This is a genomic window from Bradyrhizobium sp. HKCCYLRH2060 (genome assembly GCF_051168135.1).
Lineage (GTDB): Bacteria > Pseudomonadota > Alphaproteobacteria > Rhizobiales > Xanthobacteraceae > Bradyrhizobium.
Genome location: NZ_JBNPUK010000015.1, coordinates 1 through 112,990, shown reverse-complemented (window position 1 = coordinate 112,990; position 112,990 = coordinate 1). Strand labels below are relative to the sequence as shown.

General features: G+C 66.2%; 101 protein-coding genes and 1 pseudogene. 55 read left to right on the top strand and 47 right to left on the bottom strand.

Going from position 1 to position 112,990, the window contains the following annotated elements:
- Positions 1-69: 69 nt before the first annotated feature.
- Positions 70-435 (bottom strand): nuclear transport factor 2 family protein, encoded by a 366-nt coding sequence (locus ACQR10_RS26050; RefSeq protein WP_316181981.1) that lies wholly within the window; start codon positions 433-435, stop codon positions 70-72.
- A 165-nt stretch (positions 436-600) separates the two neighbouring features.
- Here ACQR10_RS26050 and ACQR10_RS26045 point away from each other — a divergent pair, with 165 nt between their 5' ends.
- The 6 genes from ACQR10_RS26045 (at position 601) to ACQR10_RS26020 (ending at position 5,955) form a co-directional block, all read left to right on the top strand.
- Complete coding sequence (locus ACQR10_RS26045) at positions 601-960, top strand: hypothetical protein (protein ID WP_315801576.1); 360 nt, start codon at positions 601-603, stop codon at positions 958-960.
- Between the two features lie 708 nt (positions 961-1,668).
- Positions 1,669-2,193, top strand: a complete 525-nt coding sequence (locus ACQR10_RS26040) for a hypothetical protein (protein ID WP_316181980.1) — start codon at positions 1,669-1,671, stop codon at positions 2,191-2,193.
- Between the two features lie 159 nt (positions 2,194-2,352).
- Positions 2,353-2,505 (top strand): hypothetical protein, encoded by a 153-nt coding sequence (locus ACQR10_RS26035; protein ID WP_315801574.1) that lies wholly within the window; start codon positions 2,353-2,355, stop codon positions 2,503-2,505.
- A gap of 21 nt (positions 2,506-2,526) precedes the next feature.
- Positions 2,527-3,120, top strand: coding sequence for an SCO family protein (locus tag ACQR10_RS26030; protein WP_315801573.1), 594 nt, complete (start codon positions 2,527-2,529; stop codon positions 3,118-3,120).
- A 98-nt stretch (positions 3,121-3,218) separates the two neighbouring features.
- Positions 3,219-4,124, top strand: a complete 906-nt coding sequence (locus tag ACQR10_RS26025) for a transporter substrate-binding domain-containing protein (RefSeq protein ID WP_316181978.1) — start codon at positions 3,219-3,221, stop codon at positions 4,122-4,124.
- A gap of 184 nt (positions 4,125-4,308) precedes the next feature.
- Positions 4,309-5,955, top strand: a complete 1,647-nt coding sequence (locus tag ACQR10_RS26020) for a lysine--tRNA ligase (protein WP_316181976.1) — start codon at positions 4,309-4,311, stop codon at positions 5,953-5,955.
- A 191-nt stretch (positions 5,956-6,146) separates the two neighbouring features.
- On the opposite strand, the gene ACQR10_RS26015 is transcribed toward ACQR10_RS26020, so the two are convergent.
- Positions 6,147-6,908, bottom strand: a complete 762-nt coding sequence (locus tag ACQR10_RS26015; protein ID WP_315801570.1) for a carbonic anhydrase — start codon at positions 6,906-6,908, stop codon at positions 6,147-6,149.
- A gap of 254 nt (positions 6,909-7,162) precedes the next feature.
- On the opposite strand from ACQR10_RS26015, the gene ACQR10_RS26010 reads away from it, so the two are divergent.
- Both ACQR10_RS26010 and ACQR10_RS26005 read left to right on the top strand, forming a co-directional pair.
- Positions 7,163-7,507 carry a DUF952 domain-containing protein gene (locus tag ACQR10_RS26010; protein ID WP_315801569.1) on the top strand — a complete coding sequence of 115 codons (345 nt, stop codon included), beginning with the start codon at positions 7,163-7,165 and terminating at the stop codon, positions 7,505-7,507.
- Positions 7,504-8,598, top strand: a complete 1,095-nt coding sequence (locus ACQR10_RS26005) for a quinone-dependent dihydroorotate dehydrogenase (RefSeq protein WP_315801568.1) — start codon at positions 7,504-7,506, stop codon at positions 8,596-8,598. The genes ACQR10_RS26010 and ACQR10_RS26005 overlap by 4 nt, the downstream gene beginning before the upstream one ends.
- Before the next feature lie 110 nt (positions 8,599-8,708).
- On the opposite strand, the gene ACQR10_RS26000 is transcribed toward ACQR10_RS26005, so the two are convergent.
- The 5 genes from ACQR10_RS26000 to ACQR10_RS25980 all read right to left on the bottom strand — a co-directional run bounded on the left by ACQR10_RS26000 (position 8,709) and on the right by ACQR10_RS25980 (position 14,398).
- Positions 8,709-9,995, bottom strand: coding sequence for an MATE family efflux transporter (locus ACQR10_RS26000; protein WP_315801769.1), 1,287 nt, complete (start codon positions 9,993-9,995; stop codon positions 8,709-8,711).
- Positions 9,996-10,102: 107 nt separating this feature from the next.
- Positions 10,103-10,837, bottom strand: a complete 735-nt coding sequence (locus ACQR10_RS25995; protein WP_316218170.1) for an MBL fold metallo-hydrolase — start codon at positions 10,835-10,837, stop codon at positions 10,103-10,105.
- Between the two features lie 13 nt (positions 10,838-10,850).
- Positions 10,851-11,159 carry a DUF6460 domain-containing protein gene (locus tag ACQR10_RS25990; protein ID WP_315801566.1) on the bottom strand — a complete coding sequence of 103 codons (309 nt, stop codon included), beginning with the start codon at positions 11,157-11,159 and terminating at the stop codon, positions 10,851-10,853.
- 318 nt (positions 11,160-11,477) lie between these two features.
- Entirely contained in the window at positions 11,478-13,364 is a 1,887-nt protein-coding gene (locus ACQR10_RS25985; protein ID WP_316218172.1) for an ATP-dependent DNA ligase, read from the bottom strand.
- Positions 13,361-14,398: a ligase-associated DNA damage response exonuclease gene (locus tag ACQR10_RS25980; RefSeq protein ID WP_410051453.1), complete on the bottom strand. Its 1,038-nt coding sequence runs from the start codon at positions 14,396-14,398 to the stop codon at positions 13,361-13,363. The genes ACQR10_RS25985 and ACQR10_RS25980 overlap by 4 nt, the downstream gene beginning before the upstream one ends.
- Positions 14,399-14,519: 121 nt before the next feature.
- Between ACQR10_RS25980 and ACQR10_RS25975 the strand changes: the two genes are divergently transcribed.
- The 4 genes from ACQR10_RS25975 (at position 14,520) to pdeM (ending at position 20,507) form a co-directional block, all read left to right on the top strand.
- A complete protein-coding gene (locus tag ACQR10_RS25975) occupies positions 14,520-15,446 on the top strand; it encodes a class I SAM-dependent DNA methyltransferase (protein ID WP_316218174.1) in 927 nt (308 codons plus the stop codon).
- A 108-nt stretch (positions 15,447-15,554) separates the two neighbouring features.
- Entirely contained in the window at positions 15,555-16,784 is a 1,230-nt protein-coding gene (locus tag ACQR10_RS25970; RefSeq protein WP_316181968.1) for an ABC transporter substrate-binding protein, read from the top strand.
- Between the two features lie 263 nt (positions 16,785-17,047).
- A complete protein-coding gene (locus tag ACQR10_RS25965; RefSeq protein WP_316218231.1) occupies positions 17,048-19,810 on the top strand; it encodes a ligase-associated DNA damage response DEXH box helicase in 2,763 nt (920 codons plus the stop codon).
- A 43-nt stretch (positions 19,811-19,853) separates the two neighbouring features.
- A complete protein-coding gene (gene pdeM, locus ACQR10_RS25960) occupies positions 19,854-20,507 on the top strand; it encodes a ligase-associated DNA damage response endonuclease PdeM (RefSeq protein WP_316218232.1) in 654 nt (217 codons plus the stop codon).
- A 221-nt stretch (positions 20,508-20,728) separates the two neighbouring features.
- Here the strand turns inward: pdeM and ACQR10_RS25955 are convergent, their stop codons facing one another.
- Complete coding sequence (locus ACQR10_RS25955) at positions 20,729-21,595, bottom strand: LysR family transcriptional regulator (protein WP_316218175.1); 867 nt, start codon at positions 21,593-21,595, stop codon at positions 20,729-20,731.
- Between the two features lie 97 nt (positions 21,596-21,692).
- On the opposite strand from ACQR10_RS25955, the gene ACQR10_RS25950 reads away from it, so the two are divergent.
- Together ACQR10_RS25950 and ACQR10_RS25945 are read left to right on the top strand one after the other, a co-directional pair.
- Positions 21,693-22,613: a DMT family transporter gene (locus tag ACQR10_RS25950; RefSeq protein ID WP_316218176.1), complete on the top strand. Its 921-nt coding sequence runs from the start codon at positions 21,693-21,695 to the stop codon at positions 22,611-22,613.
- Entirely contained in the window at positions 22,610-23,371 is a 762-nt protein-coding gene (locus ACQR10_RS25945; protein WP_316218177.1) for an MBL fold metallo-hydrolase, read from the top strand. Before ACQR10_RS25950 ends, ACQR10_RS25945 begins: the two co-directional genes overlap by 4 nt.
- Before the next feature lie 13 nt (positions 23,372-23,384).
- Here ACQR10_RS25945 and ACQR10_RS25940 read toward each other — a convergent pair whose 3' ends face one another.
- The 5 genes from ACQR10_RS25940 to ACQR10_RS25920 all read right to left on the bottom strand — a co-directional run bounded on the left by ACQR10_RS25940 (position 23,385) and on the right by ACQR10_RS25920 (position 30,528).
- Positions 23,385-24,164 carry a TIGR02186 family protein gene (locus ACQR10_RS25940; protein WP_315801558.1) on the bottom strand — a complete coding sequence of 260 codons (780 nt, stop codon included), beginning with the start codon at positions 24,162-24,164 and terminating at the stop codon, positions 23,385-23,387.
- Positions 24,161-25,087, bottom strand: a complete 927-nt coding sequence (locus ACQR10_RS25935) for a sulfite exporter TauE/SafE family protein (RefSeq protein WP_315801557.1) — start codon at positions 25,085-25,087, stop codon at positions 24,161-24,163. The genes ACQR10_RS25940 and ACQR10_RS25935 overlap by 4 nt, the downstream gene beginning before the upstream one ends.
- A 153-nt stretch (positions 25,088-25,240) precedes the next feature.
- Positions 25,241-26,074 (bottom strand): hypothetical protein, encoded by an 834-nt coding sequence (locus ACQR10_RS25930; RefSeq protein WP_316218178.1) that lies wholly within the window; start codon positions 26,072-26,074, stop codon positions 25,241-25,243.
- Between the two features lie 156 nt (positions 26,075-26,230).
- Positions 26,231-29,752 carry a hypothetical protein gene (locus ACQR10_RS25925; RefSeq protein ID WP_316218179.1) on the bottom strand — a complete coding sequence of 1,174 codons (3,522 nt, stop codon included), beginning with the start codon at positions 29,750-29,752 and terminating at the stop codon, positions 26,231-26,233.
- A gap of 188 nt (positions 29,753-29,940) precedes the next feature.
- A complete protein-coding gene (locus ACQR10_RS25920; protein WP_315801554.1) occupies positions 29,941-30,528 on the bottom strand; it encodes a PadR family transcriptional regulator in 588 nt (195 codons plus the stop codon).
- Between the two features lie 137 nt (positions 30,529-30,665).
- Between ACQR10_RS25920 and ACQR10_RS25915 the strand changes: the two genes are divergently transcribed.
- The 4 genes from ACQR10_RS25915 to ACQR10_RS25900 all read left to right on the top strand — a co-directional run bounded on the left by ACQR10_RS25915 (position 30,666) and on the right by ACQR10_RS25900 (position 36,632).
- Positions 30,666-31,064, top strand: coding sequence for a nuclear transport factor 2 family protein (locus ACQR10_RS25915; protein WP_315717936.1), 399 nt, complete (start codon positions 30,666-30,668; stop codon positions 31,062-31,064).
- A gap of 129 nt (positions 31,065-31,193) precedes the next feature.
- Positions 31,194-32,984, top strand: coding sequence for an acyl-CoA dehydrogenase C-terminal domain-containing protein (locus tag ACQR10_RS25910; protein ID WP_315801553.1), 1,791 nt, complete (start codon positions 31,194-31,196; stop codon positions 32,982-32,984).
- An 85-nt stretch (positions 32,985-33,069) separates the two neighbouring features.
- On the top strand, positions 33,070-34,278 hold the full coding sequence (locus ACQR10_RS25905; RefSeq protein WP_315801552.1) for an acetyl-CoA C-acetyltransferase: 1,209 nt from the start codon (positions 33,070-33,072) through the stop codon (positions 34,276-34,278).
- A gap of 140 nt (positions 34,279-34,418) precedes the next feature.
- Positions 34,419-36,632, top strand: coding sequence for a 3-hydroxyacyl-CoA dehydrogenase NAD-binding domain-containing protein (locus ACQR10_RS25900; RefSeq protein ID WP_315801551.1), 2,214 nt, complete (start codon positions 34,419-34,421; stop codon positions 36,630-36,632).
- 190 nt (positions 36,633-36,822) lie between these two features.
- Here the strand turns inward: ACQR10_RS25900 and gstA are convergent, their stop codons facing one another.
- Positions 36,823-37,437, bottom strand: coding sequence for a glutathione transferase GstA (gstA, locus tag ACQR10_RS25895; RefSeq protein WP_316218180.1), 615 nt, complete (start codon positions 37,435-37,437; stop codon positions 36,823-36,825).
- Positions 37,438-37,582: 145 nt separating this feature from the next.
- Between gstA and ACQR10_RS25890 the strand changes: the two genes are divergently transcribed.
- The 5 genes from ACQR10_RS25890 to ACQR10_RS25870 all read left to right on the top strand — a co-directional run bounded on the left by ACQR10_RS25890 (position 37,583) and on the right by ACQR10_RS25870 (position 41,704).
- Entirely contained in the window at positions 37,583-38,071 is a 489-nt protein-coding gene (locus ACQR10_RS25890; RefSeq protein WP_315801549.1) for a MarR family winged helix-turn-helix transcriptional regulator, read from the top strand.
- Positions 38,072-38,167: 96 nt separating this feature from the next.
- Positions 38,168-39,538, top strand: coding sequence for a glutamate--cysteine ligase (locus ACQR10_RS25885; RefSeq protein ID WP_316218181.1), 1,371 nt, complete (start codon positions 38,168-38,170; stop codon positions 39,536-39,538).
- Between the two features lie 249 nt (positions 39,539-39,787).
- A complete protein-coding gene (locus tag ACQR10_RS25880) occupies positions 39,788-40,450 on the top strand; it encodes a PAN domain-containing protein (protein ID WP_315801766.1) in 663 nt (220 codons plus the stop codon).
- Positions 40,451-40,582: 132 nt separating this feature from the next.
- Positions 40,583-40,981 carry a thioredoxin family protein gene (locus ACQR10_RS25875; protein WP_316218183.1) on the top strand — a complete coding sequence of 133 codons (399 nt, stop codon included), beginning with the start codon at positions 40,583-40,585 and terminating at the stop codon, positions 40,979-40,981.
- A 6-nt stretch (positions 40,982-40,987) separates the two neighbouring features.
- Positions 40,988-41,704 carry a cytochrome c biogenesis CcdA family protein gene (locus tag ACQR10_RS25870; protein WP_316181952.1) on the top strand — a complete coding sequence of 239 codons (717 nt, stop codon included), beginning with the start codon at positions 40,988-40,990 and terminating at the stop codon, positions 41,702-41,704.
- A gap of 91 nt (positions 41,705-41,795) precedes the next feature.
- On the opposite strand, the gene ACQR10_RS25865 is transcribed toward ACQR10_RS25870, so the two are convergent.
- The 4 genes from ACQR10_RS25865 to tldD form a co-directional block, all read right to left on the bottom strand.
- On the bottom strand, positions 41,796-42,365 hold the full coding sequence (locus tag ACQR10_RS25865) for a nucleotidyltransferase family protein (RefSeq protein ID WP_316218234.1): 570 nt from the start codon (positions 42,363-42,365) through the stop codon (positions 41,796-41,798).
- Positions 42,366-42,448: 83 nt separating this feature from the next.
- Positions 42,449-42,787, bottom strand: coding sequence for an MmcQ/YjbR family DNA-binding protein (locus ACQR10_RS25860; protein WP_316218185.1), 339 nt, complete (start codon positions 42,785-42,787; stop codon positions 42,449-42,451).
- Between the two features lie 10 nt (positions 42,788-42,797).
- Complete coding sequence (lepB, locus tag ACQR10_RS25855; RefSeq protein WP_409997896.1) at positions 42,798-43,604, bottom strand: signal peptidase I; 807 nt, start codon at positions 43,602-43,604, stop codon at positions 42,798-42,800.
- Positions 43,601-45,025, bottom strand: coding sequence for a metalloprotease TldD (tldD, locus tag ACQR10_RS25850; protein ID WP_315801544.1), 1,425 nt, complete (start codon positions 45,023-45,025; stop codon positions 43,601-43,603). The genes lepB and tldD overlap by 4 nt, the downstream gene beginning before the upstream one ends.
- An 84-nt stretch (positions 45,026-45,109) precedes the next feature.
- Between tldD and ACQR10_RS25845 the strand changes: the two genes are divergently transcribed.
- Entirely contained in the window at positions 45,110-45,610 is a 501-nt protein-coding gene (locus tag ACQR10_RS25845) for a GNAT family N-acetyltransferase (RefSeq protein ID WP_316218186.1), read from the top strand.
- A 79-nt stretch (positions 45,611-45,689) separates the two neighbouring features.
- Here the strand turns inward: ACQR10_RS25845 and ACQR10_RS25840 are convergent, their stop codons facing one another.
- Positions 45,690-46,319: an invasion associated locus B family protein gene (locus ACQR10_RS25840; RefSeq protein ID WP_315801543.1), complete on the bottom strand. Its 630-nt coding sequence runs from the start codon at positions 46,317-46,319 to the stop codon at positions 45,690-45,692.
- A gap of 480 nt (positions 46,320-46,799) precedes the next feature.
- Here ACQR10_RS25840 and coxB point away from each other — a divergent pair, with 480 nt between their 5' ends.
- The 15 genes from coxB (at position 46,800) to ACQR10_RS25765 (ending at position 60,675) form a co-directional block, all read left to right on the top strand.
- A complete protein-coding gene (coxB, locus tag ACQR10_RS25835) occupies positions 46,800-47,636 on the top strand; it encodes a cytochrome c oxidase subunit II (RefSeq protein WP_316218187.1) in 837 nt (278 codons plus the stop codon).
- Positions 47,637-47,704: 68 nt separating this feature from the next.
- Positions 47,705-49,318: a cytochrome c oxidase subunit I gene (ctaD, locus tag ACQR10_RS25830; RefSeq protein WP_316218188.1), complete on the top strand. Its 1,614-nt coding sequence runs from the start codon at positions 47,705-47,707 to the stop codon at positions 49,316-49,318.
- Between the two features lie 143 nt (positions 49,319-49,461).
- Positions 49,462-50,400: a heme o synthase gene (locus ACQR10_RS25825; RefSeq protein WP_316218189.1), complete on the top strand. Its 939-nt coding sequence runs from the start codon at positions 49,462-49,464 to the stop codon at positions 50,398-50,400.
- Positions 50,401-50,420: 20 nt separating this feature from the next.
- On the top strand, positions 50,421-50,597 hold the full coding sequence (locus ACQR10_RS25820) for a CoxF protein (protein ID WP_315801539.1): 177 nt from the start codon (positions 50,421-50,423) through the stop codon (positions 50,595-50,597).
- A gap of 34 nt (positions 50,598-50,631) precedes the next feature.
- Positions 50,632-51,264, top strand: coding sequence for a cytochrome c oxidase assembly protein (locus tag ACQR10_RS25815; protein WP_315801762.1), 633 nt, complete (start codon positions 50,632-50,634; stop codon positions 51,262-51,264).
- 93 nt (positions 51,265-51,357) lie between these two features.
- Complete coding sequence (locus tag ACQR10_RS25810) at positions 51,358-52,215, top strand: cytochrome c oxidase subunit 3 (RefSeq protein WP_315801538.1); 858 nt, start codon at positions 51,358-51,360, stop codon at positions 52,213-52,215.
- Positions 52,216-52,381: 166 nt separating this feature from the next.
- The gene (locus ACQR10_RS25805; protein ID WP_315717920.1) at positions 52,382-52,771 is read left to right on the top strand and encodes a DUF983 domain-containing protein; all 390 of its coding nucleotides are present in this window, start codon (positions 52,382-52,384) and stop codon (positions 52,769-52,771) included.
- A gap of 334 nt (positions 52,772-53,105) precedes the next feature.
- Positions 53,106-53,864, top strand: a complete 759-nt coding sequence (locus ACQR10_RS25800) for an SURF1 family protein (protein WP_316218190.1) — start codon at positions 53,106-53,108, stop codon at positions 53,862-53,864.
- Positions 53,865-53,982: 118 nt separating this feature from the next.
- Entirely contained in the window at positions 53,983-54,453 is a 471-nt protein-coding gene (locus ACQR10_RS25795; protein WP_316218191.1) for a hypothetical protein, read from the top strand.
- 156 nt (positions 54,454-54,609) lie between these two features.
- Positions 54,610-55,089: a MerR family transcriptional regulator gene (locus tag ACQR10_RS25790; RefSeq protein ID WP_316218192.1), complete on the top strand. Its 480-nt coding sequence runs from the start codon at positions 54,610-54,612 to the stop codon at positions 55,087-55,089.
- Positions 55,016-55,447 carry a carboxymuconolactone decarboxylase family protein gene (locus tag ACQR10_RS25785; RefSeq protein WP_316218193.1) on the top strand — a complete coding sequence of 144 codons (432 nt, stop codon included), beginning with the start codon at positions 55,016-55,018 and terminating at the stop codon, positions 55,445-55,447. Before ACQR10_RS25790 ends, ACQR10_RS25785 begins: the two co-directional genes overlap by 74 nt.
- A gap of 1,043 nt (positions 55,448-56,490) precedes the next feature.
- A complete protein-coding gene (gene thrC / locus ACQR10_RS25780) occupies positions 56,491-57,906 on the top strand; it encodes a threonine synthase (protein WP_316218194.1) in 1,416 nt (471 codons plus the stop codon).
- Positions 57,906-59,195 (top strand): M16 family metallopeptidase, encoded by a 1,290-nt coding sequence (locus ACQR10_RS25775; protein ID WP_315801761.1) that lies wholly within the window; start codon positions 57,906-57,908, stop codon positions 59,193-59,195. The genes thrC and ACQR10_RS25775 overlap by 1 nt, the downstream gene beginning before the upstream one ends.
- Positions 59,196-59,327: 132 nt before the next feature.
- Positions 59,328-59,915 (top strand): GNAT family N-acetyltransferase, encoded by a 588-nt coding sequence (locus ACQR10_RS25770; protein ID WP_316181937.1) that lies wholly within the window; start codon positions 59,328-59,330, stop codon positions 59,913-59,915.
- 142 nt (positions 59,916-60,057) lie between these two features.
- Positions 60,058-60,675, top strand: a complete 618-nt coding sequence (locus ACQR10_RS25765) for a hypothetical protein (RefSeq protein WP_315801760.1) — start codon at positions 60,058-60,060, stop codon at positions 60,673-60,675.
- 106 nt (positions 60,676-60,781) lie between these two features.
- On the opposite strand, the gene ACQR10_RS25760 is transcribed toward ACQR10_RS25765, so the two are convergent.
- The 5 genes from ACQR10_RS25760 to ACQR10_RS25740 form a co-directional block, all read right to left on the bottom strand.
- Positions 60,782-61,273, bottom strand: coding sequence for a F0F1 ATP synthase subunit B family protein (locus ACQR10_RS25760; protein ID WP_315801532.1), 492 nt, complete (start codon positions 61,271-61,273; stop codon positions 60,782-60,784).
- Complete coding sequence (locus ACQR10_RS25755; RefSeq protein WP_316218195.1) at positions 61,273-61,848, bottom strand: F0F1 ATP synthase subunit B family protein; 576 nt, start codon at positions 61,846-61,848, stop codon at positions 61,273-61,275. The genes ACQR10_RS25760 and ACQR10_RS25755 overlap by 1 nt, the downstream gene beginning before the upstream one ends.
- Positions 61,849-61,876: 28 nt before the next feature.
- On the bottom strand, positions 61,877-62,104 hold the full coding sequence (locus ACQR10_RS25750; protein WP_006615622.1) for a F0F1 ATP synthase subunit C: 228 nt from the start codon (positions 62,102-62,104) through the stop codon (positions 61,877-61,879).
- 40 nt (positions 62,105-62,144) lie between these two features.
- Entirely contained in the window at positions 62,145-62,888 is a 744-nt protein-coding gene (locus ACQR10_RS25745) for a F0F1 ATP synthase subunit A (protein ID WP_316181934.1), read from the bottom strand.
- A gap of 88 nt (positions 62,889-62,976) precedes the next feature.
- Positions 62,977-63,354: an AtpZ/AtpI family protein gene (locus ACQR10_RS25740; RefSeq protein WP_316182054.1), complete on the bottom strand. Its 378-nt coding sequence runs from the start codon at positions 63,352-63,354 to the stop codon at positions 62,977-62,979.
- A 287-nt stretch (positions 63,355-63,641) separates the two neighbouring features.
- Here ACQR10_RS25740 and ACQR10_RS25735 point away from each other — a divergent pair, with 287 nt between their 5' ends.
- From ACQR10_RS25735 to ACQR10_RS25725, 3 genes are all read left to right on the top strand, one after another.
- A complete protein-coding gene (locus tag ACQR10_RS25735) occupies positions 63,642-64,265 on the top strand; it encodes a 2-hydroxychromene-2-carboxylate isomerase (protein WP_316181932.1) in 624 nt (207 codons plus the stop codon).
- A gap of 102 nt (positions 64,266-64,367) precedes the next feature.
- Complete coding sequence (locus ACQR10_RS25730; RefSeq protein WP_316181930.1) at positions 64,368-64,922, top strand: hypothetical protein; 555 nt, start codon at positions 64,368-64,370, stop codon at positions 64,920-64,922.
- Between the two features lie 24 nt (positions 64,923-64,946).
- Positions 64,947-65,414 (top strand): secondary thiamine-phosphate synthase enzyme YjbQ, encoded by a 468-nt coding sequence (locus tag ACQR10_RS25725; RefSeq protein WP_316181928.1) that lies wholly within the window; start codon positions 64,947-64,949, stop codon positions 65,412-65,414.
- 106 nt (positions 65,415-65,520) lie between these two features.
- On the opposite strand, the gene ACQR10_RS25720 is transcribed toward ACQR10_RS25725, so the two are convergent.
- Positions 65,521-67,191 (bottom strand): MFS transporter, encoded by a 1,671-nt coding sequence (locus ACQR10_RS25720; RefSeq protein ID WP_315801525.1) that lies wholly within the window; start codon positions 67,189-67,191, stop codon positions 65,521-65,523.
- A 353-nt stretch (positions 67,192-67,544) separates the two neighbouring features.
- Here ACQR10_RS25720 and ACQR10_RS25715 point away from each other — a divergent pair, with 353 nt between their 5' ends.
- Positions 67,545-68,219 carry a response regulator transcription factor gene (locus ACQR10_RS25715; protein WP_316181924.1) on the top strand — a complete coding sequence of 225 codons (675 nt, stop codon included), beginning with the start codon at positions 67,545-67,547 and terminating at the stop codon, positions 68,217-68,219.
- A gap of 1,129 nt (positions 68,220-69,348) precedes the next feature.
- Positions 69,349-71,394 (top strand): acyltransferase family protein, encoded by a 2,046-nt coding sequence (locus tag ACQR10_RS25710; protein ID WP_316182205.1) that lies wholly within the window; start codon positions 69,349-69,351, stop codon positions 71,392-71,394.
- Here the strand turns inward: ACQR10_RS25710 and ACQR10_RS25705 are convergent.
- The 3 genes from ACQR10_RS25705 to ACQR10_RS25695 all read right to left on the bottom strand — a co-directional run bounded on the left by ACQR10_RS25705 (position 71,388) and on the right by ACQR10_RS25695 (position 74,600).
- Complete coding sequence (locus tag ACQR10_RS25705) at positions 71,388-72,560, bottom strand: hypothetical protein (protein WP_316182206.1); 1,173 nt, start codon at positions 72,558-72,560, stop codon at positions 71,388-71,390. The two genes, ACQR10_RS25710 and ACQR10_RS25705, sit on opposite strands and share 7 nt — an antisense overlap.
- A gap of 229 nt (positions 72,561-72,789) precedes the next feature.
- Positions 72,790-73,602 (bottom strand): alpha/beta hydrolase, encoded by an 813-nt coding sequence (locus tag ACQR10_RS25700; protein WP_316182208.1) that lies wholly within the window; start codon positions 73,600-73,602, stop codon positions 72,790-72,792.
- Between the two features lie 26 nt (positions 73,603-73,628).
- Entirely contained in the window at positions 73,629-74,600 is a 972-nt protein-coding gene (locus tag ACQR10_RS25695) for an alpha/beta fold hydrolase (RefSeq protein ID WP_316182209.1), read from the bottom strand.
- Between the two features lie 106 nt (positions 74,601-74,706).
- On the opposite strand from ACQR10_RS25695, the gene ACQR10_RS25690 reads away from it, so the two are divergent.
- Positions 74,707-75,618, top strand: coding sequence for a LysR family transcriptional regulator (locus ACQR10_RS25690; RefSeq protein ID WP_315801518.1), 912 nt, complete (start codon positions 74,707-74,709; stop codon positions 75,616-75,618).
- A gap of 146 nt (positions 75,619-75,764) precedes the next feature.
- On the opposite strand, the gene ACQR10_RS25685 is transcribed toward ACQR10_RS25690, so the two are convergent.
- Positions 75,765-76,316: a carboxymuconolactone decarboxylase family protein gene (locus ACQR10_RS25685; protein WP_434885880.1), complete on the bottom strand. Its 552-nt coding sequence runs from the start codon at positions 76,314-76,316 to the stop codon at positions 75,765-75,767.
- A gap of 93 nt (positions 76,317-76,409) precedes the next feature.
- Between ACQR10_RS25685 and ACQR10_RS25680 the strand changes: the two genes are divergently transcribed.
- Positions 76,410-77,210, top strand: coding sequence for an AraC family transcriptional regulator (locus ACQR10_RS25680; RefSeq protein WP_315801516.1), 801 nt, complete (start codon positions 76,410-76,412; stop codon positions 77,208-77,210).
- A 30-nt stretch (positions 77,211-77,240) separates the two neighbouring features.
- Here the strand turns inward: ACQR10_RS25680 and ACQR10_RS25675 are convergent, their stop codons facing one another.
- The 6 genes from ACQR10_RS25675 to ACQR10_RS25650 all read right to left on the bottom strand — a co-directional run bounded on the left by ACQR10_RS25675 (position 77,241) and on the right by ACQR10_RS25650 (position 87,459).
- Positions 77,241-80,759, bottom strand: a complete 3,519-nt coding sequence (locus ACQR10_RS25675; protein ID WP_316218206.1) for a PAS domain-containing hybrid sensor histidine kinase/response regulator — start codon at positions 80,757-80,759, stop codon at positions 77,241-77,243.
- A 301-nt stretch (positions 80,760-81,060) separates the two neighbouring features.
- On the bottom strand, positions 81,061-82,290 hold the full coding sequence (hemA, locus tag ACQR10_RS25670) for a 5-aminolevulinate synthase (RefSeq protein WP_316218207.1): 1,230 nt from the start codon (positions 82,288-82,290) through the stop codon (positions 81,061-81,063).
- A gap of 209 nt (positions 82,291-82,499) precedes the next feature.
- Entirely contained in the window at positions 82,500-83,558 is a 1,059-nt protein-coding gene (locus ACQR10_RS25665) for an MBL fold metallo-hydrolase (RefSeq protein ID WP_316218209.1), read from the bottom strand.
- A gap of 253 nt (positions 83,559-83,811) precedes the next feature.
- A complete protein-coding gene (locus ACQR10_RS25660; protein ID WP_316218210.1) occupies positions 83,812-85,950 on the bottom strand; it encodes a methyl-accepting chemotaxis protein in 2,139 nt (712 codons plus the stop codon).
- 243 nt (positions 85,951-86,193) lie between these two features.
- Positions 86,194-86,928 (bottom strand): porin family protein, encoded by a 735-nt coding sequence (locus tag ACQR10_RS25655; RefSeq protein ID WP_315801511.1) that lies wholly within the window; start codon positions 86,926-86,928, stop codon positions 86,194-86,196.
- Positions 86,929-87,147: 219 nt separating this feature from the next.
- Complete coding sequence (locus ACQR10_RS25650) at positions 87,148-87,459, bottom strand: hypothetical protein (RefSeq protein WP_315801510.1); 312 nt, start codon at positions 87,457-87,459, stop codon at positions 87,148-87,150.
- A 295-nt stretch (positions 87,460-87,754) separates the two neighbouring features.
- Between ACQR10_RS25650 and ACQR10_RS25645 the strand changes: the two genes are divergently transcribed.
- Positions 87,755-89,743: a methyl-accepting chemotaxis protein gene (locus tag ACQR10_RS25645; protein ID WP_316218212.1), complete on the top strand. Its 1,989-nt coding sequence runs from the start codon at positions 87,755-87,757 to the stop codon at positions 89,741-89,743.
- A gap of 81 nt (positions 89,744-89,824) precedes the next feature.
- Here the strand turns inward: ACQR10_RS25645 and ACQR10_RS25640 are convergent, their stop codons facing one another.
- From ACQR10_RS25640 to ACQR10_RS25630, 3 genes are read right to left on the bottom strand one after another with little or no spacing between them, the layout of a single operon-like run.
- Entirely contained in the window at positions 89,825-92,089 is a 2,265-nt protein-coding gene (locus tag ACQR10_RS25640) for a xanthine dehydrogenase family protein molybdopterin-binding subunit (RefSeq protein WP_316218214.1), read from the bottom strand.
- A complete protein-coding gene (locus ACQR10_RS25635) occupies positions 92,079-93,137 on the bottom strand; it encodes an FAD binding domain-containing protein (RefSeq protein WP_316218215.1) in 1,059 nt (352 codons plus the stop codon). Before ACQR10_RS25635 ends, ACQR10_RS25640 begins: the two co-directional genes overlap by 11 nt.
- Positions 93,134-93,628, bottom strand: coding sequence for a (2Fe-2S)-binding protein (locus ACQR10_RS25630; RefSeq protein ID WP_316218216.1), 495 nt, complete (start codon positions 93,626-93,628; stop codon positions 93,134-93,136). Before ACQR10_RS25630 ends, ACQR10_RS25635 begins: the two co-directional genes overlap by 4 nt.
- A gap of 198 nt (positions 93,629-93,826) precedes the next feature.
- Between ACQR10_RS25630 and ACQR10_RS25625 the strand changes: the two genes are divergently transcribed.
- Positions 93,827-94,426 (top strand): TetR/AcrR family transcriptional regulator, encoded by a 600-nt coding sequence (locus ACQR10_RS25625; protein ID WP_316218217.1) that lies wholly within the window; start codon positions 93,827-93,829, stop codon positions 94,424-94,426.
- Positions 94,427-94,442: 16 nt separating this feature from the next.
- Here the strand turns inward: ACQR10_RS25625 and ACQR10_RS25620 are convergent, their stop codons facing one another.
- The 4 genes from ACQR10_RS25620 to ACQR10_RS25605 all read right to left on the bottom strand — a co-directional run bounded on the left by ACQR10_RS25620 (position 94,443) and on the right by ACQR10_RS25605 (position 97,642).
- Positions 94,443-94,961: a hypothetical protein gene (locus tag ACQR10_RS25620; RefSeq protein WP_316218218.1), complete on the bottom strand. Its 519-nt coding sequence runs from the start codon at positions 94,959-94,961 to the stop codon at positions 94,443-94,445.
- The gene (locus tag ACQR10_RS25615) at positions 94,948-95,235 is read right to left on the bottom strand and encodes a hypothetical protein (protein ID WP_316218219.1); all 288 of its coding nucleotides are present in this window, start codon (positions 95,233-95,235) and stop codon (positions 94,948-94,950) included. The genes ACQR10_RS25620 and ACQR10_RS25615 overlap by 14 nt, the downstream gene beginning before the upstream one ends.
- Before the next feature lie 75 nt (positions 95,236-95,310).
- Complete coding sequence (locus tag ACQR10_RS25610; RefSeq protein ID WP_315801502.1) at positions 95,311-96,012, bottom strand: alpha/beta fold hydrolase; 702 nt, start codon at positions 96,010-96,012, stop codon at positions 95,311-95,313.
- An 829-nt stretch (positions 96,013-96,841) separates the two neighbouring features.
- Positions 96,842-97,642 (bottom strand): IclR family transcriptional regulator domain-containing protein, encoded by an 801-nt coding sequence (locus ACQR10_RS25605; RefSeq protein ID WP_315801501.1) that lies wholly within the window; start codon positions 97,640-97,642, stop codon positions 96,842-96,844.
- 211 nt (positions 97,643-97,853) lie between these two features.
- Between ACQR10_RS25605 and ACQR10_RS25600 the strand changes: the two genes are divergently transcribed.
- The 4 genes from ACQR10_RS25600 to ACQR10_RS25585 all read left to right on the top strand — a co-directional run bounded on the left by ACQR10_RS25600 (position 97,854) and on the right by ACQR10_RS25585 (position 103,919).
- Entirely contained in the window at positions 97,854-99,212 is a 1,359-nt protein-coding gene (locus ACQR10_RS25600) for an aromatic ring-hydroxylating dioxygenase subunit alpha (RefSeq protein ID WP_316218220.1), read from the top strand.
- A 274-nt stretch (positions 99,213-99,486) separates the two neighbouring features.
- Positions 99,487-100,926 (top strand): glutamine synthetase family protein, encoded by a 1,440-nt coding sequence (locus tag ACQR10_RS25595; RefSeq protein ID WP_316218221.1) that lies wholly within the window; start codon positions 99,487-99,489, stop codon positions 100,924-100,926.
- Between the two features lie 288 nt (positions 100,927-101,214).
- Positions 101,215-102,819: a hybrid sensor histidine kinase/response regulator gene (locus tag ACQR10_RS25590; RefSeq protein ID WP_316218223.1), complete on the top strand. Its 1,605-nt coding sequence runs from the start codon at positions 101,215-101,217 to the stop codon at positions 102,817-102,819.
- A 62-nt stretch (positions 102,820-102,881) separates the two neighbouring features.
- Positions 102,882-103,919, top strand: coding sequence for a magnesium and cobalt transport protein CorA (locus ACQR10_RS25585; protein WP_316218225.1), 1,038 nt, complete (start codon positions 102,882-102,884; stop codon positions 103,917-103,919).
- Between the two features lie 163 nt (positions 103,920-104,082).
- Here the strand turns inward: ACQR10_RS25585 and ACQR10_RS25580 are convergent, their stop codons facing one another.
- The gene (locus ACQR10_RS25580) at positions 104,083-105,366 is read right to left on the bottom strand and encodes a hypothetical protein (RefSeq protein WP_316218235.1); all 1,284 of its coding nucleotides are present in this window, start codon (positions 105,364-105,366) and stop codon (positions 104,083-104,085) included.
- 119 nt (positions 105,367-105,485) lie between these two features.
- On the opposite strand from ACQR10_RS25580, the gene ACQR10_RS25575 reads away from it, so the two are divergent.
- The 3 genes from ACQR10_RS25575 (at position 105,486) to ACQR10_RS25565 (ending at position 108,786) form a co-directional block, all read left to right on the top strand.
- A complete protein-coding gene (locus tag ACQR10_RS25575) occupies positions 105,486-106,214 on the top strand; it encodes an SDR family oxidoreductase (RefSeq protein WP_315801496.1) in 729 nt (242 codons plus the stop codon).
- A gap of 16 nt (positions 106,215-106,230) precedes the next feature.
- Positions 106,231-106,578, top strand: a complete 348-nt coding sequence (locus tag ACQR10_RS25570) for a hypothetical protein (RefSeq protein ID WP_316218226.1) — start codon at positions 106,231-106,233, stop codon at positions 106,576-106,578.
- 132 nt (positions 106,579-106,710) lie between these two features.
- On the top strand, positions 106,711-108,786 hold the full coding sequence (locus ACQR10_RS25565; RefSeq protein ID WP_316218227.1) for a methyl-accepting chemotaxis protein: 2,076 nt from the start codon (positions 106,711-106,713) through the stop codon (positions 108,784-108,786).
- A 450-nt stretch (positions 108,787-109,236) separates the two neighbouring features.
- On the opposite strand, the pseudogene ACQR10_RS25560 reads toward ACQR10_RS25565, so the two are convergent.
- The 4 genes and pseudogenes from ACQR10_RS25560 to ACQR10_RS25545 all read right to left on the bottom strand — a co-directional run.
- A pseudogene (locus ACQR10_RS25560) lies at positions 109,237-109,797 on the bottom strand (IS3 family transposase); the annotation flags it as partial.
- 451 nt (positions 109,798-110,248) lie between these two features.
- Positions 110,249-110,602, bottom strand: coding sequence for a response regulator (locus tag ACQR10_RS25555; RefSeq protein WP_316218229.1), 354 nt, complete (start codon positions 110,600-110,602; stop codon positions 110,249-110,251).
- 184 nt (positions 110,603-110,786) lie between these two features.
- The gene (locus tag ACQR10_RS25550; RefSeq protein WP_316182242.1) at positions 110,787-111,473 is read right to left on the bottom strand and encodes a response regulator transcription factor; all 687 of its coding nucleotides are present in this window, start codon (positions 111,471-111,473) and stop codon (positions 110,787-110,789) included.
- Entirely contained in the window at positions 111,454-112,188 is a 735-nt protein-coding gene (locus ACQR10_RS25545) for a sensor histidine kinase (protein WP_315801492.1), read from the bottom strand. Before ACQR10_RS25545 ends, ACQR10_RS25550 begins: the two co-directional genes overlap by 20 nt.
- Positions 112,189-112,990 lie beyond the last annotated feature (802 nt).

Here is a 112,990-nt window from a genome sequence, read left to right as displayed (position 1 = left end):
CGCGCATGGGAGCCCGGCCATCGCGGCAGGCCGGCACCGCAGCGGACGCCGGACCGGTCGGAGCGTCCATCAGGCGCCCTGCGGGACCTTGTCGAGAAATCCGGTGACGCGCTGGATGCGGCCGTCGGCCAGTTCGACGAAATCCGTGCCCTGGATCGGGGCTTCCGCATTCTCGGGGCCGAGCTCCCAGGAAAACCGCAGATGAGGACCGTGGCCGTCCGCAGCACCGACCAGGCGAAAGCGGAAGTCGGGAAAGCGCTGCTGCACGCCCGCGACCAGGCCATCCACCGCGTCGCGTCCTTCGCCGCGCATCATCGGGTCGACGTAGAGCGCATCCTTGGTCCAGTTGCGCGCGAGCAAGGTGCCGCGCTGCGCGGCGTCGCGTTCGTTCCACAGCGCGATGTAGCTCTCGGCGATCTCGGTCGGGTTGGTCATCGGTGCTCTCCATGTTGTGAACGATGAGGAGCCCATCATCGCGCCCGGCGCGCAGCGAATCGATTACGTCGAACGTCATCTCATCCGGAATGACAGAACTGTAAGTTGCCGTCTGTTTGCGCGAGGCCTACGTCTCGCGCGGCGGCGGTGCGGGGAATGCGTCTCATGATGTCCGACACTTGGAAGTGGATTGCCGTCGCGATCTGCCTGGTGCTGTTCACGGCGGATACCGTGCTCAAGCCGCAGGACAAGCCCAATCGCATGGTCTTCTTCGAGCTGCATCGCGGTGAGAGCCCGACGATGATCGGCATGATGCGCGACGACCTCGTCAAGCTGCCGGGACGCGGCGCCAGCCGCATCCGCGATGCGCTGGCGCGCGGCGAGACGTTAACGGTCTGGCAATACGAATTAAAAAAGATTGAAGACGGCAGCTATCAGGAGGTGCCGGAGCGGCAGATCGAGCTCGGCGCCGCCGATGCGCCGCTCGTCACCTTCGGTGCGCGGATTCGGCTGCCCGATAATTAGTTCGATCCGCCGGGGCCGTGAGCGTCGGGAGGCCGATCGTCTCCCGACTGCTGGCGCGATGTCGGCGCGACCTCGCTTCATCTCCCTCTCCCGATCAGACGGCGCGGTGCCGCCTGACCCCACCGCAGTCATTGCGGCGCAGGGCCAGGAGCGGACGGCACAAACTTGTGATTGCATCGACGGCCTCTCCTGACGTCGTCGCATGACGCCATGCCCGCGCGAGCCCTCACCCGCCATCGGGACCGCACCAGCGCCGCTGGGCCGGCGATCCGCGGGATTCGCCTCCCGCCCTGATTGGGGTGTGTCGTGCGAAAGCGCGGCCCCCGGGTTTCTCCGGAGTGCCGGTCGTGCCGCCGTGACGCCGCTGCCGCGCCGATGGGCGAATCATGCCGGGCCTCCGCCTTGCTCGTGGCGCGACCGCCATGTCCGGAACCAGCGTTCGGCCATTTTCGGTGGTAGCGACTCATTGGTGCAGCGGGCTTGCAACACTCGCGGTGAATTTGGCTTTGGTCGCTGCGCTCTCCTGGACAAAAACACGATCTCGAAACACGCTGCATGTGCGATTTGGATTTGGCCTTCGCGTTCCGGTTCTGCGGATGGGGTCGTGATTGCAAGGTCCACCGCAGTCCAAGCATCACAAGAAGCGCATCACACGAAGCGTGCCAAAGTCGGTCAGATCGGTTTCGCCGGGTTGCACTGGGGCTCGACATGAAATTCTGGACGGGATTGCTTGCGGTCGTTCTGTTGCTGTCGGGGGTCGGCGCCAGCCAGGCCGTGGTCCGGATCGCCGATGACCGCGGCGGCCGGATCGGAACCTATGTCGACAGGTACCAGGGCCTGCGATCTTCCGGGGAGTACGTGATCATCGACGGGCTCTGCGCATCGGCCTGCACCATCGTGCTCGGCGCCATCCCGCACGAGAAGATCTGCGTCACCTCGCATGCCAATCTCGGTTTCCACGCCGCCTGGGATTTCGGCGCCAACGGCCGGGCCGTCACCAATCCCGAGGCGACCCAGATGCTTTACTCGATGTACCCGTCGCCGATCCGCCGCTGGATCACCCAGCGCGGCGGCCTGACGCCCCGGATGATCTTCCTGAAGGGCAAGGAGCTGCAGGCGATGTACAAGCCCTGCTACATGGATGCCCAGGCATCCTCGCCCTCGTCCTCGCATGTCGCTCCCAATGCGCCGGCCATCTCTCCGGCCGCGGCCAAGGCCTCCGCCTCCCATTGATAACGGCTGGCATTTGGGCTGATCGGCCTCCCGACTGCGGCGCTTGCCTGGACCGGTTGCGGGGCTTATCTGGAGTCTGAGGGGCGGGCCGCGTGGTCGGCTCCGGCCGATGAGTACGCCATCATGCAGCCTCTTTCAGCGCCGCAAGAGATACCGTCCGTGTCGCAAGCCCGGCGTCCCGCCGCTGTGCCGGCCATCGCGGCGGGGCTCGCGGCGATCGGGCTCGTCCTCGGGGCCGTGACGATGTGGGCGCAGTACGGGACCGCGGTGTTCTTCGAGACCCTCGCGGCCGGCTTGCAGGCCTGCTTCTGAGAGACAGTGAAGGAGCGCGCAATGCCGTCCAATATCACCCGTCCGCTGGTGATCGTCGGAGCCTTCGCCGCCAGCCTGGTGATCGGGCTGTCGCTGATGTTCCTCGTCATGGGCGGCGGACGCAACATCGCGGCGCCGGCGGCGATCGGCGGCCCGTTCCAGTTGACCGACCAGAGCGGTGCGGTCGTCACCGAGAAGAGCCTGGAGGGGCGGCCGACCCTGATCTTCTTCGGCTTCACCCATTGCCCTGACGTCTGCCCGACCTCGCTGTTCGAGATCTCCGAGGTGCTGCGCGCGATGGGCAAGGATGCCGACAGCGTCAACGCCTATTTCGTCTCGGTCGACCCGGAGCGCGACAATCCGGCCGCGATGAAGGATTACCTCTCGAGCTTCGACCCGCATCTCAAGGGCCTGACGGGCGATCCCGAGGTGCTGGCGAAGGTTCTCACCGAATACCGCGTCTATGCCAAGAAGGTTCCGCTGAAGGACGGCGACTACACCATGGACCACACTGCTTTGGTGTATCTGATGGACCGCAATGGCCGGTTCGTCGCGCCGTTCAACCTGAAGCGGACGCCCGAGGAAGCTGCGGCGGATCTCAAGAAATACCTCTGAGCGCGTTAACGCTCCAGCCGGGCGGCTGCCTCCCGGCCGAATCCAGCCTCGAATTTGCGCTGGGATGCTTTATAAGGCGGTGACCATCGGGACCGCTGATGCCGACCGTCTTGTCAAAGCCCGTGAAATCGACCCGTCTCGCCCGCGCCGCCGCTGGCGCGTTGCTGTGCTTCGGCCTCGCCGCGGCCGGTTCCGAGGTGCGCGCGCAAGCGCCGGTGAGGCCGGTCGTCGAGGCGGCGCCGCAGGCCGTCCCTGGTTTCTGGGATCCGCGCCGCCGGCCGGAGCGGCCCGATCTGTCGCGCCTCACCGTGATTCGGTTCCTGACCGAGACCGACTATCCGCCGTTCAACTTCACCGGCCCGGACGGCAATCCGGCCGGCTTCAACGTCGATCTTGCCAGGGCGATCTGCGACGAGATCAAGGTCACCTGCACCGTCCAGATGCGCCGGTTCGAAACCCTGCTCGACGCGCTGTCGTCCAACCGGGGCGATGCGATCATCGCCTCGATCGCGGTGACGCCGCAGATGCGGGCGCGGGCCGACTTCTCCGATCCGTATTACCGCGCGCCCGCGCGTTTCGTGTCCCGCCGCGACGCCGTCATGACCGAGATCCGCCCCGAATTTCTCGAGGGCAAGAAGATCGGTGCCGTCGCCGGCACCGCGCACGAGGCCTACCTCAAGGCGATGTTCACCGACGCCGAGATCAAGACCTATCCGAACGACGAGGCGCTGCGGCAGGCGCTGCGCCGCTCTGAGGTCGACCTGATCTTCGGTGACGGCATCTCGCTGGCGTTCTGGGTCAATGGCACCGATTCCGGCGATTGCTGCGCCTTTTCCGGTGGACCTTTCGTCGAAAGCCGTTATTTCGGCGAGGGCGTCGGCATCGCCGTGCGCAAGGGCAACGACCTCCTGCGCCAGGCGCTGAACTGGGCGCTGTTCCGGGTCTGGGAAAAAGGCCGCTACACCGATCTGTGGCTGCGCTACTTCTCGATCAGCCCGTTCTAGAGTTTCACCTGCCGGGTGGGCGAAGGCGTCATGCGCCCGGCCCGCCGTCGCTGCGCATCCACCGTCATTGCGAGGAGCGGAGCGACGAAGCAATCCAGAAGCCTTGTGACGGCTGGATCGCTTCGCTTCGCTCGCGATGACGCCCTGTGTTAGTTTTCTGCTCCTTCGAAACCGGTACTTCAAGATGTCCACGATCGATCTCGTCCCGACCAGCCCGAGCGACCTGCGCGCGCTTGCCGAAAACTCCAACGCCTGGCCGTTCGAGCAGGCGAAGGCGATCGTCAACCGGCTGAAGAAGACCCCGAAGGACGAGGTGCTGTTCGAGACCGGCTACGGCCCGTCCGGCCTGCCGCACATCGGCACCTTCGGCGAGGTCGCGCGCACCACCATGGTGCGCCACGCCTTCCGCGTGCTGACCGAGGACAAGATCAAGACCCGCCTGATCGCGTTCTCCGACGACATGGACGGCCTGCGCAAGGTGCCGGACAACGTGCCGAACAAGGAGATGCTGGCCATGCATCTCGGCAAGCCGCTGTCGCGCATCCCCGATCCGTTCTCCAACGAGTATCCCTCGTTCGCCGCGCACAACAATGCCCGGCTGCGCGCCTTCCTCGACCGGTTCGGCTTCGACTACGAATTCGCCTCCTCGACCGAGTACTACACCTCCGGCAAGTTCGATGCGGCGCTGTTGCGCATGCTGGAGCGGCTGGAGAAGGTGATGGCGATCATGCTGCCGTCCCTGCGCGAGGAGCGCGCGGCGAGCTACTCGCCGTTCCTCCCCATTTGCCCGCGCACCGGGCTGGTGCTGTACGTGCCGATCGTCGAGCACGACGCCAAGGCTGGTACGATCTCCTATGACGATCCCGAGACCAAGGAGCGGATGACCGTTCCGGTCACCGGCGGCCATTGCAAGCTGCAATGGAAGCCGGACTGGGCGATGCGCTGGCACGCGCTCGGCGTCGACTATGAAATGGCCGGCAAGGACCTGATCGATTCGGTGAAGCTGTCGGGCAAGATCTGCGCGGCGCTCGGCGGCACGCCGCCGGAGGGCTTCAACTACGAGCTGTTCCTCGACGAGAAGGGCCAGAAGATCTCGAAGTCGAAGGGCAACGGCCTGACCATCGATGAGTGGCTGCGCTATGCCTCGCCGGAATCGCTGTCGCTGTTCATGTATCGCGAGCCCAAGGCAGCGAAGCGGCTGTATTTCGACGTCATCCCGCGCAACGTCGATGATTACCAGCAGTTCCTCGAGGGCTTCTCCAGGCAGGACGCCAAGCAGCAGCTCGGCAATCCGGTCTGGCACATCCATTCCGGCAAGCCGCCGAAGGCCGACATGCCCGTCACCTTCCAACTGCTGCTGACCTTGGTGTCGTCGTCGAACGCCGAGAATGCCGAGACCCTATGGGGCTTCATCGGCCGCTACCGGCCAGGCGTGACGCCGCAAACCCATCCCAAGCTCGATGCGATGGTCGGCTACGCGATCAACTACTATCGCGACTTCGTCGCGCCCACCAAGACGTTCCGCGAGCCGACCGAGGGCGAGCGCGTGGCGCTGCAGGATCTGCGCGACGCGTTGTCGAACCTGCCGGCGGAGGCGACGGCCGAGGACATCCAGAACGTGGTCTACGAGATCGGCCGCCGCGAGCCGTTCCTCGACCACGCCAAGAAGGGCAAGGACGGCCGCCCGGGCGTGTCGCTCGACTGGTTCAACATGCTCTACCAGGTGCTGCTCGGCCAGGAGAAGGGCCCGCGCTTCGGCTCCTTCGTCGCGGTCTACGGCCTGAACAATGCGGTGGCGATGATCGACGGGGCATTGGCACGCAGCGCGTAAGGCCAACGCTGGTCATGACACAAAAGGTGTCGTCCCGGCCTTGAGCCGGGACCTATAGCCACCGGCCAACATGTGGCGGAGGGTCTCCGCCATCTTCTCAACCAATCAGGATTCCGCGGTATGGGTTCCGCTTTCGCCGGGACGACGGCGGAATGCGCGGCGGCGCTTTCCACCGCCGCGCGGCGAGCGAACTACACCCCTTGCAGCACGAAGCGGCGGTCGAGCTTCTGCACCGGGCGGGCGTTCATCGGATACAGTTTGGCGAATTTCGCCACGTCGGCTTCCGCGACCGAGACCGGCTCGCTCAGCAGCAGCCATTCGACCACCTCCGAGCAGGGCGGCGTCGTCAGCGAGCCGGCATAGCGATAATAGGAGCGGCGCGCTGGCAGCATCATGTGGGGATTGATGCGCGGATCAGCCTTGACCGCGGGACCCTCCTTGTCCGGCATCGTCGCGACGATCTGCGCGAAGGCGGCGTTGGGGCGGCCGGTGGTCATGAGCACGCCGAGGACGGCGAGGCCGCCGGAGGCGGCGCGATGCACGAAATGCGCCTCCATCGGATAGTTCTTGCCGCCGATCTGGTGCTCGCTCGGACGATGGAAATGCACCTGCAGCAGCTTGTAGGTGGTGCCCTCGAGCTTCATGGTGCTGCTGCCATCGGCGAAGTTGAGCTGGATGGTGTGGCCGTTGTTGACGATGGTGTCGGCGGTCCTGGCCCAGTTCAGCCTGAAGTCGGGCAGCTGGGCCCGAGTCGAGTGCTCGATGTCGATGGGCGATTGCTGGGTGCCGACGCCGCAGACCTTGTTGGCCGCGTCGAGATCACCCCATTTGGCCGGTCCGGTCGCGCCCTCATAGCTCCAGTGCGGGGCGCCCTCGGCGGCGAAGCCCGGGGTGGCGCAGACGGGGCACAGGGCGAGCCCCGCCAGGGCCTTCAAGACGTGGCGGCGGTCCATGACAATCTCCAAAGGTTCAAGCGTGGGCATGATCGGCTGCGAATCGCGCGCAACAGGAAAGCCGAATCAGGTTAACTCTTGCTGAGGAACCGGTTGCACCCTCGCGAATTCGCCGTCGCTCGGATACAACCTGAGCGGGTCAGCCGCTGAACTGTCCCGGGCAAACGATGCTTGAGTTCGCCGCCCCCTGCCGATACGGTCGGCCGCTCCCGAAAACATCAGCAAACTCAAGCTCAAGCCAGGACCGCGCGAAGGTGCCCAAAATCTACAAAATCTGCTCAGCTTCGGCCTGGCGCGAGGCGGAGCGGCTGGGCGTGTACCGCGGCAGCGCGGACGATCTGCGCGACGGGTTCATCCATTTTTCGACCGCCTCCCAGGTGCCGGAGACGGCGCGGAAGCACTTCTCGGGGCAGAGCGCGCTGTTCCTGGTCGAGGTCGAGGCGGATGCGCTGGGGGCAGGCTTACGCTGGGAGCGCTCGCGCAACGACGAGCTGTTCCCGCATTTGTATGGCGAGCTCGATCTCGGCGCCGTGACCGCCGTTCACCAGATGCACAGCCGTGCCGATGGCGGCCACGACCTTCCGGAATTGAAGCCGTGATCCGCGCTTTCGACCAGCTCTCGCTGCCGCTGCTCCGATGGCTCGACGCCGAGGATGCGCACCGGCTCGCCATCCAGGGCCTGAAGCTGCTGCCGGCGATCAAGCCGCGACCGGATGATGCCAAGCTCGCGGTGCGCGCCTTCGGGCTGAACTTCCCTAACCCGGTCGGCATGGCCGCCGGCTTCGACAAGAACGCCGAGGTGCCGGACGCGCTGCTGCGGCTCGGCTTCGGCTTCGTCGAGATCGGTTCGGTGACCCCGCGGCCGCAGAGCGGCAATCCGCGCCCGCGGCTGTTCCGGCTGGAGCGCGACGAGGCGGTCATCAACCGCATGGGCTTCAACAATGACGGCGCCGAGATCGTGCTGCGCCGGCTGGCCGGCCGCGCTCATCAGGGCGGCATCGTCGGCGTCAATGTCGGGGCCAACAAGGATTCGGCCGACCGCGTCGCCGACTATGTCCGGCTGATCGAGACCTTCGCGCCAGTGGCGAGCTATTTCACCGTCAACATCTCCTCGCCCAACACGCCGGGCCTGCGCAATCTGCAGCAGGCCTCGCAGCTCGACGAGCTCTTGTCCAAGGTGCTCGAGGCGCGCGACCGTATCAGGCGGAAATCCGGTGACACCCCGGTTCTGCTCAAGATCGCCCCCGATCTCAGCCTGGCCGAGCTCGACGACGTCGTCCACGTCGCCCGCTCGCGCGGCGTCGACGGCATGATCGTGTCGAACACGACGCTCGCCCGGCCGAGCTCGCTGCGCGAGCAGTTGCGCGCCAGGGAGCAGGGCGGCCTGTCCGGGCGGCCGCTGTTCCGGCTGTCGACCCGCATGGTGGCCGAGACCTTCGTGCGCGTCGAAGGCGCGTTCCCGCTGATCGGCGTCGGCGGCATCGACACCGGCGGCGCCGCGCTGACCAAGATCCGCGCCGGCGCCAGCCTGATCCAGCTGTATTCCTCGCTGGTCTACAAGGGCCTCGGCCTGGTCGAGAGCATCAAGGCCGACCTGACCTCGACCCTGCTGCGCACGGGACGCGATTCGCTGTCGGAGATCGTGGGCGCCGATGCCGCCACGATCACCGCCGAGGATTGGCCGGTCTAGCGCGCGGTCTATCGTCGACAAAGAATGTAGGGCGGGCAAAGCGCAGCGTGCCCACCCTTTGCACGTCAAGGAAGGCGGCGGGCACGCTGCGCTTCGCCGCCCTACGACCCTCATGATTTCCCGAACGACGCCCGCAACAGCGCCGGATAGCGCGCGGCCTGGAAGCCGCCGCGCGCCGCGTAGAAGCTCAGCATCGCGATCCACAGGCCCGTATTGCCGAAGCCGCGCAGCGCCAGCCAGGTGCCGAGGAAGACGACCAGCGCCGCCACCATGAGGTTGCGCATGTCGCGCGCCCAGGTGGCGCCGATATAGACGCCGTCGAATGCAAAGGCGAACACCGACAGCAGCGGCGACGCCACCACGAACGGCAGGTAGTCGCGCGCCGCACGGCGCACGGCATCGCTTGCCGTCATCACGTCGATCAGCACCGGCCCGAACAGCGCGAAGATCGCGGCCACCGCGAGCGCGAAGCCGAAGCCCCAGGTCAGCACCAGCCTCGTGGCGCCGGCGAAGGCGTCCTTGTTGCGCGCGCCGAACGCGTAGCCGCAGAGCTGCTCGGCGGCATTGGCGAGCCCGTCGAGGAAGAAGGCGGCCACCAGCAGGAAATTGTTCAGCACCGCGTTTGCGGCGAGCGTCGTGTCGCCGGCGCGCGCGCCTTGCGAGGTGAAGAACAGGAAGGCCACGATCATCGCCGCGGTGCGGATCATGATGTCGCGGTTGACGGCCATCATGTGCATCAGCTTGGCGCGGTCGAGCAGCGCCGCACGCGACATCCGGGCGTCGGCCTTGACCAATCGGCGCGCCAGCACGAGGCCGATCGCGACACCGACCGTTTCCGCGATCACGGCGGCGATCGCCGCGCCGGCGATGCCGGCCTGCAGCACCTGGACGAACAGGATGGTCGCGGCCATGTTGATCAGGTTGATCGCGACCTGAACGCCCAAGGCCAGCCGCGCACGCGCCAGTCCGACCAGCCAGCCGAGCAGCACGTAGTTGGCGAGCGCCAGGGGCGCCGACCAGATCCGGACGATGAAATAGCTGTGGGCCGCGCTCAGCACGGCGTCGCTGCCGCCCATGATGTCGAAGATGATCGCGCCCAGCGGCAGTTGCAGCGCGATCAGGCTGACGCCGATCAGCGCGGCCAGCACGAGGCCGCGGACCAGGACCATCAGGATCTCGTCGGTCTCGCCGGCGCCGAGCGATTGCGCAGTGAAGGCGAGCGTGCTGGCGCGGAGGAACGCGAACAGCCAGAAGAGGCAGTCGAAGATCACCGAGGCCATGGCGACGCCGCCGAGCATGGCCGCTTCACCGAGCCTGCCGATCGCTGTGGTCGAGACGATGCCGATCAGCGGCGTGGTCAGATTGGCGATCATCGCGGGGCCCGCGATGTCGAACACCTGCGCAGTCGTGACTTTGGCTGAAGCGGTCAAGAACGGCTCTTTGATTGGCGAAACGCGCGACGCGCGCGTCTCTGCCGTTCTTAGCGGCCTTTCGCGTCTCCCGGCTAGAGGTCGATGCTCATGCCGTCATGCGCGGCCACGTGGTCGATGCGGTCCAGTCGGCCCAGCATGTCGTCGCTCATATGGGTGAGCATCAGCCGCTTCGGCCTGATAGCATCGAGATGCGCCTCCAGCGTCGCGAGGCTGAGATGGTTCTTCACCGCCTTGTCGTAGGTGTAGGCCTCGGCGATCAGCAGGTCGGCGTCGCGGCCGAGCCGGATCAGGCTATCGGTCCATTCGGTGTCGGCCGTATAGGCGACGACCTTGCCTTCCGCCTCGATGCGGTAGCCGAGAAACGGCCCTCCGGAGTTGCCGTGCACCACCGCAAACGGCGTCACGCTGATGTCAACGAAGCGCGTCGTCTCCTCGGGCACCAGCTCGATCACCGACAGCTCGAACTTGCGCGGCGTCGTCGACGAATGCTCGAACAGCGCTTCCATCACCTGCGTCAGCCGCGCCGCGATGCCGGCGGGGCCGGCGATCACCAGCGGCGTCGTTCGCCGTAAGAACTGCGCATCGAGCAGCAGGAACGGCAGGCCGGCGAAATGATCACCGTGGAAATGCGTGATCAGGATCAGTTCGATCGCGTTGCAGGCGATGCCGAGCCGCTTCAGCGCCGGCAGCGACGAGGCGCCGCAGTCGATCAGAAGATTGGTGAGCGCCCCCGTCAGATGGAAGCAGGTATTGGACCTGCCGCCCGATCCGAACGCGTCACCGCAGCCGACGAAGCGGAGCTGCATCGGCTGCGTCTCTCTAGCGGCCGCGCGGAGCGAACAGCCGCGACAGGAACCAGATCGGGATCACGATGACGGCGCCGAGCAGGAAGTAGCGCCACAGCCAGTTGAAGGCGTCGAAGCCGAGCTCGTACAGCCGGATGAACAGCAGCCGGATGCTATGCAGGATGTTCAGCGGATCGAAGCCGATGGCCGACAGCACCACGCCGACCAGGATCGACAGCAGCACAAGCCGGAACGCCACCGACAGCGGCGAGCCGCCGAGAAAACGGTACAGGCCATCCGAGCTGCGGGCGCGGGCCGGATAGTCCCTGACGTCGTTCGACATGGCATCGTCTCCAGGCGGGTTCGTCGGATTCGCGAGCCCGATTATAAAGCACGGCAGGGCAGGTGGGGAACCCGGCTCAGCGCCGCAAGCCGGTTGCCGGCATTTAATGTTCCTCCGCGCTGCCGGACATTTGCGGATCGCCGCGCATTTCAATGCTGTCATGGCCGGGCTTGACCCGGCCATCCATCTTTCGAGTGAGGATGGATGCCCGGGCCTTCGCCGTGCCGAAGCGGCTACGGCCGCGCAGGCGGGTCAAGCCCGGGCATGACGAGTCCCCTATTGTCAGGCCATTTTGGGGTCTAGACACGCGAGACGCTGTCACGCCAGCGCCTCGCTCTTCAGCAGGCGCTCCAGCGTCTCCAGCCGGTCGGCGTCGCGCGGCGGCTTGTCCCAGCGCAGCCGGCTGATGCGCGGAAAGCGCATCGCGATGCCGGATTTGTGCCGCGGCGAGCGCTGCAGGCCCTCGAACGCCACTTCGAGCACAAGGCCCTGCTCGGGCTCGTGCACGACATGCCGCACGGGACCGAACTTCTCGGTGGTGTTGCGGCGGACGAAGCGGTCGATCTGCAGGAGCTCCTCGTCGGTGAAGCCGAAATAGGCCTTGCCGACGGGGACGAGCTGATCGCCGCCGTCTCCTGCCGTCCAGACGCCGAACGTGTAGTCGGAGTAATAGGACGAGCGCTTGCCATGGCCGCGCTGCGCATACATCAGCACGGCATCGATGATGTGCGGATCGTGCTTCCACTTCCACCATTGCCCCTTGGGACGGCCGGGCAGATACAGCGCGTCCCGCCGCTTCAGCATCACGCCTTCGACCGCCTCGGCATCGTCGCCGGCACCGGCCGAGGCGGGATTGGCACGCGCAGCCTTCAGCTCGTCCCAGGTCGCGAACGCAATCGTCGGCGACAGGTCGACGCGCGGGTCATCCAGACGCCGGATGAACGCTTCGAGCCGCTCGCGCCGCTGTTCGAACGGCAGCTCGCGCAGATCGTGCTCCTCATCGCCGAGCAGGTCGTAGGCGCGCAGGTGGATCGGATACTCCTTCATCAGCTTCGGCGACACCGTCTTGCGGTTCAGCCGCTGCTGCAGCACGTTGAAGCTCTGCACGCGACGGTCGCGCACCACCAGCAGCTCCCCGTCGAGCGCGCCGGGCAGATGCAGCGAGGGCAGCAGGTCCGGGAAGCTTGCCGTGATGTCCTCGCCGCTGCGCGAATACAGCCGCGTGACGACGCGGCCATCGGCCTCGCGGCCGCTCACTGCCTGCACGCGGATGCCGTCCCATTTCCATTCCGCGATGTAGTCGGCTGCCTTCATGTTGGCGAAGTCGTCGTCGTCGACGGCATGCGCCAGCATCACCGGCCGGAACGGCGCGGGATCGCGATTGACCGGCTTGTCGCCGCGGCCTTCCAGCCAGGCGAACAGGTCGAGATAGGGCGGCGCGAGGCCCGGCCAGATCAGCTCGACCTCGTGCGGGTCCTTGTCGCCGAGGGCGGCGGCCGCGGTCTTGGCGAGGCGCGCGGAGATGCCGATGCGCAGGGCGCCGGTGACGAGCTTCAGCAGTGCCCAGCGCCCAGTTTCGTCGAGTTCATCCAGCCATTGCGCGAGCTGCCGCGGCATCTCCGTCTTGCCGAGCGTGCGCAAGGTGGTGACGACCTCGGTCAGCGTCGGCGGTGGCGGGTTGTTGTGGTCTGCGGCGTGCGATCCGGGTGTGTGCGCTTCAGGGAAACCGCCTGTGTGGCACCCCCCTCCCTGACCCTCCCCCACAAGGGGGGAGGGAACGGAGGGAGTGGTGCTCGGAGGAGCAAGAGCACTTTTCGAGCTGCCGTTCGCTATCGAATGAGATGCAAACTCCGGGTCCCACTCGGCTCCCTCCCCCCTTGTGGGGGAGGGCTGGGGAGAGGGGTACCCGGAAACGAGCTGCTCATTAGGAGCGCCCTTCGGCCACATCAGCGCGACCGTCTCCGAGAGATCGCCGACATAGTCATACGACAGCGCGAACAGCGCCGGATCGGTGCGCGCGGCGATGAGATCGCGGATCAGGGCCGGCTTGGCGTGCTTGAACGACAGCGCGCCGGTCAGCGCTGATAGCGCGTAGCCGCGATCGGGGTCCCCGACCTCGCGGAAATACGCCGTCAGCAGCCGCAGCTTGTTGTTGCGGCCGGGCTCGTAGGCGAGGCGGTCGAGCAGCTCGGCGAAGCGGTTCATGCCTCGGCGTCCTCCGTCGCCGCCACTTCGCTCTCCTCCTCGTCGCCGTAGCCGACCAGGTCGAGCGGCCGCGCGGCAAGCCCGCGCGACTGGCACCAATGCACCAGCGCGTCCTCCTGGCCATGGGTGACCCACACTTCGCTTGCGCCGGTCGCCGCGATCGTCGCGGTCAGCCCGGCCCAGTCGGCATGGTCAGAAATCACCAGCGGCAGCTCGATGCCGCGCTGCCGGGCCCTGGCGCGCACCCGCATCCAGCCCGAGGCGAAGGCGGTGACGGGATCGGGAAAGCGCCGGGTCCACAGGTCGGAGGTCGCGCTCGGTGGCGCAAGCGTGATGGTGCCGGCAAGCTCGGCCTTCTTGACGCCCTTCACAGGCCGCAGCTCGCCCAGCGCGATGCCCTTGTCCTGATAGTAGCGCGTGATCTTCTCCATCGCGCCATGCAGGTAGATCGGCCGATCATAGCCGGCCTCGCGGATCAGCGCGATCACGCGCTGCGCCTTGCCGAGCGAATACGCGCCGACCAGATGCGCGCGCTCGGGAAACAGCGCCACCGAGGCCAGCAGCTTGTTGACCTCAAGCGCCGCGTCGCCGTGACGGAAGACGGGCAAGCCGAACGTGGCCTCGGTGATGAAGACGTCGCATTGCACGAGCTCGAACGGCGCACAAGTCGGATCGCGCGCATCCTTGTAGTCGCCGGAGGCGACGATGCAGGTCCCGCCGCAGGACACCTTGATCTGCGCCGAGCCCAGCACATGGCCCGCCGGGTGGAAGCTCACGGTGACGTCGCCGAGCCTGATCTCCTCGCCATAGCGGATCGGCTGCGTGTTGCCGGCAAAATTCTCGCCATAGCGCAGCCGCATGATGTCCAGCGTCTCCTGCGTCGCCAGCACGGCGCCGTGGCCGGCACGGGCATGATCGGAATGGCCGTGGGTGATCAGCGCCCGCTCGACCGGGCGCACGGGATCGATATGAAAGCCGCCGGACTTGCAGCACAGGCCGGACGGAACGGGCAACAGAATGTCTTGCGGGCGCATCAAGTTCATATAGGTCTCGTCAGCCGGATTTTCAGTCTGTCCCATTCCCGGCCGGGATGCGCGGGCTTGACCCGCGCATCCATCTCCTGGAATGACAGCCCGCCCAGACCACGGTTCCAGCATGCCCCACCGTTTCTTCCTCTCCTCCGGCGACCTGATCGCCGACCGCCGCTACGAGTTCGCCCGCGACCTGCAATTGAAGGGCGATCTGGCCGCGGCCGCGGAGGTGATGGAGCAGGCCATCGAGGTCGCGCCGAACTTCGCCTCGGCGTGGTTCGAGCTCGGCCAGATCAGGATTGCGCTCGGCGAAACCGACAAGGCGGTCGCCGCGTTCCAGAACGCCCGGGGCGCCGATCCGGATGACCGCCATGGCGCCAGCGTGCGGCTGATGCAGCTCGGTGCCGCGCCGCTGTCGGATATGCCGAAGGCCTATGTGCAGTCGCTGTTCGACCAATACGCGCCGCGCTTCGAGTCCGAGCTGATCGAGCGGCTCAACTACCGGGCGCCGGCGATCCTGTTCAAGGCGGTGCTCGCAGTGCGCGCCGCTGAGCGCAAGCCGGCCTACTTCAAGCGCGCGATCGATCTCGGCTGCGGCACCGGGCTGGGCGCGGCGGCGTTCGCCAAGAATGTCGACAGCATCATCGGGATCGACCTGTCGGCCGGCATGATCGCGGAAGCGCGCGCCACCGGGCTCTATGCCGGGCTCGAGGTCGACGATATGACGGCAGGGCTGGCGCGCCAGGACGATGCGTCTGCGGATCTCATTCTTGCTGCCGATGCGATGGTCTATGTCGGCGACCTCGGCCCGGTGTTGCGCGAGGCGCAACGTGTGCTGATGCCGGGGGGGCTGCTGACCTTCACCGTCGAGACCCATGACGGCGACGGTGTCATCATGGGCAAGGGGCTGCGCTATGCCCATGGCGCGGAATATGTCCGTGGCGTGATTGCGGCCGCGGGATTGAAGCTGGCCCATCTCGCGCCGGCGTCGCCGCGGACCGAGGAGCAATTGCCGGTGCGCGGCCTGGCCGTGGTCGCCACCAGGACTTGAGTCTACACGCTATTGAATGCGCTGCACGCGGCGTCCAATGCGGCAACTTCGCTCTTGCCGCAGCTCTCCCGATGCCAAAAAATGCCGGCAGTCCAGGGAGAGACAAAAATGAAAAAACATCTGACGCGGCGCGATTTCTGCGCCACCGCGCTTGCGACCATCGGCGCCTCGACGATCGCTTCGCCCTATGTCTGGGCCGCCGAAAAGAAGTATGACGCCGGCGCCAGCGATACCGAGATCAGGATCGGCCAGACCATTCCGCATTCCGGCCCCGGCTCGCTGTATGGTGTGCTCGGCCGTGTCGGCGAGGCCTATTTCCAGATGCTGAACGAGCAGGGCGGCATCAATGGGCGCAAGGTCAAGTTCCTGACGATGGACGATGCCTATAGCGCGCCGAAATGCGTCGAGGCGACCCGGCGGCTGGTCGAGCAGGACGAGGTGCTGGCGCTGTACGGCTCGCTCGGCACCGCGCCGCAGACCGCCGTGCACAAATACCTCAACTCCAAGGGCGTGCCGCAGCTCCTGCTCAACACCGGCGCCTCGAAGTGGAACGACCCCAAGAACTACAAATGGACCATGGCCGGCCTGCCGCTGTATCCGACGGAGGCGCGCATTCTCGCCAAGCATGTGCTGAGCGTGAAGCCGGAAGCCAAGATCGGCATCCTCTATCAGAACGACGATTTCGGCCGCGATTTCCTGGGACCGTTCAAGAAGGTGCTGGCCGATGCCGGCGGCAAGGCGCAGGTGATCATGGAGCAGACCTATGATCTCACCGAGCCGACGGTGGACTCCCAGCTCATCAACCTGTCGAAGTCCGGCGCCGACGTGTTCTACAACATCACCACCGGCAAGGCGACGTCGCAGTCGATCCGCAAGGTGGCCGAGCTCGGCTGGAAGCCGCTGCAGCTGTTGTCGGCCGGCTCGACCGGCCGCTCGATTCTCTCGGCCGCCGGACTCGAGAATGCCAAGGACATCGTCGCCATCCGATATTCCAAGGATGCCGGCGTGCCGCAATGGAAGGACGACCCGGACGTCAAGGGTTTCGAGGCGCTGCGCGCCAAGTACCTGCCCAACATCGATCCCGACAACACCATCGCCTATGCCGGCTACGGCCAGGCGGTGTCGATGGGCGAGATCCTGCGCCGCTGCGGCGACACGCTGACCCGCGAGAACGTGCTCAAGCACGCCACGACGCTCGCGGGCTTCCACTCGCCGTTCTTCCTCGATGGCGTCAACTACGCCTACACGCCGGACGACTACACGCCGATGAAGACGCTCTACATCTCGATCTTCGACGGCAAGGACTGGAGCATCTCCGAGAAGCCGATGACGGAGTAGGGATTTTCCCTCCGTCGGATGATGACACAGGAGCTGTCGCCGCACTCTCCGGTGTCGTCCCTGCGAACGCAGGCGTCCCTGCAAGTCATCGTCCCATAAAAGCCGGTGGCTATGGGTCCCAGCGTTCGCAGGGACGACAACGGAGTTTGCTGGGGCGCTGGTGCGCTCCAGCATGGGCTGGGCCGACGGCGGAGGTGGTCGAGGCAGTCGCGTGTTATCGCCCGACCCTCGACGAACCGCGCGTGACTGCCTACCTTCCCCCGGTGCCGCCCCGCGTCTCACCAGTCCCGTCCGACGACAGCGCCGCGCTGCCCGACCATTTCGCAAAATGGTTCGCGGCGCGCGGCTGGGCGCCGCGCGCGCATCAGCTCGCGCTGCTCGACAAGGCGCGGGCCAACCGGTCGGCACTGCTGATCGCCCCGACCGGTGCCGGCAAGACGCTCGCCGGGTTCCTGCCAACCTTGGTGGAATTGGGCTCGGCCTCTGCGTCGAATGACCGATCTGCTCGCGCCAAACAATCCGCTCTCTCCTCTCCCTCCCCCCTTGTGGGGGAGGGGCGGGGAGGGGGGCCTCCGGCGGAAGTATCGATGAGTCCCGCGCCTTCCCGCCGGTACGCCTCGCACGAATCCGGCGAGTCCACTGCCGCGGATCCCGATCCTTCGTCTTCGCGAGTAGCAGGAACCAACCCGGCAGCTGCAAAGGTGATTTCAACGGGGCGATCCGTCGTTCGCTCCACCGGCCTGCACACGCTCTACATCTCGCCGCTCAAGGCGCTCGCGGTCGACATCGCGCGCAATCTCGAGGCGCCGATCTCCGAGATGGGCCTGCCGATCAAGGTCGAGACCCGCACCGGCGACACGCCGGTGTCGCGCCGGCAGCGGCAGCGCCGCTATCCGCCGGACATTTTGCTGACCACACCCGAGCAGATGGCGCTGCTGCTGTCGTCGGACGATGCGCCGTTCCTGTTTTCCTCGCTGAAGCGCGTCGTGCTCGACGAGCTGCACGCGCTGGTCACCTCCAAGCGCGGCGATCTCTTGTCGCTCGCGCTGGCACGGCTGTGGCGGCTCGCGCCGGACATGCGCATGATCGGCCTGTCGGCGACGGTCGCCGAGCCCGAGCAGCTCGCGCGCTTCCTGGTGCCGCAACCGCGCGGCGGCATCGCTGCGGCCGATGTCGTGGTCGCCGGCGGCGCCGCACCGCCGGTGGTCGAGATGCTCGACACCCAGGAGCGGTTGCCATGGGCCGGCCACAGCGCGCGCCACGCGCTGGCCGAGATGTACGAGCTGATCAAGAAGAACAAGACCACGCTCGTGTTCGTCAACACCCGCAGCCAGGCCGAGATGCTGTTCCAGGAATTCTGGCGCATCAACGACGACAACCTCGCCATCGCCCTGCATCACGGCTCGCTCGACGTCGCGCAGCGCCGCAAGGTCGAGGACGCGATGTCGGCCGGCCGGCTGCGCGGCGTCGTCTGCACCTCCTCGCTCGATCTCGGTGTGGACTGGGGCGACGTCGACCTCGTCATCAATGTCGGTGCGCCCAAGGGCTGCTCGCGGCTGATGCAGCGCATCGGCCGCGCCAATCACCGGCTCGACGAGGCCTCGCGCGCGGTGCTGGTGCCGGCCAACCGCTTCGAGGTGCTGGAATGCTCGGTGGCGATCGACGCCATCGCCGACAATGCGCAGGACACGCCGCCGCTGCGCATCGGCGCGCTCGACGTGCTGGCTCAGCACGTGCTCGGCTGCGCCTGCGCCGAGCCGTTTCTCAGCGACGAACTCTATGCGGAGGTGATCACCACCGCGCCCTATGCGTCGCTGTCGCGGGCCGATTTCGACGACGTCGTCGACTTCGTCGCCACCGGCGGCTACGCGCTGAAGACCTATGAGCGGTTCGCGCGCATCAAGCAGGATGCGAAGGGCCGCTGGCGCGTCGCCAATCCCAAGGTGCGGCAGAGCTATCGCTTGAACGTCGGCACCATCGTGGAAGAAGCGATGCTGAAGGTGCGGCTGGTGCGCGCGCGCGGCGGCGGCACGGGAGCGACCGGCGCGATCGCGCGCGGCGGCCGGCTGCTCGGCGAGATCGAGGAGGCGTTCATCGAAGGCCTCACGCTCGGCGACACTTTCGTGTTCAGCGGCGAGATCGTGCGCTACGAGGCGCTGGCCGAGGACCAGGTCTATGTCAGCAGGGCCAACGACTCCGATCCGAAGGTGCCGTCCTATATGGGCGGCAAGTTTCCGCTGTCGACCTATCTCGCCGAGCGCGTGCGCGGCCTGCTCGACGACCGCACGGCCTGGAGCGCGTTGCCGGAGCAGGTGCGCGACTGGCTGTCGTTGCAGAAGGACGTGTCGCGCATCCCGGCCCGGCGCGAGCTGCTCGTCGAGACCTTTCCGCGCTCCAACAAGCACTACATCGTCTGCTATCCGTTCGAAGGCCGGCTCGCGCATCAGACGCTCGGCATGCTGCTGACGCGCCGGCTCGAGCGGGCGCGCGCCCGGCCGCTCGGCTTCGTCGCCAATGAATATGCGCTTGCGGTGTGGGGGCTCGGCGACATGTCGCTGATGGTCAAACAGGGGCGGCTCGACCTCGCCAAGCTGTTCGACCCGGATATGCTCGGCGACGATCTCGAAGCCTGGCTCGCCGAATCCGCACTGATGAAGCGCACGTTCCGCTCCTGCGCCATCATCTCCGGCCTGATCGCGCGGCGGTCGACGACCGAGGAGAAGACCCGCCGCCAGGTGCTGTTCTCGACCGATCTGGTCTACGACGTGCTGCGCCGGCATCAGCCCGATCACATGCTGTTGCGCGCGGCGCGCGCCGATGCCGCCACCGGCCTGCTCGATCTGAAGCGACTCGGTGATATGCTCCAGCGCATCGAGGGACGAATCACCCATCGGGAACTCGATCGCGTCTCGCCGCTGGCGGTGCCGGTGATGCTGGAAATCGGCCGCGAATCCGTCTATGGCGAGGCCGCCGACGAGCTTCTGGCCGAGGCTGCCGAGGAACTCGTGAAGGAAGCGATGGGGTAGAAGCGAGGCGGACTTGCGGGGGACTTTCTGTGCATCGGGCATGATGGACGTCGCCGGCGCCGCGCTGCGCGTCGATCTCTCCGGCGCGCTGGTGTGGGACGAGCAGCGCCTGCTCGTCGTCTCCGATCTGCATCTTGAAAAGGGCTCGAGCTACGCCTCGCGCGGCACGCTGCTGCCGCCGTTCGATACCGTCGCGACCCTCAATCGCCTCACAGCCGTGATCGCCCACTACAATCCGCGTATCGTGATCGCGCTCGGCGACAGTTTTCACGATCGCGACGCGCATACGCGTCTCACCGGCGACGATCGCGCCTGCATCGCCAACCTCCAGGTTGGCCGCGACTGGGTCTGGATCACGGGCAACCACGATCCGGCGCCGCGCGGCATTGGCGGCGAGGTGGTCGACGCGATCACGATCGGCGCGATCAGCTTCCGCCACGAGCCGACCGGCGCGCGCGGCGAGATCGCCGGCCATCTGCATCCCAAGGCGCGGGTGGCGACGCGGGCGCGCACTTTGGAGCGGCGCTGCTTCGTTTCCGACGGCGAGCGCGCCGTGATGCCGGCGTTCGGCGCCTATGCCGGCGGGTTGAGCGTGCGCGACGCAGCCTTCGCCAGGCTGTTTCCCAAGCGTGCCTTCATCGCGCATGTGCTGGGCGATACCAGGCTGCACAGCATCGCCGCGGCGCGGTGTTATTAGTTCAGTGAATGGTCGGCAGTTGGATGAATTCGGGTTGCACTGATCATACCCGCAAGGAACTCCGCTGCGCCCTCTCCCCCGCGTGCGGGGGAGAGTTGGAGAGGGGGCGTCACGCGCAGCGCTGCTGGAGCGGCCCCCTCCCTAGCCCTCCCCCGCAAGCGGGAGAGGGGACGCACCGCCGTCGTGGCGGCAGAGTGGCAGGAGGGGTAGACAGATGCTCGTCACGCCGCCTTCGTCTGCACCTTCTCGCAGAACTCGGCCAGCCGGTCCGCGAGCCGCAGCGTCGCCGGGCTAGCGTCGGGCGAGGCGACCAGCGCGACCTCGGTGCGGTCGATCGGCGCAAAGCCTTCGCGGGCCGTCAGCACGCGGTGCTCCGCCTGCACCGACATCTCGGACAGGATGCTCAGTCCCATGCCGGCGGCGACCGCGGCCTGGATGCCGGCGAGGCTCGACGATGTGTAGGCCATGTGCCAGGCGCGTCCCTCGCTCTCCAGCGCATGGATCGCGCGGGTGCGATAGATGCAGCCGAGCGGGAAGCCGATCAGCGGCAGCGAGCGGGCATCGAGGCTGACCGGATGGCTCTTGCTGGTCACCCAATAGACCTGCTCCGGCCATGCCGCGATCGCCGCGTGTGAGTCGTCGGCGCCGCGCTTGAGCAGCGCCAGATCGAGGTCGCCGCGCTCGATGTCGCGCTTGAGGTTGAGGCTCTGGTCGGCACGCACGTCGAGCCGCAGATCGGGATGGGCGCGCGAGAACGCCGCGAGCAGTTTTGCGAGGCGGTAGGCGGCAAAGTCTTCGGGGATGCCGAGCTTGACCGCGCCGGCCGGACCCGGCCGCGCGACGACGTCGCGGGCCTCCTCGGCGAGCGCTAGCAGGCGGCGGGCGTAGGACAACAGCCGCTCGCCGGCCTCGGTCGGTATGACCGCGCGGCCGTCGCGGTTGAGCAAGGTCTGGCCAAGGTCGTCCTCGAGCCGCCGGATCTGCTGACTGATGGTCGACTGCGTACGGTGGACGCGCTCGCCCGCGCGGGTGAAACCGCCCGCCTCGACCACCGAGACGAAGCTGCGCAACAGGTCCAGATCGAGCATTCCTGGCCTCCATTTGGAAAACCACTGAGTTTCAGTCTATCATTTAATTTCCAGATGGGAAAGAACAGCCCTACATCGAGGACGAAGGAGATCCCCGATGTCGTCCCTATCCTCCGTTGCGGTGACCCCCGTGAAGTCGAACCTGCTGCCGCTCGAGATCGGCCTGTTCTGCCTGCTGTGGAGCTTTGCCTTCGTCGCCGGCAAGATCGGCGTCACCTATTGTCCGCCGCTCCTGCTGCTCGCGGCGCGGTTCTCGCTCGCCGGCGTGCTCATTCTCGCGGTGCCGGCCCTCCGGGGCGAGCTGCGCATGAGCTGGCGCGATGCGGCGGTGTTCGCGATCATCGGCATCGCCAACAACGCACTCTATCTCGGCCTCGGCTACACCGGCTTGCAGACGGTGTCGGCGGGACTCGGCGGCCTGATCGTCTCGGCCAATCCGGTGTTCACCGCGGTGTTCGCCGCGCTGCTGCTCGGCGAGCCGCTGACCCTGCGCAAGATCGCGGGCCTCGCGCTCGGCATCATCGGCGTCGCCATGATCGTCTGGCACCGCATGTCCGTCGGCACCGACCACCTCGAAGGCATCCTCTATACGCTGGCGGCGCTGGCCTCGATCGTCACCGGCACCATCCTCTTCAAGCAGCTCGCGCCGAAGGGCAGCCTGTGGGTCGGCAACGGCATCCAGAATCTCTCCGCCGGGCTGGTGCTCTGGCCGGTGGCGCTGGGCGTGTCGCACGTGGGCGAGATCGTGCTGAATGCGCAACTGATCGGTGCGTTCGCCTTCCTGGTGCTCGGCGGCTCGATCCTCGCCTACGTGCTCTGGTTCCATCTCCTGAAGGTATGCGGTGCGACCGCCGCCAGCGCCTATCACTTCGTGATGCCGCCGCTGGCGATGATCTTCGCCTTCGTGGTGCTCGGCGAGCACGTGGCGCTGCAGGATCTGCTCGGCGTCATACCCGTCGCGCTCGGGATCTATCTGGTCACGCGGGCGCCGGCCCGCACGGTGGGAGCACAAGCATGAGCGTTGCGATCACCCTGATCGGCGGCCCGACCGCCCTGATCGAAATCGACGGCTTCCGCCTGCTGACCGATCCGACCTTCGACGATCCCGGCACATATCAGCTGTCGCACGTCACCCTGGAGAAGCTCTCGCGACCGGCGCTGACGGCAGATGCGGTCGGCGACGTCGACGCGGTGCTGCTCAGCCATGATCAGCATTCCGACAATCTCGATCATGGCGGACGGGCCTTCCTGTCCCGTGCGCGGCGCGTGCTGACCACCGAGATCGGTGCAACACGGCTCGGTGCGTCAGCCGAAGGGCTCGCGCCCTGGAGCGAAACCGAGCTGACGAAGGATGGCAGGTCGTTGAAGGTTGCGGCGACCCCGGCGCGCCACGGTCCGGCCGGCATCGAGCCGCTCGCGGGCGATGTCATCGGATTCGTGCTGCAGTCGAAAGAGTCCGCGCCGATCTATGTCAGCGGCGACACCGTGTTCTACGACGGCGTCGCCGAGGTGGCGCGGCGCTTTCGTGCGGGAATCGTGCTGCCGTTTGCTGGCGCGGCGCAGACGCGCGGGCCGTTCCACCTGACCATGGACACCAACGACACGATCGAGACGGCCCGGGTGTTTTCCGACGCGCTGATCGTTCCCGTCCACACCGATGGCTGGGCACATTTCCGGCAGAGCGCGCAGGACCTGCGCAACACGTTCGACGTACTCGGCTTCGGGGCGCGGCTGAAGCTGCTGGAGCCAGGTGTGCGGACGGTGATCGAACGCTGACCTCGCACAGCGACTAATCCCTTCGGAACACGATCGACGCCATCCATCCCGTCATCAGCGCCATCGCGGCGGTGACCAGGCCATAGACGAAGCCGTTCTGCTTGGCGGAGGCCGCGACGAACTGCTCGAAGCCGACCTTGACGATCTCGAACGCAGTCTCGGTCTTGGTGACCAGCGCGCCGTCGGCGAGCAGCTTGATCTCGACCTCGTAGGTGCCGATCGGGACCGCAGCGGGCAACGGGATTCCGGTGCGGAACAGCGTCGGCGTGAGGAAGGTCACCGCGGACGTATCCTCGCGGTACAGGCCGTGCTGCGACTGCAGCCGCACGAAGGCGCTGCGGAACGCGTCGTTCGGGACGACATCGGCATAGTCGGGACCGACGCGCTGCGTCAGCAGCACGTTGTTGAGTCCGAGCTGCTGCCGGCGCAGCACCTCGGGCGCGGCCATCGCATCGAAGGGGCGGTTGGCGAACAGCGCCAGATAGCCGGGCACTTTCAGGAACTGGCGGGAGTCGGTGTTGATCCAGATGCCGAACTTTCGTTCCTTGCGTCGCGTCACCATGTCGGCCCGCGGTCCGCGGACGGTGACGACGAGGTCATAGGCGGTGCGGCCCGGCGGCGTCTGGATGTCCTTCTCGACCGAGCCGAACAGCACCAGCTCCTCGCCGGAATAGTTCGGCGTCACCGTCACGCGATGGTTGGAGACCGAGACGATCAGGCGCTCGGCGCGTGCGGATGCGGCGCCGGCCAGCAGCAGCATGACGATAAGGCTGGCGAGGCGGAGCGGCGTCATTGGCTGATCTCGGTCTCGCGGATCGTGAACAGGTCGTCGGGCTTGATCACGAGCTCGATCGCGAACCGGATGCCGACGGCGAGGATCAGCAGGCCGAGCAGCAGCCTAAGCTGCTCGCCGCGGATCATCTGGCCGGCGCGGGCCCCGAACTGCGCGCCCGTGACGCCGCCGACCATCAGGATCAGCGCCAGAACGGCGTCGACCAGATGATTGCTCATCGCGTGCAGCATGGTCGCGATCATCATGGTCGCGAGCGTCAGGACCATCGAGGTGCCGATGACGGTCGAGGTCGGCACACGCAGCAGGTAGATCAGCAGGGGCACCAGAATGAAGCCGCCGCCGATGCCCATCACGGCGCCGAGGAAGCCGATGATCAGGCCGATGCCGATCACCGGAATGACGGAGACGTAGATCTTCGAGCGCTTGAAGCGCATCTTCAGCGGCAGGCCATGGATCCAGACATGGCTGCCCGGACGCCGCACGGTCGCGACCGCGCCCTGGCGCGCGCGCATCATCGCGCGCAGTCCTTCCCAGAACATCGTGCCGCCGACGCTCGTCAGCAGCGCGACATAGGACAGCGCGATCATCAGATCGAGTTGGCCGAGCGACCGCAACAGAGTGAAGGTGGCGACGCCGAGCCCCGTGCCGAGCGCGCCGCCGATCATCAATACCGCGGCCAGCGAGGGATCGATGGCGCGCCGCCGCCAATAGGACAGCGCGCCGGAGAACGACGAGGCGGCGATGTGGCTGGAGACCGAGGCGACCGCAACTGCTGGGGTGATGCCGACGAAGATCAGGAGCGGCGTCATCAGGAACCCGCCGCCGATGCCGAACATGCCGGAGACGAAGCCGACGGCCGCGCCCATCGCCAGCAACAGGAAGATGTTGACCGGGATGTCGGCGATCGGAAGATAAATCTGCATCCGCGCGGCCTCTGCCATCCTTCGAGCGAGCATCCCGCGCATGCCATGCAGGACGCCAAGCTCCTGCATAACCGAAAATCGCAGCGAAGGGATCAGTCATTCCCGCCCGAAGTCACATCCGCCGACGCCGAGCGTGGGGTTCTGAGGGCTCGGTCAAAGGGCCTTGAGCTGCGCGGTCACCAGCCTCATGGCCTCGGCGTCGCTCGGATCGAGCCAGCGGATGTCGCGGGTCTGCGACATCGCCTCGATGACCTGCGACGATACGCCCATGCGCGTCATGTAGCCGAGGATGGCACCGGTGACGCGCTGGGTGTCGGCGACCGCGTCGGCGCCGCGGGCCTCCGACGTGAAGCGGTGCACGCCGAGCGCCGAACCATCGAGGCCGTAGCGGGTCTGCCCGCCGGCAAAGGCGAACACGCAGGCGCTGGCGCAGAATCCCGGACGGATGCGGCCGCCATTGTCGGCCACGCCGACGGCGGTCGCGAGTCCGTGGGCGCGGATGATCTCGCCCATCAGCACCCCCTGGTCGAGGTTGCCACCGGGCGAGGACAGCAGGATCACGTCACCCGGCTTGAGACGGGCCTCGCTGATCCGCTCACGCAGCCAGCCGGCCGCCGCTGGTCCGATGGGGCCGCTGACGGCGAGCACGGCGCGCCTGTCGCCCAGCCCGGCAAGGACGGGGTCGGCGACCAGCGCCGCCGACAGACTTGGCGAAATGTACTGATCCTTCCAGAACGACCAGGCGTCAGGCCGCGACAGGTCGCGGTAGGCGCGAATGCCCCCGCCGAGCACGATTGCAACGAAGAAGATGACGGAAGCCAGCCGGCGCCATCGGAACGCCGCAGGATAGCCGTCGGTCACGTGCTGCATTCGTTGGCGAGGAGGCGACGCAGCGGCGACGTTCGCCGTGGTCCGCGGCGGCACGCGGGGCCCCGTCGGCGACTGCAGGAAGCGCGCGCCGTCCTGTTGTTCGTTCCCCGCTGACACCTGTCGATGCTCCTCGCGGCGCTCGTGATGATCCGCCGCGACAACCTATATCGATCGACCGCGCGACACTATGGCGGCGCGATCGCAAGCCGGGAGGATTTTTTTGGGCTGCGCGCGAGCGCTCGTCCATGTCGAGAGTGGGGCGCTATACCCGTGTCAGCGCGGCGCCGTCGCCGCCGCGCGCTTCGCCAGGGCCGCCTTGGCGGCGGCAGCCTTCGCGATCGCCTGCGTGCCATCCCAGCCGCCGGCGGGCGCCGGCACGTTCACGGCGTCGTCGGGCTGCGGTTCGACCGTGAAGGTCTGGATCGCGAGCTTGGCCGCGGCGAGCGACTGGACATCGAGCCGCTTGGCGACATCGTCGCGCTTGCGCCCTGCGTCGACGTCACCCTGCGCTGCGGCCAGGGTGAACCATTTGTAGGATTCGGCGAGGTTCTGTTCGACGCCGATGCCACGGGCATAGAGAATGCCGAGGTTGAACTGGCTATCGGCGACGCCGCGCTCGGCGGCCTTGCGGAACCATTGCGAGGCGCTCTTGTAGTTCGCGCCCTTGCCGCCGCCGTCGGCGTCCAGCACGGCGAGATTGTGCATCGCCTTGGCATTGCCGCGCTCGGCGGCGACCACGTAGTAGCGGCGGGCGATATCGGCGTCCTTCTTCACGCCGAGGCCCTTCTCGTAGAAGGTGCCGAGACGGAAGACCGCCGGGATCAGCCCGGCCTGCGCCGCGCGGTCATACCACTTCGCGGCTTCCTCATAGTTCGCCGCGACACCCTTGCCCTCGGCAAAGCGCACGCCGACTTCGTAGGCGGCGGTCGGATCACCCTTCAAGGCGGCATTGCGCAGCGCCAGTCCGCCGATGGCATCGGGCAGCTTCTCGGAGGCGGGCACCTGCACCAAACCGAGCTTCTGGCCGTTGGCAGCGGTGGGGATCGTGCCGGTGACGTCAGTAGGGACGGCAGCGGGTAAGGTGGCTGGCTTTTCGACGTCCTGCGGGATCGCGAGCATCGCGATCGTCTCCGCTTCGCTCGGCATGGCCCGATTGTAGGACTGACGGTCGAGCGGCGTCGGCGAGGTCAACGACGGCGCGCTCTGGTCGGGCGTCGTCGGCCGCGGCGACAGGCTCGGCGAGGCCGACGGCATCTGCGCGCGCGGCGCCTCGCCCTGAGTCTCCATCGGAGAGATCGGCGGCGGCGTGCTGCCGCTGTCGAGCAGCGACATCGCGAATTTGAAGGTGCCGAGCACGATCACCACGACGCTTGCACCGACCAGGAGCGAACGGATCTTCGACCCGATGGTCGAGACCTCTTCGTCGCCCTCGGCGGTGAGAGCGAACGTCGGCTTGTCCTTGGGTTTGGCCTTGGGCTTGACAGCGTCGCTGGCGACGTCCTTGGGGAGGTCTTTCGGCGGCTCCTTGGCCTTGTCCTTCGGCTTGTCCTTCTTCGCCTTCTTGGCGTCTACAGGCTGTGCGGCCGCCGCGGCCTGCGCCGCGCGGCGCGCAGCCGCGATGAAGCTCGATGTCGACACCGGCTCCCGCTTGCCGGCGGGAAGCTCGCTCAGGGCATCCTCGGACGCGGCGATCCGCTCGGCGGGCGATGCGGTCCGGCCAGGCGGACGGGTGCCGGGTTCGAGCGGATGATCCGGTGGCAGCTCGGGGACGATGACGGTCGGGCGGGGCGCCTGTGCTGCGTGCGGCTCCAGGATGTCGGCGATCGCCTTCGGCGGAATCGGCGGCGGCATGGCAGCCGATGGCGCCTGCGCGGCGTGGAAGTCGCGCGAGGCCGCTGCGAACGCCTGTTGACCCGCGGCCGGAGCGACAATCTGTCCCGCTGGCTCCTCGGCCGCCGGATTGGGCAGCTCCGGGCGGTAGGCAGGCTCTGGCCTGGCCGGCTCGGCATAGGCCTGGGGCGCCGTCGCGCGTGCGGCCGGCATCGGCGACTCGATTGGCGGCGCCAGCGGCGGCAGCGCGGCCGGCGGGCTCGCGGTGGCGCGCACATTGCGCAGGTCGCCTTCGATCATGGCGAGGCGGTCGACGACGTGCCCCAGCGTGTTGTGGACGGCCTCGAGCGAGTCCTGGGTGTTGCGGTCGGTCTCGGTCTGGCTGAAGCGGATGTCGGACAGCTCGCGCTTGACCATGTCGATCAGGCCGCCGTCCTGCGACGTTTCGCGCTGCGACCGGCTCTCCGCCAGCGCTGCGAAGGTCGCCTGCTGCCGTTCGAGATAGCGCAGGATGTCCTGCAGGCCATCCTCGACCCGGGTCATGTTGCCGCCGCGCGGGTCGTTGGCGGCTTCGAGCCGCTCCAGCAGGTAGCTGATCCGCTGTTCGAGATGCGTGATCGCCGATGAGCCGTCGCTGCCGACCTGCAGGCGGTCGATCCGGTCGGACAGGCCGCGCAGCGCGTCCTCGATCTGGGCGGTGTTGTCGGGCGCGGCCGCCGGCGGCTCGCGGCTCTCCAGGGTCGAGGTCAGCGCGGCGATGCGCTGTTCGAGCGCCGCAAACGACTCGTGGAACGAGTCGTGATTGTCGCGCGCCTGCGTGACCTGGTCGACCTTCGACGACAGCTGGCGGAGATCGTCCGACAGCCGTTCCAGCGCGTCGTTGGAGGCGACATTGGCGACGATCGCACGCAGCGCCGCGATGGCGCTTTCGAGCTGCTGCACGGTGCCGGGGTCGTCATTGGCGCGCAGGATCAGGTCGAGCTTGGCGCCGAGATTGCGGATCGCCTCGTCATAGACGGCGAGCTGCTCGGCAGGCTTCAGCGAGCCGACGACCTCGCGGATGTCGGTCAGCGCGCGCTCGATGCCGGCCAGAGCCTGGCCGTCGACGCCGGTGTTGCGGTTCTCGTCGATGCGGCGCGACAGCGAGCGGATCTCGTTCTCGATCGACTCGATCGCGCGGCGCGGCATCGCCTCGGTAATGGCGTGACGGATCTCGGAGAGCTCGTTGCGGAAGCCGGCGATCGACTGCTCGATGCCGTCCTCGGGGCGATGCAGCGCCTCGATCTGGCTCGTGATGTTCAGCAGATGGCGTTCGAGCAGCGAGAAATCGGGAGTGGGTGCCGCCGGTTGCGGCGGCGTCAGCGGCGCGCTGATCGGGGTCATCAGCGGCGCTGCTGCGGATGCCATGGCAGGCGCGGTCGGCGGCGCCTGGTGCGGCGGCAGCGGGCGCGCATTGTCGAGCTCGCTCTGGCGGGCGCTGATTTCGGCGACGGCCACGTCGAACGAGCCTGCGCTGAGCGCCTGGGCCGGCCGGTAGAGCTGTGCGGCGGCGCGCTCGACGCCGTCAGGACCACGATAGCGGTCCTCGGTGTCCGGCTTGCGCAGCGGCGTCGAGATCTGTGACAGGCGGGCGTCGAGCCGCGAGATCGCGTCGTTGAGCTGGCGCGCGACGCCCTGCTCGTCGCGCGGCGCATCCTTGCGCGCGACGGGGCGCGACATCTGCTCGATCTGCCGTGCGATGGAGTCGAGCCGCTGATGGATGTCGGTCACCTCGCGGGCATCGCGGCTGACGGTCGGTGTGCTGCGTGGCGCGGGGCTGCCGCGGAAATCGGGCGGGGCCGATGCGCCGAGCGTGGAGTTGATCCAGTCGTTCAGCGTCATGCCGGCGCGTTGCGCCGCGGCCTCGGCCCTTTCACGGACGGACGGGTCGATGCCTTCATTACTCCACGGTACGCGCGAATTCATGTCTCGTCCGGTTCCGCTTCCAGCGCTCCACCAAGCGCCTCCAGCCTCCCCACGCGTCCCGGACATGAACATGAACGGGTCCGCGCAGATCGTCTGCTCCAGGTCCCGACTTTTGACTTTTACGGTAAATAACGCGTTAAGTTTACCGCCGGCGCGGTCAGAAGTTTTGCGCTGTCAAACGGCGCGTATCAGCCGGCATTTTCGCGTGATGATGGATCGAGCGGCCGCACGCTGCTCGCGCCGGATATCGTCGACAGCGCGGTGATCGCCTCTTCGCACCATTCCGCCACCATGCGCTCGTGGCGCAGTCCGAGCCGCAGGTTGAGAAGCTTGCCCATATCGGCAGGGGCGACGCTGCCATCAGCGTAATGCTTCTTGAGGATGCGGTCGTAGCGCTCGGCGCGGTCGCGATGATGTTCCAGCCGCGCCATCAGGTCGGCCCGGATCGGCCCGATGTCGGCGGCGCCCAGTGCATAGAGCCGGACGAGAAGATCGTCCTTCGTGGAAGCCGGTGTGCTCGGCCGCGCCGCCCAGCTGCGGAACGCCGCGCGGCCCTCGGGGGTCAACGTGTAGACCAGCTTGTTGGGCTTGCCGGTCTGCACCACCTCGCGACCTTGGATGTAGCCGCGGTCGCGCAGCCGCGACAGCTCGCGATAGATCTGCTGGTGGTCCGTCTTCCAGAAGAAGCCGATCGAGGAGTCGAACGTCTTGGCGAGCTCGTAGCCCGTCATCGGATGTTCGGTAAGGCAGGCGAGGATGGCGTCGCCGAGGGCCATGGCCGGAAACTGCTCCCGTTTTTCTGATCGTGTTCTGCCCCGCTCCACGCTTGACATTATGCACACTGGCGCATATGCGTCAATGTGCATATGGGGTGGTTGTGGTGCTGGCCTGTTCCGCCCCGAGGAGACGCCCAATGACAATGACCGGCCTCGATGGATGGTACGGCTATATGAGGTCTCACGATCTCGGCGCTTTGCGGGAGCTGCTGCACCCGGACGCCGTATTCGAAAGTCCCGTCGTGCATACGCCGCAGCGCGGCCGCGACATCACCTTCAAATACCTCGCAAGTGCCGAGAAAGTCCTGGGCGGTCCCGGATTCAAGTATGTCGGGGAGTGGCGTAACGCCACGGGCGCCGTGCTCGAATTCGAGAACGAGATCGAAGGCATCAAGCTCAACGGCGTCGACATCATCAGCTTCGACGACGCCGGTCTGATCACCCATTTCAAGGTCATGGTGCGCCCGCTCAAGGCGATCAACCTGCTGCACCGCCTGATGGGCGAACAGCTCGCCGCGATGAGCAAGCCGTCGTGACGTGACCGACGGCCGCAACGTGACGGCTGCCGCAAGTGCCTCAAACCCGCTACAGTCCGCGGCCTGCATTGTCTGCCGCGTCCGTGGAAATCCCAGTCTGAAACTTCAGCCTTCCTGCCGGAGACGCCGATGCCGATCTACAAAGCCCCCGTGGAAGATGTCACCTTCCTGCTCAACGACGTGTTCCAGATCGACCGCTACGACAATCTGCCGGGCTTCTCCGATGCCTCGGCCGATGTCCGCGAGGCGATCCTCGGCGAAGCCGCCAAGCTCGCCGAAGAGGTTCTGCACCCGCTGAATCGCGTGGGCGATCTCGAGGGCTGCAAGCGCCATGACGACGGCAGCGTGACAACGCCGAAGGGCTTCAAGGACGCCTACAAGCAGATCGTCGAGGGCGGCTGGCTCGGCCTGTCGGCACCGACCGAATATGGCGGCCAGGGCCTGCCGGTGACGCTCAGCCAGACCGTCAACGAGTTCCAGTGCTCCGCCAACATGGCCTTTTCCATGTATGGCGGCCTTACGATGGGCGCGACGGCGGCGCTCATCGTGCACGGCAATGAGGAGCAGAAGAAGACCTACGTGCCGAAGATGGTCGCCGGCGAATGGACCGGCACCATGAACCTGACCGAGCCGCATTGCGGCACCGATCTCGGTCTCTTGCGCACCAAGGCGGTGCGCCAGGCCGACGGCAGCTTCAAGATCTCCGGCACCAAGATTTTCATCTCCGCGGGCGAGCATGACCTCGCGGACAACATCATCCACCTCGTGCTCGCCCGCATCGAGGGTGCGCCGGCCGGCATCAAGGGCGTGTCGCTGTTCGTGGTGCCGAAGTTCATGGTCAACGCCGACGGCTCGGTCGGTGCGCGCAATGGCGTCAGCTGCGGCTCGATCGAGCACAAGATGGGCATCCACGGCAACTCGACCTGTGTGATGAACTACGACAACGCCACCGGCTGGCTGATTGGCGAAGAGAACAAGGGCATGCAGGGCATGTTCGTGATGATGAACGAGGCCCGGCTCGGCGTCGCCGTGCAGGGTCTCGCGCAATCCGAGGTCGCCTATCAGAACGCGGTGGCCTATGCGCGCGAGCGCATCCAGGGCCGCTCGCTGACCGGCGCCAAGGCGCCGGACAAGGCCGCCGATCCGATCATCGTGCATCCCGACGTGCGCCGCACCCTGCTGTCGATCCGCGCCTTCAACGAGGCCGCGCGCGCGATGGTGGTGTGGACCTCGCTGAAGAGCGACGTCGCGCACCGCTCGGCTGACCCGAAGGACCGCCAGGCGGCCGACGACCACATGGGCCTGATGACGCCGGTCATGAAGGGCTACATGACCGACATGGGCTTCGCCAACGCCGTCCAGGCGCAGCAGATGTATGGCGGCCACGGCTACATCGCCGAGCACGGCATGGAGCAGTTCGTGCGCGATGCCCGTATCGCCATGATCTACGAAGGCGCCAACGGCATCCAGGCGCTGGATCTCGTCGGCCGCAAGCTGCCGCGTGACGGCGGCCGTGCGGTGATGGCGTTCTTCAACGAGGTCGGGACCTTCGCCAAGGAGCAGGGCGGCAATGACGCGATGAAGCCGTTCGTAGCTCCCTTGTCGACCGCGCTCGGCCATCTGCAGCAGGCCACGACCTGGCTGATGCAGAACGCGATGACCAAGCCGGACAATGCCGGCGCCGCCGCGACCGACTACATGCATCTCTTTGCGCTGGTCACCTTCGGCTACATGTGGGCGAAGATGGCCAAGGTCGCGCAGGACAAGATTGCGGCCGGCGACAGCTCGACCTATCTCACCACCAAGCTGGTGACGGGCCGCTTCTTCATGGAGCGCGTGCTGCCCGAGACGGCGGCGCATCTCGCCCGCCTCCAGGCCGGCTGCGCGACCGTGATGGAACTGCCGGCGGAAGCCTTCTGATTTCGGAGCAAAGGCCGGTGCGCACCGCGTGCCGGCTATCGTTCCATGCTGACAACGACAAATTGGACCAGATGAGGAGGGCGTGATGCCTGAGGCCTTTATCTACGACCACGTACGGACTCCCCGCGGCCGCGGCAAGGCCGACGGCAGCCTGCATGAGGTGACCGCGCTCGCGCTCGCCACCGTGCCGCTGAAGGCGCTGAAGGACCGCAACAACATCCCTGAGGACGCGGTCGACGACGTCGTGCTCGGCGTGGTCGATCCGGTCGGCGAGGCCGGCTCCGACATCGCGCGCTTCGCCGCGCTGAATGCGGGTCTCGGCGATGCCGTTCCGGGCATTCAGATCAGCCGCTTCTGCGCCTCCGGCCTTGACGCCGTGAACTTCGCCGCGGCGCAGATCATGAGCGGCCAGCATGAGCTGGTCATCGGCGGCGGTGCGGAATCGATGAGCCGCGTCGGCATCGGTGCTTCCGGCGGTGCCTGGCCGATGGATCCGTCGATGGCGGTGCCCGCCTACTTCATGCCGCAGGGCGTCTCGGCGGACCTGATCGCGACCAAATACGGCTTCTCGCGCGACGACGTCGACGCCTATGCGGTCCAGAGCCAGCAGCGCGCCGCGAAGTCCTGGGAGGAAGGCCGCTTCGACAAGTCGGTTGTGCCGGTCAAGGACATCAACGGCCTGACCATCCTCGCCAAGGACGAGCACATGCGTCCGTCGACGACGATGCAGTCGCTGGCGCAGTTGCAGCCGTCGTTCGTGCAGATGGCGCAGATGGGCGGCTTCGACGCAGTGGCGATCCAGTCGCATCCGGAGATCGAGCGCGTCAACTACGTGCATCACGCCGGCAATTCGTCGGGCATCGTCGACGGCGCCGGTGCGGTGCTGCTCGGCAGCAAGGAGGCAGGCGCGAAGTATGGCATGAAGCCGCGCGCGAAAATCCGCGCCTTCGCCAATATCGGCTCGGAGCCCGCGATGATGCTGACGGGCCCGGTCGATGTCACCGAGAAGCTGTTCGAGCGCTCCGGCATGAAGAAGTCGGACATCGACCTGTTCGAGCTCAACGAAGCCTTCGCCTCGGTCGTGCTGCGTTACATGCAGGCGTTCGAGATCGACAAGGACAAGATCAACGTCAATGGCGGTGCGATTGCGCTCGGCCATCCCCTGGGCGCCACCGGCGCGATGATCCTCGGCACCGTGCTCGACGAGCTCGAGCGCACCGGCAAGGCGACCGCGCTGGTGACGCTGTGCATCGGCGGCGGCATGGGCACCGCGACCATCATCGAGCGGGTGTGACAACCGTAGGGCGGGTTAGCCGGAGGCGTAACCCGCCGTGTTGCGAGAGGTGGTGGGTTACGCTGCGCTAACCCACCCTACGATCGACGAATACAGGACAACGCCGCGCCGACTGGCTGCTGGCACCGAGGGAGATCCATATGGCCTTCAAGAACTTCAAGCTCGAAACCGATGCCGACGGCATTGCGCTGATCACCTGGGACATTCCGGGCCGTTCGATGAACGTGCTGGACGAGACCTCGACCAACGAGCTCGAGGCCATCGTCAAGCAGACCACCGCCGACGCCGCCATCAAGGGCGTCGTCATCACCTCGGCCAAGGAGGCGTTCTGCGCCGGCGCCGATCTGTCCATGCTCGAAGGCATGAACCGCATCTATGCGGATGTGCTGAAGAGCAAGGGTGAGGAAGCCGCCAACCAGATGCTGTTCGACACCAGCCGGCGCTTCTCGCAGATCAACCGCTCGATGGAGACCTCGGGCAAGCCGTGGGTCGCCGCGATCAACGGCCTCGCGCTCGGCGGCGGCTTCGAGATCACCCTGTCGTGCCACTACCGCGTCGCGGCCGAGAACCCGAAGACCCGCCTCGGCCTGCCCGAGATCAAGGTCGGCCTGTTCCCCGGCGCCGGCGGCACCCAGCGCGTGCCGCGCATCGTGCAGCCGCAGGACGCCATGAACCTGCTGCTGAAGGGCGAAGCGCTGACGCTGGACAAAGCCAAGGCGCTCAAGCTGGTCGATGCGATCGTGCCGGCCGCGGATCTCATCAAGGCGGCCAAGGACTGGATCAAGGGTGGCGGCAAGGCGGTTCAGCCGTGGGACGAGAAGGGCTTCAAGCTGCCCGGCGGCCCGGTGTTCTCGAAGAACGGCATGATGATGTTCCCGGCCGGCAACGCCATCTATCGCCGCGAGACCTACGACAACTATCCGGCCGCGCGCGCCATCATGAGCTGCGTGTATGAGGGCCTGCAGTTGCCGATCGACGCCGCGTTGCGGGTCGAGTCGCGCTACTTCACCAAGATCCTGCGCTCCAAGGAAGCGGCGGCGATGATCCGCAGCCTGTTCCTGTCGATGCAGGAATTGAACAAGGGCGCGCGTCGTCCGGCCGACGTGCCCGCGACCAAGCTGAAGAAGATCGCCGTGATCGGCGCCGGCTTCATGGGCGCCAGCGTCGGCTACGTCTCGGCGCGCGGCGGCCTCGAGGTGGTGCTGATCGATCGCGACCAGGAGAGTGCCGACAAGGGCAAGGCGCATGCGCAGAGCGTGATCGATGGCCTCGTCAAGAAGGGCCGCGCCAAGCCGGGCGAGGCCGAGGCGATCATGGGCCGCATCACCGCCACCGCCGACTACGCCGCGCTGAAGGATTGCGATCTCGTCATCGAGGCCGTGTTCGAGGACCGCAAGGTCAAGGCCGAGACCTATGCCAAGGCGCAACAGCACCTGAAGGACGGCGCGATCTTCGCGTCGAACACCTCGACTTTGCCGATCACCTCGCTGGCCGAGGAGTTCAAGGACCAGGGCCGCTTCATCGGCATCCACTTCTTCTCGCCGGTCGAGAAGATGATGCTGGTCGAGATCATCATGGGCAAGGCCACCGGCGACGTCGCGCTGGCGACCGCGCTGGACTATGTCCGCACCATCGGCAAGACCCCGATCGTCGTCAACGACTCCCGCGGCTTCTTCGCCAACCGCTGCGTGATGCGCTACATCGCCGAGGGCAACGAGATGTTCCTCGAAGGCGTGCCGCCGGCGATGATCGAGAACGCGGCCAAGATGGCCGGCATGCCGGTCGGCCCGCTGTCGCTGTCGGACGAGGTCGCGCTCGATCTCGGCCTGAAGATCATGAAGGCGACCGAGCACGATCTCGGCCCCAACGCGATCAACCAGGACCACAAGAAGCTGATGGTCGAGCTGGTCGAGAAGCAGGGCCGCTTCGGCCGCAAGAATGCCAAGGGCTTCTATGACTATCCCGAGAAGGGCAAGGGTCAGAAGAGCCTGTGGCCGGATCTGGCCAAGCTGCAGCCGAAGCATCTCGATCCGGATACGCTGGATGTCGAGGAGCTGAAGCAGCGCTTCCTGGTGGTGCAGGCGGTCGAAGCCGCGCGCACGGTCGAGGACCACGTCATTACCGACGTGCGCGAGGCCGATGTCGGCTCGATCCTCGGCTTCGGCTTCGCGCCGTTCACCGGCGGCACGCTGTCCTACATCGACTTCATGGGCACCAAGAAGTTCGTCGAGCTGTGCCACACCTTCACGGCGAAGTACGGCTCGCGCTTCGCGCCGCCGAAGCTCCTGGAGGAGATGGCCGCCAAGGGCGAAACCTTCTACGGCCGCTTCCCGCCGAAGAAGGCGGCGGCTTAGTCCTGTTGTGAGTTAGCACGGAGCCGGCCTCGCCCGATCTCCGTTCCCTCCCCCCTTGTGGGGGAGGGTTAGGGAGGGGGGTAGCCACAGGCGACGGTGTCCGTGGCTACCCCCCTCTCTATCTCTCCCCCACAAGGGGGGAGAGAACCTACTGCCCGGGTGGCAGCAGAGAGCTCTTTCAACAGCGAGCTCACCCCGCCTTCATCAGCCCTTCCTTGGTCAGCGCTTCCTGCACCTTGGGACGCGCCGCGACGCGGTTCTTGTAGGCCACGAGATTCGGCATCGCCGACAGGTCGAACTTCATCCGGTCGGCCCAGGTCAGGATGGTGAACAGATAGCCGTCGGCCACCGTGAACTGGCTGCCCATCAGGTAGTCGCGGCCGGCGAGCTGGCTGTCGATGTACTTGAACTTGCCCATCACCCGGTCCTTGAAGAACGCCTTGGCCTCGTCGGCGAGCACGGGAGAGAACATCGGGCCGAAGTTCTTGTGCAGCTCGGAGGTGATGAAGTTCAGCCACTCCAGCAGCTTGTAGCGCTCGCCGCTGTCGCGCGCCGGCGCCAATCCCTTGTCCTTGGCCTGGTCGGCGATCATCTGGACGATGACCGGTCCCTCGGTCACGATTTCGCCGCTCGGCAGCCCCAGGGCCGGCACCTGGCCCTTCGGATTGACCTTGAGATAATCGTCGCCATTTTCCAGGGTCTTGGCGCGCAGATCGACCTTGACCAGATCATAGGGCAGGCCGGCCTCGAGCAGGGCGATATGGGGCGAGAGCGAGCAGGCGCCGGGTGAATAATAAAGCTTCATCTTGTATTCCCTCCGTGAGACCTTTTCTTCGTGGAACCGGTCGGGGCGCCACATCCGCCTTTACATGCAGATGCATGGAATAGTCAAGATTGATGCAGCTGCATCGAATGCGCTAGACTGTGCATCTGAGGATACGAGCCGGCCCATGAAACGCAAACCATCGACCGAGGCGACCGCCGCCTGGATCCGCCTGATGCGGGTCCAGAGCCGGGTGCTGGACTGCGTCGAGCAGGAGCTGAAGAAGGCCGGGTTCCCGCCGCTCGCATGGTATGATGCGCTTCTCGAACTGTCGCGCGCGCCCTCCGGCGAGCTGCGTCCGGTCGAGCTGGAGCGGCAGATGCTGATCCCGCAATATTCCACCTCCCGGCTGATCGACCGTCTGGTCGACGAAGGTCTGGTCGTCCGGCGCGAATGCAAGATGGACAAGCGCGGCCAGTTCGTCGAGATCACCGAGGCCGGGCGCGAGCTGCAGAAGCGGATGTGGTCGGCCTATTCGGCCGCGATCGAGAAGCATGTCGGCTCCAAGCTGTCGGATACCGACGCCGCAAAGCTCTGCATGCTGCTGGATCGCCTCGGCTGCTCCTGTGGTCAGGCCGCTCCGTTGGCGGCCGGAGAGGGCGCAGCGATCCGATGAAGCATCCGTTCCCATTCACATCCGCGGCCCCCTGGGGTCCGCGGCCCTTCCTGTCACCACGCGCGACCCTCGAAGCGCTTCTGAACCGAGACTCCCATGGCGCGTGACCAGATCGATATGACCCCGTTGCAGTCGCGCGACGAGCTCGTGGCCTGGCTGGCCGCCGGCGTGAAGCCGCCGTCCGCCTTCCGCATCGGCACCGAGCACGAGAAGACGCCGTTCACGCTCGACGGTCACCGCCCGGTCCCCTACGAGGGCGCGCGCGGCATCGGCGCGCTGCTCGAAGGCATGAAGCTCTTGCTCGGCTGGGAGCCGATCATGGAGCGCGGCAACATCATCGGGCTCTATGACGTCACCGGCGGCGGCGCCATTTCGCTGGAGCCCGGCGGCCAGTTCGAGCTGTCCGGCGCGCCGGTCGAGACCGTGCACCAGACGCATGCGGAGCTGATGGCGCATCTGGCGCAGGTGCGCGAGATCGCGACCCCGCTCGGTATCGGCTTTCTCGGCCTGGGCATGACGCCGTCCTGGTCGCGCGCCGAAATTCCGATGATGCCCAAGGGCCGCTACAAGATCATGACCAGCTACATGCCGAAGGTCGGCAGGTATGGCCTCGACATGATGTACCGGACCTGCACCGTGCAGACCAATCTCGACTTCTCCTCCGAAGCCGACATGGTCAAGAAGCTCAGGGTCTCGGTGGCGCTGCAGCCGATCGCAACCGCGCTGTTCGCCAATTCGCCGTTCACCGAGGGCAAGCCGAACGGCTTCCTGTCGTTTCGCTCCGAGATCTGGCGCGACACCGACAATCAGCGCTCGGGCATGATCCCGTGGGCGTTCGAGGACGGTATGGGCTTCGAGCGCTGGGTCGACTACGCGCTCGATGTTCCGATGTATTTCGTGAAACGCGAGGAGACCTATATCGACGTCTCCGGCACCTCGTTCCGCGACTTCTTCGCAGGCAAGAACCCAGCGATGCCGGGCGAGCGGCCGACGCTGTCGGATTGGGCCAATCACCTCTCGACGATCTTCCCCGAGGTGCGTCTGAAGCGCTACCTGGAAATGCGCGGTGCCGACGGTGTGCCATGGGGCCGGCTGCCGGCGCTGCCGGCGTTCTGGGTCGGCCTGCTCTACGACGATGTCAGCCTCGATGCGGCCTGGGACCTCGTCAAGGACTGGACCGCGTTCGAGCGCCAGAACCTGCGCGACGACGTGCCGCGCCTCGGCTTCAAGACGCGCATCCGCAATCGCTACGTGTTCGAGGTGGCGAAGGAGTGCCTGACGCTCGCCCATCACGGCCTGCGCCGCCGCAACCGCGTCGATCAGAATGGCCGCGACGAGAGCCGCTATCTCGAGCCGCTCGATCAGATCATCGATTGCGGCCGCTCGCCGGCGGAGGAGATGCTGGAGAAGTTCGACGGCCCGTGGGGCGGCTCGGTCGAGCCGGCCTACGACGAATATGCGTTCTGATCGGAACGGCCGTCCCTGCAGCCGTCGCAGGTTCGCTGCGTCGCCTGTTCCACGTTGAGGCGGTTGGCGGCTCGGGTCCCCTGTTCTCTGTTGCGATTTGTGTCTCAGGATCGATTCAGCGCCTGGGCGCCGCTGCTTTGCCTTCCGCAGCTCCCCCGGTCCGGGCCGTTCATCCGCCATACAGGTTCGTGGCGATCAAATGACTGCCTAAAAACTCGCAAGAAAACTCGAACATTAACAATGGGTCGGATGGTTCAGCGGCGGCGCGTGGGGCGCTTCATCGGGGCATGGCTGAGGGCACTGGCGTGCCTGTTCGTGGCTGCCTGCCTGACGCCGGCTTCAGCCCAGACCTATTCCGATCGCCCCGGCGGCGACTACATGAGCGCGCCGATCGCCTCCGGCGACCCGGCCGATTGCGCGCTGCTGTGCGAGCACGACCGGCGCTGCCGCGCCTGGAGCTTCAGCTATCCGACCGTGATGGAAGCGGGTGCGGTGTGCTGGCTGAAGAACAGCGTGCCGTCGCGGGTGCCGGACAATTGCTGCGTTTCCGGCGTGCGCGGCGCGGGTGTCGTCGAGATCCGCAATGATGCGGTCGAGACGTCGATCGACCGTCCCGGCGGCGACTACCGCAGCTTCGACATCAAGACCACTGATCTGAAGGGCGGCGACAAGGCCGAGAAGGCCGCCGACAAGGGCGACAAGAGCAGCGGCGACAAGGCGGTGGACAAGAAGGAAGAAAAGGCCGCCGACGCCGAGGAGATCTGCAAGGCCGCCTGCACCGGCGACAACAAGTGCCGCGCCTGGACCTTCGCCCGACCAGGCTATGCCGGCAAGGAGGCGCATTGCTTCCTGAAGAAGGAAATCAAGCCGCCGCGGCGCAAGGCGGGCTTCACGTCGGGCGTCGTTCGCTGACCTGGCAAACGTCCGGCCCGCAGATTTTCTGCATCGTCGGGTAACATTGCATCCGTCTCCTGCGTATTGAACGACGGCACCGGACGGCTTTCGCCGCCGGCTGCCTGTCGCAACGCAGAGATCGGGTGTGTCATGACGTTTTCGCGCAGGTTCTTCGTCACCGCAGCAGTCGCTGCCACGTTTGCTTTCGCTGGGCTGAAGGCGGCCTCCGCCATCGAGACCGCCTATTCGGACGCCGCCTTCAAGGCTGCTCAAGCGGCTGGGCAGCCGATCCTGATCGAGATCCATGCCGGATGGTGCCCGACCTGCAAGGCGCAGAAGCCGATCATCGACAAGCTCGCGGCAGAACCCAAATTCAAGGACCTCAAGATTTTCCGCGTCGACTTCGACGACATGAAGCCGGCGGTGAAAGCGTTCGGCGCGCAGATGCAGTCGACCCTGATCACCTTCAAGGGAACCACCGAGACCGGACGTTCGGTCGGCGACACCAAGGAAGCCTCGATCGCGGCGCTGCTCGACAAGAGCCTGTAGCGCATCATGCTCGCGCTGCTGCTGGCCTTCGTGGCCGGCCTGCTCTCGATCCTGTCGCCCTGCGTGCTGCCGCTGGTGCCGATCGTGCTCGGCGCGGCGGCCTCCGCGCATCCGCGCGGTGCGCTGGCGCTCGCGGCCGGCCTTGCGCTGTCCTTCACCGGTATCGGCCTGTTCATCGCCCTCGCGGGCAACTCCATCGGCCTCGATGCCGGCGCGTTCCGTCTTGTCGCAGCGATCATCATGCTGGCGATCGGCGTCGTGCTGCTGGTGCCGTCCTGGCAGGCGCAACTCGCCGTCGCAGGTGGACCGGTGCAGCGCTGGGCCGACTGGCATTCCCAGGGCTTCGCAACGTCGGGCGCCGGCGGCCAGTTCATGATCGGGCTGCTGCTCGGCGCGGTGTGGTCGCCCTGTGTCGGTCCGACCTTGGGCGCGGCGTCGCTGCTGGCCTCGCAGGGACGCGACCTCGTGATGGTGAGCCTGACCATGCTGGCCTTCGGCCTCGGCGCCGGCCTGCCGCTGGTCGTGCTCGGGGTGCTGTCGCGAACGACCATGGTACGCCTGCGCGCGCGGCTGCTGTCGGCCGGCAAGCTCGGCAAGATGCTGATGGGGGCGGCCTTCGTCGTCGTCGCGGTCGCGATCCTCAGCGGCGTCGACAAGCAGCTCGAGGCGTGGCTGGTCGCCGTCTCGCCGGCGTGGCTGACGGAGCTGACGACGTCGATCTAACGCCCGAGCTGCATAGGCGGACCCACAACTCAGTGTCATTCCGGAGCGTGGCTCCGCGCGCCCCGGAATGAGCTGTTGCTATCCGCGTGGATCATTCCTCAGGAGCGATCACCGTGATCTCCGGCCACAGTGCCTTCCAGCGCGCCGCCTTGGCCGTGTAGTTCGTCACCGAGAAATTGGCCGTATAGTTCGGACGCACGATCATCTGGGCGATGTCGTCGAGGCCCTTGGGGGCATAGAGCTCGTAGCCGCCAGAAGCCGGTCGGATGCCGACCTGCGTGTTCACGGTGAGGAAGCGATCGATGCCGTCGGTGGACCGTGTCACGGCAGGGTAGGGCCGGCCGTGCTTGGTCGGATACCAGAGATGCACGCGCGCCTGATTGCGGACTTCGACTTTGGCATCGACCCGATCGAGACAGGATGCCATGCGCCGGATCACGGCATCCTCGGCATCCCACGACGTGTCGGGATCGAAGTAGAAGATATCGTAGTCGTTGATGCCGTGATCGACCGGGCGGCCGGTGCGCACGTTCCAGACCGTCTGGGTCAGGCAGCCGGCGACGATCCACGCATCAGGCAGCGTCGTCACGCGCAGCATATCCAGGATCGCCGTGTTGACGGGATTGCGGAGCGCTGACGCGACGAAGTCCTCTTCGGTCATGCCCGTGGATAGCATGCAAATGGCATCCGATCATGCGGACATTGCTGCACCCACCGCACCGGATGCGGGAAAAAGCCGAGCGCTCAACCGCGATCGAACGCGGCGACGGCTTTCCGGGACGCCAGTGCCCGCCACTGCCGCCGCAGCAGCGGCGCGACGTCAGCGGCTCTCGCCTCGGACAGCCGCAGCAGCACGATTGGATAATCGCGGTAGTGATCAGTGAAATAGAACAGCTTCGGCCGGCTTTCCGCCAGCATCGCGCGTTCGTCCGGCGGCACGCCCGGAAGGACGAGACTGTTCCCGTCCTCCTTCAGGCGCGCCAGCATCTTGTTGCGTACCTTCAGCGCTGACGTCCCGTAGGACGTGCCGTCCTCGACCTCCGGCCATGCCAGCGCGAGCGCCCTGACATCGTCGAAGGTCATCGGCGTTCGTTCAACGCACCGCGGTGAAGAAGCGATCCAGCCGGAAGCCGGACAGCCAAGCCCAGACCGGCTGGTTCTTGTAGCCAAGGTCCCAGGAGCCGACCACGGCATCGGCGCGGCCGACGAGATTGTCGATCGGCAGCAGGCCGACGCCGCCATCGCGCAAGGCCACGCGGCTGTCGGCGGAGTTGTCGCGGTTATCGCCGAGCACGAACAGCTTGCCGGGCGGCACCGTCACCTCCGGCGTGTTGTCGAGACGGCCGTTGTCGCGCATCTTGAAGATCAGGTGCGAGACGCCGTTCGGCAGCGTCTCGACGTAGCGATAGGCCGGATCGTTGCGGCCGGTGTCGTCCTCGGCATCGCCGATGCCGTCCGGCTTCAGCGCGGCCGCCTGGCCGTTGATGTAGAGCTGACCCTGGCGCATCTGGATGCGGTCGCCGGGCAGGCCGACTACGCGCTTGACCCAGGCCTGCGAGGTGTCGCCCGGCCAGCGGAACACGACGACGTCGCCGCGCTTCGGCGTCTCGCCGAACAGGCGGCCGGTCTCCGGCAGCGTGATCTGCATCGGCAGCGACGAGGTGCCGTAGCCGTAGGGGAATTTGGAGGCGAGCAGGGCGTCGCCGATCATCAGGGTCGGCTCCATCGAGCCCGACGGCACGTAGAACGGCTCGGCGATCGCGCCCTTGGCGACGAACACCACCATGACGACCGCGACGAGCTGCGCGAGCTGGCCGCCCCAGGTGCTTTCCTTGCGGACGGCGCCCGTGCGCGGGGCCTTGGTGCTGGTCTTGTCCGTGGACATCTTCTCAAGGCTCATCGGCCCGTGCCTCCGACCGTAATGCGATCCATGCGAAGCGTCGGCTGGCCGACGCCGACCGGCACGCCCTGGCCGTTCTTGCCGCAGGTGCCGATGCCGGTGTCCAGCGACAGATCGTTGCCGATCATGCTGATGCGGTTGAGGTCGGTCGGACCGTTGCCGATCAGCATCGCGCCCTTCACCGGCGCGCCGACCTTGCCGTTCTCGATCCTGTAGGCCTCGGTGCACTGGAAGACATATTTGCCCGAGGTGATGTCGACCTGGCCGCCGCCGAAATTGACGGCGTAAATGCCGTTCTTGACGGAGGCGATGATCTCGGCCGGATCGCGCTCGCCGGCCAGCATGTAGGTGTTGGTCATGCGCGGCATCGGCACGTGTGCGTAGCCCTGGCGGCGGCCGTTGCCGGTCGGCGCCATGTTCATCAGCCGGGCGTTCTGGCGGTCCTGCATGTAGCCGACCAGGATGCCGTCCTCGATCAGCACGGTGCGGCTGGTCGGCGTGCCCTCGTCGTCGATCGACAGCGAGCCGCGGCGCGAGGCCATGGTGCCGTCATCGACCACGGTGACGCCCTTGGCGGCGACCGGCTTGCCCAGCAGCCCGGCGAAGGCGGAGGTCTTCTTGCGGTTGAAGTCGCCCTCGAGGCCGTGGCCGACCGCCTCGTGCAGCATCACGCCGGGCCAGCCGGCGCCGAGCACGACGTCCATCTCGCCGGCGGGGGCGGGCACGGATTCGAGGTTGACCAGCGCCTCGCGCAGCGCGCCGTCGGCGGCCTCGCGCCAGGCCTTGGTCTCGATGAAGCGGGCATAGGCCTCGCGGCCGCCATAGCCCTTGCTGCCGCTCTCCTGGCGGTCGCCCTGGCCGGCGACGACGGAAACATTGACGCGCACCAGCGGGCGGATGTCGCGATAGCTCTCGCCGTCGGGACGCAGGATCTCCACGACTTGCCAGGTCGCGCCGAGCGACACCGTCACCTGGCGCACGCGCGGATCCTTGTCGCGCAAATACGCGTCGATCTCGCCGAGCAGCTTGACCTTGCTTTCGAACCCCGGGGCGTCCAGCGGATTGTCGTCGCCATAGAGCCGGACGTTGGTGTGCGGCGGCGCGCTCGCGAACGTGCCGGAATAGCCGCCGCGCACGGCGCTGACGGCATCGGCCGCGCGCATCAGGGCCGGCAGCGAGACGTCGGAGGAATGGGCATAGCCGACTGCATCGTCCTTCACCGCGCGCAGGCCGAATCCCTGGCTGGTGTCGTAGGTCGCCTGCTTCAGCCGGCCATTGTCGAAGGTCAGTGCCTCGGTCTGGCTGTATTCGAAGAACAATTCGCCGTCATCGGCGCCGGCCAGGCCACGCCCGACCTCGCTCCGGACCGCATCACGGTCCAGGTTGGCGCGCTCGAGCAGGGAGGTGGTGGGAGCAGTCATGTGTCAATCCGTTGTCGGAGCGTTCATTCCAAGATAGTTGTTTTGACGCCGGGGCGCGAGGGGCTGGATGATTACCGAACTGACATGGTTGAGATCGTTCCCATCACGTCCGCTCACATCGAGAGCTTCCACCGCACGCTCGATTACGTCGCGCGCGAACGGCGCTATCTGTCGTTCGTGCAGGCGCCGCCGCTCGAGTCGACGCGCGCCTTCATTCTGAACAACATCCACGAGGGATATCCGCAATTCGTCGCTCTCTCGGCCGGGGAGGTGGTGGGCTGGTGCGATGTGACGCCCAAATCAGGGCCAATCGATGCCCGGATCGGGGTGCTCGGCATGGGCCTAATGCCGCAGTTCCGGCACCAGGGCCTGGGCCGACGACTGATGGCGGCGGCGCTCGAGGCGGCGCGGGTGGCCGGCTTCTCGCGCGTCGAGCTCACCGTTTACCGCAGCAACACCAACGCCATCAGGCTGTACCAGCAGGCCGGATTCCTTCTCAAGGCGGTGCAGCCGCGGGAGCCCGGCGATGATGGGTTCGACAAGACCTTGCTGGTGATGGCGCTGGCGCTCGACGGGCGGCGCTGAGGCCGCGGGCGCGCATTCAGATGCGCGAACTCACGGCCCGATCACGTCATCGTGCGAATCCCGTCAATCGCGACCGACGTCAGGGCAGCTTGTCGAAGCCTTCGGCGAGGCCGTTGAGGCTCAGCGGGAAGCCGATGCCTTCCTCCGGCGTCTCGAAGATGATGAAGGTCGCGGTCTTCGCCGTCTTGAGCTGGCCCAGCAGCTTGTCCTCCAGCACCACCTCGGCGACGCAGCCATTGGGCAGACAGCGCACGAAACCGGCGCGGCCGACGTCCTGGTTGTCCAGCTTCAGGCCGAGGCCGGACGGCAGCAGCACGCCGAGCGGCGCCACCACACGCATCAGCCGGCTCTTCTGGTCGGCGGTCTTCAGCATGATCACGGTGAGGCCGGCATTGGAGCGGTCCTCGGCTACGACGCTCTGGATCAGCGCGCACTGCTCGGCCTGCGCGCCGGGCGGCGTGTCGCAGCGGATCTGCCAGTCGCCATGCACCGAGCGCACCGCGCCCTGCGCCCACGCCGCATGCGGCACGCCGACGACCGTCGCAGCGATCATCGCGACCGCGGTCGCTGCGGCGGAGGTCATCGCGGCAACACGCGTGAGTCGCGCACGCACCGCGCTGAATCGGTACAAACGGCGCGAGTCATTCGCAGCTGGGGTCGACATGTCAGCTGTCCTGTCCGTTGAAACCCTGATCCGGGTCGGTGCCATGACAATTTCCTGTGGGTGATCTGCGCGTCCGACGCCATGATACGGCAATGATGGCGTCTTGAGGACAGCGTCATCGGCGTACGGCACGAAACGATACCCAAAATGGCCGCACCCTGGTGGGCGCTGCCGCTGCGCCTCGCCGAATCAGCCTCGCAAACGGCCGTGTCCCGTTTGCCTACATCGCGCCGCACGCCTGTCAAGCGCCCGTTGCCCGCGAAATCACGGCATGCGGCAATCTCCCGGAAAATACGCTCGTCGCGACGAACAGCGCGGCGCGCGATATCAGGCGCAAGACTGCATTGCGATAGATCAAGAATTATGGTTTGAGAAGAAAGATTTCGTCATTCCAGTGAACTGGCCCAGGTGCTTTTCTATGCATCCGCCCGAAGGCCATTTGTCAGGAGAGCGGATCGAACGGCGCGCCGCTGCGTGAAGCGGGCGGTGCGCCGAGGGGGAAAGTTCTGAAGGGAGCGCGACGGCATGAAGATGTCGAAAGGCCAATTGGGCGCCTTGCTGGGGTTGGCCGTAACGGGCGTGACGCTCGTGTCGGGTGGAGCGGCGTTTGCTGAAACGGGCCAGCCGGCGCCATGGGAAGTCAAGCTGCAGGAGGCCGCGACGCCGGTGATGGAGAACATCACCTGGTTCCACGGCCTGCTTCTGACGATCATCACCATCATCACGCTGTTCGTGCTGGCGCTGCTGATCGCCGTGGTGGTCAAGTTCAACGCGCGCGCCAATCCGGTGCCGTCGCGGACGACCCACAACACGCTGATCGAGGTGGCCTGGACGCTGATCCCGGTGCTGATCCTGGTCATGATCGCGGTGCCGTCGTTCCGGCTGCTGTTCCTCGAGCTGGACGTGCCGAAGGCCGATATGACCATCAAGGCCACCGGCAAGCAGTGGTACTGGAGCTACGCCTATCCCGACAACGGCAAGTTCGAGTTCGACTCGCTGCTGGCGCAGGACAAGCAGCCGCGCCTGCTCGCCGTCGACAACGAGATGGTCGTGCCGGTCAATAAGGTGATTCGCGTTCAGACCACCGGCGCCGACGTGATCCACTCCTGGGCGATCCCGTCGTTCGGCGTCAAGATCGACGCCATTCCCGGCCGCCTCAACGAGACCTGGTTCAAGGCGACCAAGGTCGGCATGTATTACGGCCAGTGCTCCGAGCTGTGCGGCAAGGATCACGCCTACATGCCGATCGCGGTGCGCGTCGTGAGCGATCAGGAATTCACCGCCTGGGTCGAGGACGCCAAGAAGAAGTACGCCAGCGCGCCCACGAGCACCTATGCGTCGGCTGCGGGCGTGTCGCAGTAGCCGAGCGCGGATGAACGCTAAGATTGAGGGCCGCCTTGGCGGTCCACGGGGACACTGAGGATTGGACAATGGCGACGAACGTAGCGACCCATGCAGGCCATGACGATCACGCGCACGACCACCCGACCGGATGGCGGCGCTGGATCTATTCGACCAACCACAAAGACATCGGCACGATGTATCTGATCTTCGCGGTGTGCGCCGGCATCATCGGCCTCGCCATGTCGGTCGCGATCCGCATCGAGCTGATGTATCCGGGCGTGCAGCTCTTCCACGAGAACCACACCTACAACGTGTTCGTGACCTCGCACGGCCTGATCATGATCTTCTTCATGGTCATGCCGGCGATGATCGGCGGTTTCGGCAACTGGATGGTGCCGCTCATGATCGGCGCGCCGGACATGGCGTTCCCGCGGATGAACAACATCTCGTTCTGGCTGCTGCCCGCCTCGTTCGCGCTGCTGCTGACCTCGACCTTCGTCGAGGGCGAGCCCGGCGCCAACGGCGTCGGCGCCGGCTGGACGATGTATGTGCCGCTGTCGACCTCGGGTCATCCCGGACCGGCGGTGGACTTCGCGATCCTGTCGCTGCACCTTGCCGGCGCGTCGTCGATCCTCGGCTCGATCAACTTCATCACCACCATCTTCAACATGCGCGCGCCGGGCATGACCCTGCACAAGATGCCGCTGTTCGTGTGGTCGATCCTGGTGACGGTGTTCCTGCTGCTGCTGTCGCTGCCGGTGCTCGCCGGCGCCATCACCATGATGCTGACCGATCGCAATTTCGGCACCACCTTCTTCGATCCGGCCGGCGGCGGTGATCCGGTGCTGTTCCAGCACCTGTTCTGGTTCTTCGGCCATCCGGAAGTGTACATTCTGATCCTGCCCGGCTTCGGCATGATCAGCCAGATCGTGTCGACCTTCTCGCGCAAGCCCGTGTTCGGCTATCTCGGCATGGCCTACGCCATGGTCGCGATCGGCGGCATCGGCTTCGTGGTGTGGGCGCACCACATGTACACGGTCGGCATGTCCTCGGCGACGCAGGCCTATTTCGTCGCCGCCACCATGGTGATCGCGGTGCCCACCGGCGTGAAGATCTTCTCCTGGATCGCCACGATGTGGGGCGGCTCGATCGAGTTCCGTGCTCCGATGCTGTGGGCGGTGGGCTTCATCTTCCTGTTCACGGTCGGTGGCGTCACCGGCGTCGTGCTGGCGAACGCCGGCGTCGACCGCGTGCTGCAGGACACCTATTACGTCGTCGCGCACTTCCACTACGTGCTGTCGCTCGGCGCGGTGTTCGCCATCTTCGCGGGCTGGTACTACTGGTTCCCGAAGATGTTCGGCTACATGTACAACGAGACCATCGCCAAGGCGCACTTCTGGGTGACCTTCATCGGCGTGAACCTCGTGTTCTTCCCGCAGCACTTCCTCGGCCTGTCGGGCATGCCGCGCCGCTACATCGACTATCCCGATGCCTATGCCGGCTGGAACCTGGTCTCGTCGATCGGCTCCTACATCTCGGCCTTCGGTGTCCTGATCTTCATCTATGGGGTGGTCGACGCCTTCATGCGCAAGCAGCAGGCGGCGAACAATCCGTGGGGACCGGGCGCGACGACCTTGGAATGGACCCTGTCCTCGCCGCCGCCGTTCCACCAGTTCGAGGTGCTGCCGAAGGTGCAGTAACCCTGCTCTCGCGATGCGGCGCCGATCCGGCGCCGCATCGATGTCCGCCGGCAGCGCGCTCGACGGCGCGCCGTCGGGATCCTTGAAGCGAGGTGCTGACGCGACATGCGTCGGGGCCGTTTGAATTGAAGTCTGGATTCGTCGTGTCGGTCATTGATCAGAACGCCATTGCCGTCGGCCCGCGGATTTCCGAGGCCGATGTCGGCGATTATCTCGCGCTCCTCAAGCCGCGGGTGATGTCGCTCGTGATCTTCACGGCGCTGATCGGTCTGCTCATCGCTCCGGGCCATTTCCACCCGGTGCTCGCCATCACCTCGCTGCTGTGTATTGCGGTCGGGGCCGGCGCCTCCGGCGCGCTCAACATGGCGCTGGAAGGCGACATCGACTCGCTGATGTCGCGCACCGCCAACCGTCCGATCCCGCGCGGCCGCGTCACCCGCCAGGAAGCGCTGGCCTTCGGCATCACGCTGTCGTTCTTCTCGGTGCTGACGCTCGGCATCCTCGTCAACTGGTTCGCCGGCGCCCTGCTCGCCTTCACCATCTTCTTCTACGTCGTCGTCTACACGCTTTGGCTGAAGCGCTGGACCGCGCAGAACATCGTCATCGGCGGCGCCGCCGGCGCCCTGCCGCCGGTGGTCGCCTGGGTGTCGTCCACCGGATCGATCGCGCCGGAGCCGCTCTGGCTGTTCCTGATCATCTTCTTCTGGACCCCGCCGCATTTCTGGGCGCTGGCGCTGTTCCGCAGCGATGACTACGCCCGCGCCGGCGTGCCGATGCTGCCGGTGGTCGCCGGCCCGGACGCGACCCGGCTGCAGATCCTGCTCTACACCATCGTCCTGGTGGCGATCGCGGCTGCGCCGTGGCCGCTCGGCTATTTCGATGCCGTCTACGGCGTCGTCTCGCTGGCGCTCGGGGCTGGCATGCTGTGGCTCGCGGTCGAGGTGTTCCGCAAGCGCGAGCGCAGCGCCTCGCTGCGCGCCAACCGCAAGCTGTTCGCCTTCTCGATCCTTTATCTGTTCGTGCTGTTCGCGACGCTCGGACTCGAAGCGGTCGCGCGCATGATCGCGCCGCTGATCTGGTAAGGGGCGCGAGACTGGAAAACATGGCGACCACGATGGCGGATCGAAACGAGTCAGAGGGCATCGTCCTCACCGAGGCGCAGCTGCGCAGCCGGCGCCGCCGCTCGATCGCGATCGCGCTCGCGCTCGGCGTGCTGGTGGTGCTGTTCTTCGCGGTGACCATGGTGAAGGGTCCCGCGGTGCTGAATCGGCCGATGTAGAGACGCGATGCAGGACGGGACGAAGCAGACCGCGATGGAGACAACCGACCAGAACGTTCCGGCGACCGCGCCGGCCGCGCCGCGCCGCGGCCTCAGCCGCGATGCGCTGGTCGGCGGCATCTGCGGCGCCGTCGCGGTGCTGATGGTGGGCGCGGCCTATGCCGCCGTGCCGTTCTACAACTGGTTCTGCCGCGCCACCGGCTTCAACGGCACCACGCAGGTGGCGACATCAGCGCCATCCGCGGCGCCGCTGGCGCGCCGGATCTCCGTGCGCTTCGACTCCAATGTCGCCGGCGGTCTGCCCTGGAAGTTCGAGCCGGAGAAGACCGAGATCGATGTCGCGATCGGCGAGGTGGTCACGGTCTACTACAAGGTCACCAACGAGGCGGCGCGCACCACCATGGCGCAGGCGGCCTACAACGTGTCGCCGCTGACATCAGGCGCCTACTTCCAGAAGATCAACTGCTTCTGCTTTACCGAGCAGACCATGGCGCCGGGCGAGACCCGCGAGATGGCGGTGGTGTTCTACGTCGATCCGGCGATAGCAGCAGATCACGAGAACGACAGCTTGAAGACGATCACGCTGTCATACACCTTCTATCCCGTCCGCGACACGCCGAAGCCGGTCGCTGCGGGCGAGCCGGACAAGCCGCGGGGCAGCCTATGACTGTGACTGTGCGGAAATCCGATATCCGGGGACCATCGCTGTTGAACGACACCGTGCCGGCGCGACCGGCATCGATCTGGGGAGAGACTTGCCATGGCTGAGGCGCACGCCAAGCATCACGACTACCATCTCGTCGATCCGAGCCCTTGGCCGTTCGTCGGCTCGGTCTCGGCCTTCATCATGGCGTTCGGCGCGATCGGCTGGATGCACAAGATGTACGGCGCCGCGCCGATCGTGTTCGGCATCGGCACCATCGGCGTGCTCTACACCATGGCGAGCTGGTGGGGCGACGTCATCAAGGAAGCGCAGTACAAGGGCGACCACACCCGCGTGGTGCAGCTGCATCACCGCTACGGCATGATCCTGTTCATCGCCTCCGAGGTGATGTTCTTCGTCGCCTGGTTCTGGGCCTATTTCAATGCCGCGCTGTATCCGAACTACGAGGTGCAGGCGACCCGCGACGCCCTGTTCGGCGGCGTCTGGCCGCCGAAGGGCATCGAGACCTTCGATCCCTGGCATCTGCCGCTGCTCAACACGCTGATCCTGCTGACCTCGGGCACCACGGTGACCTGGGCGCACCACGCGCTGCTCGAGGGCGACCGCAAGGGCCTGAAATACGGCCTGATCCTCACCATCCTCCTGGGTGCGACCTTCACCTGCGTGCAGGCCTACGAGTACAGCCACGCGACGTTCTCGTTCGCCGGCCACGTCTACGGCTCGACCTTCTTCATGGCGACGGGCTTCCACGGCTTCCACGTCCTGGTCGGCACGATCTTCCTGATCGTCTGCCTGGCGCGTGCCTATGCCGGCCACTTCACGCCCAAGCAGCATCTCGGCTTCGAGTTCGCCGCCTGGTACTGGCACTTCGTCGACGTGGTCTGGCTGTTCCTGTTCATCTGCATCTACGTCTGGGGCCACGGCGCCGAGGCGATGGCCCACGGCGCGCACTGAAGCCGGCGCGCACCGGTTCCGTCGAACGTGCTAAGAAGGGGCGGCCGTCGGGCCGCCCTTTCTCGTTTGCGGCGGCGCCCGGCGGTTGATCGAAATGTGATCCGCCGTCGCCGCCTCCGGTTGTATCACCAGGGGGCGCCGCCCGGCCGCCCAGGGGCAAGACACCATGACCACGCATCCGCCCGTCACTTTGGCCCAGACCGTCCTGCGCGGGCTCGCCTGCCGCTGCCCGCGCTGCGGCCAGGGCAAGCTGTTCGACGGCTTCCTCAACCTGCGCAAGCGTTGCGAAGCCTGCGATCTCGACTATGCCTTCATCGACACCGGCGACGGTCCGGCGATCTTCATCATGATGCTTGCCGGCGCCATCGTGGTCGGCGCCGCCCTGATCGTCGAGGTGAAGTATCAGCCGCCGTTCTGGGTCCATGCCGCGCTCTGGGGGCCGCTGATCCTGGTGACGACGCTGCTGCCGCTGCGCGCGATGAAATCGCTGCTGATCGCCCTGCAATTCCACCACAAGGCCGCCCCCGGCCGTTTGGTGGACAAGACGCCGCGATGAACGGTCCGAGTTCCGCGGAGCGGCGCTCCGGTTTTGAAGCGCTGCTCAGGTCCTGCCGTTGCGGTCTGTCTCCCGGGACATGGGTCAAGCCGCTTCCGGACGCGGAAGAAAAGGTAAGCCCTCGCCGCAAACACGCTGCGCTCCCTCCCCCCTTGTGGGGGAGGGTTGGGGAGGGGGGTAGCCTCAACGGCAGTCTTTGCTGGGGCACCCCCACCCCCAACCCCTCCCCGCAAGGGGGAGGGGAGCGCACTGTCCGCGCGGTGAAAGCGGGAGGCTATCTCACGCGTGTGGACACCATCGAACTCAAGCCGGCGCGCAGCGTCGGAGTCGCCGCATGACCTCCGCCCGTCCCACCACCTCATCCCGCGCCTTCGCCGCCTTCACCTTCGTCATGGTCGCATTGTTCATCGGCCTCGGCGTCTGGCAATTGCAGCGCCGCGCCGAGAAGCATGCGTTGATCGCCGCGCTGACCGATCGCGTCGCTGCCGCACCCGCACCGCTGCCCCCGCCGGGCGACTGGCGCACGCTGACGCCGGAGCGCGACGAGTTCCGCCGCGTCAGCTTCACCGCGACCTATGCAAAGCTGCCGGATGCGATGGTCTACAGCGCCGGCTCGGCCGTGCGCGAGGACGTCTCCGGGCCGGGCACCTGGGCGTTCCTCCCCGCGCGCCTGGCGTCTGGCGAGACCGTCGTGATCGACGCCGGCTTCGTCGCCAACACGATGCAGGAACGCAGCATCCAGGACCGCCAGGTCGGCAAGCTCGTCACCGGCGAGCCCGTGACTTTCACCGGCTATCTGCGCTTCCCCGAGGCCGCCGGCCTGCTCACCGCGGCCGAGAGCCGCGACAAACGGCTGTGGTTCACGCGCGACCATCGCGCGATGGCCAGGACGCTCGGCTGGGGCGAGGTCGCGCCGTTCTACATCGACCTTGAAACGCCGGTGCCGGACAACGGCATCCCAAAACCCGGTCCGCTGTCGCCGCATCTGCGCGACGAGCACATGCAATACGCGATCACCTGGTTCTCACTCGCCGCGGCGCTGATCGTGGCCTTCGCGGTGTGGGCGAGGGGACGGCGCAGATCCGCTCGATGACGCGTAGCCCGCGTGAGCGACAGCGATATGGGGGCCGCTGTCGATCCCGCATGTCGCGGCCTGCTAAGAAGTCAAATATTGGTCAAGATGAGACGGGCGGCTGTCTTAGGAGCCGAAGTTGAGTGATGATGGTGTTGATCTTCTGCGGACATTCCGTGATCCGCTGATCGGGTTGCCACTTTCCCACGTGTGGCGAGGCGCTGGCTCGGCCATTTTCTTGGAGTTTGGGCATCTCACCAGCTGTACCCGGCGCGACGGAACGCTTGGTAATCCGGAGGGAGAGTTTGGCCTGATGATCGAGTGGAGCTGGCGTATCGAAGACAACTCGTCGATCTTGTGCGGAAGCTGGAGCGAGGAGTCCTTGTGGGCGGCAACATTTAATCACATCCGTAACAAGACCGTCGTGGAGTTTTCGGTCGTTGGACGATTACCCGAAATCGCCGTAGGTCTGTCGGATGAGCTCTACGTGACATCCTTCATGACAGCCGAAGGCGATCCGGCTTGGGTGCTGTTCGACCGACGAGAGGACGTCGTGAGAACATTGGGCGTTCGGCAGGGGCGTGTGGAGGCAGTAACCGCCAGCCGATGACCTCCTAGCCCGCATGAGCGAAGCGACATGCGGGTTCAGCACCGGCCCCCGCATGTCGCTTCGCTCATGCGGGCTACGGCGGGCAAAACGGCGCTTGACTTAGAGCGCGCTCGAACCCGTAGCCTGCCTGGCGTCGTGAATGGAGATAAAGCGCGCATGAAGATCGGCGAGCTGGCGAGGCAGTCGGGGCTGACGCCCCATACGATCCGCTACTACGAGCGGATCGGGCTGCTGCCCAGGGCCGATCGCGATCATGCCCGCCAGCGGGACTACGACGCATCGATCCTGACCTGGATCGAATTCCTCGGCCGCCTCAAGGCCACGGGAATGCCGATCCGGGACATGCTGCGCTACGCCGAGCTGCGCGCGGGCGGCGCTGCCACCGAGCCGGAACGATGCCGGCTGCTGGAGCGTCATCGCGAGGCGGTCCGGGCGCGCGTCGCCAGCCTGCAGGATTGCCTTCTCGTTCTCGACGGCAAGATCGCCGGCTATGCCGGCAGCAGCGAGAGGACGAACGACGATGACGCGATCAACGCCCAGCCAAGCCACGACGACGAGCCCGATGCCGGGCGGCACGCCATCCGGCGCCAACACCGATCAGGACCGGCTGGCGCGCGGCCGGCGCGCGCTCGATAGTATCGACGGCGAGGCCGGCCACAATGTGATCGCGGCGCTCGCCGACATCGCGCCGGACTTCGCCACCTACGTGATCGAGTTTCCGTTCGGCGACATCTATTCACGCCCCGGCCTCGATCTGCGCAGCCGCGAGATCGCGACCATCGCGGCGCTGACCGCGCTCGGCAATGCCAGCCCGCAGCTCAAGGTTCATATCCATGCTGGCCTCAATGTCGGCCTCAGCCGCGACGAGATCACCGAAGTGATCATGCAGATGGCGGTCTACGCCGGCTTCCCCGCCGCGCTCAACGGATTGTTCGCAGCCAAGGCGGTGTTTGCCGAGGCCGACGCGAAGGCCGGTGAGGCCGCCTCGGTTTGATTAGCGGGCTACGCACCGCGCCTCGCCACCGCGATCGTCGCGATTCTGCCCCGAGTCGCCCGACGGGCTATTCGCAACGGCATGAGCTGGCGTCCGATATCAAGAATTCGGCCGCGCCGGAAAACTGATTATGTAAGCATCCTCAACGCGCTGATGAGTTCAGCATCGACCGGCGGCAATTTTTTACTTTCATTTTTTCCGAAATCATGGTTGTCTATTCCCATTCCGCCTCGCCAGCGAGGGACGTACGCGTCGTCACGGACGTTGAGGTGGGATGCGATGGACGGGTCGGCTGCAACTGACGAGTGCGGCCGGCACGGACGGCGAAGTCGCGTGGTCCTGATACCCCGACGCTGGTATCAAGTTGGCGCTGGTGCCGATGCATCGCGTCGATGACGGTGGCCAAAAAGCCCGGTGCACCGAGGAGAGCGCGTATAAGTCGTAAGCCATCGCGCAGGGAAGGCCGGGTCGCTCTGGCTGAACCTGTGGTTCCTGCCCCGTGCATTCTTGTTCGCACGGGGGCCGCGGGTGCCAGCCGGCATCCGGTCTTCCCTGCGCCCTCCGTTCGAAGGAGGGAGACATTCCGCAAAGCTCGGGCGCCGATCGCGCCGCGAGACCGCTGCTCCGCGCGCCCCGGAATGACGAGGTGGAGAGGTCGTGCCGATATCCCATCGTTCGTTCGCGTGTTCGAAGTGTCCGGCTGAAAGCCGCAAGCACCGCCATCGTCCCCGCGACGGGGGGGATCCAGTACGCCGCAGCGGCGCGGGTGAGCATAGTCGCCGCGGCGTACCGGATCGCCCGGGTGAATCGGGCGATGACGGCGGAGCTGGCAGGATGGAGAGGTGGACCGACCAGGGCTGCCCATCTCGCGCGGGTCACCGTAACGCCGCCGTAACCCGTCCCCATGACGATCCCACCGGCAACAACCGGTTTCGCAGCCCGTCCAAAACCATTATGGTGCCGGACCATGTTGCCGCCGGGCGGTTCCGATTTCGAATTCAATCAACGGGTTATGGCCTGGTGACGCAGGTCAGGAGAGCGGTTTGACGCGCTATGTTTCGACCCGCGGGGAAGCCCCCGCGCTCACCTTCTGCGATGTGATGCTGACCGGGCTCGCCCGTGACGGCGGCCTGTACGTGCCCGAGACCTGGCCGCAGCTGACGCCGGCGACGATCGCGTCGTTCTTCGGCCGGCCCTATTGGGAGGTCGCCGTCGAGGTCATCAAGCCGTTCGTCGCCGGCGAGATTTCCGACGAGGAGCTCGGCCGCATGGCCAACGAGGCCTATGCGACCTTCCGTCACCCCGCCGTGGTGCCGCTCGACCAGACCGCGCCGCATCAGTTCGTGCTGGAGCTGTTCCACGGCCCGACCTTGGCGTTCAAGGACGTGGCGATGCAGCTGATCTCGCGGCTGATGGACCACGTGCTCGCCAAGCGCGGCGAGCGCACCACCATTGTCGTGGCGACGTCGGGAGATACCGGCGGCGCCGCGGTCGATGCGTTCGCCGGCCGCGACAATGCCGACCTCATCGTGCTGTTTCCGCATGGCCGCATCTCCGAGGTGCAGCGGCGGATGATGACCACGTCGGGCGCGGCGAACGTGCATGCGCTGGCCATCGAAGGTCATTTCGACGACTGCCAGGCGATCGTGAAGGGCCTGTTCAACCATCACGGCTTCCGCGATTCGGTCAGGCTGTCGGGCGTCAACTCGATCAACTGGGCGCGCGTCGTCGCCCAGGTGGTCTACTACTTCACTTCGGCGGTCGCGATCGGCGCGCCGCACCGCGCCGTCGACTTCACCGTGCCGACCGGCAATTTCGGCGACATCTTCGCCGGCTACGTCGCCAAGCGCATGGGTCTGCCGGTGCGCACCTTGCGCGTCGCGACCAATGTCAACGACATCCTCGCCCGGACGCTGACGACCGGCATCTACGAGGTGCGCGAAGTGCATGCGACGGCTTCGCCCTCGATGGACATCCAGGTGTCGTCGAATTTCGAGCGGCTGCTGTTCGAAGCCGGCGGCCGTGACGCCGGCACCGTGCGGCGGCTGATGGACGGCCTCAAGCAGTCCGGCCGCTTCGTGCTGCCGGATGCGATGCTGGCGGCGATCCGCGCCGATTTCGATGCCGGACGCGCCGACGAGACCGAGACCGCCGCTGCGATCCGCGCCGCCTTCCGCGAGGCCGGCGATCTCGTCGATCCGCATACGGCGGTGGCGCTGGCGGTGGCCGATCGCGACGGCACGGATCTGTCGGTGCCGAACATCGTGCTGTCGACGGCGCATCCCGCCAAATTCCCTGACGCGGTCGAGGCCGCCTGCGGGATGCGGCCGCATCTGCCGGTGTGGCTCGAAGGGCTGATGAGCAGGCGCGAGGACATCAGGATCATGCGGAACGACCAGGCCGAGGTGGAGAAGTTCATCCGCTCGGTCAGCCGGGCCGCCAAGCAGGGAATTGCATGATGGGTGTGGAAGTCACCAAGCTGCCGACGGGGCTGACGGTCGTCACCGACACGATGCCGCATCTGGAGACGGCCGCGCTCGGGGTCTGGGCCGGCGTCGGCGGCCGCGACGAAAAGCCGGATGAGCACGGCATCTCGCATCTGCTCGAGCACATGGCATTCAAGGGCACGACGACGCGCAGCGCCCGCGAGATCGTCGAGACGGTTGAGGCCGTCGGCGGCGATCTGAATGCCGGGACCTCGACCGAGACCACGGCCTATTACGCCCGCGTGCTGAAGGCCGACGTGCCGATGGCGCTGGACGTGCTCTCCGACATTCTCGCCAATCCGTCGTTCGTGCCGGAGGAGCTGGAGCGCGAGAAGAACGTGATCGTGCAGGAGATCGGCGCGGCACAGGATACGCCTGACGACGTCGTGTTCGAGCATCTCAACGAGCTGTGCTTTCCGGACCAGCCGATGGGCCGCTCGCTGCTCGGCACCGCCAAGACGCTGGAGGCGTTCGATCGCGACAAGCTGCACGGCTATCTGTCGACGCATTACCGCGGCCCCGACATGGTGGTCGCCGCCGCCGGTGCCGTCGACCATCAGCGGGTGGTCGAGGACGTGACGAAGCGCTTTGCGAGCTTCAATGGCGGCGAGGGGCCGAAGCCGCTGCCGGCGGCGTTCGGCAAGGGCGGCTCGCGGGTCGTGCATCGCGATCTCGAGCAGGCGCATCTGACGCTTGCGCTCGAGGGCGTGCCGCAGGCCGACCCGTCGCTGTTCTCGCTGCAGGTGTTCACCAACATCCTCGGCGGCGGCATGTCGTCCCGGCTGTTCCAGGAGGTGCGCGAGAACCGGGGGCTCTGCTACTCCGTCTACACGTTCCACGCGCCCTACAGCGACACGGGGTTCTTCGGCCTCTACACCGGGACCGATCCGGCCGACGCCCCCGAGATGATGGAGGTCGTGGTCGACATCATCGGCAATGCGGTGGAGACCCTGAGCGAGGCCGAGGTCGCCCGCGCCAAGGCGCAGATGAAGGCCGGGCTCTTGATGGCGCTTGAGAGCTGCAGCGCCCGTGCCGAGCAATTGGCGCGGCATATCCTGGCCTATGGCCGGCCGCAGACGTTGCAGGAGATGGTCGCCAAGATCGAGGCGGTCAGCGTCGAGAGCACGCGCGATGCGGCGCGGGCGCTGCTCGCACGCAGCAAGCCGGCGGTCGTCGCGCTCGGCACCGGCAGGGGTCTGGACACGGCGGTCACTTTCGCCGAAGGTCTGACCGGTTCGCGATCGAAGGCCCAACTGCACTGAGCGTGGTTCGGCTCGGTGCGGTCCGCGCGCATTTGAATCTCGCCAGATCTTGGCCTTGGAGATCTCGGCATTGGAGATCTGGGGTGGGTCGGAGCAGGCTTCGACCCGGAAAGAGCAGGGGGAGCATCACAGATGGCCCTGTTTCGCTTGCCATCCAACGGACCGGCTGCGCTGGCTCCGCGCGGCCAGGGCCTGCTGCTGCGTGCGCCGCAGATGGCCGATTACGCGCAATGGGCGCGGCTGCGCGAGATCAGCCGCGACTATCTCACGCCGTGGGAGCCGATCTGGCCGTCCGACGACCTGACGCGCTCCGGCTTCCGCCGCCGGCTGCGCCGCTATGCCGAGGACATCTCGGCCGACCGGTCCTATCCGTTCATTGTCTTCCGCGAGCAGGATGGCGCCATGCTCGGCGGCATCACGCTCGCCAATGTCCGCCGCGGCATCGTTCAGGCCGGCACCATCGGCTACTGGATGGGGCAGCCGTTCGCGCATCATGGCTACATGACGGCGGCGCTGCGGCTGCTGCTGCCGACCCTGTTCGGCGAGCTCAATCTGCACCGGGTCGAGGCGGCCTGCATCCCGACCAATATGCCGTCGATCCGCGTGCTGGAGAAATGCGGCTTCACCCGCGAGGGCTTGGCGCGTCGCTACCTCTGCATCAACGGGGTCTGGCAGGACCATTATCTCTACGGCCTGCTGCACGAGGATTTCCGGGGGTAGCAATCGTGATCGTGATTGCCGCGGGAGAGGCCGATCGGGGCTGGTTCCGGGCTCTGAAATGGGTATAGACGCCTTGGCTGGGCGACCGAGTTGCCGGGGATATCAGACGATGCGAGAGACGAGCGTGATCAGGGCTGGGACGTTGGCAGCCGTGCTGCTGGCCTTGGGAGCCGCGAGCGCGGCGCCGCCGGCCGCCGCCCAATCGCTGACCGACCGCTTCAAGAGCCTGTTCGGCGGCGGCTCGGACGACAAGGGGCAACAGAATCTGCCCGCCAGCGGCGGACCGCCGGTCGATCCGACCGATGGCCTGACCTGTCCGCCGGTCAATATTCGCGCCGGCGCCTCGACCTACGCCGTGGCCGCGCCCGGCAAGCAGGCGGTCGGCAACGACGTCCGGTTCCAGGCGTCGATCACCAAGACCGCGCGGGAATGTAATCTCAACGGGGCCGAGATCACCGCCAAGATCGGCATTCAGGGGCGCATCGTCGCCGGCCCCGCGGGCGCGCCGGCGAGCGTCGACATTCCGATGCGCATTGCCGTGGTCCAGGGCGGCATCGGCGAGAAGGTGATCGCGACCAAGTCGTATCGCACCACGGTGCAGATGACCGAGGACGGCAGCGTGCCGTTCACGATCGTCGCCGAGGACATGGTCTATCCGGTGCCGCCGCCCGGCGCCAATGCCGACAATTACGTCTTCTACATCGGCTTCGACCCGCAGGCCCTGACCCCGGAGCGGCCGCACGGCAAGAAGCGGAGGTGACGATTGCCCTTGCGCGAAGCGGTCGCCGGAGAGTGTGAATAGCAAAAGGCCGGTGCGATGGAATCGCACCGGCCTTTTGAAGATGATGGATGAGATGGGCTGCCGCTCAGTTCAGCTTGCGGCCGACTTCGGCGATGCCCTTGGCGACGAGGTCTTCGCCAAGAGCGCCCTTGACCGACTGCGACAGCACGGTCGCTGCGGCCTGGACGGCGGCCTCCGCCGCAGCGGACCTGACGTCGGCGAGAGCCTGGGCCTCGGCGAGGGCGATCTTGCCCTCGGCGGCCTTGGTGCGACGGGCGACGAAGTCTTCCATCTTGGCCTTGGCCTCCGCCGCGATGCGCTCGGCTTCCGCCTTTGCGCTGGTGACGATCTCCTCGGCCTCACGCTCGGCGCTGGCGCGGCGGGTCTTGTAATCGGCGAGCACCTTGGCCGCCTCTTCCTTGAGCCGCTTGGCCTCCGCCAGCTCGTTCCTGATGCGCTCGGCGCGGTGGTCGAGCGCCGTCAGGACCATGCGGTGGACACCGAGATAGGCGAACAGGCCCATCAGGATCACGAAGGCGATCGCGACCCAGGTTTCCGGATCAGCAAGCAAATGCATCAGGCTGTTCCCTTCAACGATGCATCCACCGCAGCCTCGACCGTCTTGGCTGCGGGGGCCTTGCCGGTGAGCTGCTTCACGATCGCGCTGGCTGCATCTGCGGCGATGCCGCGGACATTGCTCATTGCGGTCGTGCGCGTGGTGGCGATGGATGCCTCAGCCGCCGCGAGCTTGGCTGCGAGGCTGTCTTCCAGCGCCTTGCGCTCGGCGTCCGAAGAGGCCGCGAGCTTCTCGCGGGTCTCGGCTCCGATCGCCTGGGCACGGGCACGAGCCGTCGCCAGCTCGCTCTCATATGCCTTCATCGCGGCTTCGGATTCATCCTTCAGCCGCTGCGCTTCAGCCAGATCGCCGTCGATTGACTTCTGGCGGGCGTCGATGACGGCCCCGACCTTCGGCAGCGCCACACGCGAGACGATCACGTACAGCGCCACGAAGGCGATCACCAGGGAGACGATCTGGGAGGGAAAGGTTTCCTTCGAGAACGGAGGGAAACCATGCCCGCTATCGGCCTCCGTATGGGCGCTTGCGGTGCCCTTGGCCTCGCCGCCCTTGGCTTCGCCATGACTTTCAGCCACGGGCTTCTCCTGTCCGGCTCAGGCCGTCTTAGACGGCGTACAGCAGGAGCAGCGCGATCAGCAGCGAGAAGATGCCGAGCGCTTCGGTCACCGCGAAGCCGAAAATCAGGTTGCCGAACTGGCCCTGGGCGGCCGACGGATTGCGCAGAGCGGCCGACAGGTAGTTGCCGAAGATGATGCCGATGCCGGCACCCGCGCCACCCATGCCGATGCAGGCAATGCCCGCGCCAATGTACTTCGCTGCAACCGGATCCATGAAACGAACTCCTTTGAGGGGTTTGGTAGAGAGGGCCGGATCAGTGGCCCGGATGGATAGCATCGTTGAGATAGATGCAGGTGAGGATCGTGAAGACGTAGGCCTGGAGGAACGCGACCATCAGCTCGAGGCCGGTCAGCGCGACCGTGAGGCCGAGCGGCAACAGCGCGCCGACCTTGCCGACGAAGCCGAGCGCACCGAGCATGGTCACGAAGCTCGCGAACACCTTCAGGGTGACGTGGCCGGCCAGCATGTTGGCGAACAGACGGACGCTGTGCGAGATCGGACGGGAGAAGAAGGAGATGATTTCGATCACGACCACCAGCGGCAGGATCACCGCGGGGATGCCGGAGGGGACGAACAGCTTAAAGAACTTCAGGCCGTTCTTGTAGAAGCCGTAGATGATGACCGTCAGGAACACCAGCAGCGCCAGCGCGAAGGTGACGATGATGTGGCTGGAGACGGTGAAGGTGTAGGGGATGATGCCGACGATGTTCGAGACGAAGATGAACATGAACAGCGAGAACACCAGCGGGAAGAACGTCATGCCGTGCGAGCCGGCGCTGGTTCTGATGGTGTTGGCGACGAATTCGTAGGACAGCTCGACCACCGACTGGAACCGGCCCGGCACGAGCGCGCGCCCTGCGGCCATCATCATGACGGCGATCAGCACGACCGCGAGCAGCATGTACGCGGACGAATTGGTGAAGGCGATCTCCTGATTGCCGATGTGGCCGATCGTGAAGATCTTGTTGAGGTGGAATTGATGGATCGGATCGATCATCCGCGTGGCGTCTCAGTTGTTCACCGGCCACGCCGGCGCTTTGCAATTCACTCGTTGGTCTTCCGCGCCGAGGTCTTCCGCGCATGTCTCACTGGCGGGGCCTGTCGGGAGCTATGCCTGCGGATCTCACCACGTTCAACACGCCGGCCGCGAAGCCGAGCAGGAAAAACAGGATGAATCCAAAGGGCGATGTCGACAGCAAGCGGTCGAAGCCCCAGCCAAGCACCGCACCGACGAGGACACCGGCGATCAACTCGGAGGACAGTCGCAGGCCACGCGCCATGGCCGAAGCCCGGGCTGCAGTGTCACCGCCGCCGTTTCCAGGTTGATCAGCCCCGATCTTTCGGCCGTCGCGAAATTCGGACAACCGATGGTCGAGACTTCCGAGCCTTGCGGAAAGCGCAGCCTCATCGGGCGACTTGTCGCGATCCCCGTGTCCGCCGCTCTCGTTCGTGCCATCCGCCATGTGCTTATCCGCCATGTGTGGAGACCCGATCCGTTGCCGCGAGTGTCAGGAAATAGCGCCCCATCGCCCTTTGAAGCCGCGCGGACCATACTGACCGCATCCCCCCAAGTCAAGATTGCGTGTTGAACTGTTAGATGCCTGATTCTGCTCGTCTTCTCGGCTTTTTCGTCAGATCGGTCGCGCGTGTCACCGCGCCGCATCAACAGTGTTCTGTGCAACTGCGATCTTGCCCCTGTCAGGGCCCTCTGATCCGATGTCGCTGAACTCCAACCATCACGGGAACCCGCATGTCGCGCCAGATCGATTACTATTTCTCGCTGCAGTCGCCATGGGCCTATATCGGCCACCGGCTGTTCCGCGACATCGCCGCGAGCCACGGCGCGAGCGTCAACCTCAAGCCGGTCATGCTGGTGGATCTGTTCGCCGAGACCGGCGGGCTTCCGCTGGCCAAGCGCCATCCGGCGCGGCAGCGCTATCGCATCGTCGAGCTGAAGCGGTGGCGCGACAAGCGCGGTCTCGATTTCCACATCCAGCCGAGCAACTGGCCGTTCAATGCCCGGCTCGCCGACGGCGTCGTCATTGCGGCGCAGCAGGCCGGCCTCGATCCGGAGCCCTATCTGCAGCGCGCCTTCCCGGCCATCTGGGAGCAGCAGCTCAATCTTGCGGATGCCGAGGTGATCGCCGGCCTGGCCGATGCAGCCGGACTGCCGGGCCGCGATCTCGTGACGCAGGCGGCGACGGACGTGGTCGGGGCGGCCTACGAGCAGAACCGGCAGGACGCGATCGCGGCCGACGTGTTCGGCTCGCCGGCCTATGTGCTGGACGGCGAGATCTTCTGGGGGCAGGACCGCCTCGAGCTGCTGGCGGACGCGTTGAAATCCGGTCGCTCCGCCTATACGTCCGAAACATAGGTGCGGCCTGTGGCAGCGGATCGCACCTGAGGCAACGTCATGGCCGCGACACAATGTCGGCGTGCATGGCGGCGGTTGCGAATGCGCCTGGGAGAGCCAGCCATGAGTCTCACGAAGCCCTACCGGCCGCCCCTCCTCGCGCTGCTGGCGTTGAGCTGCCTGGGCGGAGAGGCGTTTGCGGTCGAGGACACAACGCCTGACGGCGACAAGGGACGCTACACGATGTCGACGACATCGGACGGCGTGATTCGGCTCGATACCAAGACCGGTGCGGTCTCGATGTGCAACAACAGCAGTGGATCGGGCTTTGCCTGTTACGCGGTGCCTGATGAGCGCGCCGCGCTGGACGCCGAGATCGGCCGTCTGCAGGCGGAGAATGAAAAGCTCAAGGGCCAGCTCGCGTCGCGCGACCAGAGCATCTCCGGCAAGATCGACGAGCCGCTGCCGAAGGACCAGGCGCTGCCCAAGTCCGATCAATTGAAGAAGGCGGAGCCTCGAGCCGGAGAGTCGAAGTCTGCTGACGGAACGCGAAAGCTCGAGATCCCGCTGCCCAGCGACCAGGACATGGACCGCATGATGGGGTTCCTCGAGCAGGCGTGGCGGCGGCTGCTCGACATGGCGACGCGGGTGCAGAAGGACGTCTCGGGCAGGATCTGAGACCGCTTCGAGGAGGCTGCATCCATGTCGGCACGATCGGCCTCGCGCACGGCACCTTCGGTTGTTGCGATCGATACGGTGGTGACGTCGATTCTGACGGTGCAGACTTCGGGCCGCGGCTTCACCGATCTCACGCGCGAGGTCGAGGCATTCCTGCGTGAAGTCTCCGCCAGGGAAGGCGCGGTGACCCTGTTCGTTCGCCACACCTCGGCGTCGCTGACGATCCAGGAGAATGCCGATCCCACCGTGCTGCACGATCTCACCACGGCGCTGGCGCGGCTGGCGCCGGAGGATGCCGGCTGGGTGCACGACACCGAGGGGCCCGACGACATGCCGGCGCACATCAAGACCATGCTGAGCTCGGTCTCGCTGCAGGTGCCGGTGCAGGACGGCCGCATGATACTCGGCACCTGGCAGGCGCTCTATCTGATCGAGCATCGCGCGCGTCCGCATCGGCGCGAGCTGGTGTTGCAGTTCATCGGCGCGGCCTGAGGCCATAAAGAGAAAATCCGTGGGTCTGAAATGCGGAACGGCCGCGGAGTGATCCGCGGCCGTTCGCTCGGAGGAGATGCGGGCGGAGGTGCTGCCCGCGTCCTGATCAGTGCTGCTGGATGTCGACGTCCTTGGTCTCCGGCAGGAACAGGAAGCCGACGACCGCCGTGATCACCGCGAAGAAGATCGGGTACCACAGGCCGGCATAGATGTCGCCGGTCGAGGCCACGATCGCGAAGGCGGTTGCCGGCAGCAGGCCGCCGAACCAGCCGTTGCCGATGTGGTAGGGCAGCGACATCGAGGTGTAGCGGATCTTGGTCGGGAACAGCTCGACCAGCATCGCGGCGATCGGGCCGTACACCATGGTGACGAAGATCACCAGGATGAACAGCAGGCCGATGATCGCGGCGACCTGCGGACGGAAGACGTCGAACGGATGCGCCATCTTCACGATCGACGGATCACCCGCCTTCGGATAGCCGGCCTGGCCGATCGCGGCCGTCAGCGCCGGGTTGCTGGTCTTCGCATCGGTGTAGGGCACTTCCTTTCCGTTGAAGGTGACCTTCACGCCGGAGCCGGCCGGACCATAAACGGTCGAGTACTTGACCGAGGACTGGGCCAGGAAGGCGCGGGCGGTGTCGCAAGGCGCGGTGAAGACGCGGGTGCCGACCGGGTTGAACAGATCGCCGCAGCCGGCGGGATCAGCCACCACTTCCACCTTCGTCGCCTCGATCGCCTTCTCCAGCGCCGGGTTGGCGTTGGTGGTGATCATCTTGAAGATCGGGAAGAAGGTCAGCGCCGCGATCAGACAGCCGCCCATGATGATCGGCTTGCGGCCGATCTTGTCGGACAGCATGCCGAACACGATGAAGAAGCCGGTGCCGAGCAGCAGCGACCAGGCGATCAGCAGGTTGGCGGTGTAGCCGTCGACCTTCAGGATCGATTGCAGGAAGAACAGCGCGTAGAACTGGCCGGTGTACCAGACCACGCCCTGGCCCATCGTGGCGCCGATCAGCGCCAGCAACACGATCTTGGCGTTGCCCCAGTTCGCGAACGCTTCCGTCAGCGGCGCCTTCGAGCTCTTGCCCTCGTCCTTCATCTTCTGGAACACGGGCGATTCGTTCAGGCGCAGACGGATCCAGACGGAGACGCCAAGCAGCAGCACCGAGACCAGGAACGGAATGCGCCAGCCCCATTTGGCGAAGTCGGCCTCGCCGATGATGGTGCGGGTGAACAGGATGACCAGCAGCGACAGGAACAGGCCCATCGTCGCCGTCGTCTGGATGAAGGAGGTGTAGTAGCCGCGCTTGCCCATCGGGGCGTGCTCGGCGACATAGGTCGCGGCACCGCCATACTCGCCGCCGAGCGCGAGGCCCTGCAGCAGGCGCAGGCCGATCAGGATCACCGGCGCCGCGAAGCCGATGGTCGCGGCGTTCGGCAGCAGGCCGACGATGAAGGTCGACAGGCCCATGATCAGGATCGTGACCAGGAAGGTGTATTTGCGGCCGACGATGTCGCCGATGCGGCCGAACACGATGGCGCCGAACGGACGCACCAGGAAGCCGGCGGCGAAGGCGAGCAGTGCGAAAATGTCGCGGGTGGCCGGCGGATAGTCGCTGAAGAACTGCGCGCCGATGATCGAGGCCAGCGACCCGTAGAGATAGAAGTCGTACCACTCGAAGACGGTGCCGAGAGAGGAGGCCAGAATGACGAAGCGTTCGTCCTTCGTCATGCCTCCAGCTCTCGCTTGTGTGGCTACCATTGTTGACATCGGCATTCGCTCCCCATGATTGTTGTGATGATGGCTTTCGCCTCCGCATGCCGGACTTGGACGGCGCAGGTCGCGGAGACCTTGCTCTTCAGTAACATTGCAGTGAAACCCGCCCCAATACGACTTTCGGCTCTGCCCTCTGCGGCGCGCGGGAAAGATGGGGACATTGCGGCGGATCAAGTTCGCTGAGCGGCGGTCGCGCTATCGATGTTGCGTTGCACAAGGTTCGGATTAACCGCCTTCCCTGCAAGTGGAATTGCACGCTTGCATGCAACCGGTGGCCGGGCGAGTATTTTACGGAAAACCGGGCGCGTGCAGTTGCAGCATGTCGTCGGTCTCGCAAGGTCAAGTCTGGATTCATGGCGGCTGCCAGCACTCATCTCGTCATTGCCGATGATCACCCGTTGTTCCGCAACGCCTTGCGGCAGGCGGTCGCGAGCGTGCTCGCGGAGGCCGTGGTCGACGAGGCCGGCTCGTTCGAGGACCTCACCGCTTTGCTGGAAAAGGATTCCGAGGTCGATCTGGTGCTGCTCGACCTCACCATGCCCGGCATCTCCGGCTTCTCGGGCCTGATCTATCTGCGCGCGCAATATCCGGCGATCCCGGTCGTCATCGTGTCGGCGAGCGACGACGGCGCGACGATCCGCCGCTCGCTCGATTTCGGCGCCTCCGGCTTCATCCCGAAGCGGTTCGGCGTCGACACCTTGCGCGATGCCATCAAGAAGGTGATGGACGGCGAGGTCTGGGTGCCGCCCGACACCGACCTGGCCGCCGGCGCCGATCCTGAAATGACCAGGCTGCGCGACCGCCTGGTCACCTTGACCCCGCAGCAGGTGCGCGTGCTGATGATGCTGTCGCAGGGCCTGCTCAACAAGCAGATCGCCTACGAGCTCGGCGTCTCCGAGGCGACCATCAAGGCGCACGTCTCGGCCATTCTGCAGAAGCTCGGCGTCGAGAGCCGGACCCAGGCGGTGATCGCGGCCGCGAAGATCGCGGGCAGCGCCTGGCGGCAGGATACGCCGACGGGGAAGTGACGGTCGCATCGCGCTAGGTAGCGTCACCCCGGGCAGGCTGCTGTGCGGCGGCCACGTGTGATTGCCAAACGAGCTTTCAATTGGTTTGCTCGTCATGCGCGGGCTTGTCCCGCGCATCCACGTCGCGCATCGTGCGCCGAAATGCGTGGATAGCCGGGACAAGCCCGGCCATGACGACAATGAGGATTGTACGATTGCGCTCCGGCTCGGTGCGCAGCGTCGGCCGATCGTGTCGGACCATCCGTGGTCACGCATTGAACGACTGCGTTCAACTTCGGATCTCCTTTCGCGACACACCTTCGCAGCCTCGCGGCGCCATCGGCGTCCGAGCTTTGCTGATCTTTCGCCCTCTCGAAAGCAGAGGGCGCAGGGAAGGCCGGGCGCTGGCCGCGCCCGTGGCCCGCCTGCAGAAAAAAAGCAGGCGGCAGTCACCACAGGTCTGGCCGAACACGCCCGGCCCTCCCTGCGCGATGGTTTTGACGGCTGCTCCGAGCTCTCCCCGGGGACCGGCGTTCTTGCCCCCGTCATCCGCAACATCGTCGTCACGGACTTGGCATCAGCACCGGGATGCCAGGACCACACGGCTTGACCGTGCGCGCCGGATCGTTCGTCCGCAGGCCAAAGCCCGCTGCGAGCCGACGCGCCCACCGCATCCCGCGCCCCACGTTCGTGACGATCGCGAAGCGCCCCTCATGGCGGGCACGGGATGGCGCGACGTGTATCATGATTTCGGGGAAAAAGAAATAAGATTCGACGGGCTGTGAATTTGTCGATCTGAATCGATAGCTGAACAGGACTGGAGTTCCGAGGACTCTTGGAGCCAGCGAACGCGCGCGGTCCTTGATCGCGCTCAAGCTGCGAGCAGCCGGTGGCTCTGCCGAGACGCGCTGGTGGGTTTGATCCGAGCATCGGCTGACGGCAAACGGCCGTCGCTGGGGACAACGGAGGCAGACGTAGAGGAGGAATAACTGACCGAGGTCCACAGGACTGGGTGCAAAAGGGGACATGAAAATGTCAGCGGCGTTTGAGCTTACGTCACCATTTCGGGTTTGATCGCCAAAAAATTGCAGATTAATGAGTTTGCTCGCGCCGGAAGTATTTGGGCGCGTGCGGAAGAGAGCGGGTCGTTATGCATTCACCAGCCGAGGTGCGCCACGCCAGGGACGCCGTCCATGGGCCTCTCTACCGGCCAGACATAGACGGATTGAGAGCTGTCGCCGTTCTCTCCGTGGTCGCCTTTCACGCCTTCCCTGGCACGCTCCGAAGCGGCTTTGTCGGTGTCGACATCTTCTTCGTGATATCGGGCTTCCTTATCACATCAATTATTCTCGGCGGGCTGGAAAGTGGCACATTCAGCTTTCAGGTCTTCTACGCCCGGCGGATCAAACGGATATTTCCCGCGCTCGCACTCGTGCTAACCGCATCGTTAGCAGCGGGCGCGCTTCTGCTACTGCCAGACGATTTCCGTCTGCTCGGTAAGCATGTGGCCGCTGGCGCGGGCTTTGTTTCCAACTTTGCTCTGTGGCAGGAAGCCAACTATTTCGACGTCGCGGCAGACACCAAAATCCTTCTGCATCTCTGGTCGCTTGGCATCGAGGAGCAGTTCTATCTCCTGTGGCCGGCGCTGATCTGGATTGCCTGGCGGCTGCGCCTGAACCTGTTCACGGTTTTTGTCGCAATGTTTGCAGCTTCATTTATCTACAACATCAAGGCTACGCCATCGAACCTCGTCGCCGCATTCTATTCTCCGGGAGCCCGCTTCTGGGAGCTTTCAACGGGCAGCATTCTGGCCTATCTGGCATTTTCAACGCCACGGGCGGCGGTCTGGGTCGAAAATGGCCTCGCGACGGTCATAGCGTCCGTTCTCTTCGAGCGCGGGGGGGTGAACGAGAAGAAGATTTATCGCGACTTTGTTTCGGTGGCGGCTATCGCGCTGATTGCTGCGTCCGTCCTCGTGATCACGCGCCGGCAGGAGTTCCCAGGCTGGTGGGCGCTAATGCCGGTCCTCGGAAGTTACCTGGTCATCCTCGCCGGGCCGGGAGCTTGGCTCAACCGGGTGCTCCTCTCAAATCCGGTCATGGTCTGGATCGGTCTGATCAGCTATCCATTGTATCTGTGGCACTGGCCGCTGCTGACTTTTGTGCGCATCCACTATGGAGCCTCGCCGCCCCCGCAAGCCGTCATCACGTTGTTGGTCGGTGCGTCAGTCGGGCTTGCGTGGGGCACCTATCAGTTTCTCGAGAAGCCCATCCGGTATGGCGAGCTGCGAGTCTGGATGGTGCCAGGGCTAGCAATGGCGATGATCGCCATCGGCGCATTTGGGCTCCTCGATGTCGCGATGCAGGGTTTCCCGGGCCGGATCAACGACGAGGACAAGCGTGAATATGCGGCGTATTTTTATGGCGGGTCGCCGCTGATCCAGGCCGAGGCTCAGGATATCATGCAGAACCGCTGTAACTTTTACGCCTGGGATAGTCCGGTCCCTACGCTCGCGCCAAGAAAGGCCATCGATCCCAGTTGCTATATGCGGCACTCCGACAAGAGTGTGCTCATTATCGGAGATTCCAATGCTGCGGACCTATATTACGGGCTCAATGAAGTTCTTCCGAAAGATGTGTCGGTGTTGCTGATCCACAGTTCGGGCTGCCAAGTCAGTCCAATTATCGAGCACATCATAGAGACTCACCACTGTAACATGGCTAACTACTTTGCGCTGCGTCGGATTGCGATCGATCCGCCCGATGTTCTGTTGCTTTCATCGAACAACTCGTTCGACATCGAGTACATCCGCAAGTTTTCGATGATGGTGAAGGGGTATGGCGTCAAGAAGGTGCTCGTGCTTGGTCAGCGACCGCATTGGAAGCGCTTTCTGCACAAGATCATTCTGGATGAGTATTGGAAGTCGACCCCGCGGTATATACCGGGTCACCTCGATGACGAGTTGATGTCGTTCACCAAAAAGTTTCAATCGCAGCTGAAGCGCGACGAGCCCTTCGACTTCGTGGACGAAATGCAAGCGTTCTGTAGCGCAGAGGGGTGCCTTGCTTTCCTCGGAGATAACCGTCGCGAAGGGCTGATCACGGCTGATACGGTTCACCTCCGCCCATTCGCCTCGGTCTGGTTGGCGCGCCAACAGCTAGCCCCCCTGATTTTGAGGTCTTTGGGTAGTCAGTAAGCTGAGTCGTACACTTTTCCGTTCTGCGTCATCAGTGGCACGCCGTCGGGCGTACCCGGGATAAAGCAGCCGAACTTCACGAGCAGGCCGTTGCCTCCGACAATGGATGGGCCCACCTTGCGATAGCCATCCCTCCTGGGGCAATTACCGATACGTAGCTGTTCGCTCCCGATGACCATAAACAATCGGTTGATGCTCGGCATGTCGCCCGACTCGTCCGCTATCGGCTCTATGCTGGCGCATCCTTGAGAGCTGCAGCCTAGCGTAAACCGCCCTCCGCCTTGCTCCATGCGCCAGACGATATCGAAATGACCGGCGACTTGGATTCCGCCATTGAAGGACGAGCCTGCCGTTGGACCGTCAAACGAAATAGCGATATCCTTGTCGCCAGATCCGTGAAAGACGAGCTTTCCTGAGCCGTCGAAAACTCCGTTGTTGTGTGCGAGCATTTGCGGTGTATTCGGGTTGTTGTCCCTATTGCAGTGCATCTCGATCTGCCCCTGCGGCCCAAATTGATCCGCCCATAGAAACAGCTCACCATTGTCGCCTGCCGTAATGCACGTCGCTGCATGCACCAGCTTTATCGTTCCGTTTCCGTTCGGAGATAGCGCGATCAAATTGCTGCCCAGGGGCTGCCCACTAATGGCAACCGCGTCATCTTTGAAGGTTTGGCCGATGGTCGGCGCGATCGTTACGAGCGATTGGCGGGTGTCGAGGTCCTGCTGGATCAGCTGAACGGCGGTGGCGAGATACTTCACTGGCCTGCTGATGCCGTCGTTGCCATCATCGCCGTCATTATCGACGAGGATCTTCAAACTTCCATTCGGAACTTTGTATCGACCGGGCTTGTGCGTCGAAATCCAACGACCTTTGTAGCTTGTTATTCCGACCGACTGGTTTGGATAAAGCCGTGGGTTGATGTCTTGTGGGAAGTCGATCAAGAGCTTGCCGGCCTCGGACTCTTCGTTGACGAGAACGATATCGCATCCATCTTCGATGCCAGTCGCCGCGGGAAGAGTAATTCGTATGTTTCCTCCGAACGCAATAATGTTCTGGTCGCACGCAAGCGGAAGGGGGCCGCTCCGACCGATAGTCCCTATAGGGCGTGACTGCGCGTTGAGGAGCGTGCCCGTAAGCACAATCAAGACGAAAAGAAATCGCCCCACCAAACCAAATCCAATCGGGAAATTTCAAATCTAGGATCAACTAACTTTCTAGGCTTTGTCTGGTAAGGTTCAACCATGGGCTGTGTCAACTGCCGCAATCTGCGTTTGGGTCGCCGACTTCGCTTCAACTCGGTCAGACCCGCCGTTTTTCAAGCCAGTTCCTCCTCCGGCCCTCTCAAGATCGTAGTCGTCGAGTGGGACCCCCGCTAAAGTACGGAGTGGCCGAACGCTAAAGAAACCGCCCCACAAACCCCAGCGCCGTTTCCGCCACCTCGCGCCAGCCGCTGTCGATTGTCAGCGAGTGGCCGCGTTGCGGGAATTGGGCGAATTCGGTGACGGCGTGCTGGTTGCGCTTCTGCCGATCGTAGGCGGCGCGGGCGACCGAGGGCGGCACGGTGTGGTCGTGCTCGCCGGAGATGATCAGCAGCGGGCCGCGTTCGACGGCCTCGCTGTCGACGTGGGCCTCGGTCCAGGGATTGAGGTTGGCGGCCGCGGCCTGGAAGATCGGTCGGCCCGGGGCAGGCGCCTGGTAGGTTTCGTATAATGCGTCGCTCTCGGCTTCCGGCACGGAGTTCGCAAACGCGTAGCGGAATTGTTCGGGGGTAAGACTGACGTTGCGGTTGGCATTGAGCGGGTTCTGCAGGACCGGCCAGGCGGAGCGCAGCGCCGAGACGGGCAGCGGCAGCACGCCGCGGAATGGCGCCGGATCGATCGCGACCGTCGCCGCCGACAGCCCGCGGCCGGCGAGGATCTGCGCGATCAGGCCGCCGAAGGAATGGCCGATCACGGCGGGGCGCCGGTCGAGCGCGCCCGCGATCGCGGCGAAGTGCGCCGCCACCTCGCCGATCGTTTCGGGCGCTGCGGCGCCGCCCATCTCCGCCGGCCAGCCGGGCGCCAGCCCGGCATAGCCGGCGGCGTCGAACAGTTCGACCCACCGATCCCACGAGCTGGGCTTCAGCCACAGGCCGTGGATGAAGATGACCGCAGGCCGTTGCGATGCGTTGGCTGCGACGATCGCATCATCAAGTGTGGGGGTCGACATGATTGGCGCCCTTCTGATGCGTTGGATCAGCGCGACGACGGCGTGGCGGCCGGCTGCCCGTTGAGGAAGGCGTCGATCGCAGCGACCGTCGCGGTGGGCTGCTCTTCCATCAGCCAATGGCCGGAGCCTTCGATGACCTGCTCCTGCACGTTGTTCGCGCCGGCCCGCGCCACCACCGCCATGGTCGGGCCGAAGGACGCCGCGCCGCCGATCGCCAGCACCGGCATCGTCAGCTTGCCATGCGCCGCGAGCCAGGCGCGGTTGTCGATGGCGTCCTGATCGAAGGCGGCGAACTGGCTGAAGCCGGCATGCATCCGCCCGGGGCCGGCATAGAGCTCCGCGTAGTGGACGCGCGCGGCCTCCGGGAAATGCGCAGGGTTGGCGGAGAACTCGTTCCAGAAGCGGTCGAGATAGATGCGCTCGCGGCCCTCGACCAGGCGCTCCATGTCGGGGCCGCCGAAGCGGAAGTGCCACAGCAGCGGGTTCTTGAGGATCTCCTCCCACGGGCCGATGCCCGGCACCGGCGCATCCATCAGCACCAGCTTGGTAACGCGGTCGGAATGCCGCGCTGCCAGCGCATAGGCGACCATGTTGCCGATGTCGTGCGCCACGACCTCGGCGGTGCGCGCGCCCAGCGCGTCCATGACGCCGGTGATGTCCTCGGCCTGGTTGGCCTTCTCGAAACCCTTGTCGGCGCGGGCGGAGAGGCCGAGGCCGCGCAAATCGGGCACGATCACGGTGTGGTTCTCGGCGAGCTTGGCGGCGAGCGGCACCCACATGTCGCCGGTGTCGCCATAGCCGTGCAGCAGCACCACCGCGGGTCCTGTGCCGCCGACGCGGACGTGGAGCGTGGTGCCGTTGGTCGGGATCTCCTGGGTGCGGAAGCTCTTCGGGAAATTGCCGGGCGCCTCGGTCGCGTCGGCGAGGGCGGCGCTGGTCAGCATCGTGAGCGCGCTGGCGGCGAGGGCGGTTCGTTGCAGCAGGCGGGGCAGGGTCATGACGGTCTCCGTAGGTTGCATCGTGTTGATGCACGCAAAGCTAGACGAACCCCAATCGCGGTATTAGAGGGTAGTGACGCCAAGGATTTTTGATCTGGACGCAAAGATGGTACTGGCCAGCGCGGACCGCGCCCGGGATCTCGAGGTGTTCTGCGCGGTCGCCGACAGCGGCAGCTTCTCGGCCGCGGGCCGGGGCCTCGGGCTGACGCCGTCGGCCGTCAGCCGCACGCTCGACCGCATCGAGGCGCGGCTCGGCGCGCGGCTGCTGCTGCGGTCCACGCGCGTGCTCACGCTGACCGCCGAGGGCCTGGCCTATCTCGCGGCCGCCCGCCGCATCCTCGCCGATCTCGACGAGGCCGAGCAGGCGATCGCGGATCAGGGCGCGCCGCGCGGGCGCATCCGGGTCAGCGCCGCGCTGTCGCACGGCCGCATCTGCATCGTGCCGTTGCTCGGCGAGTTCGTGCGGCGCTATCCGAACATCCTCGTCGACATCAATCTCAGCGACGGCCTCGTCGATGTGGCGGCGGGCCAGGCCGACGTCGCCATTCGCGGCGGTCCGCTGGCCGACAGCGCGCTCACCGCGCGGCGCCTCGGCGACAATGGCCGCACCATCGTCGCCTCGCCGGACTATCTGGCGCGCTGGGGCGTGCCGCAGACTCCGGAAGACCTCACCAACCACAACTGCCTGAACTTCAGCTTCCGCCGCGCCGAGCCGGTGTGGCCGTTCCGCCGCGACGGCGTCAACTATGCGCTGAAGCTGCGCGGCGCCGTCGAAGCCAACAGCGGCGACACGCTCAGCCAGCTCGCGCTCGATGGCGTCGGCATCGCCCGCGTCGGCGATTTCAGCCTCGGCAACGCGATCGCAGAGGGACGGCTGGTGCCGCTGCTCGAGGCGTTCAATCCCGGCGACAGGGAAGTCTTCCACGCCGTGTTCGTCGGCGGTCCCAACATGCCCGCGCGCGTGCGCGTGTTCGTGGACTATCTCGTGGAGCGGATGGGCGCGAGGGGAGAACCTTAGTTCTTGCCTCAAAGGATGTTCTGCGACCCTCGCAAGCGACAGCGGCCGGGGTTTGCGCCCGGCCGCCGCGCCATGTTCGAGGATGCTCCGTCAACAGACGCTGTCAGATGCAGTGCGCGACGGCATGGATCGTCTGGGAGGCTTCCTTACCCAGCCGTCTGCAGGGTGAGCGCGACCTTCGGGAAGTCGATGTCGGTGTGCGCGGCGTTGTTGACGTAGTTCGTCAGCACGTTGATCGCGACGTTCGCGATGATCTCGATCAGCCGGCCATCGTCGAGACCCGCCGCGCGCGCCGTGGCGAGGTCGACGTCGGCGACCTGTCCCTTGGTGTCGACGACGCGGCGCGCGAGGCGGGCGACGGCTGCGTCGATGGCGTCATCAGCGGTGCCTTCGCGAGCCTTGCGGAGGCCGTCCGGGCTGAGGCCTGCGCCCTTGCCCATCAGCGAATGGGCCGAGAGACAATATTCGCAGCCATTGGCCTGGGCGACCGCAAGCGCGACGATCTCGCGTTGCCTCGCGGTGAGCGCGCCCTTGGCGAGTGCATCGGAGAAGGCGATGTAGCCGTTCAGCGCGGCGCCCGACTGCGCGAGCGTCGAGAACAGGTTCGGCGTCATGCCGATCTTGGCCTTCACGGCGGACAGCGTGGCGACGACGCCGGCATCGGCGCTGACGGTGTCGACGGGAGCAATGCGGGGCATGGGAACATCCTTGGTGTGAGGTGCGGGCTTGCACGCCCCCTCCATGCCGGACTATGTGTGGCTTTAGGTGCCAGAAACATTGCAGATCGTCCCATGGACCCTTTTGCCGCGCTGTTTGCCCATGTCACGCCGCGGGCTCGGACCTTCTTCTCCGGCAACCTTTGCAACACCGTGGAATTCGGACCGGAGGGCCATCTGCACTTGTTCAAGGCCGGCGTGCTGACCCTGACCCAGCCGGGCGCAGACGACTTGAAACTGCACGAGCCGACCCTGATGTTCTTTCCGCGCGGACGGACGCATCGCTTCGTCGTCGATCCCGAGCGTGGTGCGGATCTCGTTTGCGCGACCGTCGAGCTCGGCGGCGCCGAGGGCAATCCGATCGGTGAGGGACTGCCCGAGCTCGTGGTGCTGCCGCTCGCCGGGCATCCGACGCTCACGCCGGTCTGCGACCTGCTGGTCGCCGAGGGGTTTGCCGATGGCGGCGGTCGGCAGGCGGCGCTGGACCGGCTGTTCGACTATCTGCTGATCCTGATCGTCCGCGACGTCGTCGCCAGCGGCGCGGTCGAGAGCGGCGTGCTCGCCGGGCTCGCTGACCCGCGCCTGGCGAAGGCGCTGACCGCGATCCATGACGCGCCGGGCCGGGCGTGGAGCCTCGAGGATCTCGCCGATATCGCCGGCATGTCGCGCACGCGCTTCGCCGATCTGTTCCGGGCGCGCGTCGGCCGAACGCCGATCGACTATCTGACGGCTTGGCGCATGACGCTGGCGCGGCAGCTGCTTGCCAAGGGCAAGTCCGTCAAGAGCGTCGCTTCGCAGGTCGGCTACGACAGCGCCGCGGCGTTCTCGCGTGTGTTCAGCCGGGTGTCGGGGCGCCCACCGCGGGAGGTGCGGTAGCCCGAGCGGCCGTTTCGCCGGACGGCGTTCCTACTCCGCCGCCACCATCTGCTGGATCCGCCACTGCCCCAGCAGGGCCCGCAGCGACGCCGGCTTCAGCGGCTTGTTGAGCACGGCGACGTTGTCGTCGCGGGCAGCGGCGCGGACGTGGGGGCTGCGGTCGGCGGTGATCAGGATCGCGGGCAGGGCCTCGTTGAAGCGGCGGCGGATGTCGCGGATGGCGGCGATGCCGTTGCCGCGGTCGAGATGGTAGTCGACGAGCAGGCCGGTGACGGCGCCATCGCGCGCCGCGATCGCCTCCATCGCGGACTCCGGATCAGGCACGGCGATCACCTCGGCGTCCCACGCCGTCAGCAGGGTCTTCATGCCGTCGAGGATCGCCGGATCGTTCTCGATGCAGACGATCAGCGCGCCGGCAATCGGCGTCGTCGCCAGCGGCGTCGCGCTGGTGACGGCGGCGGTGTGGTTGATCGCTTTCGCAATCGGCACCGTGACCGAGAACACCGAGCCGCGGCCGGGCCGCGAGTCCAGCGCGATGCCGTGATTGAGCACGCGGGCGATGCGCTCGACGATCGACAGCCCCAGGCCGAGGCCGCGCGCGATCCGCGCGCCCTGCTCGAGACGGTGGAATTCCTTGAAGATCTCGCCGCGCTTGACCGGGGGAATGCCGACGCCGGTGTCGTAGACGCCGATCTGCAGCGACTGGCCGTGGCGGCGGCAGCCGACCAGCACGCGGCCCTTGGGCGTGTACTTGATGGCGTTGGAGATGAAGTTCTGCAGCAGCCGGCGCAGCAGCAGGCGGTCGGACTCGACCGGCAGCGACGACGGCACGAACACCAGCTCCAGACCCTTGGCGCGCGCGGCGGGCGCGAACTCGATCTCCAGCGAGCGCATCAAATCGGCCATCTTGAAGCTCGACACCGAGGGCGTCATCGCGCCGGCATCGAGCCGGGAGATGTCGAGCAGCGCGCCGAGGATCTCCTCGATCGCTTCCAGCGAGTCGTCGATGTTCTCGACCAGGCGCGAATCCTCGCCGGCCGTCTGCCGCTCGACGAGGCTGGTCACGTAGAGCCGCGCCGCGTTCAGCGGCTGCAGGATGTCGTGGCTGGCCGCCGCAAGGAAGCGCGTCTTGGAGATGTTGGCGTCCTCGGCGGCGCTCTTGGCCAGCGCCAGCTCCGAGTTCAGACGCGTCAGCTCCTCGGTGCGGTCGCGGACGCGTTTTTCCAGCGTCGCATTGGCGCGCTCCAGTGCCTCGGCGGCCTCGAACGAGGGCGTGACGTCGGTGAAGGTGATGACGAGGCCGCCACCCGGCATGCGGTTGGTGCGGACCTCGATCACCATGTGGCGGTCGGCGAGGCGTTCCAGATAAGGCTCGCCCTCGGTGGTGTAGGCGGCGAGCCGGCGCGCCAGCAGCGCCTCGCCGTCCTCATGGGTGGGCGCGCCGATCGTGCCCATGAATTCGAGGATTTCCTTCAGCGGGCTGCCGATCTGCACCAGATCCGGCGGCAGCCCGAGCAGGTCGACGAACTGGCCGTTGGAGCAGATCAATTGCAGATCGGCGTCGAACACCGCGATGCCCTGGCGCACATGGTTCAGCGCGGTCTGCAGGATCTCGCGGTTGAAATGCAGCGCGGCATGGGAATCGTCGAGCAGCTTGAGCGCGGCCTTGGCCGACACCGTGCGCTTGCGCAGGAGCAGCGACATCACCAGGCGCGACGACGCCGCGCCGATCGAGGAGGCGATCAGATGCTCGGCATGGCGCAGCAGCTCGAAATCGGCCGGCGCGGCCGGATCGAGCGGCAGGTTGCGCTGGGCGGCGAAGGCCTCGAACGAGGCGCGGGCGCGGTCGGGGCCGAGATATTGGCCGACCGTGCTCTGGATGTCCTGCACCGTGACGGTCGAGCGCCAGCGCCGGAAGCTCGGCGCGCTCGGCGTCAGCTCGGCCGGCACGAAGATGTCGGCCTGCAACAGCTCGATCGACGACGGCTGCCGCGCCAGCGACAGCACGATGTAGGTCAGCAGATTGAGCGACAGGCTCCACAGCACGCCATGCAGCAGCGGCGGCAGGTCGGTGCCGAGCAGCGCCTGCGGCCTGAGCGCCTCGAGCCCGAACGGGCCGTGCTGCAGAAACAGGATGCCCGCGGTCGAGGTGTCGAGGAAGCTCGGGATGAACAGCGTGTAGAGCCAGACGGCGAAGCCGACCAGCATGCCGCCCATCGCGCCGCGCGCGGTCGCGCGCCGCCAGAACAGGCCGCCGAAGAAGCTCGGCGCGAGCTGCGCGATGGCGGCGAACGACAGCAGGCCGATCGCGGCGAGCTGGGTGTTACCGAGCGCGCGATAGTAGAAATAGGCCATCACCATGATGGCGAAGATCGCGATGCGGCGGGTGCCGAGCAGGAAGCCCGCGAAGTCGCGGCCGATCTCGCGCTGCTCCTGGCGCTGCAGCACCAGCGGCACGACGATGTCGTTGCAGACCATGATCGACAGCGCCACGCATTCGACGATCACCATCGCGGTCGCCGCCGACAGGCCGCCGACGAAGACCAGCACCGATAGCCATTGCGAATTGGCCTCGATCGGCAGCGCCAGCACGTACATGTCGCTGTCGACGGCGCCGAACGGGAAGGTGATCAGGCCGGCCAGGGCGATCGGGATCACGAACAGGTTGATCGCGACGAGATAGAGCGGAAACAGCCAGCGCGCACGCGACACCTCGGCATCGTCGGCGTTCTCGACCACGCTGACATGGAACTGGCGCGGCAGCAGCATCGCGGCGCAGAACGACAGCAGGGTCATGGTCAGGAAGCTGCCGATGCCAGGCACGTATTCCAGCGCGCGCTCGGCCTCCGGCGATTTCATCGCCCGCTCGATCAGCTCGACAGGCGAGAACATCACGAAGGTGACGAAGGCGCCGGCGGCGATGAAGGCGACCAGCTTGATGATCGACTCGGTCGCGACCGCCAGCATCAGCCCGTGCTGGTGCTCGGTGGCGTCGGTCTGCCGGGTGCCGAACAGCACCGCGAAGATCGCCATCGCCAAGGTCACCATCAGCGCCATGTCGCCGACGATCGGGATATGGGCGAAGGCGCGGTCGTCGACCATGATGGTCTCGAGCGACGATGCCACCGCCTTGAGCTGCAGCGCGATGTAGGGCACCGAGCCGATGATCGCGATCAGCGCCACGGTCGCCGCCACCGCCTGGCTCTTGCCGTAGCGGGCGCCGATCAGGTCGGCGACCGAGGTGATGTTCTGCGACTTGGCAAGGCGGATGACTCGGCGCAGCAGCGGCGTGCAGGCGCCGACCATCAGGATCGGCCCGAGATAGATCGCGAGGAAGTCGACGCTGGTGCGGGAGGCGAAGCCGACCGAGCCGAAGAAGGTCCAGGACGTGCAGTAGATGGCGAGCGACAGCGGGTAGATCAGCCCGGCCAGCCGGCTGCGGCTCTCTGCCGGCCGCCGTTCGCCGGCCCGGTTGCCGCGGCTGGCGACCAGGAACAGGAACCCGATATAGCCGAACGCGGCCAGGATCACGCCCCAGTCGTGCAGCATGGTGTTTACGCGAACTCCTCGATCGCTCCGCCCCGGGAATTGGCCGCGAGCTTAGCGCTTTGGGGGAGGCGGGGCGATAGCTATCCCTCCGGCGCGCGGGGAATGACGAGGGCGTCCTTAAGCGCGATCGGTCTTGCTTCCCGCAGCGCCGGCGTGGTCCGTCTCACCTTCGTTCACCGCCCCAGTCGATGAGAGCCGACGTCCTCGCGGCCCGGCCGGTCTGCTCCCCTCCCCGCAAGGGGGAGGGGAGCGCACCGCCGTCGCGGGAACGTGCGCGGGCTCACCACAGCAAATCGAATAACTACTCCGCCGCCAGCGGCTTCTCGTGCAGCGCGAGTCCCAGGCGTTCCCAGACCTGCAGCAGGGCCTCGGCCAGGCGGTCGATCAGGCCGTCGTCGTGGTAGGGCGAGGGCGTGATGCGCAGGCGCTCGGTGCCCTTGGCGACCGTGGGGTAGTTGATCGGCTGGATGTAGATGCCGTGCTCTTCCAGCAGCAGATCGGAGGCCTGCTTGCACTTCTCGGGATCGCCGACGAACAGCGGCACGATGTGGGTGTCGTTGGTCATCACCGGCAGGCCGGCGGCGTGGAGGACCGCCTTCACCCGCGCGGCGCGGTCCTGGTGGCGTTCACGCTCCCAGCTCGACGATTTCAGGTGCTTGATCGCAGCCGTCGCGGCCGAGCAGATCGGCGGCGGCAGCGCGGTCGTGAAGATGAAGCCCGGCGCGTAGGAGCGCACGGCATCGATGATCTCGCCCTTGGCGGCGATGTAGCCGCCGAGGCAGCCGAACGCCTTGGCCAGCGTGCCTTCGAGGATGTCGATGCGGTGCATGACGCCGTCGCGCTCGGCGATGCCGCCGCCGCGCGGGCCGTACATGCCGACCGCATGCACCTCGTCGACATAGGTCATCGCGTTGTAGCGCTCGGCGAGATCGCAGATCTCAGCCAGCGGTGCAACGTCGCCGTCCATCGAATACAGGCTCTCGCAGGCGATCAGCTTCGGCCGGTTCGGGCCCGCGGCGATCAGGAGCTGCTCGAGATGGGCGAGATCGTTGTGGCGCCAGATCTGGCGCTCGCAGCCGGACTGGCGCACGCCCTCGATCATCGAATTGTGGTTCAGCGCGTCCGACAGGATCAGGCAATCCGGGATCAGCTTGGCGAGCGTCGCGATGCCGGTCTGGTTGGAGACATAGCCTGACGTGAACAGCAGCGCCGCTTCCTTGCCGTGGAGGTCGGCGAGCTCGGCTTCCAGCTGCACCAGGGGATGATGGGTTCCGGCGATGTTGCGGGTGCCGCCGGCGCCGGTGCCGACGCGGGTCGCGGTCTCGACCATCGCGCCGACCACCCTGGGGTGCTGGCCCATGCCGAGATAGTCGTTGGAGCACCAGATCACGACATTGCGCGGTCCGCTCGGCGAGTGCCAGGTCGCATGCGGGAACCGGCCGGCGATGCGTTCGAGATCGGCGAAGACACGGTAGCGACGCTCATCATGCAGGCGACCGAGGGCGGCACTGAAGTACTGGCTGTAGTCCATCACGAAACCCGAACTGGCGCGCTGCAGTGCAGCACCTGAAGCGAAAACCTCGCGGCATGCGTGGCGTAAGGACTTCTTAGAGCGTTTCCAGACCGGCTGTCGAGCCGGAATCCCACGGCGGGAATTGGGCGATTTGTCCAAGGGGGGAGTGATCTCGGCCGAACGGCGCCGGGATTGCGGCGACGCGGCGGCGTCGCGGCCCCGCAGCCTCAGGTGGTGCGATAATGCAGCACGCCATCGACGTCCTGGCTGGTCAGGCGGCCCTCGACCAGCATGTAGTTGATATGGGCGATCAGCTCGCCAGCGGCGAAGCCCATCTGGTGGGGGTCGAGCACGTGCTTGTGGAACACGACCGGCACGAGCTGCGCCGAGGTCTTGGTCTCGTCGCGGCAGGCGTCCGCGATCATCCGGCAGCGCTCCTCGTGGTGGTCGGCGAGCTGCTTGATGCGCGTCTTCAGCCCGTAGAACGGCACGCCGTGGCCGGGCAGCACCAGCACGTCATAGGGCAGGGTGGTGGTGAGGCTCGCCAGCGACGCCAGATATTCGCCGAGCGAGTTCTGGTCCGGCTCGACCGCCCAGACGCTGACATTCGGCGAGATCTTGCTCAGCACCTGGTCCGCGGACAGGAACAGCTTGTCGGCGGCGCAATACAGCATGACCTGGTCGAGCGCGTGACCGCCGCCGGTGATGACCTTGAAGCGCCGGCTGCCGATCTGGATCTCGTCGCCATGGGAGATGCGGCGGTAGGAGGCCGGCAGCACCGAGACGCGCTGCAGATATTCCTGGCCGCGGCCGAGCAGCTTGTCGGTCAACGTTTCGTCCATGCCGTGGCGGCGGAAGAACAGCCGCTGCGCATTGCGGCGCTCCTCGGTGCCGCGGTTCTGGTGATAGACCGACTGCAGGTACTCGACCTGCGACATCACCAGCGGGCAGGCGAAGCGCTCGACGATCCAGCCGGCGAGCCCGACATGGTCGGGATGAGAATGCGTCACGATCAGCCGGGTGATCTTCACGTGCTTCAGCGGGCCATCGAGCAGCCGCGTCCAGGCGCCGATCGATTCCTCGTTGCCGAAGCCGGAGTCCACTGCGACCCAGCCATCGCCGTCGGCGAGCAGATAGATGTTCACATGGTTGAGGCGGAACGGCAGCTTCAGGCGCAGCCACAGCACGCCGGGCGCGACCTCGACGACCTGGTCCTCACCGGGATGCTGCTCCCAGGGATAGCGCAGGGCTTCGGCGGAGGAGGGAACGGTGTCTGTCTTGGTCATGCCTCATCGATTAACGGCCGCCGCGGGCGAGCGCCAGCCGAAAAACGCGATGGAAGCGGCATGGCTGGACGGCATTCCGGGACGCGGCAGGCCGGGCCTCATGGTTCGAGACGGCGCTGCGCGCCTCCTCACCATGAGGGTTGAGGGTCGGCGCTTCGATCCCACGCCCGGTTGGCCGCAAAGCGACCTGCGCCTCCTCACCCTGAGGAGCCGGCCGCAGGCCGGCGTCTCGAAGGGCGAGGCCCGATATCGACTACGCCGCCCTGATGTTGGTCAGGAACGCGTCGACCTCGGCGCGCAGCGTCTCCGCCTCGCGGCGCAGCGCCGCCGAGGCGCTGAGCACCTCGTTGGCGGAGGTGCCGGCCTGGGCCGAGGCGCTGGAGACGCCGGTGATGTTGTTGGAGACCTCGGTGGTGCCGGAGGCCGCCTGCTGGATGTTGCGGGCGATCTCATGCGTCGCGGTGCCCTGCTGCTCCACGGCGGCGGCGATCGCGGTGGTGACGTTGTCAATCTCGGCGATGGTCCCGCCGATGTTGCGGATCGCCGACACGGCCGACGAGGCGACCTGCTGCATGCTCGCGATCTGCGAACGGATCTCGTCGGTGGCCTTGGCGGTCTGGCTCGCCAGGCTCTTCACCTCCTGCGCGACCACCGCGAAGCCGCGCCCGGCCTCGCCGGCGCGCGCCGCCTCGATGGTGGCGTTGAGCGCGAGCAGGTTGGTCTGCGAGGCGATCGCCTGGATCAGGTCGACGACGACGCTGACGCGGCTCGCATTGTCGGCGAGCCCCTGCATCGTCGAGTCGGTGGCGCCGGCTTCCTCGACCGCCTTCTTGGCGATCTGGGCCGAGGTCACGACCTGGCGGCTGATCTCCGCGATCGACGACGACAATTGCTCGGTGCCGGCCGACACGGTCTGGACGTTGACCGAAGTCTCCTCGGCAGCCGCCGCGACCGCATTGACCAGCGAGTTGGACTGGTCGGCGGTCTGCGACATGCTCTGTGCGGTCGCCTGCATGGCCGTGGCGGAGTTCTGCAGCGTGCCGAGGGCGCTGCGCACCGTCGCCTCGAACGTGGCGATCTGGGCCTCCATGCGCGCGGCGCGCTCGGCCTTGGCGGCATTCTCGCGGTCCTGCTCGGCGGCCAGGGTGCGGGCACGGACCATGTTTTCGCGGAACACCTGCAGGGTGTCGACCATCGCGCCGATCTCGTCGCGCTGCTTCGAGGCCGCGATCTCGGTGTCGAGATCGCCGCTCGACAGCGTCTGCATCGCCTGCTGCAGCCGCTTGATGCGGCGCAGGATGTTGCCGCCGACATAGAGCCAGACGAACAGCACCGAGCCGAGCAGCGTGGCTGCGCCGGCGCCGACCATGCCGAGCGTCGCCAGCTCGATGTCGCGGCCCGCCGTGGAGGTGGCACCTTCGGTCGACTTGCGAACGCCTTCGACGAGCTGCTGCACGCTGATGTCGAGGCCGACATTCAGCTTGCGCGTCTCCTCCAGCACGGTCTGGCCGTAGTCGTTGGCGTCGAGCTCCTTCTCGCGGGTCTTGAACACGCGGGTCTTGCCCTCGCCGAGCGCGGCGAGCTTCAGCGCGGCGTCGTGGATCGCCTTGGTGCTGCGGCCGGTCGGCAGCAGTTCGAGATTGGATTTGAGCTGCGCCAGCGCCTCCTTGAACTGCCGCTCGATCGTCTCCAGCGTGTCGCTGTCGTTGGCCGAGAGCGCGGCGGCCATCTGCGCCACCAGCAGGTTGCCGGATGCGATCACGTTGCCGAGCTGCTCGACGAAGCGGGCGGCGGCCGTCGCGTCGTCCGCCGACACCTCGGCCGCGCCGAGCACGGCGTTGAGCTGCGTCTGCGCGTCCAGCATCGGCTCGTTGGCGGCGGCGGTGAACTCCGCCTGCGCCTTGCGCAGGGCGTCATACTGCTTGTTGTGAAGGGCTGCGACGTCGAGCCGCTCGCGCGCCGCCGACACCAGGCTCTGATTGGCCTCGTTGATGTTCTTGATGGTCTCGGCGAGCGGCGCCACCACGCTTTTCGCGGCGCCGAGCGCGCTGATCTCGCTCAGCCGCTCCTGCGTGGTCTTCTGGATCTCCTGCATCCTCTTCAGGCGATCGTTGAGCGCGTCCTCGCTCTGGGACTGCAGCAGCGCCGGGCCGAGGCTCGCCAAGCTGGAGCTCTGCGCCAGCAGTTGCAGGCTCGAGGTCAGGCGCGGAATGTCGCGGCCCGAGAGCTCGACCATGGCGCCGCCGACGTGGCGCAGCATCAGTCCCGCAGCGACGCTGATCGCGATCGCCATGCCGGCGATCACCGCGAAGGCTGCGAACAGGCTGCCGCGGACGCCCCATTTGGGTCGCAGCGCCCCGAGCATCCTGCTGAAGCTGAACCGAATCGCCATCTCTGGTGTCCCCCAATATGCACTATTTGTAGCTGTTGCTTGCAGGCAGTATCGGGGCCGGCGGTTAACAAATCAGGGAAACTACTCAGGGCGTGCCGAATTTTCGCGGATTTTCGCATTTCACCGCGCGGCATTTAACGGGATGGAAGGGATTGTTCGGCCGCGCTTTCGATAACCTATGACAGAAAAGGCCGGCATCGCTGCCGGCCTTCCCGTCGTTTGTTGTTATTTGACGCCTGCGGATCAGTAGCGGGCCGCGAGCGGAGCGCCCCAGTTGAAGCGGTAGTTCACGCCAGCCTTGAAGGTGTGGTCGTCGGTGGTGAAGCTGCCGGTCGGGACCAGCGCGGCGGGCGCCGTGAAGGTGGCGCTGCCGAAATTGTAGTACTGATACTCGGCCTTGGCCGACCAGTTGGGCGCGAACATGTATTCGAGGCCGGCGCCGACGGTCCAGCCGTTGCGGTGGTCGCCGCTGGTCGCGAAGCCGACCGGCGTTCCGGCGAACGTCACCTTCTCGTTGTTGTCGGAATAGGCATAGCCGCCCTTCACGTAGAGCAGGCCCGGACCCCAGGTGTAGCCGAAGCGGCCGGTGATCGAGCCGAGGCCGCGCTGGCTGTTGGTGTAGGCGTAGCCGCCCGGGAATGCTGCTCCGACGCTTCCGCTCAGCCAGCTGTACTGGCCTTCCGCGCCGATCACCCAGGTCGGGGCGAACTGCCAGTCGGCGCCGACCTGCACGCCGCCCAGGAAGCGGCCGTTGGAGTTGTTGCCGGTGGCGAGGCCGGAGAAATTGTTGTCGCTGGAGAACGCGCCGCCGAGATGGGCGCCGAGATAGAAGCCGGTCCAGTTGTAGATCGGAGCGGCGTAGGCCGGCGGCGCCTTGGTGGCGTAGGGGTAGGTCCGGGCGCCGAGATCGGCGGCGAAAGCGGACTGGGCCGAAGCCAGCGCGGCGACTGCAACGGTTGCGAACAGGATCTTCTTCATGGCGGGTCTCCGATACTCAACTAACAAGGCTCGCGCGTCGCGCGCCGTCGATGGATCGGAGATAGATCGCTTTTGAGTAAAATGCTGTCACTCGCGCAGCACACCGGCTTCCAACCCGACTTTCTCCGGGCAAAGGTTCTGGCGTAGTTAGCAATGCACTAACGAAGGCTGAACCGGGAGTTAACGCCGCGCCTTGCTGTGCCGTCGCGGCACAACCGGTTAAGGCGCGTTAAGGGCTCGATGCAGATCCGCGACTGCGTCGCGCAGCTGCTCGCGATGAACGATGTCGTCCTTGGGCATCGAAGCGATGCCGGCGGCGAGCTCGCGAAGAATCCCGGCGAGCAGTCCAAAGTGCAGATGCATGCGGATCGATTTTCGGACGTCCTCGGGGCCGGGCCGCTCCAGGGTCAATGCCAGGCCGGATGATTCGAGATGGGCTTCGAACCGCGAGGAATGCTCGAACGTGCCGGCATAGAACTTGTCGGGATATTCGAGCGCGATCTCGGCCTTGTCCGGGATGGGTTTCGACATGGTGGCTCCTGGTGGCTCCTGCAGCAACGACGCTTGAATGTTCGCAGATCCACCTCCCGCCGCCTTGCGCCAGGTCAGAGTGGGAGGAGCGCCTGCATCCCCGGCCGAACGGGCTGCACCGCATTTCTACGGGGGCGGAAATTTACCTTCCCTGAGAAAAGGTTGTGCACGCTGATCAAATTAACGACTCGATGCCGGTCGTTCCGGACCGACCATCTCCATGCAAGCGAACGGAGAGGGCTCCGGCGGGACGACGGCGGGTGCAGTCCACGCTCCAGCGAAATGTGCCGCCGCCATGAAGATGCGTCTCTCCATTTCCACGTTCATTGCGGCTTTCGGCCTCGTGCTCGCACTCGGCTTCGGTGCGGTCGTGCTGACCAGCGCCTTTGCGCTGCGCGAGCTCAAGGTCGGCGGGCCGCTCTACGACAAGATCAAGCTCGGCAATGATCTGGTGGCCGACATCCTGCCGCCGCCTGAATATGTGCTCGAGGCCTATCTCGAGGCGACCCTCGCACTCCGGACGCCGAAAGATCTCGACACGCATGTCACGAAGCTGGCGCAACTGAAGAAGGACTATGAGGATCGCAAGACGTTCTGGACCGGCTCGGCGCTGCAGCCTGATCTGAAATCGCTGCTGGTCGAACGATCGGACGGCGAGGTCCGGAAATTCTGGCAGGCCCTGGAAGCCGAGTTGATCCCGGCGCTGCGCTCCGGCGACATGGCGAAGGCCGATGCCGCCTATGCCCGGCTGGCCGACGCCTACGCCGCCCACCGCGCGGTGATCGACACGCTGGTCGACAAGGCGAACAAGTTCAATTCGGACATGGAGGCGACGGCGGCGACCCAGGACCGCAGCATCTCCATCATCGTGTGGAGCGTATCAGGCATCGTTCTGGCCCTGGTCGTCGCCGGCATGTCGGGTCTGGTGCTCGGCGTCGTCCGTCCTCTGTCGCGCATGACCGGCCTGATGCGGCGGATCGCCGAGGGCGATCTGTCGGCCGATATCTCCTATTCCGAACGCGGCGACGAGATCGGCGCGATGGCGGGCGCGCTGAGCATCTTCAAGACCAACGCGCTCGAGAACGCGAGCCTGCGCGACAGGCAGGAGCGCGATCGCTCGGCCGCCGAGGAGCACAAGAAGCGCGCCATGCTCGACATGGCCGACGTGATCGAGCGCGAGACCGAGACGTCCGTCGAAGCCGCGGCCGGCGCATCGCGCCAGGTCGAGGCCGTGGCCGCAGGCCTCTCGAAACTGGCCGAGGAGCTGTCGACCGATGCGCAATCGGTGGCCGCCGCCTCGGAGCAGTCGCTCTCCAATGCCCAGACGGTCTCGTCGGCAGCCGAGCAACTGAGCTCGGCGATCCGCGAGATCTCGAGCCAGGTGGCGCGCGCCAGCACGATCACCAAATCGGCGGTGACCGGGCGTGAGAAGGCCAAGAACACGATGCTCTCCTTGTCGACGGCCGTGGACAAGATCGCCGAGGTCTCCAACCTGATCGGCGGCATTGCCGAGCAGACCAACCTCTTGGCGCTCAATGCCACCATCGAGGCCGCGCGCGCCGGCGATGCCGGCCGCGGCTTTGCCGTGGTTGCGGCCGAGGTCAAGTCGCTGTCGGATCAGACCGCCAAATCGACCGAGGAGATCTCGCGCCTGATCGGCGAGGTACAAACCACCACGCAGGCCACCGTCGACGTCGTCGAAGGCATCGGCAGCCAGATTTCCGAGATCGACGAGGTCGCGGCCTCGATCGCTGCGGCGATGGAGGAGCAGCACGCGGCGACCCAGGAGATCAGCCGCTCGGTCCAGTCATCGGCCAGCGCGGCGCGCGACGTGTCGTCCAAGATCGGCAATGTCGGCAGGGATGCCGGCATGGTCAACGATCGGGCCGCCGAGGTGCGCAGCGCCATCGGCTCGGTGGCGACGGGCCTGACCTCGCTCCGCGCCACGCTGGTGAAGGCTGTGAGGACCGCGACCGCCGAAGCCGACCGCCGGCAGTCGCCGCGGATGAAGTCGACCCTGCCGATCAAGGTCGTCGACGATCGCAAGGGCGTGGTGAAAGCCGATCTGGTGGATATTTCCGAGGGCGGCGCCTGGTTCCGGTTCGACCCCGAGCCGGGCATCGGCGATCGCGGCGTCATGGAGTTCAGCGGCTTCGATGGCCGCGTGCCCTATCGGGTCCGCGCCCGCGACAAGGACGCGCTGCATGTCGAGTTCGACGCCAGCCAGAACCGCGAGGCGTTCCTGGCCTGGTTCAGGCGGACCTTTGCGCGGCAGGCGGCGTAAACGAAGCGAGGTCGCTGGCCTCCGCTCTCGGTCAGGAGAACGGAGGCATTGCTTCGAACGGGTTTCGTTGCCGCGCTCACGTCATTGACGCGAGACCAGATCGCTGATCCGCACCGGAAACCGCCTGATGCGGATGCCGGTCGCATGCGCCACCGCATTGGCGACTGCGCCGGCCGAGCCGGTGATGCCGATCTCGCCGACGCCCTTGATGCCGAGCGGATTGACGAACGGATCGTGCTCCTCGACCGTGAACGCCTCGATCGCCGGCACGTCGGCGCTCACCGGCACGTGATACTCGCCGAGATTGGCGTTCATGATGCGGCCGGTGCGGCGGTCGGTGACCGCCTCCTCGTGCAGCGCCAGCGAGATGCCCCAGATCATGCCGCCGACGAGCTGGCTCTTCACCAGCTTCGGGTTGATGATCCGCCCTGCCGCGAATGCGCCGACCATGCGAGTCACCCGGACCTGGCCGAGATCGGGATCGACCTTCACCTCCGCGAAGACCGCGCCATGTGAATGCATCGCGTATTGCTCGTTGGCGGCAGGGTCGGGCATGCCGCTGCCGGAGCCCTCGACCTCGTCGAGGCCGGCGCGTGCGAGGATGTCGGCATAGCTCTCGCCGCGGCCCTCGTCGTCGCGCCGGAGCAGCCGGCCGTTGCGCGCGATCACGCCGGCATTGCCGGCGCCGAACAGCGGCGAATGCTGATCGGAGGTCGCGAGCTCCGCGAGCCTGGCGATGACGGCGGCGCCGGCATTGTGGATCGCCGTGCCGACGGTCGCGGTATGTGCCGAGCCGCCGGCGATGCCGGCATCCGGCAGGTCGGAGGTGCCGGCCTTGAACGTCACCTGATCGAGCTCGAGCGCGAGAGAATCCGCCGCGACCTGCGCGAACGCGGTCCAGGCGCCCTGGCCCATGTCGTGCGCGCCGCTCTCGACCACGCCGGTGCCGTCGCGCCGGATCACCGCGCGGGCCTGGCCTGCAAACATCAGCGCATGGAACGTCGCGGTGCCCATGCCCCAGCCGACCAGGAAGCCGTCTCTGTCGCGCATCATCCGCGGCTTCAGCGGCCGATCCCACCAGCCGAACCGCTCCGCGCCTTGCGTGTAGCACTCGCGCAGCGCTTTCGACGAGAACGGCTTGCCGGTGGCCGGCTCGACCTCGGCGTAGTTCTTGACGCGAAATGCCAGCGGATCGAGGCCACAGGCTTCGGCCATCTCGTCGACCGCGCTTTCCAGCGCGATCGAGCCCGGCGCGATGCCGGGGGCGCGCACGAACAGCGGCGTGCCGGTGTCCATGCGTACCGCGTCGTAGGTCGTCGCGATCGCCGGCGCGGCGTACAGCGTGTGCGTCACATGCGCCGCGGCTTCATAGAAGTCCTCGAAGCTCGAGGTTGCGATCCTCGCGTGGTGACGGATCGCCGACAATTGTCCGGTGTTGCTGGCGCCGAGCTGCAGCGTCTGCCGGGTCGGCGAGCGATGGCCGAACGGGCCGTAGAGCTGCTCGCGGCGCGCCACCAGCTTCACCGGCCGGCCGACCATCTTCGCGGCGAGGATGCCGAGCACCTGCGGGCCGGCCATCAGGCCCTTGCCGCCGAAGCCGCCGCCGAGATAGGGGCTGCGGATCAGGATGTTGTCCGGCGCGATGCCGAACAGCTCGGCCAGGCGGCCGCGCATCATCACCAGGCCCTGGGTCGGTGTGTCGATGATGAGCCTGTCGCCCTGCCACTCGGCGACGATCGCGTGCGGCTCCATCGCGTTGTGATAATGCGGCGGAGTCTCGTAGATCGCGGTGATCTGCTTGTCGCTGCCCGCCAGCGCGGCCTCGATATCGCCGTGATGGCTCTCGGCGGGAAACCCCATGCCGACGACAGGCGGAACATAGGCGTCGGCGGCATCGAGACCGATGCGGGCCGGCTCGGCCTCGTAGCGCGGCGACAGCAGCGCGGCGCCCTCGGTCGCGGCTTCCAGGCTTTCGGCAATGACCAGCGCGATCGGCTGGTTGGCGTAGCGCACACGGTCGTTCTGCAGCGCCTCGAAGCGGAACGCGAACGGGTTCGGCTTGCCGTCGGGATCGGCATGCAGCGGCGGCCGGTTGGCGGAGGTCATCACCTCGACGACGCCGGGATGCGCCTTGGCGGCTTCGACATCGAGCGCGACGACACGGCCGCGCGCGATGCTGGAGACCGCGAGCACGGCATAGAGCAGGCCGGGCGGATTGTTGTCGGCGGCGTAGCGCGCGGTGCCGGTGACCTTGGCGCGGCCATCGACGCGGGACAGCGGCTGGCCGACGTTGGAGCCGTGTCTGACATGGGCGGGATCGCGGGAGGGATTGAGCTCAGGCGTCATGAAGTGCTCCTGGAACGGCGGAGAAGGGAGAGGCCGGCAGCGCCGGCACGCGCGACGGCGTGCCCTCGGCTGCGGCGGCCAGCGCGCGCATGATCAGGCTGCGCGCGAGCGGGATCTTGTGGGCGTTGTCACCGGATGGCTTTGCATCGCGCAGCGCGATCTCGGCAGCGTGCTGGAATGTGTGCGGCGTGGCCGGCTGGCCCGTGAGCAGCGCTTCGGCCTGGTGGGCGCGCCACGGCTTGGCGGCGACGCCGCCGAGCGCCAGACGTGCGTGCGTGATGGTGCCGTTCTCGATCACGAGACCGGCCGCGGCGGAGACGACGGCGAAGGCGTAGGAATTGCGCTCGCGCACCTTCAGATAGCGTGCATGCCTGGCGAACGCGCGCGCCGCCGCGGGCAGCCGGACCGCGACGATCATCTCGCCCGGCGCGAGCACGCTCTCGCGCTCCGGCGTGGTGCCGGGGAGCAGATGCAGCGCCTCCAGCGCGACCTCGCGCCGGCCGGAGCCGCCTTCGATCTCGACGATCGCATCGAGCGCCGCGAGCGGCACGCAGAAGTCCGAGGGATTGGTGGCGATGCAGGCCTCGCTCCAGCCGAGCACGGCGTGCTGATGGGTGTCGCCGCCGCGCGCGTCGCAGCCTGCGCCGGGCGTGCGCTTGTTGCAGGCCGAGGCCGGATCATAGAAATACGCGCAGCGTGTCCGCTGCAGCAGATTGCCGCCGACGCTGGCCGCGTTGCGCAGCTGCGCCGACGCGCCCGACAGCAGCGCTTCGGCGACCGCCGGGAAGTCGCGCGCGAAGGCTGCGTCATGGGCAAGGTCCGCATTGCGCACCAGCGCGCCGATCCGGACGTCGCCATTGCCTGACGTCTCGATGCGCGTCAGCTCCTTGATCTGGGAGATGTCGACCAGCCGCGCCGGCCTGATGACATTGCCCTTCATCAGGTCGAGCAGGTTGGTGCCCGAAGCGAGATAGGCGGCGCCGGGCGCGCTGGCCGCTACGATCGCCTCCGCGACCGTCGACGGCTTCACGTAGTCGAACCGGTTCATGCCGCGCGCTCCTTGTCCTCGGTGAGCGTCGCCTGGGCGTCGAGCACGGCCTCGACGATGCCGACATAGGCGCTGCAGCGGCACAGATTGCCGCTCATGCCTTCGCGCACGCGCTCCGGATCGCTGCCGGCCTGGCCTTCGTTGATGAGGCCGACCGCGCTCATGATCTGGCCGGGCGTGCAGAAGCCGCATTGCAGGGCGTCGTGGGCGATGAAGGCCTCCTGCACCGGGTGCAGCTGGTCTCCGTTGGCAAGCCCCTCGATGGTGGTGACGGCGGCGCCGTCGAGGCTCAAGGCCAGCGTCAGGCAGGAGTTGATGCGGCGGCCGTCGACGAGGACGGTGCAGGCGCCGCACTGGCCGCGGTCGCAGCCTTTCTTGGTGCCGGTGAGGTGGAGGCGCTCGCGCAGCAGGTCGAGCAGGGTGACGCGGGGGTCGTCGAGCGCAAGGGTTCGCGGCTCACCGTTGACGGTGAGTCTGACAGTCCGATTCATGCGTTGTTCCGATCGAAGCGATGGCCTAATCGGATCGCAGCGGGCACCCGCCTTACGGGCGGTGGTCCGTCCAGATCCAGCGACCGCGGGACGACGAGCTGAGGAAGGTTGGCTGTCCCGGGTGGCAGGTCTATTTATACGGAGGGTTCCTCCGTTTAGCAAGAGGACATGAACGGTCCGTCATCAAGAGCTGGTGAGATGGAGACGAAACCACAAGACCGCCATCGCAAGCCGCGCGCGGACGCGCAGCGCAATCGCGAGCGGGTGCTGGAGGCGGCCAAGGCGGTGTTCAGCGTCGGCGGCGCCGAGGCGAGCCTGGAAGCGGTGGCGCGCCAGGCCGGCGTCGGCATCGGCACGCTGTATCGTCATTTCCCGACCCGCGAGGACCTGTTCGAGGCAGTGTACCGGCGCGAGGTCGAGCAGCTCGCGGAGCTGGCCGAGGAGCTCAAGAGCGAGCCGTCGGCGGTCGAGGCGCTCCGGCGCTGGCTGCGCTCGACGGTGCAGTTCGTCGCCACCAAGAAGGGCATGATGGCCGCGCTCGCGATCGTCATGACCGCGAACTCCGAGCTCGCCGCCTATTCGCACGGCCATCTCACCCGCTCGATCGGCGCGCTGCTGGCGCGTGCCGTCGCGGCCGGCGAGATCCGCAGCGACATCAGCGCCGACGACGTCCTGCGCGCGCTGATCGGCATGTGCTACATGCACGACCAGACCGGCTGGCAGCAGAGCGTGCTGCGGCTGCTGGATGTGTTCGTGGATGGGTTGAAGGTGGGGAAGGGAAGAGTCGGCGAAGCGTAGTTGACGATGTCCGCGCTCAGCGGGGCGGAAATAACAACAACGTCAACGATGTCAGGAACGCGTCCTGGTTTTGGACGCGGGCGGCCTCGAAGCTCGTCAGTGCAGCTCTCGCCATTCTGATGGCGAGCTGCGCATCCAGGGTTTTGACCCGGATCATCGGATTATAGTCGGCTTCATGTCGCTTCTCCTGTAGCTCCAGGACAGCAGATGCGAACGCGTGAAGGTTTGCTCCAAAGCCTCCGGAAGGTGCAAACGGCAGGTATTTTGCGGAAAGCTTCGACTTTCTGACCTCCTCGCATAGCAATCGGAGGTCTCGATGGTCCACGGCTCTATAGACGAGGGCGTATAAGGGTGTCCCTTGTTTCGTCTTGCCAACGAATTGATCTGCAGCGGCAATGAGCGTTGCATGAAACAATCCATAATAGGCAGCGGAAATTGCGCGACGGATGTTCACCTGTCGCGGTGGCCCCGCTGCAGGCGGAGCGATCAACTGCTCAGCCTGCTGAAACAGATGCTCCGGATTAAGTATCGCCAACGGGCTCGTTCTCCGCCTCGTATTCGATCAGCGGAAAACGGTCCTCGCCTGCAGCCCGGAGCAGCTCTTGGATCTGGACCAGCGTATCCAGCACTGCTTCTCCCTCGATGCTGGTCCCTTGGATGGGGCTCAATACGATGGTGATCCGCAGGGCATCACGGCCTTCGGAGTCCGCATAGGGCGCTGTGGTGACGTCTGTAACCGCGGCGGAGCTGCTCAGATTCGCAGTGGCGACCTCGCGGGCGATCTTGGCGATTTTGGCGTTGTCCAGCATGGACGCAATATACGCTGCATTCCGGAGAGTTGCCATCGGCTACCGTCCGGAGTTTCATACGGCTCGACGGCCATCTCACCCCCGCAACCACTCCATCAGCGCCTGCGCCGTCTCCTCCGGCTGCTCGGGCTGCGGCAGGTGGCCGCAATTCTCAAGCACCACCAGCCAGCTGCCGTCGATGCCGTCGGCCATCTCCTTCGACAGGCTGTTCGGGATGGTGTTGTCGGTGTCGCCGGTCAGCACCAGGGTCGGACAGCGGATCGCGGTCAAGGTCGGCCGCGAATCCGGGCGCGACATGATCGCCGTCAGCTGCCGGATGAAGCCGATGACGCCGACCTCCTCGGCCATGTCGTGCACGAGCTGGCGCAGCCGCGGATCATCCTGGCGCGACGGATGGACGAAGCCGGAGAACAGCTCGTCGACAACGCCGTGGTAGTCGCCCTCCTTGGCGCGGGTGATCATGGTGCGGCGGCGGGCGCTCGCCTCCGGCGTGTCGGGCCGCGCCTGGGTGTTGATCAGCGCCAGCCGACCCACGCGCTCCGGCGCCTGGCGCATGATCTCGAGCGCGATGTAGCCGCCCATCGAATGTCCCGCGAGCGCGAAGCGCGGCGGCGCCTCGGAGAGGATGCGGCGCGCGATCGCGGCCATGCTGTCGTCGCGGACGTGGTTCGCCACCATCACCGGCCCGAGCCGCCACAGCGCCGGGATCACCGGCGCATAGATGCGGGGCGACGAGATCAGGCCAGGCACCAGCACGAGCGGCAGCGCATCAGTCATGGGTCTTCCCCCCGGAAACGGCGTTCACCTGCATGTCCGGGTGTCGTCCGCCCGGAATGCCATTTACGCGCGAGAGGCGGCCAATGTCCAACGATGTGCTGCGGCTCGCGCCCGGCGTCCCAGGGCGACGACCTCGTCCCCAGCCTTGTCCTGGCTCATCCTGCGCCCCTTCGCGACAGTGGATGGCCAGCCGGATGATCGCTGTGATCGGGGCGCACGCGATGCTGCTTGGGCCGCGGCGCCTCTGGCTTTCGTGATTACGGCGTCATTCGCGGCAATCTGGTGGCGTCGTCCGCAATTCGCGCGCGAGGAAGGGGTCTAACTACTTCCGCCCCGGATCATGCCACCATCGCATGCAGCGCGATGATACCTGGATGGATCGTCAATCGTGGCAAACGAGGTCGGGCGTCACGATAATATCACGTAATGGGCGTGGGGCCCGGCGTCGCAAGGCCTGCGACCACAACGATTAGTTCGAGCGGCTGGTAACTTCACGTGGCTGTTGACGCCCGGCGCTCTCGTTCCGTCGCGGCGATGAATTGATAGCACCGGGCTGTCGGCGATGACATCGGAGCGATCGTCGCACCCGTAGGAAACATATCCGCGCGAAGTCTAGCTCTTGCCGGAGCAGCGCGGGCCGACGCTGTTGATGGAACGAGAGACGACTGCTCGCTCGGCAGCAGCGAGGACGCGTCCGGCGACGTCGCTGCCGGATGAAACAGTGGCACCCGCGGCAGCGAGGTCGATGCGAAGCTTAAGGTGCTGTGGCCCAATGCGCGAGCACGAGCCGGCACGGCTGCAGCCGAGCCCGGTGCCTCTCGTCGAAGGATCAGACGAGCAGTGGCTGCGCCGTGGCGGCGAGCTTCTTCAGCAGCGGCAGGAAGCGCTCCTTCATCTCGTCGACGCCGATGCGATCGACGTGGCCGCCGATGTTGGCGGCGGCGATGATGCCGCCGTCATAGCGGCGAATCGGCACGGAAATCGAGCGGAAACCCTCCTCCGCCTCGCCGTCGACGAGCGAATAACCGTCGTCCCGAACGGCCGTGACCGACGCGATCAACGCGTCCTTGTCGGTGATCGTCTGCGGCGTCATCTCGGTCAGCGTCATGCGCTCGACGGCCTGGCGCAACTGATCGTCCGGCATCCGGCTCAGCAACACGCGGCCGACCGACGTGCAGAACGCCGGCAGCCGATAGCCGATCTCCAGGCCGGTGGAGAACATGCGCGCCGGCGTCGCGCGCGCGATGAACACGACCTGGTCGCCGTCGAGGACGGCGAGAGAGCAGACCTCGCGGGCCTCGCCGGCCGTGCTGTCCATCAACGGCTGCATCACGCTGTTGACCTGGTTGGAGGCGAGATAGCTGGAGGCCAGCAGCAGCACGCGCGGCGTCAGCGAGAACAGCCGGTCGTCGCCATGGACGAAGCCGGAGGCTTTCAGGGTCAGCAGAATCCGTCGCACCGTGGCGCGGGCGAGGCCGGTGAGTTCCGCCGCCTTGCTCAGCGTCATCGGCCGGCCCTCGCGGCTGAAGGCTTGTATCACCCGCAGGCCGCGATCGAGCGCTTCCACGAACTCGGGACCGTCGCCCCGAGCCTGCTTCTTCTCCTCATCAGTGCGCTTCAGTTTCGGCATCGGCCTGACATGATCCGCTGTTGTTGTTTTCGGCCGCAGTGAAGCTGCAGTCCGTTGGCCCCTCGGCTTCGGTTGTAGCTTTTTCACTTGCGCTTCTCCCCACTTAAAGCGAATCTAATCTGGGCGAACATGTGTTCGTCTAGCGAACATTATTAGATGATCGCGTGACGCTCAACGCCCGACTTGCGACGGAACAGGAGAGACGGCCATCATGATGAGCCAGGAGCAGAACGACCTGATCACGCGCGTCGGACCCGGCGCGCCCGCCGGTAAACTAATGAGGATGTACTGGCAGCCGGCCGCGCTGGTCGATGAGCTCGCAGGCGAGCGCCCGGTGCGCGCGGTGAAACTGCTCGGTCAGGACTTCGTGCTCTTCAAGGATGCGCAAGGCCGCTACGGACTACTTGATCGCGATTGTCCGCATCGCGGCGCAGATCTCGCCTTCGGACGGCTGGAGAACGGCGGCTTGCGTTGCGCCTTCCATGGCTGGCTGTTCGACGCTGACGGCAATTGTCTGGAGACGCCGGCCGAACCGGCCGGCTCGCCGCTGTGCAAGAACGTCAAGCAGCGCGCCTATCCCGTGATCGAGAAGGGAGGCATCCTTTGGGCCTGGCTCGGCGATGGTGCAGCCCCGGCGTTTCCCGATCTCGACTGCTTCACCGCGCCCGACGCCTACACCTTCGCGTTCAAGGGCCTGATCGAGTGCAATTGGCTGCAGGCGCTGGAGGTCGGCATCGACCCCGCGCATGCCTCGTTCCTGCACCGCTTCTTCGAGGACGAGGATACGTCGACCGCTTATGGCAAGCAGTTCCGCGGTGCCTCCGCCGACAGCGAGCTGCCGATGACCAAGGTGCTGCGCGAGTACGATCGTCCGATCATCAATGTGGAGCGTACCGAATACGGCCTGCGCATCATCGCACTGCGTGAGATCGATGCCGAACGCACCCATGTCCGCGTCACCAATCAGCTGTTCCCGCATGCCTTCGTGATTCCGATGAGCACGGAGATGACGATCACGCAGTGGCACGTGCCGGTCGATGACGAGAGCTGCTACTGGTACGCGATCTTCACCAGCTATGGCGCGCCGGTCGACCGGGCGAAGATGCGGGCGCAGCGGCTCGAGCTCTATGAGCTGCCCGACTATCGCTCGCGCAAGAACAAGAGCAACGATTACGGCTTCGATCCACGGGAGCAGGCGACCGCGACCTACACCGGCATGGGCAACGACATCAACGTGCACGACCAGTGGGCGGTGGAGTCGATGGGCCGGATCCAGGACCGCACCCGCGAGCATCTGGGCCAATCCGACAAGGCGATCATCCAATATCGTCGGCTGCTGCGCGAGCAGATCGAGAAGGTCGCGAGCGGCGAACCGCCGATGCTGTTCCTCGATGCCGCCGGGGCCCGCAGCGTGCAGGGCCCGGCGACGATGGACGGCATCGGCCCGACCCGCGGCTGGGAGACCTACTGGATGGAAGTCGACGTCCGCCGCCGCCGCAACGCCCCCTGGGCAGCGCCGGTGCCGGCCGATATCGTGCGTCTCGCGCCGCATCTGAGCGCGGCGGAGTGATGGCAGGCGTGAGTGCGCATATGTCCTTCGGTGTAGTTGGCCAGCTCTCGCTCCGAGCGCAGTGCGCTCCCTCTCCCCGTTCTTCACCGGGAGAGGGTTGGGGTGAGGGGCAGCCGCACGGGAAGTGCGAGTGGTTGGACCTGTCCCCCCTCACCCGGATTGCATCTGACGATGCAATCCGACCTCTCCCCGCAAGCGGGGAGAGGTTAGGGCTCGCGCGCCGCAAGACTGCGCCCATGATCTCGCAGTTTGACAATGCATCATGGAGCCATCGTTGAGTTTCGTCGCCAAGCATCAGTTGTGGACCGTCGAGCAGGCCGAGGCCGCAGTGCGCATGCGCCGCCTCGCCGAGGAGCACGGCCTCACCACCATCCGCTTCTCGTTCCCGGACCAGCACGGCATCCTGCGCGGCAAGACGCTTACTGTCGATGCTGCGTTGTCCTCGCTCGAGGACGGCTGCTCGATCACGACGACCCTGCTCGCCAAGGACACCTCGCATCGCACCGTGTTTCCGGTGTTCACCGCCGGCGGTGGCTTCGGCATGGCCGAGATGCAGGGCGGCAGCGATGCACTGATGGTCGCCGATCCCACCACGTTCCGCGTCCTGCCTTGGGCGTCCGGCACCGGCTGGGTGCTCTGTGATCTGTACTTCGCCAACGGTGCGCCGGTCCCGTTCGCCACGCGCAATCTCTACCGGTCGGCATTGGCGACGCTCGAACAGCGTGGCTATCAGTTCATGGCCGGCCTCGAGGTCGAGTGCCACATCTTCAAGGTCGAGGATCCCAGGCTCGCGCCCGGTGATGCCGGCTCGCCCGGTCAGCCCGGCGTGCCGCCGACGGTCAGCCTGCTGACCCAGGGCTATCAATATCTCACCGAGCAGCGCTTCGATCAGATGGAGCCCGCGCTCGAGATCATCAGGGCCAATCTCGTCGCGCTCGGCCTGCCATTGCGCTCGATCGAGCTCGAATATGGCCCGAGCCAGTGCGAGTTCGTGCTGCAGCCGGCGCTCGGGCTCGCGCCCGCCGACACGATGGTGCTGTTCCGCAGCGCCGTGAAGCAGATCTGCCAGCGCCACGGCTATCACGCCACCTTCATGTGCCGGCCGCGCATCCCCAACGTGATGTCGTCGGGCTGGCATCTGCACCAGTCGCTGGTGGCGCGCGACGGCGGCAACGCCTTCATGACCGAGGATGCCGAAGGTCTGTCCGCGCTCGGCCGCCACTACATGGCGGGCCTGCTCGCGCATGCGCGCGCCTCGGCGCTGTTTTCGACGCCGACGATCAACGGCTACCGGCGCTACCGCGCCTATTCGCTGGCGCCGGACCGTGCCATCTGGGGCCGCGACAACAGAGGCGTCATGATCCGCGTGCTCGGCGGCCCCGGCGATCGCGCCACGCGCCTGGAGAACCGCATCGGCGAGCCCGCCGCCAATCCCTATCTCTACATGGCGTCGCAGATCGCAGCCGGCCTCGATGGCATCGACCGCAAGCTCGAGCCGGGACCGTCGGCCGATGTGCCCTATGAGACCAAGGCGAGCCTGCTGCCGAAATCGCTGCGCGAGGCCGTCGATGCGCTGAGGGACGACGCGTTCTTCCGCCAGGCGTTCGGTTCGACCTTCGTCGACTACTACACCTTCATCAAGAACGCCGAGCTCGAGCGCTTCCAGGCGGAGGTCTCCGACTGGGAGCAGCGCGAATATTTCGAGATGTTCTGACGGCGATGCACCGCCTCACCGGCTGCGCACCAGCCCGCCGTCGACCTGGTTGTTTTGCCCGGTGACGTAGGCCGCGGCCCCGCGGCGCGGGTATTTCCGTATCCGCCGGATTTGTTCCCGCGCCGCCGCGTCGCATTTTCGTGAGTCCTGTGTCCGTTATTCCGCGCGCAAGCAGGCCTGCGGGAACCCGATCCCATCCAGCGGCATATCGAAGGAGTCGTTGCACAACTCACGCCGGTCTCGGCGCGACCCTGCATGTCATGGCGATGGAAGGCGGAGCAAGGAAGCATGTTGGAACACGGGCCGCAGCGCGATCGCGCGATTGTCGACAGCGGCGATGCATCCGATCTGTCGTCGGAGCGCCACGACATCTTCTTCGCGGCCGTCGAGACCACGCGGATGCCGATGATCGTCACCGATCCGCGCCAGCCCGACAATCCGATCCTGTTCGCCAACCGGGCGTTCCTGGAGATGACGGGCTACGCGCTGTCCGAGATCGTCGGCGCCAATTGCCGTTTCCTGCAAGGTCCGGACACCGACCGCGACACCGTCGACGCGGTGCGAACCGCGATCGCCAATCGCCAGGACATTGCGGTCGAGATTCTCAACTATCGCAAGAATGGTGCTGCGTTCTGGAATGCGCTGTTCGTCAGCCCGGTCTACAACCGCGACGGCGAGCTGGTCTATTATTTCGGCTCGCAGCTCGACGTGTCGCGCCGGCGCGACGCCGAGAGCGCACTGGTGCAGTCGCAGAAGATGGAGGCGATCGGCCAGCTCACCGGCGGCATCGCGCACGACTTCAACAACATCCTGCAGGTGATCATCGGCTACACCGAGACCCTGCAGGGCGCCGTCAGCGAGCTTGCCCCGCGGCACCGCCGCGCCGTCGAGAACATCCGCACGGCCGCCAACCGCGCCGCGACCCTCACCCAGCAGCTGCTGTCGTTCGCGCGCAAGCAGCGGCTCGACAGCCGGCCGATCAACCTCAACAACATGATCGAGACCATGGTGCAGATGGCGCGCCACACGCTCGGCGACAGCGTGCGCATCGTCGTCAAGGCGCAGCCCGGCCTGTGGAACAGCCGTGTCGACCAGACCCAGGCAGAGGTCGCGCTGCTCAATCTGTTCGTCAACGCGCGCGATGCGATGCCGCACGGCGGCACGTTGACCATCCGCACCGAGAACAAGGAGATCGCGGAGGAGGACATCGTGCAGTTCGGCGTGCCCAAGGGCGGGCGCTATGTCGCGCTGAAAGTGTCCGACGACGGCGTCGGCATTCCGCACCACATTCTCGCGCGGGTCGCCGAGCCGTTCTTCACCACCAAGGAGGAGGGCAAGGGCACCGGGCTCGGCCTCGCCATGGTCTACGGCTTCACCCGCCAGTCCGGCGGCAGCACCTATATCTACAGCGAGGTCGGGCAGGGCACGACTGTGCAGCTGCTGTTTCCGGCGACCGAGCAGGCGATCGCTGCGCCGTCGATCCGGCCGCAGATGGCGATGGACCGCACCGGCAGCGAACGCATCCTGATCGTCGAGGACCGCCATGAGGTCGCCGAGCTGGCGCGCTCGATCCTGGAGGATTTCGGCTATCGTACCGAGGTCGCGGCCAATGCGCATGCCGCGCTCGAGCTGTTGGATTCGGAGGTCCGCTTCGATCTGCTGTTCACCGATCTCGTGATGCCCGGCGGCATGAACGGCACCGTGCTGGCGCGCGAGGCGCGCAAGCGCCAGCCGAAATTGAAGGTGCTGCTGACGACCGGCTATTCCGATGCCGCGGTCGAGCGCGCCGACGCCAACATCGGCGAGTTCGAGATCATCAACAAGCCGTACCGCCGCACCGATCTGGTCCGCCGCGTCAGGCAATTGCTCGACGGCCCGACCGGCGTGACCTGATGCGACGCTTGACCAGGCGACTCCTCGCATCGAAAGTCGGGCTGGAGAGCGGAGATCCAACCATGCGTCACGTCACGGTGCAGACACCGGCCGATGCGCCAGTCCTTCAGCCCCGCGGTGAGCCACGGGAACTGGGCGTGGTCGCAGCCGGTGCCTATGCCAATGGCCGCCGCGTCGCCGACATTCAGATCGAGGACGCCGGCGCCTGGAGCAAGCGGCCCGGCCACGTGGTGTGGATCGGGCTGCACGAGCCCGACGCGGCGCTCCTGCAGCGCGTGGCGGACCAGTTCGGCCTGCACGAGCTCGCGATCGAGGATGCGTCGAAGGCGCATCAGCAGCCCAAGGTCGAGCGCTATGGCGATGCGCTGTTCGTGGTCGCCCGCACCGCGCAGCTCGTCAAGGAGCACATCGTGTTCGGCGAGACCCACATCTTCGTCGGCCCCGGCTTCGTCGTCTCGGTGCGCCACGGCGCCTCGACCTCCTATGGCGCGGTGCGCGAGCGCTGCGAGAGCTGTCCGGGCTCGCTCGCCAAGGGCGAGGACTACATCCTCTATGCGATCCTCGACTTCATCGTCGACAACTACCGGCCGGTGACCGAGAGCATCATGGCCGAGGTCGAGACGCTGGAGGAGGTGGTGCTGCAGCGGCCGCTGGCGCGCCACGAGGTCGACCGGCTGTATCGCCTGCGGCGCGATCTGCTGCGGCTGCGCCGCGCCGTCGGCCCCGTGGTCGACGTCTGCAAGCGGCTCGAGCATGTCGACAACGTCGCGATCGATGCCGAGATGGCGCCGTTGTTTCGCGACGTGCTCGACCACGCCAAGCGCGCCGAGGAGGATGCGGATTCCCTGCGCGAGATCCTCGCCTTCGTATTCGAGGCCAGCATGATGGCCGGCCAGGCGCAACAGACCGACATCGCGCGGCGGCTGGCCGCCTGGGCGGCCATCCTCGCGGTGCCGACCGCCGTCGCCGGCATCTACGGCATGAACTTCGAGCACATGCCGGAGCTGAAATGGCAATACGGCTACTACGCCGTGCTGGGCTTCATCGCCACCGTGTGCAGCGTGCTGTACTGGCAGTTCCGCCGGCGCGGATGGCTGTGAGGGGACGGGCCGCCGGTCCCTCTTCGCGAAGCGGGTTCAGCTACATGCGCGCGGCGCGTGGGCGCTGCTGCAAATCCCCTCGCGCCGAGGCCGCCGAGCACGACGCGGCGCGGGTGACATCGAATTGCCGTCGAGGAAGCAACGGGCTGCCATGGCGCAACGGTCACGCCGCGGCGGATCGCCCGGGATGTGCGGACCACCACGCGGCGATCGCGTCCGTCAGTTCGTCCCAGATCGCGGTCGGCAGGTCGGGCACGGCGACGCGCACGCTGTAGCGATCCGTGGTGGCGTCGTGAAACCATTCCGTCGCAGCGAAATCGAAGCCGAAGCTGCCGGCGTGGCGGATCGGCAGCCCGGCGCGCCGGAGATCATCACTCATGGCGGCTGCGGCTTGCCGGGCGGTGGCCTCGTCGAGCGGCGCGCGGCCGGCGAGCGTGACGTAGAGGCCGTGCGCGAAGTCGAGCTCCGCGGTCAGGCCGCGCAGCGTGGTCGCGAAGTGGCGCCGCGCCCGCCGGCTGTTGCGCAGGATGGCGGCCACGCGTCGCGCGGTCAGCTCGCGATAGGCCGGCAGGCCGACGTAAGGCGGGAAATGCGCCGGCAGCGCCGCGCCGCCGAGCAGCCTGACGGCGTTGCGCGTCTCGTCCGGCAGCGCCCGAAGCACAATGCGGCCCGCGGCGCCGGCCTTGCTCCAATCGGCGAAAGCGACCGAGCCGAGCCGGCCATATTCAGCGCCGAGCGAGTCGAGCTTGGTGTGGCTGCGCACCATCACGACCGGCACGTCCCAGCGCCGCGTCCAGGCCAGCACGCGGCGAATGCGGCCGGAGCCGTTGGCAAAGCAGGTGGTGTCGAAGATCAGGAGATCGATCGCCGGGCGGTCGCAACCCAGCACGGCTTCGAAGCGCGGCGCGGTCGCGCTGGAATCGATCAGCAGCAGCCGCGGCGCGGGTGAGCGCTGCGCCAGCGCGGCGGCCAGGTCGCGGGTCAGCGTCACCGGGCGCAGATGCCGCGCATGCGCCGCGACCAGCTCCTGCGTCTCGCCATAGGAGCCCGGCAGCATCAAGAGGTCCGCCGTGCCGAGAACGGGCCGCGTCGCCAGCAGCAGTGCCGCGATCGCCGCCATGCCGGAGATGGTGTAGATGGTGTCATGGCGGCTCTCGCCCGCCGCGTAGAACGACGGCCCGCGCACGTCGAGATCGGCGCGCTGATAGTCGTAGCTGAAGGCGAACGGGCCGGCGCGATGATCGTCCGCATCCGCCCAGGCCGTCTCTGTCGCGGTCCAGTCGCTGAGCGCGTGCTCGGCCTTCAGCGCGGCCGTGAGCTGAAACTTGCGCCGGATGACCTCCATCACCGAGCGCGGCGCCGGCAGCGCATGCGGTCTCCGCAGGCAGCAATTCAGGAGCTGCAGCTCCTGATGCTTGCGGGCGAGATAGGCTTCGATCGTCTCCATCGGGCTCTTCATGGGTGATGCTGGCGGCCGGGATGCAACGCGTGGGGATCGCGATGGGTCCAACGGAGTGCGGCAACGCGGCGCGGTTTGCTGTAGTCTGGCCGGACAAGGAGGAGACGATGGGCAGGGAACTCGAAGGCAAGGTGGCGGCGGTCACCGGCGCGGCGTCGGGCATCGGCCTGGCCAGCAGCGCGGCGATGCTGGCGGCCGGCGCGCGCGTCGTCATGATCGATCGCGACGCCGCGGCGCTGGCGAAGCTGCGCGAGACCCATGGCGACGCCGTGATCCCCGTCGTGATCGACCTGCTCGATCCCGCTGATTGCGCCACCCTTCTGCCGCGCGTCCTCGATGCGGCCGGACGGCTCGACATCCTCCACGCCAATGCCGGCAGCTATCTCGGCGGCGATCTCGTCGACGCCAGGACCGACGCGATCGACCGCATGCTGAACCTCAACGTGAACGTCGTCATGAAGAATGTGCGCGACGTTCTCCCGCACATGATCGCGCGCGGGTCGGGCGACATCATCGTGACCAGCTCGCTCGCGGCGCATTACCCGACGCCGTGGGAGCCGGTCTATGCGTCGTCGAAATGGGCAATCGACTGCTTCGTGCAGACGGTGCGGCGCCAGGTGTTCAAGCACGGCATCCGCGTCGGCGCGATCTCGCCCGGCCCGGTGGTCACCGCGCTGATCGCCGACTGGCCGGCCGAGAAGCTGAAGGAGGCGCGCGAGTCCGGCAGCCTGCTGGAGCCCTCGGAGGTCGCCGAGGTGATCATGTTCATGCTGACCCGTCCGCGCGGCATGACCATCCGCGACGTCGTGATGCTGCCGACGAATTTCGATCTGTAGGGAGATCCAAGTTTTCATGAGTTGGAATCAGCCCCAAGTCATCGCCGCGCGTCAGCACATTCTTCGCGCGGCGCGGGATGTCCTGTCCGGTGCGGTGTCTCCGATCGAGGGCGCGCGAACCATCGCAAGGCTTCGCTTCACCGCACTGCTTGAGACCGATGTCGACATTCTTCCCCTGGTTGGAATCGATTCCGAAACGGACGCGCTCCCTCTTGGCCGCGACCGCGAGCACTGGCAGGCGCAAGCGCTGGTCGACCTCCAGGGGGCGATCGATGACGCGCAACGTTGGGCGCGCGACTTTGGAGAGAGCCATTGCCGAAGCCTTCTGGCGCGCTCGGACCGTCTGTTGCGATGGCCGGAGTGACGGTCCTTCCAAGGCTGCCGCCTGCATACCCTCTGCCGATGTCCACGACCCCGTGGAACTACGGGGGGTCGAATTAAGCGCAACTTTAATCATACGGAACCTAGTGTCAGCCCTCGCAATCCGGGGGTAGCAATGAAGATCGGCCGACTTTTTGCAATATCCATGCTGTCGGTGACGGCTTTGGCCGTCCTCCCTGCTGCCCAGGTCGTGATCGAGCAGGTCAGGGCCGTCAGCGACAAGGCCGAGGCGATCAAGACGGTCGAGGCGTTCGGCGCCGTGCTGCTCTACGCGCAGGACGTGGTCGGCCATCGCGCCCCCTACATCACGCCCATATTCCAGGATTCGCCCGCGACGCCCGCGCAGCTCGAAGGCGTGCGCAAGATCAGGCAATCGGCCGAGGCATCCTTCGCCAGGGCGCGCGCGCAGCTGGCGAACGTCTCCAACAGCGAGGCGATCACACGCAGCCTGGACCAGGCCTCGTCCAAGCTGAACGAGATCCTCGCCAAGGTGGACCCCACGCTGACCGCGCCGCTGAACGCGCGTGATCCGGCCGTCATCAAGAGCTTTCTCCCCGGGGTCACCCAGGTCGCCCTGGCGATCGAGCCGATCCTGAACCAGCTGCAGAACCGCATCGCCAATGCCGACGCGTCGCTGACGACGCTGCTCGACGTCGCCCGCACCGCGCAGGACCTGCGCGTGACCGCCGGCGGCCGGGCCGCCGCGCTGTCGCCGGCGCTCAGCGCCCGCCGCGCCGTCACTCCGGCCGAGAAGGCGGCGATGGACCGCGCCCAGGGCCGCACCGAAGCCGACCGCGAGCGCCTGGATGCCGGCATCGACCAGCTCGGCAATCCGGAGCGGCTGCTCACGGCGTTCAAGGAGGCCCGTGACGCCTATTTCGGGCGCGCCGTTCCGATCGTCGACAAGGACATCGCAGCCGGGCTCGGCGATCTCAACTACACACTCACCGCCGACAGCCTGGCCGAGGCGGTCGTCCCGGCCGTGCAGAAGTTCTTCGTCGTGCGCGACGCCGCGATCGCCGAGGCGCGCGAACGCGCCGTCGCGGCGCGCGATGCAGCCTATCTGATGCTCGCGCTGGCGACGGCGGTGGTGGCGGCGCTCGCCGGCATTCTCGTGTTCGTCACCCTGCTGCTGCGCCGCCGTGTGATCAACCCGATCGTGAACCTGACCGGCCTGATCGGCGAGATGGCGGCCGGCCATGACGACGTGGCGATCCCGACGATCAATCGCGACGACGAGATCGCCGCGATGACCGGCTCGCTGCAGACCTTCAAGGAAGCGCTGCTCGCGAAGAAACGCGCCGAGCAGGCGGCCGCGGCCGACGCGCAGGCCAAGATCGAGCGCGGCCAGCGCGTCGAGCGTTTCACGCGCGAGTTCGAGATGGCGATCGGCGAGGTCGTCGGCATCGTGTCGTCGGCGTCGGCCGATCTGGAGCGCTCGGCCTCATCGCTGACGACGACCGCCGGCCGCTCGCTGGAGCTCGCCACCGTCGTCACCCAGGCGTCCGAGGAAGCCTCGACCAACGTGCATTCGGTCGCCGCGGCCGCCGAGGAGATGAGCTCATCGGTCAACGAGATCAGCCGGCAGGTGCAGGACTCCGCGCGCATCGCCAACGAGGCGCTGGCGCAGGCGCGCAGGACCAATGACAACGTCGCGGAGCTCGCCAAGGCGGCTGCGCGGATCGGCGACGTCGTCGAGCTGATCAACGCGATCGCCGGCCAGACCAACCTGCTCGCGCTCAATGCCACCATCGAGGCCGCCCGCGCCGGCGAGGCCGGACGCGGCTTCGCGGTGGTCGCCTCGGAGGTCAAGGCGCTGGCCGAGCAGACCGCCAAGGCCACCGGCGAGATCGGCCAGCAGATCGGCGGCATCCAGGCGGCGACCCAGGAGTCGGTCGGCTCGATCAAGGAGATCGGCGAGACCATCGCCCGGATGTCGGAGATCGCCTCCGCCATCGCCTCCGCCGTCGAGGAGCAGAGCTCGGCGACGCGCGAGATCTCGCGCAACGTCCAGCAGGCGGCGCACGGCACGCAGCAGGTGTCGGCGAACATCGCCAGTGTCCGGCATGGCGCCGACGAGACCGGCTCGGCCTCGTCGCAGGTGCTGTCCGCCGCGAAGTCGCTGTCCGGCCAGAGCAGCCGCCTCCGCGACGAGGTCAGCCGCTTCCTGGACTCGGTGCGGGCGGCGTGAGGGTGCATTATGCGTGGCCTCGACGAGGGCCGCGCGTCGCCACCCGAGCGCAGCTGCTGCAGCCCGCATGAGCGCAAGCGATATGCGGGGCCGGCCCCCTCAGATATCGGTGCCGCTCATGCGGGCTACAGCTACTCAGATCTGCGCTGCTGCCGATGCTCCGCGATCGGACTGATCGCGCCCTTTGTTCTTCTCGGCTGCCCCGTTCTCCCGCGAACGCGGGAATCCACAACCCCAGGCGGATGTTAGCTTGCGAGACACGTTCAACTGAAGTGGACCCCACGCACGGGACCATGGATCGCCGAAAATTAAGGTGTGATCGCGCCTGCCTTGTCGTTCAAATCAAGCAGCTTCCTGCTGCTGCGTTTGGGCCTGCTGTGGGGATGTGGGCAACGCGTTTGCGTTGTCCAAGCGAAGCGGCATATCCACAGTCTGGGCCGCCTCGATCACATCCATGCCGGCGCGCCATGCCGCCATGGGAAACTGATTGTTCATCGCCTGGTGCGGGCGGCGATGATTATAAAAGGTCATCCATGAGCCGATGCCGTCTCGCGCTTCGCGCCCGTCAGCATAGGCTTTCAGATGCACTTCCTCATACTTGATCGAGCGCCACAATCGTTCGATGAAGATGTTGTCCATGAAACGGCCGCGTCCGTCGATCGAAATCGCAATGCCTGCAGCCTCCAGCCTGCCGGTGAAGGCTGAGCTGGTGAACTGCGCGCCCTGATCGGTGTTGAAGATCTTAGGCCGGCCGTGCCGCGCCATCGCCTCGTCGGGCGCAGCGATGCAAAAGTCCGCATCCATCGTGTTCGACAAGCGCCACGCCAGCACCGCCCGGGTGGCTCAGTCGATGATCGCCACCAGATACAGGAACCCCTGCGCCATCGGAATGTAGGTGATGTCGGCCGCCCAGACGTGATTGGGCTCGGTGATGCTGACGCCGCGCAGCAGATAGGGATGGATCTTGTGGCCGGAGACGGCCTTGCTGGTGCCGGGGCGCGGGACCAGCGCCAGTACCGTTAACGGACCGCCGGACAATGGTTGAAGTTTCCGATACAGCTGCTCTTTGAGTTTTCCTTCCAACCCTCTCCCTTTGAGGGGTTTCCAAGACATGTCTTGCAAGAAGTGGTCGACGTCGTGCCCTTGCAACCTAAGTTTTTGTAGCAAGTGCCCGCATGGACGGTCCAAGGAATGAAAACAATCGCGACTATTGCGGCTGCGGTGCAGATATTTCTCATCGTTTTTTCCCATTTGAAGCGGTGATGGTCTCGATCGAGCCGATAAGCGAAGGGCTCGACCAGCATTTCGGTCGTCAAAGCGGGCACGGCATTGGTAGCTACCAATGCTAACGCTGGAGACTTAAACCGACATCGGGGTCGCACCCCGTTTTCGCATTGGGAGAATCCCCCATGGGCCGCCCAGCTTCGCACGCGTGAACTTGCCGGACGCAGACGGGCATGGATCAAGGCGCCGGTGCGCCGTAAGGGTCGCCGAGCAGCACGCTGCGGATCGCCACCAGAAGGTCTTCGGTCATCTCCTGCTTGGCGACGCAGCCGTCGGTGCCGGATTCGAAAGCGCGGCGGACGTATTGCGGCGAATCATGCATGCTCGATCCAGGTGGCGGCAGACGAACAAAGCGCGCGCGAACGTCTCTCACCAGATCCAAACCATTGCTATCGCCAAGGAACAGATTGACGATCCCTAGATCGGGTTTCGTGGCCGCGATGGCCACGAGCGCATCCCGTTGGGTGGCCGCCGAGGCACATACGACAAGATCGGGCTCAGCATCGATCAGCGCGGTCAGCCTGCGCCGCATCAGGGGTGACTGTCCACAATGAGCAGACGCCGCTTGCGCCGTGCTGATCGCGCAGTCCGCTTTAGCACCATGACCAGACCGCGTGTTCGGCCGTCGCGCTTGCCGGAAAGCGGCTTGGTCGAGAAGTCATCGGCGGCATGGCAGACGTATGACACTAACCGCGCACTTGGGCGAACTTTGTGACTCAACCCAATCGGCCGATTGTAACCCATTGAGCCGCGCGTTGGGCGAGTTCAGCAGCCGATTCGATCGCCAGCTTATTCTTGATGTGCTCAAGATGGGATTCTACCGTTTTGACGCTGCGGTTCAGTAGACCAGCGATCTGCCGCGTGGTTCGGCCCTGACCAACGAGCCGAAATACCTGCAATTCGCGATCGCTCAGCGTGCGCACCGGCGAGGCGGCCTCAAGCGGTCGCGCGCCGACGCATCGTTCAGCCAGCCGCCGCTGCAGAGCCTCGCTCATGTAGGTCTCGCCTGCAAGCACCCGACGAATGGCAGCGATCACGGTCGATTCGAGCTGTTGTTTGGTGACATAGCCGAGGGCGCCGGCGCAAAGCGCGCGCTCGGCGAACACCTCTTCGTCGTACATCGAAAGCACCAGCGAGCGAACGCCGGGATGACGCGCCTTGATTTCCTTGACGAGGTCTAGGCCGTCCTCGTCGCCGAGAGCAAGGTCTACGATCACCAGATCAGGGCGACTGATCGCGATGGTCTTGAGCGCGGCCACGCGCGTACCGACCGCGCCGTGAACGGCGAGGCCATTTTCCGCCTCGATGAGGGCGATCAACCCGCGGCACAGCACGGGATGATCGTCGACGACAAGCAGCCTCTTCCGCACCGCGTCCGCGGCTTCAGCCAGGCAAGTGGGCATCGCCGATACTTTCCTGCCGTTCGTAATTCGATAACAGCGGAAACGCGCACGCAACCATGACGCCGCGACGGGCCTGCGGCTCCACAGTGAGAGAACCGCCGATCGCCCGCGCGCGGTAGTCCATGGTATAAAGCCCGATGCCGTCATGATCGCGCCATTTTTCGGGAAGCCCGACACCGTTATCCCGGATGCTCAATAGTCCCGAGCCTGCAGTGCACGCCAGACGGATCTCGATTTCGTCGGCTCGGCCGTGGCTGACCGCATTGCGGACGGCTTCTTGGGCGATGCGCACGAGGTGGCTCGTGGTTTCGCGGCCAAGATCGGGACAAGGGTTATCTTCCACAAACGCACAAAAGGCGCCATGAGCGGCGCTGACGTTGCGGGCGAGGCTCTCAAGGGAGCCGACAAGATCCGCGCTATTCAGGCCGATCGAGCTGAGCCCACGAGCGAGGTCACGCGCCTCGCCGATGGTCTCGTTCAGCAATCGTACGAGTTCGGCCGCGGCCGCGGCGGGACTCGGTTGGCCACTCGCCGCCAAACTTCGCCACAGCGCCGCAGCTAGCGCCGCTAAGCCGGCGAGCGATTGGCAGAGCCCGTCGTGGAGTTCACGCCCGATGCGCTGCCTCTCGCGAGAGGCAATCGCAAGAACTTCACGTTCAAGAATTTCTTGTTGCCCAATATCGCGAGTTATGGCTTCGATCTGCTCCCGTTGCATCGAAGACCAGCCAGGGTTTCTCGTGACTAAGATACACCCTTAGGATGTATCAGCAGTATGATCGAGTCAACTTCAAAGATCGATTTAAACCGCATAACTTTATGTACATTAGAGCTACGCGCCGCACCGTTGTAATTGTCGATCGGCAGGGCGCCGATGAAGCTCATCGCGTCGACGGAGAGCACTGCGCCGCCATTCGTCGTCTTTCCCGACGCTAGCATGAGCCAGTGGACGCTGAGCCTTGCAGCTTCCATACGCATGAAATGTGGACGTGAGGTGAAGGTCTCACAGGCGTTGAATAGCGGGCGGCGGGTTTATCCTCATTCATGATTGATCGCCTCGGCAACTCTGTTGAGGCAATCTCATGACAGGCAAGATCAAACCAATCTCGATCTGTCTCGCGGGCGCCCGACCGCAAGGTACGACCGCCGTGCTTCCACATCAGTTGCGCGAAGCGAAATGCAACGACAGCGGTCGCCACGCTTCCATTAGACGTCCGTGTAGCAGCCAGTCCTCCGGCTTCCGTCGGGTTTGGTGAAGTGCGTGCGTGCATTCACGGCACCGATGTCTCCAAGGACCCTGATCTGGATGTCGCTGCCGGAAATCTCGGTGACCGGCGACTTCCGGGCGACTTGCTGCAGGAAGCCGGCGCGGTGGAGGACGGTCCCGTCCGGGGATTACGGTGACGCTGCTGGACTGCACCCCTCAAGTGAGACACGATAATGTCAGTGACAATGGGTAAAGTCATCGCATCGTGTTTTGCTTGAACGCGGCTTCGAACTCAAGAGGAGATCGATAGCCG

Excerpts from the sequence above, each read along its gene's own strand:
- ACQR10_RS25770 (WP_316181937.1), top strand. The coding sequence starts at position 59,328 with ATGGCCCTGTTTCGCTTGCCATCCAACGGACCGGCTGCGCTGGCTCCG.
- ACQR10_RS25680 (WP_315801516.1), top strand. The coding sequence starts at position 76,410 with ATGGACCCTTTTGCCGCGCTGTTTGCCCATGTCACGCCGCGGGCTCGG.
- ACQR10_RS25715 (WP_316181924.1), top strand. The coding sequence starts at position 67,545 with ATGGCGGCTGCCAGCACTCATCTCGTCATTGCCGATGATCACCCGTTG.
- ACQR10_RS25845 (WP_316218186.1), top strand. The coding sequence starts at position 45,110 with ATGGTTGAGATCGTTCCCATCACGTCCGCTCACATCGAGAGCTTCCAC.
- ACQR10_RS25645 (WP_316218212.1), top strand. The coding sequence starts at position 87,755 with ATGAAGATGCGTCTCTCCATTTCCACGTTCATTGCGGCTTTCGGCCTC.
- ACQR10_RS25910 (WP_315801553.1), top strand. The coding sequence starts at position 31,194 with ATGCCGATCTACAAAGCCCCCGTGGAAGATGTCACCTTCCTGCTCAAC.
- ACQR10_RS26025 (WP_316181978.1), top strand. The coding sequence starts at position 3,219 with ATGCCGACCGTCTTGTCAAAGCCCGTGAAATCGACCCGTCTCGCCCGC.
- ACQR10_RS26030 (WP_315801573.1), top strand. The coding sequence starts at position 2,527 with ATGCCGTCCAATATCACCCGTCCGCTGGTGATCGTCGGAGCCTTCGCC.
- ACQR10_RS25730 (WP_316181930.1), top strand. The coding sequence starts at position 64,368 with ATGAGTCTCACGAAGCCCTACCGGCCGCCCCTCCTCGCGCTGCTGGCG.
- ctaD (WP_316218188.1), top strand. The coding sequence starts at position 47,705 with ATGGCGACGAACGTAGCGACCCATGCAGGCCATGACGATCACGCGCAC.
- ACQR10_RS25990 (WP_315801566.1), bottom strand. The coding sequence starts at position 11,159 with ATGTCGAACGACGTCAGGGACTATCCGGCCCGCGCCCGCAGCTCGGAT.
- ACQR10_RS25940 (WP_315801558.1), bottom strand. The coding sequence starts at position 24,164 with ATGACGCCGCTCCGCCTCGCCAGCCTTATCGTCATGCTGCTGCTGGCC.
- ACQR10_RS25950 (WP_316218176.1), top strand. The coding sequence starts at position 21,693 with ATGTCGTCCCTATCCTCCGTTGCGGTGACCCCCGTGAAGTCGAACCTG.
- ACQR10_RS25610 (WP_315801502.1), bottom strand. The coding sequence starts at position 96,012 with ATGACTGATGCGCTGCCGCTCGTGCTGGTGCCTGGCCTGATCTCGTCG.
- ACQR10_RS25920 (WP_315801554.1), bottom strand. The coding sequence starts at position 30,528 with ATGGCCCTCGGCGACGCCATCCTCGCCTGCCTTACCGAACATCCGATG.
- ACQR10_RS26050 (WP_316181981.1), bottom strand. The coding sequence starts at position 435 with ATGACCAACCCGACCGAGATCGCCGAGAGCTACATCGCGCTGTGGAAC.
- ACQR10_RS25605 (WP_315801501.1), bottom strand. The coding sequence starts at position 97,642 with ATGCCGAAACTGAAGCGCACTGATGAGGAGAAGAAGCAGGCTCGGGGC.
- ACQR10_RS25665 (WP_316218209.1), bottom strand. The coding sequence starts at position 83,558 with ATGACCAAGACAGACACCGTTCCCTCCTCCGCCGAAGCCCTGCGCTAT.
- ACQR10_RS25800 (WP_316218190.1), top strand. The coding sequence starts at position 53,106 with ATGACCTCCGCCCGTCCCACCACCTCATCCCGCGCCTTCGCCGCCTTC.
- ACQR10_RS25820 (WP_315801539.1), top strand. The coding sequence starts at position 50,421 with ATGGCGACCACGATGGCGGATCGAAACGAGTCAGAGGGCATCGTCCTC.
- ACQR10_RS25865 (WP_316218234.1), bottom strand. The coding sequence starts at position 42,365 with ATGACCGAAGAGGACTTCGTCGCGTCAGCGCTCCGCAATCCCGTCAAC.
- ACQR10_RS25985 (WP_316218172.1), bottom strand. The coding sequence starts at position 13,364 with ATGAACCGCTTCGCCGAGCTGCTCGACCGCCTCGCCTACGAGCCCGGC.
- ACQR10_RS25725 (WP_316181928.1), top strand. The coding sequence starts at position 64,947 with ATGTCGGCACGATCGGCCTCGCGCACGGCACCTTCGGTTGTTGCGATC.
- ACQR10_RS25740 (WP_316182054.1), bottom strand. The coding sequence starts at position 63,354 with ATGGCGGATGGCACGAACGAGAGCGGCGGACACGGGGATCGCGACAAG.
- ACQR10_RS25685 (WP_434885880.1), bottom strand. The coding sequence starts at position 76,316 with ATGCCCCGCATTGCTCCCGTCGACACCGTCAGCGCCGATGCCGGCGTC.
- ACQR10_RS26015 (WP_315801570.1), bottom strand. The coding sequence starts at position 6,908 with ATGGACCGCCGCCACGTCTTGAAGGCCCTGGCGGGGCTCGCCCTGTGC.
- ACQR10_RS25995 (WP_316218170.1), bottom strand. The coding sequence starts at position 10,837 with ATGCAGCTCCGCTTCGTCGGCTGCGGTGACGCGTTCGGATCGGGCGGC.
- ACQR10_RS25575 (WP_315801496.1), top strand. The coding sequence starts at position 105,486 with ATGGGCAGGGAACTCGAAGGCAAGGTGGCGGCGGTCACCGGCGCGGCG.
- ACQR10_RS25550 (WP_316182242.1), bottom strand. The coding sequence starts at position 111,473 with ATGCCCACTTGCCTGGCTGAAGCCGCGGACGCGGTGCGGAAGAGGCTG.
- ACQR10_RS25695 (WP_316182209.1), bottom strand. The coding sequence starts at position 74,600 with ATGACCCTGCCCCGCCTGCTGCAACGAACCGCCCTCGCCGCCAGCGCG.
- ACQR10_RS26020 (WP_316181976.1), top strand. The coding sequence starts at position 4,309 with ATGTCCACGATCGATCTCGTCCCGACCAGCCCGAGCGACCTGCGCGCG.
- ACQR10_RS25875 (WP_316218183.1), top strand. The coding sequence starts at position 40,583 with ATGACGTTTTCGCGCAGGTTCTTCGTCACCGCAGCAGTCGCTGCCACG.
- ACQR10_RS25675 (WP_316218206.1), bottom strand. The coding sequence starts at position 80,759 with ATGCTGCACGACTGGGGCGTGATCCTGGCCGCGTTCGGCTATATCGGG.
- ACQR10_RS25955 (WP_316218175.1), bottom strand. The coding sequence starts at position 21,595 with ATGCTCGATCTGGACCTGTTGCGCAGCTTCGTCTCGGTGGTCGAGGCG.
- ACQR10_RS25915 (WP_315717936.1), top strand. The coding sequence starts at position 30,666 with ATGACAATGACCGGCCTCGATGGATGGTACGGCTATATGAGGTCTCAC.
- ACQR10_RS25970 (WP_316181968.1), top strand. The coding sequence starts at position 15,555 with ATGAAAAAACATCTGACGCGGCGCGATTTCTGCGCCACCGCGCTTGCG.
- ACQR10_RS25690 (WP_315801518.1), top strand. The coding sequence starts at position 74,707 with ATGGTACTGGCCAGCGCGGACCGCGCCCGGGATCTCGAGGTGTTCTGC.
- ACQR10_RS25785 (WP_316218193.1), top strand. The coding sequence starts at position 55,016 with ATGCCGGGCGGCACGCCATCCGGCGCCAACACCGATCAGGACCGGCTG.
- ACQR10_RS25660 (WP_316218210.1), bottom strand. The coding sequence starts at position 85,950 with ATGGCGATTCGGTTCAGCTTCAGCAGGATGCTCGGGGCGCTGCGACCC.
- ACQR10_RS25860 (WP_316218185.1), bottom strand. The coding sequence starts at position 42,787 with ATGACCTTCGACGATGTCAGGGCGCTCGCGCTGGCATGGCCGGAGGTC.
- ACQR10_RS25555 (WP_316218229.1), bottom strand. The coding sequence starts at position 110,602 with ATGCGGCGCAGGCTGACCGCGCTGATCGATGCTGAGCCCGATCTTGTC.
- ACQR10_RS25905 (WP_315801552.1), top strand. The coding sequence starts at position 33,070 with ATGCCTGAGGCCTTTATCTACGACCACGTACGGACTCCCCGCGGCCGC.
- ACQR10_RS25840 (WP_315801543.1), bottom strand. The coding sequence starts at position 46,319 with ATGGCACCGACCCGGATCAGGGTTTCAACGGACAGGACAGCTGACATG.
- ACQR10_RS25870 (WP_316181952.1), top strand. The coding sequence starts at position 40,988 with ATGCTCGCGCTGCTGCTGGCCTTCGTGGCCGGCCTGCTCTCGATCCTG.
- ACQR10_RS25585 (WP_316218225.1), top strand. The coding sequence starts at position 102,882 with ATGCGTCACGTCACGGTGCAGACACCGGCCGATGCGCCAGTCCTTCAG.
- ACQR10_RS25640 (WP_316218214.1), bottom strand. The coding sequence starts at position 92,089 with ATGACGCCTGAGCTCAATCCCTCCCGCGATCCCGCCCATGTCAGACAC.
- ACQR10_RS25885 (WP_316218181.1), top strand. The coding sequence starts at position 38,168 with ATGGCGCGTGACCAGATCGATATGACCCCGTTGCAGTCGCGCGACGAG.
- ACQR10_RS25615 (WP_316218219.1), bottom strand. The coding sequence starts at position 95,235 with ATGCTGGACAACGCCAAAATCGCCAAGATCGCCCGCGAGGTCGCCACT.
- ACQR10_RS25980 (WP_410051453.1), bottom strand. The coding sequence starts at position 14,398 with ATGCGCCCGCAAGACATTCTGTTGCCCGTTCCGTCCGGCCTGTGCTGC.
- ACQR10_RS25925 (WP_316218179.1), bottom strand. The coding sequence starts at position 29,752 with ATGAATTCGCGCGTACCGTGGAGTAATGAAGGCATCGACCCGTCCGTC.
- ACQR10_RS25760 (WP_315801532.1), bottom strand. The coding sequence starts at position 61,273 with ATGCATTTGCTTGCTGATCCGGAAACCTGGGTCGCGATCGCCTTCGTG.
- ACQR10_RS25710 (WP_316182205.1), top strand. The coding sequence starts at position 69,349 with ATGCATTCACCAGCCGAGGTGCGCCACGCCAGGGACGCCGTCCATGGG.
- ACQR10_RS25935 (WP_315801557.1), bottom strand. The coding sequence starts at position 25,087 with ATGCAGATTTATCTTCCGATCGCCGACATCCCGGTCAACATCTTCCTG.
- lepB (WP_409997896.1), bottom strand. The coding sequence starts at position 43,604 with ATGAGCCTTGAGAAGATGTCCACGGACAAGACCAGCACCAAGGCCCCG.
- hemA (WP_316218207.1), bottom strand. The coding sequence starts at position 82,290 with ATGGACTACAGCCAGTACTTCAGTGCCGCCCTCGGTCGCCTGCATGAT.
- ACQR10_RS25880 (WP_315801766.1), top strand. The coding sequence starts at position 39,788 with ATGGTTCAGCGGCGGCGCGTGGGGCGCTTCATCGGGGCATGGCTGAGG.
- ACQR10_RS25630 (WP_316218216.1), bottom strand. The coding sequence starts at position 93,628 with ATGAATCGGACTGTCAGACTCACCGTCAACGGTGAGCCGCGAACCCTT.
- ACQR10_RS25900 (WP_315801551.1), top strand. The coding sequence starts at position 34,419 with ATGGCCTTCAAGAACTTCAAGCTCGAAACCGATGCCGACGGCATTGCG.
- ACQR10_RS25700 (WP_316182208.1), bottom strand. The coding sequence starts at position 73,602 with ATGTCGACCCCCACACTTGATGATGCGATCGTCGCAGCCAACGCATCG.
- ACQR10_RS25625 (WP_316218217.1), top strand. The coding sequence starts at position 93,827 with ATGGAGACGAAACCACAAGACCGCCATCGCAAGCCGCGCGCGGACGCG.
- ACQR10_RS25750 (WP_006615622.1), bottom strand. The coding sequence starts at position 62,104 with ATGGATCCGGTTGCAGCGAAGTACATTGGCGCGGGCATTGCCTGCATC.
- ACQR10_RS25565 (WP_316218227.1), top strand. The coding sequence starts at position 106,711 with ATGAAGATCGGCCGACTTTTTGCAATATCCATGCTGTCGGTGACGGCT.
- ACQR10_RS25975 (WP_316218174.1), top strand. The coding sequence starts at position 14,520 with ATGCCCCACCGTTTCTTCCTCTCCTCCGGCGACCTGATCGCCGACCGC.
- ACQR10_RS25635 (WP_316218215.1), bottom strand. The coding sequence starts at position 93,137 with ATGAACCGGTTCGACTACGTGAAGCCGTCGACGGTCGCGGAGGCGATC.
- pdeM (WP_316218232.1), top strand. The coding sequence starts at position 19,854 with ATGGACGTCGCCGGCGCCGCGCTGCGCGTCGATCTCTCCGGCGCGCTG.
- ACQR10_RS25805 (WP_315717920.1), top strand. The coding sequence starts at position 52,382 with ATGACCACGCATCCGCCCGTCACTTTGGCCCAGACCGTCCTGCGCGGG.
- ACQR10_RS25745 (WP_316181934.1), bottom strand. The coding sequence starts at position 62,888 with ATGATCGATCCGATCCATCAATTCCACCTCAACAAGATCTTCACGATC.
- ACQR10_RS25790 (WP_316218192.1), top strand. The coding sequence starts at position 54,610 with ATGAAGATCGGCGAGCTGGCGAGGCAGTCGGGGCTGACGCCCCATACG.
- tldD (WP_315801544.1), bottom strand. The coding sequence starts at position 45,025 with ATGACTGCTCCCACCACCTCCCTGCTCGAGCGCGCCAACCTGGACCGT.
- ACQR10_RS25570 (WP_316218226.1), top strand. The coding sequence starts at position 106,231 with ATGAGTTGGAATCAGCCCCAAGTCATCGCCGCGCGTCAGCACATTCTT.
- ACQR10_RS26045 (WP_315801576.1), top strand. The coding sequence starts at position 601 with ATGATGTCCGACACTTGGAAGTGGATTGCCGTCGCGATCTGCCTGGTG.
- gstA (WP_316218180.1), bottom strand. The coding sequence starts at position 37,437 with ATGAAGCTTTATTATTCACCCGGCGCCTGCTCGCTCTCGCCCCATATC.
- ACQR10_RS25580 (WP_316218235.1), bottom strand. The coding sequence starts at position 105,366 with ATGGAGACGATCGAAGCCTATCTCGCCCGCAAGCATCAGGAGCTGCAG.
- ACQR10_RS25945 (WP_316218177.1), top strand. The coding sequence starts at position 22,610 with ATGAGCGTTGCGATCACCCTGATCGGCGGCCCGACCGCCCTGATCGAA.
- coxB (WP_316218187.1), top strand. The coding sequence starts at position 46,800 with ATGAAGATGTCGAAAGGCCAATTGGGCGCCTTGCTGGGGTTGGCCGTA.
- ACQR10_RS25650 (WP_315801510.1), bottom strand. The coding sequence starts at position 87,459 with ATGTCGAAACCCATCCCGGACAAGGCCGAGATCGCGCTCGAATATCCC.
- ACQR10_RS25735 (WP_316181932.1), top strand. The coding sequence starts at position 63,642 with ATGTCGCGCCAGATCGATTACTATTTCTCGCTGCAGTCGCCATGGGCC.
- ACQR10_RS25655 (WP_315801511.1), bottom strand. The coding sequence starts at position 86,928 with ATGAAGAAGATCCTGTTCGCAACCGTTGCAGTCGCCGCGCTGGCTTCG.
- ACQR10_RS25720 (WP_315801525.1), bottom strand. The coding sequence starts at position 67,191 with ATGCCGATGTCAACAATGGTAGCCACACAAGCGAGAGCTGGAGGCATG.
- ACQR10_RS26040 (WP_316181980.1), top strand. The coding sequence starts at position 1,669 with ATGAAATTCTGGACGGGATTGCTTGCGGTCGTTCTGTTGCTGTCGGGG.
- ACQR10_RS25815 (WP_315801762.1), top strand. The coding sequence starts at position 50,632 with ATGGAGACAACCGACCAGAACGTTCCGGCGACCGCGCCGGCCGCGCCG.
- ACQR10_RS25590 (WP_316218223.1), top strand. The coding sequence starts at position 101,215 with ATGTTGGAACACGGGCCGCAGCGCGATCGCGCGATTGTCGACAGCGGC.
- ACQR10_RS25600 (WP_316218220.1), top strand. The coding sequence starts at position 97,854 with ATGATGAGCCAGGAGCAGAACGACCTGATCACGCGCGTCGGACCCGGC.
- ACQR10_RS25775 (WP_315801761.1), top strand. The coding sequence starts at position 57,906 with ATGGGTGTGGAAGTCACCAAGCTGCCGACGGGGCTGACGGTCGTCACC.
- ACQR10_RS25890 (WP_315801549.1), top strand. The coding sequence starts at position 37,583 with ATGAAACGCAAACCATCGACCGAGGCGACCGCCGCCTGGATCCGCCTG.
- ACQR10_RS25545 (WP_315801492.1), bottom strand. The coding sequence starts at position 112,188 with ATGCAACGGGAGCAGATCGAAGCCATAACTCGCGATATTGGGCAACAA.
- ACQR10_RS25810 (WP_315801538.1), top strand. The coding sequence starts at position 51,358 with ATGGCTGAGGCGCACGCCAAGCATCACGACTACCATCTCGTCGATCCG.